103 protein-coding genes and 1 tRNA gene (2 of these 104 only partly in view) are annotated in these 115,343 nt (G+C 55.3%); 56 read left to right on the forward strand and 48 right to left on the reverse strand.

Annotated features, from left to right (window positions below):
- From GO984_RS07925 to GO984_RS07935, 3 genes are all read right to left on the reverse strand, one after another.
- On the reverse strand, positions 1-100 hold the start of the coding sequence (locus GO984_RS07925; RefSeq protein WP_157022013.1) for a NaeI family type II restriction endonuclease. 803 nt of this gene lie to the left of the window's left edge; 100 of the gene's 903 nt are visible here — the first part of the coding sequence; its start codon is at positions 98-100; its stop codon lies off the left edge, out of view.
- Positions 101-205: 105 nt separating this feature from the next.
- Entirely contained in the window at positions 206-1,165 is a 960-nt protein-coding gene (locus GO984_RS07930) for a DNA cytosine methyltransferase (RefSeq protein WP_157022014.1), read from the reverse strand.
- A gap of 143 nt (positions 1,166-1,308) precedes the next feature.
- A tRNA-Gly gene (locus GO984_RS07935) sits at positions 1,309-1,383 on the reverse strand.
- A gap of 152 nt (positions 1,384-1,535) precedes the next feature.
- Here GO984_RS07935 and GO984_RS07940 point away from each other — a divergent pair.
- Positions 1,536-2,435, forward strand: a complete 900-nt coding sequence (locus GO984_RS07940; RefSeq protein ID WP_157022015.1) for a YHYH protein — start codon at positions 1,536-1,538, stop codon at positions 2,433-2,435.
- A 133-nt stretch (positions 2,436-2,568) separates the two neighbouring features.
- On the opposite strand, the gene GO984_RS23970 is transcribed toward GO984_RS07940, so the two are convergent.
- The 4 genes from GO984_RS23970 to GO984_RS07955 form a co-directional block, all read right to left on the reverse strand.
- A complete protein-coding gene (locus tag GO984_RS23970) occupies positions 2,569-2,799 on the reverse strand; it encodes a DUF1214 domain-containing protein (RefSeq protein WP_425339645.1) in 231 nt (76 codons plus the stop codon).
- 20 nt (positions 2,800-2,819) lie between these two features.
- Positions 2,820-4,397 (reverse strand): hypothetical protein, encoded by a 1,578-nt coding sequence (locus GO984_RS07945; protein ID WP_157022016.1) that lies wholly within the window; start codon positions 4,395-4,397, stop codon positions 2,820-2,822.
- Between the two features lie 193 nt (positions 4,398-4,590).
- Positions 4,591-8,031, reverse strand: a complete 3,441-nt coding sequence (locus tag GO984_RS07950; RefSeq protein WP_157022017.1) for a pyruvate carboxylase — start codon at positions 8,029-8,031, stop codon at positions 4,591-4,593.
- 126 nt (positions 8,032-8,157) lie between these two features.
- Positions 8,158-9,318 (reverse strand): alpha-hydroxy acid oxidase, encoded by a 1,161-nt coding sequence (locus GO984_RS07955; RefSeq protein WP_157022018.1) that lies wholly within the window; start codon positions 9,316-9,318, stop codon positions 8,158-8,160.
- A 272-nt stretch (positions 9,319-9,590) separates the two neighbouring features.
- Between GO984_RS07955 and GO984_RS07960 the strand changes: the two genes are divergently transcribed.
- Positions 9,591-12,017, forward strand: coding sequence for an ATP-dependent helicase (locus GO984_RS07960; RefSeq protein WP_157022019.1), 2,427 nt, complete (start codon positions 9,591-9,593; stop codon positions 12,015-12,017).
- A 517-nt stretch (positions 12,018-12,534) separates the two neighbouring features.
- Here the strand turns inward: GO984_RS07960 and GO984_RS07965 are convergent.
- A complete protein-coding gene (locus GO984_RS07965) occupies positions 12,535-12,753 on the reverse strand; it encodes a DUF1127 domain-containing protein (protein ID WP_138161875.1) in 219 nt (72 codons plus the stop codon).
- Positions 12,754-13,048: 295 nt separating this feature from the next.
- On the opposite strand from GO984_RS07965, the gene GO984_RS07970 reads away from it, so the two are divergent.
- From GO984_RS07970 to mraY, 8 genes are all read left to right on the forward strand, one after another.
- Positions 13,049-14,113: an Mrp/NBP35 family ATP-binding protein gene (locus GO984_RS07970; protein WP_157022020.1), complete on the forward strand. Its 1,065-nt coding sequence runs from the start codon at positions 13,049-13,051 to the stop codon at positions 14,111-14,113.
- Between the two features lie 759 nt (positions 14,114-14,872).
- Positions 14,873-15,376 (forward strand): division/cell wall cluster transcriptional repressor MraZ, encoded by a 504-nt coding sequence (mraZ, locus tag GO984_RS07975; RefSeq protein WP_157022021.1) that lies wholly within the window; start codon positions 14,873-14,875, stop codon positions 15,374-15,376.
- A gap of 3 nt (positions 15,377-15,379) precedes the next feature.
- Positions 15,380-16,369, forward strand: a complete 990-nt coding sequence (gene rsmH / locus GO984_RS07980) for a 16S rRNA (cytosine(1402)-N(4))-methyltransferase RsmH (protein ID WP_157022022.1) — start codon at positions 15,380-15,382, stop codon at positions 16,367-16,369.
- Positions 16,369-16,722, forward strand: a complete 354-nt coding sequence (gene ftsL / locus GO984_RS07985; protein WP_138161871.1) for a cell division protein FtsL — start codon at positions 16,369-16,371, stop codon at positions 16,720-16,722. Before rsmH ends, ftsL begins: the two co-directional genes overlap by 1 nt.
- Positions 16,719-18,500, forward strand: a complete 1,782-nt coding sequence (locus tag GO984_RS07990) for a peptidoglycan D,D-transpeptidase FtsI family protein (protein ID WP_157022023.1) — start codon at positions 16,719-16,721, stop codon at positions 18,498-18,500. Before ftsL ends, GO984_RS07990 begins: the two co-directional genes overlap by 4 nt.
- Positions 18,501-18,514: 14 nt before the next feature.
- Positions 18,515-19,999: a UDP-N-acetylmuramoyl-L-alanyl-D-glutamate--2,6-diaminopimelate ligase gene (locus GO984_RS07995; protein ID WP_157022024.1), complete on the forward strand. Its 1,485-nt coding sequence runs from the start codon at positions 18,515-18,517 to the stop codon at positions 19,997-19,999.
- On the forward strand, positions 19,996-21,399 hold the full coding sequence (locus GO984_RS08000) for a UDP-N-acetylmuramoyl-tripeptide--D-alanyl-D-alanine ligase (RefSeq protein WP_157022025.1): 1,404 nt from the start codon (positions 19,996-19,998) through the stop codon (positions 21,397-21,399). Before GO984_RS07995 ends, GO984_RS08000 begins: the two co-directional genes overlap by 4 nt.
- Positions 21,400-21,417: 18 nt before the next feature.
- Positions 21,418-22,500: a phospho-N-acetylmuramoyl-pentapeptide-transferase gene (mraY, locus tag GO984_RS08005; protein WP_157022026.1), complete on the forward strand. Its 1,083-nt coding sequence runs from the start codon at positions 21,418-21,420 to the stop codon at positions 22,498-22,500.
- Positions 22,501-22,562: 62 nt separating this feature from the next.
- Here mraY and GO984_RS08010 read toward each other — a convergent pair whose 3' ends face one another.
- Positions 22,563-23,477 (reverse strand): glutaminase, encoded by a 915-nt coding sequence (locus tag GO984_RS08010; protein ID WP_157022027.1) that lies wholly within the window; start codon positions 23,475-23,477, stop codon positions 22,563-22,565.
- Positions 23,478-23,699: 222 nt separating this feature from the next.
- Here GO984_RS08010 and murD point away from each other — a divergent pair, with 222 nt between their 5' ends.
- The gene (gene murD / locus GO984_RS08015; RefSeq protein WP_157022028.1) at positions 23,700-25,097 is read left to right on the forward strand and encodes a UDP-N-acetylmuramoyl-L-alanine--D-glutamate ligase; all 1,398 of its coding nucleotides are present in this window, start codon (positions 23,700-23,702) and stop codon (positions 25,095-25,097) included.
- A 17-nt stretch (positions 25,098-25,114) separates the two neighbouring features.
- On the opposite strand, the gene GO984_RS08020 is transcribed toward murD, so the two are convergent.
- Positions 25,115-26,296 carry a BaiN/RdsA family NAD(P)/FAD-dependent oxidoreductase gene (locus GO984_RS08020; RefSeq protein ID WP_157022029.1) on the reverse strand — a complete coding sequence of 394 codons (1,182 nt, stop codon included), beginning with the start codon at positions 26,294-26,296 and terminating at the stop codon, positions 25,115-25,117.
- A 131-nt stretch (positions 26,297-26,427) separates the two neighbouring features.
- Between GO984_RS08020 and ftsW the strand changes: the two genes are divergently transcribed.
- From ftsW to GO984_RS08095, 15 genes are all read left to right on the forward strand, one after another.
- Positions 26,428-27,597, forward strand: a complete 1,170-nt coding sequence (gene ftsW, locus GO984_RS08025) for a putative lipid II flippase FtsW (RefSeq protein WP_157022030.1) — start codon at positions 26,428-26,430, stop codon at positions 27,595-27,597.
- A gap of 22 nt (positions 27,598-27,619) precedes the next feature.
- Positions 27,620-28,717 carry a UDP-N-acetylglucosamine--N-acetylmuramyl-(pentapeptide) pyrophosphoryl-undecaprenol N-acetylglucosamine transferase gene (locus GO984_RS08030; protein ID WP_157022031.1) on the forward strand — a complete coding sequence of 366 codons (1,098 nt, stop codon included), beginning with the start codon at positions 27,620-27,622 and terminating at the stop codon, positions 28,715-28,717.
- Positions 28,714-30,111, forward strand: a complete 1,398-nt coding sequence (murC, locus tag GO984_RS08035) for a UDP-N-acetylmuramate--L-alanine ligase (protein WP_157022032.1) — start codon at positions 28,714-28,716, stop codon at positions 30,109-30,111. The genes GO984_RS08030 and murC overlap by 4 nt, the downstream gene beginning before the upstream one ends.
- A gap of 3 nt (positions 30,112-30,114) precedes the next feature.
- A complete protein-coding gene (locus tag GO984_RS08040) occupies positions 30,115-30,372 on the forward strand; it encodes a DUF2484 family protein (protein WP_157022033.1) in 258 nt (85 codons plus the stop codon).
- The gene (locus tag GO984_RS08045) at positions 30,369-30,620 is read left to right on the forward strand and encodes a DUF2484 family protein (protein WP_138161859.1); all 252 of its coding nucleotides are present in this window, start codon (positions 30,369-30,371) and stop codon (positions 30,618-30,620) included. The genes GO984_RS08040 and GO984_RS08045 overlap by 4 nt, the downstream gene beginning before the upstream one ends.
- Before the next feature lie 8 nt (positions 30,621-30,628).
- Positions 30,629-30,907 carry a hypothetical protein gene (locus tag GO984_RS08050; protein ID WP_157022034.1) on the forward strand — a complete coding sequence of 93 codons (279 nt, stop codon included), beginning with the start codon at positions 30,629-30,631 and terminating at the stop codon, positions 30,905-30,907.
- Between the two features lie 95 nt (positions 30,908-31,002).
- The gene (gene murB / locus GO984_RS08055; protein WP_157022217.1) at positions 31,003-31,926 is read left to right on the forward strand and encodes a UDP-N-acetylmuramate dehydrogenase; all 924 of its coding nucleotides are present in this window, start codon (positions 31,003-31,005) and stop codon (positions 31,924-31,926) included.
- 282 nt (positions 31,927-32,208) lie between these two features.
- Positions 32,209-33,144 carry a D-alanine--D-alanine ligase gene (locus tag GO984_RS08060; protein WP_167740270.1) on the forward strand — a complete coding sequence of 312 codons (936 nt, stop codon included), beginning with the start codon at positions 32,209-32,211 and terminating at the stop codon, positions 33,142-33,144.
- Complete coding sequence (locus GO984_RS08065; protein WP_157022036.1) at positions 33,132-34,022, forward strand: cell division protein FtsQ/DivIB; 891 nt, start codon at positions 33,132-33,134, stop codon at positions 34,020-34,022. Before GO984_RS08060 ends, GO984_RS08065 begins: the two co-directional genes overlap by 13 nt.
- A gap of 5 nt (positions 34,023-34,027) precedes the next feature.
- Positions 34,028-35,362 (forward strand): cell division protein FtsA, encoded by a 1,335-nt coding sequence (gene ftsA / locus GO984_RS08070; protein ID WP_138161855.1) that lies wholly within the window; start codon positions 34,028-34,030, stop codon positions 35,360-35,362.
- A 385-nt stretch (positions 35,363-35,747) separates the two neighbouring features.
- The gene (ftsZ, locus tag GO984_RS08075; protein ID WP_157022037.1) at positions 35,748-37,352 is read left to right on the forward strand and encodes a cell division protein FtsZ; all 1,605 of its coding nucleotides are present in this window, start codon (positions 35,748-35,750) and stop codon (positions 37,350-37,352) included.
- 231 nt (positions 37,353-37,583) lie between these two features.
- Positions 37,584-38,519, forward strand: a complete 936-nt coding sequence (gene lpxC / locus GO984_RS08080; protein ID WP_167740271.1) for a UDP-3-O-acyl-N-acetylglucosamine deacetylase — start codon at positions 37,584-37,586, stop codon at positions 38,517-38,519.
- A gap of 238 nt (positions 38,520-38,757) precedes the next feature.
- Complete coding sequence (locus GO984_RS08085) at positions 38,758-39,603, forward strand: outer membrane protein assembly factor BamD (protein ID WP_157022039.1); 846 nt, start codon at positions 38,758-38,760, stop codon at positions 39,601-39,603.
- Between the two features lie 40 nt (positions 39,604-39,643).
- Positions 39,644-41,296 carry a DNA repair protein RecN gene (gene recN, locus GO984_RS08090; RefSeq protein WP_157022040.1) on the forward strand — a complete coding sequence of 551 codons (1,653 nt, stop codon included), beginning with the start codon at positions 39,644-39,646 and terminating at the stop codon, positions 41,294-41,296.
- Between the two features lie 95 nt (positions 41,297-41,391).
- Positions 41,392-43,080: a chloride channel protein gene (locus GO984_RS08095; RefSeq protein WP_157022041.1), complete on the forward strand. Its 1,689-nt coding sequence runs from the start codon at positions 41,392-41,394 to the stop codon at positions 43,078-43,080.
- Positions 43,081-43,115: 35 nt separating this feature from the next.
- Here GO984_RS08095 and GO984_RS08100 read toward each other — a convergent pair whose 3' ends face one another.
- On the reverse strand, positions 43,116-44,024 hold the full coding sequence (locus GO984_RS08100; RefSeq protein WP_157022042.1) for a LysR family transcriptional regulator: 909 nt from the start codon (positions 44,022-44,024) through the stop codon (positions 43,116-43,118).
- 97 nt (positions 44,025-44,121) lie between these two features.
- Between GO984_RS08100 and GO984_RS08105 the strand changes: the two genes are divergently transcribed.
- Positions 44,122-44,313: a hypothetical protein gene (locus GO984_RS08105; RefSeq protein ID WP_138161848.1), complete on the forward strand. Its 192-nt coding sequence runs from the start codon at positions 44,122-44,124 to the stop codon at positions 44,311-44,313.
- 168 nt (positions 44,314-44,481) lie between these two features.
- Here GO984_RS08105 and GO984_RS08110 read toward each other — a convergent pair whose 3' ends face one another.
- From GO984_RS08110 to cobS, 5 genes are all read right to left on the reverse strand, one after another.
- Positions 44,482-44,823: a DUF427 domain-containing protein gene (locus GO984_RS08110; RefSeq protein WP_157022043.1), complete on the reverse strand. Its 342-nt coding sequence runs from the start codon at positions 44,821-44,823 to the stop codon at positions 44,482-44,484.
- A 59-nt stretch (positions 44,824-44,882) separates the two neighbouring features.
- Positions 44,883-46,673, reverse strand: coding sequence for an aminopeptidase P family protein (locus GO984_RS08115; protein WP_157022044.1), 1,791 nt, complete (start codon positions 46,671-46,673; stop codon positions 44,883-44,885).
- 97 nt (positions 46,674-46,770) lie between these two features.
- Positions 46,771-48,645: a cobaltochelatase subunit CobT gene (gene cobT / locus GO984_RS08120; RefSeq protein ID WP_157022045.1), complete on the reverse strand. Its 1,875-nt coding sequence runs from the start codon at positions 48,643-48,645 to the stop codon at positions 46,771-46,773.
- Complete coding sequence (locus GO984_RS08125; RefSeq protein ID WP_157022046.1) at positions 48,642-49,037, reverse strand: hypothetical protein; 396 nt, start codon at positions 49,035-49,037, stop codon at positions 48,642-48,644. The genes cobT and GO984_RS08125 overlap by 4 nt, the downstream gene beginning before the upstream one ends.
- 31 nt (positions 49,038-49,068) lie before the next feature.
- A complete protein-coding gene (cobS, locus tag GO984_RS08130; RefSeq protein ID WP_157022047.1) occupies positions 49,069-50,055 on the reverse strand; it encodes a cobaltochelatase subunit CobS in 987 nt (328 codons plus the stop codon).
- Between the two features lie 290 nt (positions 50,056-50,345).
- Here cobS and GO984_RS08135 point away from each other — a divergent pair, with 290 nt between their 5' ends.
- The 4 genes from GO984_RS08135 (at position 50,346) to GO984_RS08150 (ending at position 54,487) form a co-directional block, all read left to right on the forward strand.
- Positions 50,346-50,984, forward strand: a complete 639-nt coding sequence (locus GO984_RS08135) for a DUF1326 domain-containing protein (RefSeq protein WP_167740272.1) — start codon at positions 50,346-50,348, stop codon at positions 50,982-50,984.
- Positions 50,985-50,998: 14 nt separating this feature from the next.
- Entirely contained in the window at positions 50,999-51,781 is a 783-nt protein-coding gene (locus tag GO984_RS08140; protein ID WP_157022048.1) for a DUF2182 domain-containing protein, read from the forward strand.
- Between the two features lie 73 nt (positions 51,782-51,854).
- On the forward strand, positions 51,855-52,187 hold the full coding sequence (locus GO984_RS08145; protein ID WP_157022049.1) for a GYD domain-containing protein: 333 nt from the start codon (positions 51,855-51,857) through the stop codon (positions 52,185-52,187).
- A 209-nt stretch (positions 52,188-52,396) separates the two neighbouring features.
- On the forward strand, positions 52,397-54,487 hold the full coding sequence (locus GO984_RS08150) for a DEAD/DEAH box helicase (RefSeq protein WP_157022050.1): 2,091 nt from the start codon (positions 52,397-52,399) through the stop codon (positions 54,485-54,487).
- 51 nt (positions 54,488-54,538) lie between these two features.
- Here the strand turns inward: GO984_RS08150 and GO984_RS23925 are convergent, their stop codons facing one another.
- Complete coding sequence (locus GO984_RS23925) at positions 54,539-55,090, reverse strand: winged helix-turn-helix transcriptional regulator (protein ID WP_342448068.1); 552 nt, start codon at positions 55,088-55,090, stop codon at positions 54,539-54,541.
- Here GO984_RS23925 and GO984_RS08160 point away from each other — a divergent pair.
- Together GO984_RS08160 and GO984_RS08165 are read left to right on the forward strand one after the other, a co-directional pair.
- Positions 54,978-55,868 carry a DMT family transporter gene (locus GO984_RS08160; protein WP_157022052.1) on the forward strand — a complete coding sequence of 297 codons (891 nt, stop codon included), beginning with the start codon at positions 54,978-54,980 and terminating at the stop codon, positions 55,866-55,868. The two genes, GO984_RS23925 and GO984_RS08160, sit on opposite strands and share 113 nt — an antisense overlap.
- Positions 55,869-55,981: 113 nt before the next feature.
- The gene (locus tag GO984_RS08165) at positions 55,982-57,412 is read left to right on the forward strand and encodes a hypothetical protein (RefSeq protein WP_157022053.1); all 1,431 of its coding nucleotides are present in this window, start codon (positions 55,982-55,984) and stop codon (positions 57,410-57,412) included.
- 20 nt (positions 57,413-57,432) lie between these two features.
- On the opposite strand, the gene GO984_RS08170 is transcribed toward GO984_RS08165, so the two are convergent.
- The gene (locus tag GO984_RS08170; RefSeq protein ID WP_138161837.1) at positions 57,433-58,059 is read right to left on the reverse strand and encodes a DnaJ domain-containing protein; all 627 of its coding nucleotides are present in this window, start codon (positions 58,057-58,059) and stop codon (positions 57,433-57,435) included.
- Between the two features lie 106 nt (positions 58,060-58,165).
- Between GO984_RS08170 and GO984_RS08175 the strand changes: the two genes are divergently transcribed.
- Positions 58,166-58,420, forward strand: coding sequence for a BolA family protein (locus GO984_RS08175; protein ID WP_138161836.1), 255 nt, complete (start codon positions 58,166-58,168; stop codon positions 58,418-58,420).
- Between the two features lie 20 nt (positions 58,421-58,440).
- Here GO984_RS08175 and GO984_RS08180 read toward each other — a convergent pair whose 3' ends face one another.
- Positions 58,441-58,929 (reverse strand): DUF4177 domain-containing protein, encoded by a 489-nt coding sequence (locus GO984_RS08180; protein WP_157022219.1) that lies wholly within the window; start codon positions 58,927-58,929, stop codon positions 58,441-58,443.
- Between the two features lie 175 nt (positions 58,930-59,104).
- Between GO984_RS08180 and GO984_RS08185 the strand changes: the two genes are divergently transcribed.
- Together GO984_RS08185 and GO984_RS08190 are read left to right on the forward strand one after the other, a co-directional pair.
- Positions 59,105-59,449, forward strand: a complete 345-nt coding sequence (locus tag GO984_RS08185; protein ID WP_157022054.1) for a hypothetical protein — start codon at positions 59,105-59,107, stop codon at positions 59,447-59,449.
- 73 nt (positions 59,450-59,522) lie between these two features.
- A complete protein-coding gene (locus GO984_RS08190) occupies positions 59,523-60,371 on the forward strand; it encodes a hypothetical protein (RefSeq protein WP_157022055.1) in 849 nt (282 codons plus the stop codon).
- Between the two features lie 106 nt (positions 60,372-60,477).
- On the opposite strand, the gene pepT is transcribed toward GO984_RS08190, so the two are convergent.
- The 4 genes from pepT to GO984_RS08210 all read right to left on the reverse strand — a co-directional run bounded on the left by pepT (position 60,478) and on the right by GO984_RS08210 (position 64,982).
- Positions 60,478-61,740: a peptidase T gene (pepT, locus tag GO984_RS08195; RefSeq protein ID WP_157022056.1), complete on the reverse strand. Its 1,263-nt coding sequence runs from the start codon at positions 61,738-61,740 to the stop codon at positions 60,478-60,480.
- 96 nt (positions 61,741-61,836) lie between these two features.
- Positions 61,837-62,151 carry a hypothetical protein gene (locus tag GO984_RS08200; RefSeq protein WP_157022057.1) on the reverse strand — a complete coding sequence of 105 codons (315 nt, stop codon included), beginning with the start codon at positions 62,149-62,151 and terminating at the stop codon, positions 61,837-61,839.
- A 489-nt stretch (positions 62,152-62,640) separates the two neighbouring features.
- Positions 62,641-64,152 (reverse strand): Asp-tRNA(Asn)/Glu-tRNA(Gln) amidotransferase subunit GatB, encoded by a 1,512-nt coding sequence (gene gatB, locus GO984_RS08205; RefSeq protein WP_157022058.1) that lies wholly within the window; start codon positions 64,150-64,152, stop codon positions 62,641-62,643.
- Between the two features lie 95 nt (positions 64,153-64,247).
- Positions 64,248-64,982, reverse strand: coding sequence for a hypothetical protein (locus GO984_RS08210; protein ID WP_157022059.1), 735 nt, complete (start codon positions 64,980-64,982; stop codon positions 64,248-64,250).
- Between the two features lie 93 nt (positions 64,983-65,075).
- On the opposite strand from GO984_RS08210, the gene GO984_RS08215 reads away from it, so the two are divergent.
- Entirely contained in the window at positions 65,076-65,402 is a 327-nt protein-coding gene (locus GO984_RS08215) for a winged helix-turn-helix transcriptional regulator (RefSeq protein ID WP_157022060.1), read from the forward strand.
- 95 nt (positions 65,403-65,497) lie between these two features.
- On the opposite strand, the gene GO984_RS08220 is transcribed toward GO984_RS08215, so the two are convergent.
- Both GO984_RS08220 and GO984_RS08225 read right to left on the reverse strand, forming a co-directional pair.
- On the reverse strand, positions 65,498-65,896 hold the full coding sequence (locus GO984_RS08220; RefSeq protein WP_157022061.1) for a hypothetical protein: 399 nt from the start codon (positions 65,894-65,896) through the stop codon (positions 65,498-65,500).
- Positions 65,893-66,246: a VOC family protein gene (locus GO984_RS08225; RefSeq protein WP_157022062.1), complete on the reverse strand. Its 354-nt coding sequence runs from the start codon at positions 66,244-66,246 to the stop codon at positions 65,893-65,895. The genes GO984_RS08220 and GO984_RS08225 overlap by 4 nt, the downstream gene beginning before the upstream one ends.
- Before the next feature lie 91 nt (positions 66,247-66,337).
- Between GO984_RS08225 and GO984_RS08230 the strand changes: the two genes are divergently transcribed.
- Both GO984_RS08230 and GO984_RS08235 read left to right on the forward strand, forming a co-directional pair.
- Positions 66,338-66,778, forward strand: a complete 441-nt coding sequence (locus tag GO984_RS08230; RefSeq protein ID WP_157022063.1) for a winged helix-turn-helix transcriptional regulator — start codon at positions 66,338-66,340, stop codon at positions 66,776-66,778.
- Between the two features lie 107 nt (positions 66,779-66,885).
- Positions 66,886-69,225, forward strand: a complete 2,340-nt coding sequence (locus tag GO984_RS08235; RefSeq protein ID WP_167740274.1) for a Tex-like N-terminal domain-containing protein — start codon at positions 66,886-66,888, stop codon at positions 69,223-69,225.
- 113 nt (positions 69,226-69,338) lie between these two features.
- Here the strand turns inward: GO984_RS08235 and GO984_RS08240 are convergent, their stop codons facing one another.
- From GO984_RS08240 to lepB, 5 genes are all read right to left on the reverse strand, one after another.
- Positions 69,339-70,631 carry a hypothetical protein gene (locus GO984_RS08240; RefSeq protein WP_157022064.1) on the reverse strand — a complete coding sequence of 431 codons (1,293 nt, stop codon included), beginning with the start codon at positions 70,629-70,631 and terminating at the stop codon, positions 69,339-69,341.
- A 151-nt stretch (positions 70,632-70,782) separates the two neighbouring features.
- On the reverse strand, positions 70,783-71,217 hold the full coding sequence (locus GO984_RS08245; protein WP_157022065.1) for a hypothetical protein: 435 nt from the start codon (positions 71,215-71,217) through the stop codon (positions 70,783-70,785).
- Between the two features lie 35 nt (positions 71,218-71,252).
- Complete coding sequence (locus GO984_RS08250; protein WP_157022066.1) at positions 71,253-71,783, reverse strand: hypothetical protein; 531 nt, start codon at positions 71,781-71,783, stop codon at positions 71,253-71,255.
- 65 nt (positions 71,784-71,848) lie between these two features.
- Positions 71,849-74,401, reverse strand: a complete 2,553-nt coding sequence (gene pepN, locus GO984_RS08255) for an aminopeptidase N (protein WP_157022067.1) — start codon at positions 74,399-74,401, stop codon at positions 71,849-71,851.
- A gap of 77 nt (positions 74,402-74,478) precedes the next feature.
- On the reverse strand, positions 74,479-75,132 hold the full coding sequence (gene lepB, locus GO984_RS08260) for a signal peptidase I (protein ID WP_167740275.1): 654 nt from the start codon (positions 75,130-75,132) through the stop codon (positions 74,479-74,481).
- Positions 75,133-75,316: 184 nt separating this feature from the next.
- Between lepB and GO984_RS08265 the strand changes: the two genes are divergently transcribed.
- Positions 75,317-77,452: a malate synthase G gene (locus GO984_RS08265; RefSeq protein ID WP_157022069.1), complete on the forward strand. Its 2,136-nt coding sequence runs from the start codon at positions 75,317-75,319 to the stop codon at positions 77,450-77,452.
- Between the two features lie 366 nt (positions 77,453-77,818).
- A complete protein-coding gene (locus GO984_RS08270; RefSeq protein WP_157022070.1) occupies positions 77,819-78,598 on the forward strand; it encodes a gamma-glutamyl-gamma-aminobutyrate hydrolase family protein in 780 nt (259 codons plus the stop codon).
- A gap of 35 nt (positions 78,599-78,633) precedes the next feature.
- On the opposite strand, the gene GO984_RS08275 is transcribed toward GO984_RS08270, so the two are convergent.
- The gene (locus tag GO984_RS08275; protein WP_157022071.1) at positions 78,634-80,838 is read right to left on the reverse strand and encodes an adenylate/guanylate cyclase domain-containing protein; all 2,205 of its coding nucleotides are present in this window, start codon (positions 80,836-80,838) and stop codon (positions 78,634-78,636) included.
- Positions 80,839-81,095: 257 nt separating this feature from the next.
- Between GO984_RS08275 and GO984_RS08280 the strand changes: the two genes are divergently transcribed.
- Positions 81,096-82,130 (forward strand): fatty acid desaturase, encoded by a 1,035-nt coding sequence (locus GO984_RS08280; protein ID WP_157022072.1) that lies wholly within the window; start codon positions 81,096-81,098, stop codon positions 82,128-82,130.
- A gap of 62 nt (positions 82,131-82,192) precedes the next feature.
- Here GO984_RS08280 and GO984_RS08285 read toward each other — a convergent pair whose 3' ends face one another.
- From GO984_RS08285 to GO984_RS08295, 3 genes are all read right to left on the reverse strand, one after another.
- On the reverse strand, positions 82,193-84,262 hold the full coding sequence (locus tag GO984_RS08285) for a Hint domain-containing protein (RefSeq protein WP_157022073.1): 2,070 nt from the start codon (positions 84,260-84,262) through the stop codon (positions 82,193-82,195).
- A 245-nt stretch (positions 84,263-84,507) separates the two neighbouring features.
- Positions 84,508-86,748, reverse strand: a complete 2,241-nt coding sequence (locus GO984_RS08290; RefSeq protein WP_157022074.1) for a xanthine dehydrogenase family protein molybdopterin-binding subunit — start codon at positions 86,746-86,748, stop codon at positions 84,508-84,510.
- Between the two features lie 3 nt (positions 86,749-86,751).
- On the reverse strand, positions 86,752-87,216 hold the full coding sequence (locus GO984_RS08295) for a (2Fe-2S)-binding protein (RefSeq protein WP_157022075.1): 465 nt from the start codon (positions 87,214-87,216) through the stop codon (positions 86,752-86,754).
- Between the two features lie 98 nt (positions 87,217-87,314).
- Here GO984_RS08295 and GO984_RS08300 point away from each other — a divergent pair, with 98 nt between their 5' ends.
- Positions 87,315-87,896 (forward strand): TetR/AcrR family transcriptional regulator, encoded by a 582-nt coding sequence (locus GO984_RS08300; protein ID WP_157022076.1) that lies wholly within the window; start codon positions 87,315-87,317, stop codon positions 87,894-87,896.
- Positions 87,897-87,902: 6 nt separating this feature from the next.
- On the opposite strand, the gene kynA is transcribed toward GO984_RS08300, so the two are convergent.
- From kynA to kynU, 3 genes are read right to left on the reverse strand one after another with little or no spacing between them, the layout of a single operon-like run.
- Positions 87,903-88,736: a tryptophan 2,3-dioxygenase gene (gene kynA / locus GO984_RS08305; RefSeq protein ID WP_157022077.1), complete on the reverse strand. Its 834-nt coding sequence runs from the start codon at positions 88,734-88,736 to the stop codon at positions 87,903-87,905.
- Complete coding sequence (locus tag GO984_RS08310) at positions 88,720-89,211, reverse strand: GNAT family N-acetyltransferase (RefSeq protein ID WP_157022078.1); 492 nt, start codon at positions 89,209-89,211, stop codon at positions 88,720-88,722. Before GO984_RS08310 ends, kynA begins: the two co-directional genes overlap by 17 nt.
- Entirely contained in the window at positions 89,208-90,401 is a 1,194-nt protein-coding gene (gene kynU, locus GO984_RS08315; RefSeq protein ID WP_157022079.1) for a kynureninase, read from the reverse strand. The genes GO984_RS08310 and kynU overlap by 4 nt, the downstream gene beginning before the upstream one ends.
- A gap of 302 nt (positions 90,402-90,703) precedes the next feature.
- On the opposite strand from kynU, the gene GO984_RS08320 reads away from it, so the two are divergent.
- A complete protein-coding gene (locus GO984_RS08320; protein ID WP_138161810.1) occupies positions 90,704-90,922 on the forward strand; it encodes a DUF1059 domain-containing protein in 219 nt (72 codons plus the stop codon).
- 14 nt (positions 90,923-90,936) lie between these two features.
- Here GO984_RS08320 and GO984_RS08325 read toward each other — a convergent pair whose 3' ends face one another.
- Both GO984_RS08325 and GO984_RS08330 read right to left on the reverse strand, forming a co-directional pair.
- A complete protein-coding gene (locus GO984_RS08325) occupies positions 90,937-91,308 on the reverse strand; it encodes an MmcQ/YjbR family DNA-binding protein (protein WP_157022080.1) in 372 nt (123 codons plus the stop codon).
- Positions 91,308-92,060 (reverse strand): SDR family NAD(P)-dependent oxidoreductase, encoded by a 753-nt coding sequence (locus GO984_RS08330; RefSeq protein ID WP_157022081.1) that lies wholly within the window; start codon positions 92,058-92,060, stop codon positions 91,308-91,310. Before GO984_RS08330 ends, GO984_RS08325 begins: the two co-directional genes overlap by 1 nt.
- A gap of 130 nt (positions 92,061-92,190) precedes the next feature.
- Between GO984_RS08330 and GO984_RS08335 the strand changes: the two genes are divergently transcribed.
- The 7 genes from GO984_RS08335 to GO984_RS08365 all read left to right on the forward strand — a co-directional run bounded on the left by GO984_RS08335 (position 92,191) and on the right by GO984_RS08365 (position 99,298).
- On the forward strand, positions 92,191-93,144 hold the full coding sequence (locus GO984_RS08335; protein WP_157022082.1) for an MBL fold metallo-hydrolase: 954 nt from the start codon (positions 92,191-92,193) through the stop codon (positions 93,142-93,144).
- Positions 93,145-93,374: 230 nt separating this feature from the next.
- Positions 93,375-93,824, forward strand: a complete 450-nt coding sequence (locus GO984_RS08340) for a methyltransferase family protein (RefSeq protein ID WP_157022083.1) — start codon at positions 93,375-93,377, stop codon at positions 93,822-93,824.
- Positions 93,825-93,963: 139 nt separating this feature from the next.
- The gene (locus tag GO984_RS08345) at positions 93,964-95,535 is read left to right on the forward strand and encodes a Re/Si-specific NAD(P)(+) transhydrogenase subunit alpha (protein WP_167740276.1); all 1,572 of its coding nucleotides are present in this window, start codon (positions 93,964-93,966) and stop codon (positions 95,533-95,535) included.
- Positions 95,536-95,548: 13 nt separating this feature from the next.
- Positions 95,549-96,982, forward strand: a complete 1,434-nt coding sequence (locus GO984_RS08350) for an NAD(P)(+) transhydrogenase (Re/Si-specific) subunit beta (protein WP_157022085.1) — start codon at positions 95,549-95,551, stop codon at positions 96,980-96,982.
- 197 nt (positions 96,983-97,179) lie between these two features.
- Positions 97,180-97,548: a MerR family transcriptional regulator gene (locus tag GO984_RS08355; protein ID WP_157022086.1), complete on the forward strand. Its 369-nt coding sequence runs from the start codon at positions 97,180-97,182 to the stop codon at positions 97,546-97,548.
- Positions 97,541-97,921: a carboxymuconolactone decarboxylase family protein gene (locus GO984_RS08360; protein WP_157022087.1), complete on the forward strand. Its 381-nt coding sequence runs from the start codon at positions 97,541-97,543 to the stop codon at positions 97,919-97,921. Before GO984_RS08355 ends, GO984_RS08360 begins: the two co-directional genes overlap by 8 nt.
- A 96-nt stretch (positions 97,922-98,017) precedes the next feature.
- On the forward strand, positions 98,018-99,298 hold the full coding sequence (locus tag GO984_RS08365) for a DUF3422 family protein (protein WP_157022088.1): 1,281 nt from the start codon (positions 98,018-98,020) through the stop codon (positions 99,296-99,298).
- Here the strand turns inward: GO984_RS08365 and GO984_RS08370 are convergent.
- The 4 genes from GO984_RS08370 to GO984_RS08385 all read right to left on the reverse strand — a co-directional run bounded on the left by GO984_RS08370 (position 99,234) and on the right by GO984_RS08385 (position 104,323).
- Positions 99,234-100,307: a YeeE/YedE family protein gene (locus GO984_RS08370; RefSeq protein ID WP_157022089.1), complete on the reverse strand. Its 1,074-nt coding sequence runs from the start codon at positions 100,305-100,307 to the stop codon at positions 99,234-99,236. The genes GO984_RS08365 and GO984_RS08370 overlap by 65 nt on opposite strands.
- A 222-nt stretch (positions 100,308-100,529) precedes the next feature.
- Positions 100,530-101,477, reverse strand: coding sequence for an ABC transporter permease (locus GO984_RS08375; protein ID WP_157022090.1), 948 nt, complete (start codon positions 101,475-101,477; stop codon positions 100,530-100,532).
- Positions 101,470-102,477 (reverse strand): ABC transporter permease, encoded by a 1,008-nt coding sequence (locus GO984_RS08380; RefSeq protein ID WP_138161798.1) that lies wholly within the window; start codon positions 102,475-102,477, stop codon positions 101,470-101,472. The genes GO984_RS08375 and GO984_RS08380 overlap by 8 nt, the downstream gene beginning before the upstream one ends.
- 145 nt (positions 102,478-102,622) lie before the next feature.
- Complete coding sequence (locus GO984_RS08385; protein ID WP_157022091.1) at positions 102,623-104,323, reverse strand: peptide ABC transporter substrate-binding protein; 1,701 nt, start codon at positions 104,321-104,323, stop codon at positions 102,623-102,625.
- A gap of 290 nt (positions 104,324-104,613) precedes the next feature.
- Here GO984_RS08385 and GO984_RS08390 point away from each other — a divergent pair, with 290 nt between their 5' ends.
- The 4 genes from GO984_RS08390 (at position 104,614) to GO984_RS08405 (ending at position 110,147) form a co-directional block, all read left to right on the forward strand.
- Positions 104,614-106,434, forward strand: coding sequence for a dipeptide ABC transporter ATP-binding protein (locus GO984_RS08390; RefSeq protein WP_167740277.1), 1,821 nt, complete (start codon positions 104,614-104,616; stop codon positions 106,432-106,434).
- A gap of 1 nt (position 106,435) precedes the next feature.
- Positions 106,436-107,599, forward strand: coding sequence for an acetylornithine deacetylase (gene argE / locus GO984_RS08395; protein ID WP_157022093.1), 1,164 nt, complete (start codon positions 106,436-106,438; stop codon positions 107,597-107,599).
- Between the two features lie 201 nt (positions 107,600-107,800).
- Positions 107,801-108,967, forward strand: coding sequence for a M20 aminoacylase family protein (locus tag GO984_RS08400; protein WP_157022094.1), 1,167 nt, complete (start codon positions 107,801-107,803; stop codon positions 108,965-108,967).
- A gap of 16 nt (positions 108,968-108,983) precedes the next feature.
- Complete coding sequence (locus GO984_RS08405) at positions 108,984-110,147, forward strand: M20 aminoacylase family protein (protein ID WP_157022095.1); 1,164 nt, start codon at positions 108,984-108,986, stop codon at positions 110,145-110,147.
- A gap of 90 nt (positions 110,148-110,237) precedes the next feature.
- On the opposite strand, the gene GO984_RS08410 is transcribed toward GO984_RS08405, so the two are convergent.
- The 3 genes from GO984_RS08410 to moaA are packed head-to-tail and all read right to left on the reverse strand — an operon-like array spanning position 110,238 to position 113,593.
- Positions 110,238-111,281 carry a glycosyltransferase family 4 protein gene (locus GO984_RS08410; RefSeq protein ID WP_157022220.1) on the reverse strand — a complete coding sequence of 348 codons (1,044 nt, stop codon included), beginning with the start codon at positions 111,279-111,281 and terminating at the stop codon, positions 110,238-110,240.
- Positions 111,274-112,584 carry a 3-deoxy-D-manno-octulosonic acid transferase gene (locus GO984_RS08415; protein ID WP_157022096.1) on the reverse strand — a complete coding sequence of 437 codons (1,311 nt, stop codon included), beginning with the start codon at positions 112,582-112,584 and terminating at the stop codon, positions 111,274-111,276. The genes GO984_RS08410 and GO984_RS08415 overlap by 8 nt, the downstream gene beginning before the upstream one ends.
- Position 112,585: 1 nt before the next feature.
- Entirely contained in the window at positions 112,586-113,593 is a 1,008-nt protein-coding gene (gene moaA, locus GO984_RS08420; RefSeq protein WP_157022097.1) for a GTP 3',8-cyclase MoaA, read from the reverse strand.
- Positions 113,594-113,714: 121 nt separating this feature from the next.
- Between moaA and GO984_RS08425 the strand changes: the two genes are divergently transcribed.
- A complete protein-coding gene (locus GO984_RS08425) occupies positions 113,715-114,092 on the forward strand; it encodes a hypothetical protein (protein WP_209279389.1) in 378 nt (125 codons plus the stop codon).
- A gap of 70 nt (positions 114,093-114,162) precedes the next feature.
- On the opposite strand, the gene GO984_RS08430 is transcribed toward GO984_RS08425, so the two are convergent.
- The gene (locus GO984_RS08430; protein WP_157022221.1) at positions 114,163-114,840 is read right to left on the reverse strand and encodes a DNA alkylation repair protein; all 678 of its coding nucleotides are present in this window, start codon (positions 114,838-114,840) and stop codon (positions 114,163-114,165) included.
- A gap of 5 nt (positions 114,841-114,845) precedes the next feature.
- A protein-coding gene (gene glmS, locus GO984_RS08435; protein WP_157022098.1) for a glutamine--fructose-6-phosphate transaminase (isomerizing) crosses the window boundary here: on the reverse strand, positions 114,846-115,343 show its final stretch. It continues 1,311 nt past the right edge of the window; the window shows 498 of its 1,809 coding nt (coding positions 1,312-1,809); the start codon falls outside the window, past its right edge; it ends in the stop codon at positions 114,846-114,848.

Below are 115,343 nucleotides of genomic sequence, written 5' to 3' on the forward strand. Positions count from 1 at the left end.
CCCCGCCAGCACGGGCGGTGATCTCGGTTTGCAGTGAAGACAGCAGTCCGAAATCTGGGTGCTCCGGATGGACTAGGCTGGGGGGAATGGATTTTTTCATAGCTGCGCCTTTGGTCCGACCGATAGGTTGGACCGCGCCTGACCTTCCCCCCGGGAAGGCGCTCCACGCCTCCCCAAGGTCAGGCGTGGTCCTACATAAAAAGTGTCAGGCCCGCACGACATGCAGATTTGGCTTGGAAATGGCTGCTTTCAGCTGAGTGGCGACAGCTTGTGCCACCGGTGGCGGGAAGGCATTTCCAACCTGTTTGTAAGCGTTGGTTTTGGCACCGGTGAAATGCCAGTCATCTGGAAAGCCCTGTAGGCGGGCCACCATGCGCACGGTCAGGCGGGGCATGTCGTTGTGAAACGGATCCGGGGCCTCGGGAGCGATGGTGCGACCCTCTACCCCCAACGATGCCCAGGCCTTGCGCGAGCGGGTTGGGCCCAGATCCGGGCCGCCGTGCTTTTTGGAGCCGCCAACGATGGTAGGCGCGATCTCATCAGCCTTGGCTGCCCAATCGTCTGCTCCACGCCAGCCACGTTCCTTCATTAAATCAATCAGCGTTTCACCGACTTTGGGCGGGTTGTGTGGCAGCGGTTCGGGCCAGCAGAACTGATCGTTATATTCCTTACGTAGGGCAACAATCACCACGCGCGGGCGCAGCTGTGGCACGCCATAGTCTGAGGCGTTCAGCAACCGCCAGTCAGTGGTGTAGCCTAGTTTGCCAAGCTGTTTCTTCAGCTTCTCGCGATAGTCCAGAAACACCGCATCCAGAAATCCCCGCACGTTTTCGATCATCACCGCGCGGGGGCGAGTGGCATCAACGATTTTCAGTGCGTCGTCGAACAGGTTGCGCTCGTCCTTATCACCCAGCTGCTTACCCGCGACTGAAAACGGCGGGCAGGGCAGACCGCCGGCCAGTAGGTCGATCCCGGCAAAGTCCGAGGCACGCTCTTTGAACAAGCGTACATCTTCTTCAACCACGTTCCAGTTGGGGCGGTTGTGGCGCAGGGTGGCGCAGCAATGCTTGTCGATCTCGACCAGTGCAGTGTGATCAAATCCGGCTTTTTCCAGTCCCAGGGCCTGACCGCCCGCACCTGCGCAAAGTTCAACTGATGTCAGCATGCTACCTCGTTGTTATTGGCGCCATGTGTGGCGTTCTTGCTCTGTTCTTAGCGGTTGAGCTGATTCCCCGCAAGGCTGGACACTAGAGCCTGAGCCGGAAATGCGAAAGGGCCGCCCGAAGGCGACCCTGTTCGTTACACCGATGGAGCGGGCGAAGAGATTCGAACTCTCGACCCTAACCTTGGCAAGGTTATGCTCTACCCCTGAGCTACGCCCGCATACCGTCGGTGAGCGCTGAAATAGGAAGTCCGAGCCTGCGCCGCAAGTGCAAAACGAACCGAAAGCAAATATTTTTTTGAAAACACCGACGGAACAGCTTGGGTCCTTCGTAAAACCTTTTAACGTACATTGAAAATCAGGGGAATTGAGCATGCGTGTTTCTGATACGGCTAAGCTGGCAGTTTTAGGCGGACTTATCACTGTAGGGTTTGTTTTGCAGAGTGACGCGCAGGGGCGGCGGCCGATGCGGCAGCACACAACGACGGAGGCCCAAAACCTGGACCTTGTAGCCGCAACGGTGCAATTGCGCGGCAGCAAGGTCAAACTGCGGGCCAGCGGCGACACGGTGAAGATCCGCGCCAATGGCATCCCGGATCACGCCGTGGGGCAGTTTCCCAACCGAGGTAATCCCCATGAGATCAAGTCACAGAACTATCGGTTCTCGACTGATACCGACCAATTACCAAGCGTGGCCAAGGCATTTGGCATGGCCGGTTTGTTTGGCGTTGCGGTCAACGGGGTTCCTTTTGACCCGGCGGCAGCTGAGTTTTGGAAGGGCAATCAACAGTCTGGCTGGCAATATGAGGCGCTGGGAGGGGCTGTGACACTGGGGCTGGATCAGAATTTCGCCCATGTGCAGCCAAGCGGGGCCTATCATTACCACGGACTTCCCTGGGGGTTGATGCAGCAATTGGGCTGGTCTTCAAACAAGGCGTCGCCTCTGATCGGCTATGCGGCGGACGGTTTCCCGATTTATGCAATCACCGCCGAGGTGAATGGTAAGGTGCGGGAAATGACCAGTTCTTACCGGTTGAAATCTGGCAGTCGCCCCGGCGGGTCGGGGCCCAGCGGGCGCCATGATGGGGCCTTTGTGCAGGACTACCAGTATCAGGCTGGATTGGGCGCGCTGGACGAATGTAATGGTGCACAGGTGGTGACAGATGATTTTCCAGGTGGCACTTACGCGTATTTTCTCAGTCAGGATTTCCCTGTTATACCGCGCTGCCTGAAAGGCGACGCTGATCGTAGTTTTTCCAAACGGCGCGGTTAAAAACAGTTCGCCCTGGGTAAACCTTGAACATAAGAGGGATCACTTTGTCAGTTCGATGGATCCGGGCCGTTGGCTTTTGTTTGATCAGGTTTCCCAGGGGGCTGTAGAAACGCAGATTCGTGAGCCAGCCGTTTCAGTGGACAGTTTCAATCCAGTTGGCTTCCCCCTTCGAGTGATAAGGGCCGAATTGCAGATCGAAAAAGCGGTCGTCATTGGTGATCGTGTTGTCGCGGGCTCTGCCACGACTTGGGGAGGTCAGCCCCGGTTGCAATTTGGACTGCGTTTGCAAGTCACACGCTACAACTGACCAGAACTTTTTGTGAGAGTTATTTGGCGCCAGTAGATTAGAACTTGTTGAGAACATCACCGTGTGGCCATGGTAAATTACTTAACTGCCAAACATTTCTTCAGCTCTGCATCTATCATTGCTTGGATTGACTTATCTGCGCAGCAGGCGGCGTTGAATTTTTTGCTGAGTTGTTCGGCGCTTTCCGTTCCTTTTGCGGAAAGCAAGATGTTCTCTGCATGCTTTTTGGTATGTGCTGTCGTCTTTTTTATAACAAGGCTGGTCACCGCCGATGCAATTTTTGCATGGGCTTGCGCGGTCAAAGTCGCGCCGACCTTTTTGTTTTTTACCAATTTGTTCAACCGATCAGGTACGAGAGAGTAGGTTATCAGATCCTTGTGCTCATAAGACACTTTTTTGAAAAAGCTCCCAAGACGTTTGTTGATTTCGCCAGACAAGGGAGAGATCATTATTTTTGAAATCAGTTCATCGAGTTCTTTGGCCGTAGGAGTCTTTCCTTTTTTGGCACTTTCGCCAACCAATTTCACGACCTCTTCATAACTGCTTTTATATAGGCGCTCCCCGCCTGTACGTATCACCTTGTCCGCAAATTTTTGGACTGTGCTTTTTGAAACCAAAGATGTTTGAGAGACTATAGCTCTCGTTACATCATCGCTAACTTTTGAAAGGAGCTTTGTTACTGGTTTTGTGGGGATCTTGGACGTGAGGGCTCCTACTGTTCCGTCGATAATGATCTTGCGAAATGAACCGGCGACATCATCTGTAAGACCCAAATTGTGTTTCCAACCTTCTTCCATGCTGGATTGCAGGACCGAGGTACCGACGGCCGAGGCAACTGTCGCTACTGTTAGACTTGCGCCGGCGGTAACAAGGATCGGAGTGGCAATGGCGCCCAAAGCAATGAAGCCCACAGTCTGGGTAACCTCTAAAGCAAGAACGATGTTTGAACCGCCGGAGATATACTGGCTCTGAAACCGATCCATATCCTTGGCAAATGCATGAACCGCCTTTTCTGCCGGGGGGAATTTTTTGTGAATGAAGCCAAGGTCCTTGCTTGACTTCAGCTTCTTCAGCGTGGCGGCAGCACTTGCAGCTTTTTTCGCCAGTACAGGTTTTGGGGCTCCGGTCGTCCCAACCGTGACGAATAGTGCGTGCATTAACGCTGCCGCTGCGTCTTCGCTGAAATCTGCTGTTTCTTCGAATTCTTTATGGATCATTTGCAAGACGCGGTTGTAGCTGATCAACGATCCAATGCGACGGTGAATACTTTTGAGTGCCTGTGCATACAGGCAGTCATACTCAGCCTTGTTGCACAGAATAGTCTTGCCTTTGAACTTGATCTGATAGAGCGGCTCGTTTTGCGCTTTTTTAAGTTCTTTCAATGCCTTTAGGTATTTAGGCTGCAGGGCCTTGAAGGTGCGACCACTTGGATCAACAACGCTATCTGTAGTTTTAAACCCGACTTTTTTCTGGAAGCGATTGATAGCCTTAATAAGGCCGTTGTCCACTTTGGTTGAATCGCCCAGAGGTCCGATTCCATTTGCTTCGAGCATGTTACGCAGCAGAGAAACGTCTTTCTTCGCATTTTTGACAGCTGCGCCTTCGAATGGACGGGGGGACGCTCCTACAGGAGCAGAAAGCTGATTGCTCGACATATGGCTTGATCCGAATGACATTTTAAATAACTCAACCTTCCAAGGATGACCTTGGGTTGTCAACTGTAGTGCTATATTCCTGAAAATTGTTCCCTTTTTTGGCGAGCATCTGGCTTTAGTGAGAGAGGGGTTATAAATAAAAAGGCGCCAAACCGAAGTTGGCGCCTTTAAAGGAAGTTAGACTGGTTTGTGATTACTCCAGTTCGATCAGAAGATCCTTGGCGTCGATCTGGGTTCCGGCTTGAACATGCACGGCTTTGATCACCGCATCGTGTTCGGCGTGGATGCCGGTTTCCATTTTCATGGCCTCGATGGTCAAAAGAAGGTCGCCCTCGTGGACTTGCTGGCCAACCTGTACCGCCACTGTGGCGACAACGCCGGGCATTGGCGCGCCAAGGTGGTCATCGTTTCCTGCTTCGGCTTTGGGGCGTTCGGCAGTTGAGGATTTCACCAAACGGTTAGGTACCCGGATGACGCGGGGCTGACCGTTCAATTCGAAGAACACTTTGACTTCGCCCTTTTCGTCGGTCTCACCAATGGCCTGTAAGCGGATTTCAAGGGTTTTGCCTGGGTCAATCTCGGCTTCGATTTCGTCACCCGGCTCCATGCCGTAAAAGAAGGTCTGGGTAGGCAGTGCGCGCACTGGACCATAGGTTCGGTGGCGCCCCATGTAATCAAGGAAGACCTTGGGGTACATCAGGTAGCCGTTCAGATCCTCGTCGTCGATTGCCTTGCCATTCAACTCTGCACTCAACTCGGCACGGGTGGCTTCGAGATCTACCGGCTTTAGGTGTTTGCCCGGGCGTTCCAAGTTTGGCGCATCACCTTTGAGGACCTTATTGACGATGCCATCCGGGAACCCCTGAGGAGGCTGGCCCAGATTGCCGCGCATCATGTCGACAACGGAATCTGGGAAAGACAGGTCTGTGCCGGGATCTTCAACTTCGGCGCGGGACAAGCCCTGAGAGACCATCATCAACGCCATGTCGCCAACCACTTTGGACGACGGCGTCACTTTAACGATGTCACCGAACATCTGGTTTACGTCGGCATAGGTCTGTGCGACCTCGTGCCAGCGCTCCTCCAGGCCGAGGCTGCGGGCCTGTGCTTTGAGGTTGGTGAACTGACCGCCGGGCATTTCGTGCAAGTAAACCTCAGAGGCAGGGGCCTGAATGCCGCTTTCGAAGGCTGCATACTGGCCGCGGACCTGCTCCCAGTAATCCGAGATTTCACGCACAATGGCGATATCAATGCCAGTGTCACGATCGGTGTTACGTAGACCCTCGACAATGGAACCCAGGCAGGGCTGTGAGGTACCGCCCGAGAAGGCGTCCATGGCAGCGTCCACAGCATCGACGCCAGCATCGGCTGCGGCCAGAATGGTGGCACCGGCTATGCCGGATGTGTCGTGGGTGTGGAAGTGGATCGGCAGGCCGACCTCTTCTTTCAGGGCTTTGACCAGAACGCGGGCAGCGGCAGGTTTCAACAGGCCTGCCATATCTTTCAGACCCAGAACATGGGCGCCAGCCGCTTCCAGCTCTTTTGCCATGCCGATGTAGTATTTCAGGTCATATTTGGCGCGGTTGGGGTCAAGGATGTCACCGGTATAGCAGATGGTGCCTTCGCAGATCTTGCCGGACTCAACGACGGCATCCATTGCGACGCGCATGTTTTCAACCCAGTTCAGGCTGTCAAAAACGCGGAAGACATCTACACCTTTTGCGGCTTCGGCGACAAAGCTTTGTACCACGTTGTCGGGATAGTTGGTGTAGCCCACGCCGTTGCTGGCGCGCAGCAACATCTGGGTCATGACGTTTGGCATTGCCTCGCGCAAGTCACGCAGGCGCTGCCATGGGCATTCCTGCAAAAAGCGATAGGCCACGTCAAAAGTCGCACCACCCCAGCACTCGACTGAGAACAGCTGGCTTAGGTTATTGGCATAGGCCGGCGCGACCTTGATCATGTCGATCGAGCGCATTCGAGTGGCCAGAAGCGATTGGTGGCCGTCACGCATTGTGGTGTCGGTCAGCAATAGCTGGCGTTGGGCCTTCATCCAATCAGCCACGGCTTGAGGGCCTTTTTGCTCCAGCAAGTTGCGGGTGCCATAAGGCAGGTTGCCCGGCGTGACCTTGGGTGCTCGTGGCGCTTTCAAGTCGGCGGGTGGTGCGTTGCGGCCTTCGGTTTCGGGGTGACCATTGACCGAGATGTCAGCGATATAGGTCAGAACTTTGGTGCCGCGGTCTCGACGCTTGGAGAACTGGAACAGATCGGGCGTCTCGTCGATGAATTTGGTGGTGTAGCTGTTGTCCAAGAAGGTTGGGTGCTTCAGCAGGTTTTCGACAAAGGCGATGTTGGTCGATACACCGCGGACCCGGAACTCTCGCAGGGCGCGGTCCATGCGGGCAATCGCCATTTCTGGGGTCGGTGCCTTGGCGGTGATTTTGGTCAGCAGGCTGTCATAGTAGCGTGTAATCACGCCGCCTGCATAAGCAGTGCCGCCATCCAGACGGATGCCCATGCCAGTAGCTGAACGATAGGCGGTGATGCGGCCATAGTCAGGGATGAAGTTGTTCTGGGGATCCTCAGTGGTGACACGGGTCTGCAGCGCGTGGCCAGTTAGAACGATATCATCTTGATTGGCTTTGCCGGTGGCCTCTGCGATGCTTTTGCCTTCGGCGATCAGGATCTGGGCGCGCACAATATCGATGCCGGTGACTTCTTCAGTGACAGTGTGTTCCACCTGCACCCGTGGGTTCACCTCGATGAAGTAGAACTTACCGTCGTCCATATCCATCAGGAATTCGACGGTGCCGGCACATTCATAGTTCACATGAGCGCAGATCTTGCGGCCCAGGTCACAAATCTCGGCGCGTTGCTCTTCGCTTAGATAGGGGGCGGGCGCGCGTTCAACCACTTTCTGGTTACGGCGCTGCACCGAACAGTCGCGTTCAAACAGGTGATAGATGCCACCTTGCTTGTCGCCCAAAATTTGTACCTCTACGTGACGGGCGCGTTGGATCATCTTTTCCAGATACCCCTCGCCATTGCCGAATGCAGATTCGGCCTCGCGGCGACCTTCGAGGATTTTCTCTTCCAGCTCATCCTCGCCGTAGATCGGGCGCATGCCGCGCCCGCCGCCACCCCAAGAGGCCTTGAGCATGAAGGGATAGCCTACTTCCGCAGCTTCCTTGCGGATGGCATCCATATCATCACCAAGTACTTCGGTGGCGGGGATAACTGGAACACCTGCCTTCACCGCAACCCGGCGGGCCGAGGCCTTATCCCCAAGGGCGCGCATGGTTTCAGCCTTGGGGCCGATGAAGGTGATGCCATTGCGTGAACAGGCGTCGACAAAGTCAGGGTTCTCTGACAACAGACCATAGCCGGGGTGGATCGCATCTGCACCGCATTCCTTAGCGACACGGATCATCTCGTCGATGCTTAGATAGGCGGCAACCGGCCCCATACCTTCGCCAATGCGGTAAGCCTCGTCCGCCTTGAAGCGATGGAGGCCCAATTTGTCCTCTTCGGCATAGACGGCAACGGTGGATTTACCCATTTCGTTGGCGGCGCGCATTACGCGGATGGCGATTTCGCCACGGTTGGCAATCAGGATTTTTTTGAAGTCTGTCATGTCACCCTCGGGGTCGTGCAGTTTGGAGGAAGTGTTAGGTACATCTTAAAGGCAGGTATACTCGTAGTACTGGGTATAACCGGCAAGATGGTGTGTTTCTGCGGCTTCTTATTGCTGTCTTGTTTCCTATTGGTTCGGGACGGGCGCGGTTGGGAGCGTACAAGGCTCGGGCAGCTTCAACAGGCTCGAACAGCCAAGTTGGCCCATATTGGCCTCCAGATCCTTTTTCAAAATGTTGATCAGGTGGGTGGGGCCTGATGGCCCAAGTGCGGCGAGAGCAAAGTGAAACGCCCGACCGAGCATGACGAAGTTGGCCCCCAATGCCAGTGCGCGCAAGATGTCCAAGCCGCTCTCAACGCCGCTGTCAAAAATCAATGGTAAGTCTGTGACCTGTCGGATCTTGGGTAGCATTTCGATACTGGCCGGGCTTCCATCGAACTGGCGACCAGCATGGTTTGACACCCAGAGGGCGTCGGCACCGATCTGTTGCAGGCGCAAAGCATCGTCGGGGCGCATTATTCCCTTGACCACTAACGGTCCGTCCCAGTGGTCGCGCAGCCATTGGACATAGTCCCAATCCGGCGAGGTGCGCAGTAAATAGCCTATATGAGCGGTAGAAGAGAGATTGCCCATCTCACCACTGATGTATTTATCAAGTGTCCGCATATGCGGCATGCCGCGCTGGGCCATACCTATCGCCCATGCTGGCCGCATCATGACCTGGGCCATCAAACGCGGTGTCAGCTTAGGCGGCTGTGTCAGCCCTGAACGCACCTGCCGTTCGCGGCGCGATGCCACGGGGACATCAGCAGTCAGGATCAACACTTTAAACCCTGACGCTTTGGCGCGCGCCAACATGTCTTTGCGAATATCGGGATCTTTCGGGGGATAAAGCTGAAACCAGCCATGTTTACCAAGATGCGGTGCCAGGTCCTCGGGCGATTGTGTCGCCACAGTAGAAAGTGAGTAGGGGATATCTGCCGTTGCAGCGGTGCGGGCCAGATGGCGTTCGGCATCGGGCCAGATCAGCCCAGACATCCCTAGCGGGGCAACACCAAAGGGCAGCGGAAGGGTTTCACCAAACAAAGATGTGCTAAGATCGATATCAATAGGTCCGTGAAGAATGGAAGGTAGAAACCCAACTTGATCCAGCGCTGTCCGGTTGCGGGCTTTGGTCGCCTCGGTTCCCGTGCCGCTATCCAGATACTCCCATACGAACTTGGGCAACCGCCGACGGGCACGGTGGGCTAGGTCGGATACAGCGGGGTAGCGGCTATCTAAATCCATGGCGATTTGTGGGAAGGCTTGCGCGAAAAATCAAGTGCTGCGGTGCAGCGAAATTGAAATTGAAAGATTTGGCAAGAAATTTACCCGCCATATGTGCCTATGTTCCGTTCTGGGGCTCGAAATTGGTCGAATCTTGCTGAGTGCAAGTGCGTGGTGGCGCCGGTACGGGTCTGGAGATGCAAATGGCAGCTGGGAGTGGGTATAAATAAAACGGGGAACATAGTGGGAACGTCCTCTTTCCCAACCATTGGAATCACGCTAGTGTCACGGTCATGAGCAGTTTTGATGAAATGGACGCCTTCGAGGGCGCCTCGCTATCCTCTCGTGCCATGGCGGCGCGACCCCAACCCTATCTTGATGCGCTGAACCCGGCGCAGCGTGAAGCTGTGGAATGCCTGCAAGGGCCTGTGCTGATGCTTGCGGGCGCTGGCACTGGTAAGACCAAGGCACTGACTGCACGGATTGTGCATCTGCTAACAACTGGCACGGCCCGCACAAACGAAATCCTGGCGGTGACCTTTACCAATAAGGCAGCGCGCGAAATGAAGGAACGGGTCGGCGGCATGCTGGGCCAACCGGCCGAGGGCATGCCTTGGCTGGGTACCTTCCACGCGATCTGCGTCAAACTGCTGCGCCGTCATGCTGAACTGGTGGGGCTTAAAAACAATTTCACCATTCTGGACACTGACGACGTGATCCGGCTTTTGAAACAGCTGATCCGCGCCGAGGGCATCGACGACAAACGCTGGCCAGCGCGAGCATTGGCCAATGTCATTGATGACTGGAAGAACCGGGCGTTGGTTCCGACCAAGGTGCCGGTCGCTGATGCCTCGGCCTATAACGGTAAGGGCGTTGACTTGTATGCCCAGTACCAGACCCGCCTGATTGAGCTGAACGCGGTGGATTTTGGTGATTTGCTGCTGCACATGGTGACGATTTTCCAGAACCACCCTGATATTCTGGAGCAATACCAGCGTTGGTTCCGGTTCATCATGGTGGACGAGTATCAAGATACCAACGTTGCCCAGTATCTGTGGCTGCGGTTGCTGGCTGGTGGGCACAAGAATATCTGCTGCGTGGGTGATGATGATCAGTCGATCTATGGCTGGCGCGGTGCCGAGGTGGGTAACATCCTGCGGTTTGATAAGGACTTTCCCGGTGCCAAGGTGGTGCGGCTGGAGCAGAACTATCGTTCAACCGAGCATATCCTAGCGGCGGCGTCGGGCGTGATTGCGGGTAACCAAGGGCGGTTGGGTAAAGAACTGTGGACCGATGCCAAGGGCGGAGAGAAGGTACGCCTGATTGGCCATTGGGACGGCGAGGAAGAGGCGCGCTGGATCGGCGAAGAGATCGAGGCGATGCAGCGCGGTACCCGAGGGCAAGGGCCTCGGGATCTGGATCAGATGGCGATCTTGGTCCGCGCCTCGCATCAGATGCGTGCGTTTGAGGATCGGTTCCTGACCATTGGCCTGCCGTATCGGGTAATCGGTGGGCCGCGCTTCTATGAGCGGCTCGAGATCCGCGATGCCATGGCTTATTTCCGGGTTGTCACCAGCCCGGATGATGCGCTGGCGTTTGAGCGGATTGTGAATACGCCGAAACGTGGGCTGGGCGACAAGGCACAGCAGACCATTCAGATGACGGCACGTGAAAACGGTGTGTCATTGGTCGAGGGCGCTCGTTTGGCGGTTGAAAACGGCTTGATCAAAGGCAAGGGCGCTGGGCAGTTGCGGCAATTGCTGGACAATTTGGCCCGGTGGAGTGCGATGACGGTTGGTCCGGTTCTTGAAATTGACGATGAGTCGGTGCTCGACGATGGCGGCGCGCCGCAAATGCGGTTCGGCGAACCCGATGTGCCACACTATGAATTGGCGCAGATCATTCTGGACGAGTCTGGCTACACTACCATGTGGCAGAACGACAAAAACCCGGACTCGCCGGGCCGGTTGGAGAACCTCAAGGAATTGGTCAGCCAGCTGGAAAACTTCGAGAACCTGCAGGGGTTTCTGGAGCATGTCAGCCTGATCATGGACAACGCATCCGATGATGCTGGGCAGAAGGTATCCATCATGACCCTGCACGGCTCTAAGGGGTTGGAGTTCCCCGCGGTGTTCTTGCCTGGCTGGGAGGATGGATTGTTCCCATCGCAGCGGAGTATGGACGAAAGCGGGTTGAAGGGCCTCGAAGAGGAACGGCGACTGGCTTATGTCGGGATTACGCGGTCTGAGGAAGTCTGTACAATTTCCTTTGTTGGTAACAGGCGGGTGTTTGGGCAGTGGCAGTCACAACTACCCTCGCGGTTTATCGATGAGCTGCCTGACGAGCATGTCGAGGTGCTGACGCCTCCGGGGCTGTATGGTGGCGGATATGGTGCTGCGGCGCCATCTGAGGCTCCGGTACGTTCGAGCATCGAAGAGAAGGTGGCGCTTGCGGATGGTTATAATTCACCGGGATGGAAGCGCATGCAATCCCGGGCAGGGCAATATGGGACAGCGCAGCCCAAACCGGCAAAGAATCAAATTATCGACGTCAAAGCCGTGTCCAGTTTTACGCTGGGTGACCGGGTGTTTCATCAGAAATTCGGCTACGGGATGATTGCAGGAATTGACGGTGATAAGCTGGAAGTTGAATTCGACAAGGCTGGGCTGAAGAAAGTCGTGGCCGCGTATGTCTCGGCGAGTGATGATATTCCGTTTTGAAGAAGATGCGCGCAGTTTTTGACGTTTGACTGAACGATTGAACGCGGCAGTTCTATAGCACCTTGCGCACAACGGTATGGCAACTGACCCTGCCTGCTGATTTGGTTGGGTTTTGATTTCGTCATTGCCCAACTTGGGACAGCTCTAGGACCTGCCAGTATTAGCAAGTTTTACTACATGGTTAGTCAGGAACGAAGGTTTCCAGTTTCCTCGAGGAGCCCAATATTGCGTGCCTTGAGGCTCTCGTTACTGCAAGGGGCACCTGCCAATTGCGTGGCTCATGACTGTAAGAGCGCGCACGGCAGATATTTAGAGAGAATCGCTACAAGATAAAAAAACGGCGGCGCCAGGGAGGAGGCACCGCCGTTCAATACAACACCAGAAGCTCAGGGAGGAGGAAGCTCCGGTGTATTCGGATCCGGCTGTGAGCCGGTATAAAATGCGACGACATCAGGGAGGAGGAGGATGCCGCCGCTTAGGACAGGTCTCTAAGGGAGGAGAAAAGACCTGATCTCTATTAGGTGTTCTCGTAAGTGGCTGTGTAGGCCACGTGTTGCAGCATGGAACGGTTCAGTCCCAGATCGGCCAGCTCGCGTCGTGTAAGCGCCGACAGCTCATTAAGTGTCTTGCGATATAGCCGATAGCGGGTAAAGCGCCCCCATGCGGCCTCGACCAATGTGACCGGAGCGCAGAACAGCGAAGGTTTCTGAATGCTGATGTTGTCTACTGCGGCCATGGTTGTCTTCGTCCTTAGTGTATTCTTTTGCTGTGCCACTGTGGCGTTGCTTGATTGCAAAATAGGAATTTGCTGCGCCTGCACAATCCCTTACTTGAGCATTTCTGCTATGCAGCAATTGCATGGGTCGGCCCATCTTTGCCATTTGGCACTTGTGATGGGGAGAGCGAAAGGTGGCTGTTGCTGTCTTCAGGGAATGCTGAATGAGCGCTCTAAATCAATCCGCCGAATTCTAAGGGGTTTTGGCCTTGGGGGAGCAGTGCATATATGAGATGAGAAAGTAGAGGAGGCCAAAATGGCAACAACCCAAGCAGACATACAGGCGGCACTCGAACAATTGACGTTGCCAGATGGTGGCACCCTGATTTCACGCGACATGTTGCGGGCGCTGCGGATTGATGGAGATAAAGTCAGTTTTGTGATTGAGGCTCCAAGCGCTGAAGTCGCAAAGCTGATGGAGCCTCTGCGGCGCGCTTCCGAAGCTGTTGTAATGGAACTGGATGGTGTCAGTGCCGTTTCAGCGGCATTAACAGCCCACGGGCCAGCGGCTCCGGCCCCAAGCCTCAAGATTGGTGGGCACGCCAAGCCTCAGGCTGGGCCAATGAAGCCAGCGGGAGTAAAGCGCATTCTGGCCGTCGCCTCAGGGAAGGGCGGGGTTGGAAAGTCTACTGTCGCCTCAAACCTGGCAGTGGCATTGGCTCGGCAGGGTCGCAAGGTTGGGCTGCTAGACGCGGATATCTACGGGCCAAGCCAACCCCGTATGATGGGGGCTTCGGGACGCCCCGCCAGTCCTGATGGTAAGACCATAGAGCCATTGCATGCGCATGGCGTAACACTGATGTCGATTGGGTTCCTGTTAGAGGAAGATAAAGCGGTAATCTGGCGTGGACCAATGTTGATGGGGGCGCTGCAGCAGATGCTGGGTCAGGTCAACTGGGGGGGGTTGGATGTCTTGATCGTTGATCTGCCGCCGGGAACGGGTGACGTTCAGTTGACTCTTTGTACCAAGGCCGAGCTCTCAGGCGCTATTGTGGTTTCAACTCCTCAGGACGTTGCGTTGCTGGATGCCCGCAAAGCGATGGACATGTTCAGTACTTTGAAAACACCGGTGCTGGGGCTGATTGAAAATATGTCGTTCTTTACCTGCCCAGACTGCGGTGGTGAGCATCATATCTTCGGCCATGGGGGCGTCGCCGCTGAGGCCGAGAAAATGGGGTTGCCTTTGTTGGGGGCGTTGCCAATCGATCTGGAGACCCGCTTGGCGGGTGATAGCGGCACACCGGTCGCTGCAGGGGAGGGCGTGATGGCCCAATTCTATGGGCGCATAGCAGAAGGATTGGTCAAGGGGGGGATGGCCTGAGCCTGGCCCAAATCTATCAGTGAACCAGTTTATCGTTGTGGCCTGCCCATTTGGGTGGGCCATTTTTGTGTTGAGGATGGCGAGTTTGCCAGAGCAAGTGCCTGCAGTTTAGGAAATCATGGGCCGGATGGGAAATCGTGGGCGGAGCAGGACGATTTGGTGCGAATCTGACAAATTTCCTCGAATCGAATTTGATTCGAGGCATTGTAACTCCATTCACCTGTGGGTTGCTTGGGGATAACTTGGAACATTAAGTGAACAATAATTAGAATGCAGATTCGGGGAAATAGTTTTGGGAAATTAAGGGACTTTTTTGAATTTTTATCATCATCTAGATTTGGTGCCTCTGGGGGACGTTTATCCTAAGTGTTGTGCGTGCGATCAGATAAAACACCCCTAAAATAAAAGAAATTTAGATATTGTTAATAAATGTGGCGGGTGTGTCCAAAAAAAGGCGTTGCCAGACCATGAAGTCCCATAGTATCCCCTATTACATCGAATGAGAGGAAGAGCACGGGGCGCCAAAACGACCCCAGAAAAACAATAAAAGAGCAGGTTTCATACAGGCCTTCACTTTCATCGAACACAGAGATCCGGAGCGCGAGCAAGCAGACATCCCCCCAGGTGGCACGCGCGAACGGACACTCCCGCATAAGCGGGACAAGGCGGTGGGTTGATCAGTGGCAGCAGATCAACCCGCCGTTTTTCATTACTGGGGCACTAATAAGACGCGAGGAACGTAGCAGAAGGAACGTTAGTTTGGGCCGCAGGTTCAGAGGCGAAAGCCACCACAAGGTGGATGCGAAGGGCAGGGTGTCTATCCCGGCTTCGTTTCGTCGTGTGCTTGAATCTGGTGATGCCAACTGGCAATCCGGCAGCAACCCCGAGCTGGTCATCGTATATGGTGATAACGACCGCAATTTCCTGGAATGTTATACGATGGAGGCGATCGACGAAGTCGATGCCAAGATTGATGCATTGCCGCGTGGCTCCAAGCCACGAAAGGCACTGCAGCGCCTATTCCACGGACGTTCCTTTCCAACTACAGTTGATGAGACAGGCCGTTTGGTCTTGCCTGCAAAGCTGCGTAACAAAATCGATCTTAAAGGTGAGGCCTTTTTCATTGCAGCGGGTGATACCTTCCAGATTTGGAACCCGGATACCTATGAGCAAGACGAAATGGCTCAAACTGACGAGTGGCTGGATGAGCTGCCGGAAGGTTATGATATCATGCAGTTTCTTGATGACGCCGGAGGGGCTTGATCAATGACCTCGGACCAGAATTCCGGTTCCGCCCCCCATATCCCCGTATTGCTGCGCCCTCTGCTAAAGGCCGTCGCGCCGGTTTCAGGTCGCTGGCTGGACGGAACTTTTGGTGCAGGCGGTTATACCCGTGGCTTGCTCGAGGCAGGTGCTTCGCAGGTCATTGGTGTTGATCGCGATCCGCTGGCGTTTGAAATGGCGCAAAGCTGGGCTGGTGACTATGGTGACCGTTTGGTGATGCAGCAAGGCGTTTTCTCGCGGATGGATGAATACGCCAATGATCTAGATGGCGTGGTATTGGATCTCGGTGTCTCATCAATGCAGTTGGATCTTGCGGAGCGTGGCTTCTCCTTTATGCGGGATGGGCCGTTGGACATGCGGATGTCACAGGATGGGCCTTCGGCGGCAGATCTTGTCGCGGAACTCTCCGAAGTGCAACTGGCAGATATTTTGTTCCACTTTGGTGAAGAGCGCGCCAGCCGCAGGATTGCGAAGGCAATCGTCAAGGCACGAACACTGGAACCGATCACAACCACACTACAGCTGACAAAAATTGTTGAGGGATGTCTGCCGCGGTCAAAACCCGGAAAATCACATCCCGCTACCCGCAGTTTTCAAGGACTTCGAATTGCGGTGAATGCCGAATACGAAGAGCTTTTTCAGGGTCTGCTGGCCGCTGAACGGGCGCTAAAGCCCGGTGGCTTGTTGGCGGTTGTGACGTTTCATTCGATTGAAGATCGCATGGTCAAACGGTTTTTTCAGCACCGCGCTGGGAAAACCGGACGGGCCAATCGGTTTGCCCCTGAAACAATTGAAATCCCGACTCAGTTTGAATTGGTCACCCGCAAGGCGGTTGGACCAGATGATCAGGAGTTGGAAGAGAACCCCAGATCGCGTTCGTCGCGGTTGCGGGTTGGGCGGCGCAGCGAGGCCCCCGCCACTCCAATTGAGCCCCGCGAGATAGGAATGCCGCAACTAAAAGAGGCGCGCTGATGAAAACTCTGGCTTATATCTTGTCCGCACTGGCGGTGTTTGGTTTGGCTTTTTGGGCCTACCGTGAAAACTATACCACTCAGCAAGTTCTGAAGGAGACCCGTAGCCTGCAACGCCAAATTGGTTCGGCGCAGATCAGACTAGGGGTTCTGAAGGCAGAATGGGCCTATCTCAACCGGCCGGATCGCCTGAGAGAGCTGGCCGAGCTGAACTTTGATCAACTGGGCCTGTTGCCGCTACGCCCCGATCAATTTGGTCGGGTTGACGAAGTGGCCTATCCTCAGGTGCCGCTGTTACCGATCACCAATGGTGTTGATGTTTCAACTATGGCGGCTGAGGGGGCAAAGCCATGATCCGCACTCCACTCCGCCCGCTGGCTCGTATCCTTGCCGCCCGCGCAAAAGGTGAAAACCCGGACAATATTGAAAAAGAGAACCTGCGTCAGCGTCATGCAGAGATACAGGGGAAGTCTAGACAGCGTTCCGAAGGCCGGTTGCTGGTGCTGGGCGCATTCTTCATTTGTGCCTATGCATTGATCGGTCTTCGAATGGGGATGATGGCAACATCAGAACCCACCGAGCCAGTGGCCAGCGCTTCAGGAAGCGCCATCGCTGCGCAACGGGCTGACATCGTTGATCGCGAAGGTCGCATTTTGGCGACCAATTTCGATACTTATTCACTCTATGCCCACCCGCAGCAATTGATCGATGCCGAAGCTTCGGCAGCAGCACTGGCGCAGATCTTCCCGGATCTGGACCACGCGCGTATTCTGAAGGATTTTACCGGCAAGCGTAAATTCGTCTGGATCAAGAAAAAGATCAGCCCTGAACAGAAACAAGCGGTGCATGATATCGGTGATCCGGGGCTGCTGTTTGGACCACGTGAAATGCGGCTCTATCCCAATGGTAGTCTGGCTGCACATGTTTTGGGTGGGGCAAGTTTTGGTAAAGAAGATGTCGATGCAGCCGAAGTTATCGGCGTGGCGGGCGTAGAGCGTCAATTTGACAGCTATTTGCGTGACCCGGCGAACGGTGCAGAACCGCTAGAGTTGTCGTTGGACCTGACCGTTCAGGCTGCTGCTGAGCGTGTTCTTTATGGTGGCATGCGTTTGATGAATGCCAAAGGCGCCACATCGATCCTGATGGATGTGCACACGGGTGAAGTTATCTCAGTGGTGAGCCTGCCTGATTTTGATCCCAATGAACGTCCACGTCCACCGGTGTCTGGCGATCCGTCTGATAGCCCGTTGTTCAACCGGTCGGTGCAGGGTGTCTATGAACTGGGGTCGACTTTCAAAATTTTCACCACCGCGCAGGCCATGGATCTGGGGTTGGTGAACGCCAGCACAATAGTTGATATCCGCGGTCCATTGCGCTGGGGGCGGTTCTCGATCCGCGATTTCCATAACTATGGCAATAGCTTGTCGGTTGAGCGGATCATCATCAAATCATCAAACATCGGCACGGCCCGGTTGGCGCAGCAGATCGGTGCTGAACGACAGCGGGATTTCCTGTCGCGGTTGGGTATGTTGGAAGCAACACCATTTGAGATTTCTGAAGCGAGTGGCGGTCGGCCGTTGTTGCCGCCCAACTGGTCCGAATTGTCAGCGATGACCATCTCCTACGGCCATGGCTTGTCAACAAGTCCAATGCACCTTGCAGCTGGCTATTCCGCCATCGCAAATGGCGGACATTATGTCAGCCCTACCATTTTGAAGCAAAACGGACCACAACTTGGGCCACGGGTGATGTCCGAAGACTCAGCCGCCGCATCGCGCAGAATGCTGCGTCAGGTTGTGACCGAAGGAACAGCCAGTTTTGGAGAGGTTGCAGGATATCAGGTTGGTGGCAAAACCGGTACAGCTGACAAACCGAAACCAAGCGGTGGGTACTACGATAACAAAGTTATTGCCACGTTTGCGTCGATGTTCCCGGCCCATGATCCAAAATACGTTCTGATCGTGACTTTGGACGAGCCTTCAATCATTGCTTACGGTGAAGAACGCCGCACTGCGGGTTGGACTGCCGTTCCTGTGGCTGCTGAGATGATCGGCCGCATCGCGCCCCTGTTGGGGCTGCGCCCACAAGTTGAACCTGTGTCAGTGACTGATATAACCCTGACCTCTAACTGACAGGTGAGGCCACTATGAGCAGAAACTCCGAGAAAACCCTCGGCCAACTAGGGTTGACCGCGCGAGGCGGTGCTGATCCCGTCATTACAGGGGTAACGGTCGACAGTCGCGCAGTGCAGGAAGGCTATCTGTTCGCAGCGCTTCCCGGCAGTGTGGTGCATGGCGCCAAGTTTATTGCAGGGGCAGTAGACCGAGGTGCTGCGGCGATTCTCACTGACACAGATGGGGCTAAAATCGCTGAGGCCACGCTGCAAAACAGTTCAATCGCTTTGATTGTGGTTGAAGATCCCCGTCAAACTTTAGCCTATGCCGCTGCTTTGTGGTTTGGTGCACAACCCCAGACGATTGTGGCAATTACCGGCACCAATGGCAAAACTTCTGTGGCCAGTTTTGTCCGCCAGATCTGGGAAGAACTGGGGCATGCAGCGGTCAATCTGGGTACCACGGGTGTCGAGGGTGCCTGGAGCTTCCCATTGGCCCATACCACACCTGATCCTGTAACCTTGCACGATGCGCTGTCGCAGGCAGTGGACCATGGCGTGACACATGTCGCAATGGAGGCGTCCAGTCATGGGTTGGACCAGCGCCGTCTGGATGGTGTGAGTCTGGCAGCCGCTGGTTTTACCAACTTTAGTCAGGACCATCTGGATTATCACCATACGTTTGAAGCCTATTTTGCCGCCAAAGCAGGCCTGTTCCGTCGGGTGTTAGCTGATGATGGAGTAGCAGTGATCAATGTCGATGACCCTCGTGGCGCAGAAATGCGCGGGGTTGCTGGTGCCCGGGGACAAGAGGTGATCACGGTTGGAGGCGGTCTGGGAGATTTGAGCCTGATGGGGCAACGGTTTGATGCCTCGGGGCAGGACATGCGGTTTAGCTGGCATGACAAACCCTATCAGGCGCGGCTAAGCCTTATTGGTGGGTTTCAGGCAGAAAACATCTTGCTGGCCTGTGGCTTGGTGATTGCCTCGGGCGAAATGCCTGAACGGGTGTTTGAGACCCTCCCACATTTGAAAACTGTACGTGGTCGCATGCAGCTGGCGGCAACGCGAGGAAATGGCGCCGCGGTGTTTGTTGACTTTGCCCATACGCCGGATGCGATAGCAACGGCGCTTAAGGCACTGCGCCCGCATGTTTTGGGGCGGTTGATTGCAATTGTTGGAGCTGGCGGCGACCGAGACGCGACCAAGCGCCCCTTGATGGGGCAGGCGGCCGCTGAAAATGCAGATGTGGTGATTGTTACCGACGACAACCCGCGCAGCGAAGATCCGGCCGAAATCCGCTCGGCGGTCAAGGGTGGCGCACCCGAGGCTATCGAAGTGGGAGATCGCGCAGAAGCGATTTTACGCGGCGTCGATGCGCTGGCACCAGGAGATGCATTGCTGATTTGTGGCAAAGGACACGAAAGCGGTCAGATCGTTGGCGATGACATCTTACCTTTTGATGATGTAGAACAGGCCAGCATGGCCGTCGCAGCGCTGGATGGAGGGCTGGTATGAGCCTGTGGACGATGCAAGAAGCAGTCGCCGCAACTGGCGGGCAGGCTCAGGGCGACTGGAGCGTTGATGGGGTCTCGATTGATACCCGGACATTGCAACCCGGTGATCTGTTTGTTGCCTTGAAAGCGGCGCGAGATGGTCACGATTTTGTTGCGCAGGCATTGGCCAGCGGTGCCGGAGCGGCATTGGTTTCGCAGATTCCTGATGGGGTGGAGGCCGATGCGCCACTGCTGATAGTCGATGATGTCCTAACCGGTCTCGAGGCGCTGGGGCGTGCGGCGCGCGCACGTTGCGATGCAAAGGTGATTGCTGTTACCGGTTCGGTTGGCAAAACCTCGACCAAGGAAATGTTGGCCCGGATTTTGTCTGACCAGGGGCGTACTCATGCGGCTGTGGCCAGTTACAACAACCATTGGGGTGTGCCGTTGACGCTGGCGCGGATGCCTCGTGAAGCGCAGTATGCCGTGATCGAGATTGGCATGAACCATCCCGGTGAAACTGCCCCACTTGCCGTTCAGGCGCGTCCACATGTGGCGATGATCACAACCGTTGCAGCGGTTCATCTGGAAGCCTTTGAGGATGTTGCAGGAATTGCCGGCGAGAAAGCTTCAATTATGCAGGGGCTTGAGCGCGGCGGCGTTGCTGTTTTGAATGGTGATATAGTCGAGGCCGATGTCTTGAGAAAAGCCGCGGCGGATCTCGGCGTTGCTACGCAGTGGTTCGGCGCCAGTTCCGAAGATTTCAAACTCAAGTCGGTTCAGATCCAGGGTGAGGAAACCCTGGCCCATGCTACGGTGTTAGGGCGGGACATTGAATTGCACATTCAATCGCTTGGCGCACATTTTGCGATGAACGCTCTGGGCGCATTGGCTTGCATTTCTGCCGTCGACGCAGATCTGAACAAGGCGTTGAGCAGCTTGGCACTGTGGTCACCGGTCAAAGGGCGTGGTGCACGCGAAGAGATCCAAATAGGTGCGGGCAAGATTACTCTGCTGGATGACAGTTATAACGCCAACCCGACATCAATGGTGGCTGCTCTCGACGTCTTAGCAGCAACACCAACCAAGGGACGTAGGATTGCCTATCTTGGCGATATGAAAGAACTGGGCCCGGACGAAGTGGCACTTCATGTCAATCTGGCCCATTTGGAGTCAATTACTTCAATCGACCAGATCCATTGCATCGGGCCGCTGATGAAGCAGCTACACGTCGTACTTCCTGAAAGTAAACGTGGCACCTGGTATGGCACCAGTGAGGAGGTCTTGGCGGATCTGACGGATCAGATCCAAAGTGGCGATATTGTGCTGGCCAAGGGATCTCTGAGTGTTGCACTGGCCAAGATTGTTGACGCCATCCGCAAATTGGGCCATGGCGACCCTAAATCCGACACTTCAAAATAGCGAACAGGACTACCTCATATGCTCTATTGGCTCACCGGGCTATCAGACGGCGGCGATTTTTTTAACCTGTTCCGCTACATCACCTTCCGCGCCGGCGGCGCATTCTTAACGGCTCTGGTCTTTGGTTTCGTCTTTGGTAAGCCGCTGATCAATGTGCTGCGCAAGAAGCAAGGTAAAGGCCAACCGATCCGCGATGACGGCCCCGAGGGTCATTTTGTCAAAGCCGGAACTCCAACCATGGGGGGGTTGTTGATCGTTGGAGCGCTGCTCACCTCCACCTTGATCTGGGCGCGCTGGGATAATCCCTTTGTTTGGCTGGTGCTTTTCGTCACGCTTTCCTTTGGCCTGATCGGGTTTGCCGATGACTATGCCAAAGTCTCCAAACAAAACACGGCCGGCGTACCGGGCAAGGTTCGGCTGCTGTTAGGGATCCTGATTGCAATAATTGCAGCGATGTGGGCCTCGACCTATCACCCTGAAGCCTTGCAAAACCAGCTGGCGATGCCGGTGTTCAAAGACACGCTGATCAACCTTGGATACTTCTACGTGCCGTTCTCGATCTGTGTTGTGGTGGGGACCGCTAATGCGGTGAACCTAACTGACGGTCTGGACGGCTTGGCGATCATGCCAGTGATGATCGCTGCAACCACACTGGGTATCATTGCCTATGCGGTGGGGCGCGTCGATTTCACCGAATATCTAGACGTGCATTATGTCCCCGGCACTGGTGAGATCCTGATCTTTACCGCTGCCCTCTTTGGCGGAGGCCTTGGCTTTTTGTGGTACAATGCCCCACCGGCTGCGGTCTTCATGGGCGATACCGGTTCACTGGCCCTCGGCGGCGCACTGGGCGCCATCGCGCTGGTCATCAAACATGAGCTGGTGCTGGCCATTGTCGGTGGCCTGTTCGTGGTCGAGGCCCTGAGCGTGATTATTCAGGTGCTCTATTACAAGCGCACTGGTAAACGGGTCTTCCTGATGGCGCCGATCCATCACCACTATGAGAAAAAGGGCTGGGCCGAGCCAACCATCGTTATCCGGTTTTGGATCATTTCACTGATCTTGGCGATGATCGGTCTGGCTACGCTGAAGGTGCGTTGAACCCAAAACTGTTTCGTCCGGCCCTTGGGCCGGACAACACTTATCCTGTTGTTGCTTTGCAATCAGAATACAGACCAATCCATCGCTCTTGCCAGTTGCTCCAAAGCCAGCGTTCCCAATTTGGAATTGCCGTTGTGATCCAGACCGGGCGACCAGACTGCAATACTGGCGACGCCGGGAACAATAGCAAGAATACCACCGCCCACTCCACTTTTAGCCGGGAGACCGACGCGAAAGGCAAAATCGCCTGAGCCGTCGTAATGTCCACAGGTCAGCATCAACGCGTTTAGTCTTCGGACACGAGGCAAAGCAACCAGTCGTGGACCGGTTCCGGTGCCAATCAAAAAACGACCCGCCAATGCCAGTTGCTGAACGTTCATTTCGATGGCGCATTGGTGAAAATAGGTGCCCAGCGTCAGTTCTGCTGGGTTTTTCAGATTGCCGCACGAGGCTAGAAAATGGGCCAGCGAAAAGTTGCGGTGTCCATGTGCCTGTTCTGAAGCGGCAACAGAGCCATTGATGTGAATATTCTCACTCTCGGCGGCGGCACGCATAAACCGCAAAATTTCAGCCAGAGCATCTTTCGGGGCTCGCCCAGCCAAGATTTCATCTGTGATGACAATTGCGCCAGCATTGACAAAGGGATTGCGGGGGCGACCGTTTTCCTGCTCGAGCTGTACAATGGAGTTGAACGCATTGCCTGACGGCTCGCGTCCAACCCGCGTCCAAAGCTGATCACCTGAACGACCCAGAGCGATAGCGAGCGTGAACATCTTGGTGATGCTTTGCAACGAGAACAGAGTGTGACTATCACCAGCATAGTGCAGAGATCCGTCGGCAGTTGCCACAGCGATAGCAAACAGGTTTGGATCAATGCCCGACAATTGAGGAATGTAATCCGCAACTGCACCGCGATCACCTTGATCCGCCATATCGGCAGCAATCTGCTGCAGAGCTTCCTGAAGGCCGGACGTCAAACTGCTCTCCTGTTCCAATTAGGCTGACCATGGAGGTTTGCACGGGTCTGTCAACCGCCCAACGCAACAACCCTCCGGGTCTCCGGCCTACTTTGCAAAGTGGGTTTCCTGCTGCCGATTGTTTTGGGGCAGGTGACGCTGGCTCCTGCTGATGCCTTGCAATTCGGGGGCGCTCCAGTGCACTGTGCCGCCGAAAACTGAGGTTAAAGAAAGGGCGCGCCAATGATCCCGGTACAAGGATTTTCAGGGGCCAATGTGGCGGTTCTGGGCCTGGGGCGATCCGGCCTGGCCACAGCGCGGGCGCTACGGGCTGGCGATGCCACTCCGATCTGTTGGGACGATAACCCAGCCGCGCGCGAAGCGGCTGAGGGCGAGGGATTTACTTGCCGTGATTTGCACAAGCAAGGCGCGTTTGACGATGTCGCCTCGCTGATCGTCTCGCCCGGTATTCCGCATCTCTACCCCACTCCCAACCCGGTGGTGCGTGCAGCACTCGACGCTGGTGTGCCGGTGGACAATGATATCGGTCTCTTCTTTCGCTCAATAGCCACGCCTCAGTGGGACAATTTTGAAACCCTGCCACGGGTGGTGGCGGTGACCGGTTCGAACGGCAAATCCACCACCGTCGCGCTGCTGCACCACATCTTGGAAAGTGCGGGCAAAGAGGTGCAGATGGCCGGCAATATTGGTCGCGGCGTGCTGGATATTGACCCTCCCGGAGAGGGCGGCGTTGTGGTTCTGGAGCTGTCCAGTTACCAGACCGAGCTGGCCCGGTCGCTGACGCCGGATGTGGCGGTGTTCACCAATCTCAGTCCCGATCATCTAGATCGCCACGGTGGTTTAGGTGGCTACTTCGCTGCCAAACGACGCCTGTTCGCCGAGGGTGGCCCAGATCGTGCTGTGATTGGTGTGGACGAGGACGAGGGCGTGTTTCTTGCTGGCCAAATGTCCATGGGGGCAGCGGATGACCGGGTGATCCGGGTGTCCTCGGGCCACAAGCTAGGTGGCGTCGGTTGGAATGTCTTTGCCCGCAAAGGGTTCTTGTCTGAGTATCGCAAGGGCCGTCAGGCTGGATCAATTGATCTGCGCGCTATGACTGGCCTTCCCGGTGCGCATAACCACCAGAACGCCTGCGCCGCCTATGCCGCCGCGCGCACGTTGGGTCTGGCGCCTCGGATGATTGAAGGCGCACTGGAAACCTATCCCGGCCTGCCACATCGCAGCCAGATCATCGCCGATCAGGATGGCGTACGTTATGTGAATGACAGCAAGGCCACAAACGTGGATAGCGCGGCCAAGGCGCTAAGCGCGTTCAAAAAGATCCGCTGGATCTGCGGAGGATTGGAAAAAGATGGAGGACTGGAAGCACTGAAAGGGTCAACTGGCTCAGTGATCAAGGCCTATGTTATTGGCCGTGAAGCGGCGAACTTCGCGCTGCAACTGGATGTCGAAACAGATGTCTGTGGCTTAATGTCCGAGGCAGTGGAGCGGGCAATGGGGGACGCGCAAAACGGCGAGACGGTGTTGTTAGCCCCCGCTGCGGCAAGTTTTGACCAGTATGACAGTTTCGAAAAACGCGGTGAGGATTTCATTGCCGAAGTGATGGCGCGGTTGGACTAACGCAATTGGCCTGGGGGTTAGCAGCTGTCGGCGATGGCCGTGCCCGCCGCATGACCTGATGACCAGGCCCACTGAAAATTGAATCCCCCCAACCAGCCGGTCACATCCACGGCCTCGCCGATGGCATAAAGGCCAGGCACGGATTTGGCTTCCATAGTTTTGGAAGATAGTGCGTTTGTGTCGATTCCTCCCAATGTGACCTCGGCGGTGCGATAGCCCTCGGTCCCCGACGGGGTAAGTTGCCAGTTTGACAACTGGTTGCAGAGGTTTTGCAGGGCGGCGTCGGATTGATCCGCAAGACGTCCCCGAAGATCCAGCTCTTTTGCTAAGTGGTCGACAAGGCGCCCGGGTAGTAAACGCGCCATTTCAGTGGTCAGATCTCGGCGGCCTTCGGCCTGGCGTTGGTCGCGCAACAATTCATACAGCGGCAGTTCCGGGATCAGGTTGACGTTGATCGTTTCACCTTCACGCCAGTAAGATGACAGCTGCAGCACCGCTGGCCCGGACAATCCGCGATGGGTGAACAGCAGTGCTTCGTCGAACGAGGTTCGCGCATTGGATAGCCGCGAGGGCAGGGCGATCCCTGCCAGCTGTTTGAAGCGGTCTTCAGCGAAGGTGAAGGGCACCAGCCCTGCGCGGGTATCGATGACGGGCACCTCAAATTTCCGGGCGATGTCATAGGCCAGACCGGTTGAACCCATTTTGGGAATGGACTTGCCGCCCGTTGCCAGTACCAGATTGCGGCAGGTCACAGTCTGCGGTGTGCCGTCGCGATCCAGAGCGACAGAAAATCCTTGCTCAACGCGCGTAACCGAGATTACCGAGGTCTGCAGCCACATCTCGGCCCCCGAGCGTTGCAGTTCACCGGCTAACATGGCCACGACCTGTTTGGCCGACCCATCGCAGAACAATTGGCCAAGGGTTTTCTCATGCCAGGCAATGCCGTGTTGATCCATCAACTCGATGAAATCCCATTGCGTGTACCGCGCAAGTGCGGATTTGCAGAAGTGCGGATTGGCGGACAGGAAGTTTTTGGCCTCGGCGTACATATTGGTGAAATTGCAGCGACCACCACCCGAAATGCGAATTTTCTCGCCTGGGTTGCGGGCGTGGTCGATCACAAGCGTGCTAGGGCCTGAATAGCGAGCGCACATCATGCCAGCTGCGCCGGCGCCAAGTATGAGGGTTTGATACAACATCGCCAGCCCATGGCGCGGATTCCCGCCAAAAGCAAGAGGAAGAGGCTGGTCTGATTCGCCATTTCAGAGTATGAGAGAAAGATAGACCCCGAAAACGGGGCGATGATGAGGCACAGATTGGCGGTATTCCCATGACTGAGATGGTCTATGGCGCGGTTCCTACGCATGTGGGTGAACCGACTCTTCCCAAATGGTGGCGGACTGTGGACAAATGGACACTGTCCTGTGTTCTGGGTCTGTTTGTTGTTGGCCTGCTGTTGGGGCTAGCAGCCTCGGTTCCACTCGCCGAGCGCAACGGCTTTGACAATTTCCACTATGTGCAGCGCCAGGCTGTGTTTGGCTCAGCTGCGCTAGTAGCTATGGTGATGACGTCGATGATGTCGCCAACTCTGGTGCGCAGATTAGCAGTTATTGGATTTGCCTGTGCCTTTGTGGCGCTGGCGATGCTGCCGGTGTTTGGTACCGATTTTGGCAAAGGCGCCGTACGTTGGTATAGCCTTGGCTTCGCGTCGGTGCAGCCATCTGAATTTCTAAAACCCGGGTTTGTCGTCGTGGCGGCTTGGATGATTGCCGCCAGCCAGCATATCAACGGCCCTCCAGGCAAGTTGTGGTCCTTTGGCCTGTGCGTCACGGTGGTCCTGATGCTGGCGATGCAGCCGGATTTTGGTCAGGCCTGTCTGGTGCTGTTTGGCTGGGGTGTTATGTATTTTGTAGCTGGCGCGCCGATGGTGCTGCTGGTGGCAATGGCGGCAGTTGTCGTGTTGGGTGGTATGTTTGCCTACGCCAATTCCGAACACTTTGCCCGTCGTATTGATGGCTTTTTGAACCCCGATGTCGATCCAACAACCCAGCTGGGCTATGCCGCTGATGCAATCCGCGAAGGTGGGTTGTTTGGTGTTGGCGTGGGTGAGGGGCAGGTGAAATGGTCACTTCCCGATGCGCATACTGATTTTATTGTTGCTGTGGCAGCTGAGGAGTACGGGCTGGTTTTGGTGCTGATCCTGATATCGCTATATACAACTATTGTTGTGCGCTCGCTGTTTCGGCTGATGCGCGAACGTGATACCTTTATTCGATTGGCGGGTACCGGGCTGGTTTGCATGTTTGGTGTTCAGGCGATGATCAACATGGGTGTAGCGGTGCGGTTGCTGCCAGCCAAGGGCATGACGCTGCCGTTTGTCAGCTATGGCGGCTCTTCACTGATTGCAGGCGGCATCGCAGTGGGCATGTTACTCGCGTTTACCCGCTCGCGTCCGCAGGGCGGAATTGCAGATCTGCTGCGTGGACACGAACGCGGCTAATATTTAGGGAATACTGGGGCGGATGGGACAGAAACTGCTATTGATGGCAGCGGGTGGAACCGGTGGGCATATGTTCCCGGCACAAGCCCTGGCGGAAGCGATGCTGAAGCGGGGCTGGCGGGTCAAACTGTCAACCGATGCGCGTGGCGCACGGTACACAGGCGGCTTTCCGCACACCACAGAAATAACGGAAGTCTCTTCGGCAACGTTTGCCCGTGGAGGGGTGCTGGCCAAAGCTATGGTCGGCCCAAAGATTGTCGGCGGTGTGCTGAGCATGGTGATGCAAATGCGGCGTGATCGGCCCGACGCAGTGATTGGCTTTGGTGGCTATCCTTCGATTCCAGCGCTGGGGGCGGCGACACTCATGGGGTTGCCGCGCATGATCCACGAACAAAACGGTGTCTTGGGGCGGGTGAATAAGCTGTTTGCAAAGCGTGTTGCGGGTGTTGCCTGCGGTGTTTGGCCAACAGACCTGCCCGACGACGTACTGGGTGAACATGTTGGGAACCCTGTGCGCGGCGCCGTCCTGGAACGGGCAGGTGCCGCCTATATTCCGCCAGGGGATTATCCGATGTCGATCCTGGTGATGGGAGGCAGTCAAGGAGCCCGAGTTCTGAGCGATGTCGTGCCAGGCGCAATCTCAGCTCTACCGGAAAACATTCGTCAGCATCTTCGCGTGTCACACCAGGCGCGGAATGAAGACGGCGAGCGCGTAACAGCGTTCTATGCCGAACATGGCATTGATGCTGATGTACAGCCTTTCTTCCATGATGTGCCAACTCTGATGAGCGAAGCACAGCTGGTGATTTCGCGTGCAGGGGCGTCTTCTTTGGCGGACATTTCAGTGATTGGACGTCCTTCTGTGCTGATCCCGTTTGCAGCCGCTGTGGGGGATCACCAAACAGCGAATGCTCGTGGATTGATCGATGCTGGGGGTGCGATTGTGATCCCAGAAAGCAAGCTTGATATACAATCTCTGACCGAGCAAATTACATCCATTTTGAGCAACCCCACTGCAGCGTTGCAAATGTCGGCTGCAGCATTAAGCGTCGGCGTTCCCGACGCCACCGAACGTTTGGTGGCTTTGGTCGAAAAGTTGGCGGAAAAGGATAAATCATGACTCCCACAACCAAGCTTCCCGGTGACGTTGGTCCAATCCATTTTGTCGGCATTGGCGGTATTGGCATGTCGGGCATTGCCGAGGTTCTCTTAAATCAAGGTTACGTGGTGCAGGGCTCGGACTTGAAGTCCTCCAAGCTTACCGATCGATTGGCGCGCCTAGGTGCGCATGTGTTTATTGGCCAGCAGGCTGAGAATTTGGCAGAAGCGGCGGTTGTGGTGATCTCCTCGGCGATCAAACCGGGCAATCCGGAACTCGATGAAGCGCGCCGTCGCGGCCTGCCTGTGGTGCGACGTGCCGAAATGCTGGCTGAGCTGATGCGGTTGAAATCCAACATTGCGATTGCTGGGACACATGGCAAAACCACCACCACAACTATGATGGCGGAACTGATGGTGGCCGGTAAATTCGATCCGACCGTAGTTAATGGCGGCATCATTCACGCCTATGGCAGTAATGCGCGCGTGGGTGCTGGCGAATGGATGGTGGTCGAAGCTGACGAGAGCGACGGAACCTTTAACCGTCTTCCCGCAACTATCGCCGTTGTCACCAATATCGACCCTGAGCACATGGAGCATTGGGGGGATTTTGATACGCTGCGTGATGGGTTCTATGACTTCGTCAGTAACATCCCGTTTTACGGCGTCGCCGTATGCAATACCGACCATTCCGAAGTGCAGGCTTTGGTCGGCCGGATCACCGACCGCCGTGTTGTGACTTATGGCTTCAATGCGCAAGCCGATGTTCGGGCCAGTAATCTGACTTATAAGGCTGGGGTTGCGCATTTTGACATCCACCTGCAGACTGAAGATGTGGTGATCGAAGGCTGTTCGCTTCCAATGCCGGGTGACCACAATGTGTCAAATGCTTTAGCGGCAGTGGCCGTGGCACGGCATCTCGGCATGGGCGGCGATGAAATTCGCGAGGCGCTAGCCAATTTTGGTGGCGTCAACCGTCGCTTTACCAAGGTCGGAGAGGTTGATGGCGTAACGATTATCGATGACTATGGTCACCACCCGGTTGAGATATCAGCCGTGCTCAAAGCTGCGCGCCAAGCCTGCGAGGGTCGGGTGATTGCAGTGCACCAACCGCATCGTTATTCCCGCCTGGCCAGCCTGTTCGACGATTTTTGTGCATGCTTTAACGAGGCAGACGTGGTTGCGATTTCTGAGGTCTTTGCTGCTGGCGAAGATCCGATTGAAGGTGCCGGTCGTGATGATCTGGTAGCCGGGCTGATCCGCCACGGACATCGCCACGCGCGGGTACTGATCGACGAAGACGATCTGGAGCGGCTGGTGCGTGAGCAGGCCCAACCCGGTGATATGGTTGTCTGCTTAGGTGCGGGTACGATCAGCGCTTGGGCAAATGGCCTGCCAACACGACTTCAGGAGTAAAACATGGCATTGGCTGGGCTCAGCAGTTCTGTCAGCTTCGCTATGATCTGGGCGTTGCTCGCCACGGCGGTGGCTTTTTTGCCGATGCGTTGGCAGATTGTGCCGGGGACCATCCTATTAACTGCCGCACCCGCGATCATTATTGCTCTGGGTCTGCAACATGGATGGCTAACTGCTTTGGGTGGTGCGGCGGCATGCCTTTCGATGTTTCGCAAGCCGTTGGTTTATTATTGGCGTCGATTGAGAGGGGTACCTCAATGACTCTGTCGTTGATTTTGGCTGCTATCTGGGCATTGGCGGCGAATGTGCTGGCGATGATCCCAAGCCGCGATAATCTTTGGCGCCGTGCCTATGTGTTAACTGCGCTGGGAATTCCCTTGCTAGGCTATGTCACCTATGAAAACGGTCCATGGTGGGGGCTAGCGGTTCTGCTGGCGGGTATGTCGGTGTTGCGTTGGCCGGTGATCTACCTGGGTCGTTGGCTTCGCAGGCAGATGCGACGCGGGTAGGGGCAGCGATGGAAATGCTCGTCTTGATTCTCGTAGGGCTTGGCGCGTCAGTTCTGGCTCATATGCTGTCATTGCGGCGCTTGTATAGCGTGCTCCTTGTTCTCTTAGTGCTGGCCGGGGGGCTGTATGCGGCGATCCACTGGTATGTTGGCACACTGGAGGGGTGGGATGGACTGACCCTGGCGATTTTTGCCCTGATTGCCGTGATGCCATTTGGTGCTGGTTTGATCTTGGGTGGGCTTACAGGCTGGATGCATCTGCGATGGCAAACAAAACGAAATACCTGATAACTCAGCCGGTACAGACCAATGGATAAGTGGCGTTGTTATGTTCCAGTCTTCGGGGCTATATGCGCAAAGAACTACATCAAGGGGCGGGTGACATGAACATGGACGGTATCCGAGGGCGTTTGACCCCAAACCGCAACCTGTCAGAATTGACTTGGCTGCGCGTTGGGGGGGCGGCTGACTATTTGTTCCAACCTGCAGATATTGAGGATCTGGCGCTATTTCTAAAACAGCTGGATCCGACGGTACCAGTGTTTCCTATGGGAGTCGGATCTAACCTGATCGTACGTGATGGTGGGATTCGGGCCGTGGTGATCCGGTTGGGACGTGGCTTTAACAGTATCGTGGTAGATGGGGATCTTGTGACTGCAGGTGCAGCAGCATTGGATGCTCACGTCGCACGTAAAGCTGCGGACGCTGGGCTGGACCTCACATTTTTGCGCACTATTCCAGGGTCGATCGGTGGTGCGGTGCGGATGAATGCAGGCTGTTATGGCAGCTATATGGCGGATGTATTTGTATCTGCAACGATGGTGACCCGCGACGGCGAAATCTGTGAAGTTTCAGCGGATGACCTGAGTTTTCAGTACCGGCAAACCCAATTGCGTGAAGGAGCTGTGCTTGCCTCCGCAACACTGCGTGCCAGGACGGGGGATGTCGCTGATTTACATGAGCGGATGAAGCAGCAACTGGAAACACGCGACAAAACACAGCCGACCAAGGACCGCAGCGCTGGATCAACTTTTCGAAACCCTGCAGGTTTTTCATCCACTGGTAAGTCGGATGATGTTCACGATTTGAAGGCCTGGAAAGTGATTGATGACGCAGGAATGCGCGGCGCTACGCGGGGTGGAGCGCAGATGAGTGAGAAACACTCCAATTTTTTGATCAACAAGGGTGGCGCAACTGCCGCAGATCTCGAGGGTTTGGGAGAAGAGGTGCGAAAAAAGGTTTACGCATCAAGCGGGATAACGCTAATGTGGGAAATCATGCGGATCGGTGAGCCGCAGCCAGAATAATCAGAAAACTTATGCCCTGTAGACACTTAAGTTGATGCCAAACAGGAACCCCTTAGGGGTTGGTATTCTAGAAAACAGGTCATTGGTAAACATGGTAAACCTACCGTTAATAGGTCGGTAATATCTTTGTTGGTATGATGGCATAGGGGCTGGATGGCTTCTGGGACAGCTGGCGGAAACGCTAAAAAATAACAAGGGCGAACAATCGCCTTAAAAAACGGACCCTTAAGGGTTCTAATAACCAAAGGGGCGCAAAGCCCTGTGTATATTGAGGCATTTGACGTGGGTAAGTCGAGCGGGACACTCCGGAAAGTGGCGGTATTGATGGGTGGGCCCTCGGCTGAGCGCGAGGTTTCCTTATCCAGTGGGCGTGAATGCGTCACCGCACTGCGGGGTGAAGGGTATGAAGTGGTAGAGGTGGACGCCGGTCCTGACCTTGCTGCGCGTTTGCAAGACATCAATCCGGACGTGGTTTTTAACGCCCTGCACGGACGCTGGGGCGAAGATGGCTGTGTACAGGGGGTCCTTGAATGGCTGGGCTTGCCTTATACGCACTCCGGAGTATTGGCCTCGGCATTGGCGATGGACAAGCAACGTAGCAAAGAAGTGTTTCGCGCTGCTGGTTTGCCGGTGGTTGAAAGCCAACTGGTCGATAAAGCGTCGGTGATGGCTGCCCATGTGATGGCGCCTCCCTATGTGATCAAGCCAAACAACGAAGGCTCCAGTGTAGGGATCTACTTGGTTCACGAAGTTGCAAACGGACCGCCACAGTTGGCAGACGATATGCCGGATCTGGTCATGGCTGAGACATTTGCGCCTGGTCGTGAACTTACGGCAACTGTAGTGGGGGCAGGTGATGCCGACCCAGGTGCACTGACTGTAACCGATATACTGACAGATGGCTGGTACGATTATGACGCCAAGTACCAACCCGGCGGCTCGCGCCATGTGTTACCGGCAGATCTGCCGCAGGAGATTTTCGACCTGTGTCTCGATTACGCGCTGCGAGCACATCGGGCGCTTGGCTGTCGTGGCGTCAGCCGCACCGACTTTCGCTGGGATGAAAACCGCGGCGCTTCCGGGTTGATCCTGCTCGAGACCAACACCCAGCCAGGCATGACACCCACTTCTCTGAGCCCCGAACAAGCCGCGCATTGTGGTATGAGTTTTGGCGCGCTGTGCCGTTGGATGGTGGAGGATGCGACATGCGATCGTTGATTTTTTGGCGCCGTAAGACTGCGGAAATTAAGCAAGATCCCGCCCCTTCAAAGTTGAAGTACCGGATGCAGCGCTGGATGTTGACGCCGGGAATTCGGTTGGGGCTACGAATTGGCGTTCCTTTTTGTTTGGTAGCTGTACTGGGTAGCGCCTACATGGCCAATGAAGTACGCCGCGACGCTCTCAGAAGTTTTGTCGCTGAGATGCGCCAAACGATCCGCAACCGGCCGGAATTCATGGTCAATATGATTGCGATTGATGGTGCTGGTGGTGATTTGGCGGACGATATTCGCGAAGTTGCCTCGCTGCGGTTCCCGGTCAGCTCATTTGACTTAGATGTAGACCTGATACGCGACGTAATTGTTACATTGGATCCCGTGAAGTCCGCAACCGTGCGGATCCGGTCCGGTGGAGTGCTGCAGGTCGACGTGATTGAGCGCGAGCCAGCCCTAGTTTGGCGCAGCCATCAGGGCCTGGCCTTACTGGATGAAACAGGCGCTCATGTGGCTGAGTTGGGTCATCGGTCACTGCATTCAGGCTTGCCACTCATAGCTGGCAATGGCGCAGATGCCCATGTGGAAGAGGCTATGCAACTCTATTCTGTAGCGCGGCCATTGGGGCAGCGTCTGCGGGGATTGGTTCGCGTTGGCGAGCGGCGCTGGGACGTCGTGTTAGATCGCGGTCAGCGTATTATGCTGCCTGCTAAGAACCCGGCTTCTGCGCTTGAGCGCGTGATTGCCGTGAGCGAAGTGCGTGATTTGCTTGAGCGGGACATTGCTGCGGTGGATATGCGGCTTGCAGCGCGCGCGACTGTAAGAATGAACAATACCGCCGTGCAGGAATGGTGGCGGATCAGACAGATGAACGAGGGCGGATAGTCGGCATGACGGATCTTTATCAATCACAGCGGGCCATGCGGCAGATGCGTCGTCAATCTATGCAACGTGGCGTAGTTGCCGTGCTGGACGTCGGCAGCTCCAAAATCGCATGTCTGGTCTTGCGCTTTGATGGCAGCAGCCGCTTGAGCGAAGACAACTCCATTGGATCGCTCGCTGGTCAGTCCGGGTTCAGGGTTATTGGCGCAGCGACTACGCGGTCGCGCGGTGTGCAGTTTGGCGAAATTACGGCCATGCAGGAAACTGAGCGTGCCATTCGTACAGCAGTACAAGCGGCACAAAAGATGGCCGAAGTTCGGGTCGACCACGTAATCGCTTGTTTTTCAGGTGCCAATCCCAGGTCTTACGGTTTGGATGCGCAGGTAGATTTGCAAGGGCAGGTGGTCACTGAAAATGAAGTCGCCCGGGTATTGGCGGCCTGCGATGTGCCGGAATATGGTCAGGGTCGTGAAGTGCTACATGCACAACCCGTGAACTTTGCGCTCGACAACCGGTCTGGGCTGAGTGATCCCCGCGGTCAGCTTGGCCAGTCATTGGCAGTTGATATGCATATGCTGACAGTAGATGCGGCTGCAGTTCAGAACCTGGTGCGATGTATAAAACGATGCGATCTGGAGCTGGCTGGAATCGCCAGCTCGGCCTATGCATCGGGAATATCAGCACTGGTAGAAGACGAACAGGAATTGGGTGCAGCCTGCGTCGATATGGGCGGCGGATCGACTTCGGTGTCGGTTTTCATGAAGAAACACATGATTTACACCGATGCCGTGCGCATGGGTGGCGATCACGTCACCAGTGACATTTCTATGGGTTTGGGTGTCCCAACGGCTGCGGCTGAACGGATCAAGACCTTCTGTGGTGGCGTTCACGCAACTGGCGCAGATGACCGGGATATGATCGACATTGGCGGTGATACTGGTGATTGGGAGCATGACCGTCGCACTGTGTCGCGCGCTGAACTTATTGGTATCATGCGTCCTCGGGTCGAAGAAATACTGGAAGAAGTACGCGCGCGTTTAGATGCCGCCGGATTTGACCAGCTCCCTAGTCAGCAGATCGTTCTAACTGGCGGTTCTAGCCAAATTATGGGGCTGGATGGTTTGGCTAGTCGTATTCTGGGTCAACAGGTGCGTTTGGGTCGACCTCTTCGGGTTCACGGGCTGCCACAATCGGCCACTGGACCGGGGTTTTCTAGTGCGGTTGGGCTAAGCTTGTTTGCCGCCAACCCTCAAGATGAATGGTGGGATTTCGATATGCCAAATGATCGCCAGTCGGGCGGATCGATTCGGCGTGCGGTTCGTTGGTTCAAGGACAACTGGTAAGAGATGGTCAGCCTGATAATTCCGTCCAACTGCGACGGAATGTCGGGTGACAAAAAGTGAAAGAAACGTTAGGTAGCTATTAACCAGCCGCACAAAGCGGCGGATCCCGCAGGCCGAGCAGTGGTTTGCACGTAAATGAACGAGTGCCAGTTTTTAGTGATTCTGCTATTTGCGGGGTCAATATGTGTGCTTGTGTGTGTCTTCTGAAAAATCGCGAAATATGTCACAGTCGGCGAAATATCGCGGACCAAAAGGCAATTGTGGCCATATTTTGTGGGGAAGTGGGCGTTTTTTTGGTGACGCAAGGCAGATCACGCGGTAGAGTCAAGATGGACAGACAATAATAATGCCTCGGATAGAGGTGCATAATACAGGCGGACAGAGCATGACATTGAACCTTTCAATGCCCGGGCAGGAAGAGCTAAAGCCACGGATCACCGTATTCGGCGTAGGTGGCGCCGGCGGCAATGCAGTCAACAACATGATCGAAAAAGAGCTGGATGGCGTCGATTTTGTGGTGGCTAACACTGATGCGCAGGCGCTCCAACAAAGTTCCTCCAAAAGCCGGGTTCAGCTGGGCGTGAAAGTAACCGAAGGTCTGGGCGCCGGTGCGCGTCCCTCGGTTGGATCTGCCGCTGCCGAAGAAAGCATCGAACAAATTGTTGATCATCTGGCAGGCGCACACATGTGCTTTATCACTGCTGGTATGGGTGGCGGCACTGGTACAGGTGCAGCCCCGATCATCGCACAGGCCGCCCGTGAGCTGGGTGTTCTGACCGTTGGAGTTGTCACCAAGCCATTCCAATTCGAAGGCGCCAAGCGGATGCGCCAGGCCGAAGAGGGCGTCGAAGCCTTGCAAAAGGTCGTCGATACTCTGATCATCATCCCCAACCAGAACCTGTTCCGGTTGGCCAATGAGAAAACCACATTCACCGAAGCCTTCTCGATGGCAGACGATGTTCTGTATCAGGGTGTCAAAGGTGTGACTGACCTGATGGTTCGTCCAGGCCTGATCAACCTCGACTTTGCTGATGTTCGCGCCGTAATGGACGAAATGGGCAAAGCGATGATGGGCACAGGTGAAGCAGATGGCGAAACACGCGCCGTTGAAGCCGCCGAAAAAGCCATTGCCAACCCGCTGTTGGACGAAATCAGCCTGCGTGGTGCCAAAGGTGTGCTGATCAACATCACCGGTGCGCATGACCTGACATTGTTTGAGCTGGATGAAGCCGCCAACCGCATTCGCGAAGAGGTGGACCCAGAGGCCAATATCATCGTCGGTTCGACATTGGATACGGCTATGGAAGGCAAAATGCGGGTTTCCGTTGTTGCTACTGGTATCGACGCAGTTGAAGTGCGCCATGATGCGCCAGTTCCACGTCGTCCCATGTCCGCTCCACTGAAGCAAACTGTGAGCGCAGAAGAACAGCGTCCTGCTCCACTTGAGCTGAATACACCTGTCGAAGTGCCAGCGGTTGCCGCCTCAGAACCTTCATTGTTCGAGGGGTTGGAAGGTGAAGCTGCGGCTGTTCAGGAGCAACCTGAAGAAGTCTTTGAAGAACCTGAATTGGCGACCCAAGATGGACTTCCAATGCCTGCATATCAGCCACAGGTCGCTGAATTCCAGCCACAGGCTGAGGTTGCCGAGGCAGCGGCTGAAAGCTTTGTCGCTCCGAAAGCTCCAGCGCCAGGGACACCATCACCAGAAGCCATCGTACGTTTGCAGGCAGCCGCCCAACGGGTTTCCGCACCTGCGGCAACCGGTGATACAGGCGAAAATCCTGCCAAGCAACGCGCTGGGTTTGGTCTGAATTCATTGATTCACCGGATGACCGGCCAAGCGGGTGACACACCAGCTGCCACCCAGCCACGTCAGCAGCCAGCCGTTCAGCAACCCGCTGTCCAGCAGGCTCCGGCACCGCAGCAAGCTGTTAATCCTGAGCAAGAACGGATTGAAATTCCAGCATTCTTGCGCCGTCAGGCCAACTGATACAGCTAACTGTTAAGCTATATCAGTCACTTGTCACTGTATTGGGGCCGCTTTCTAGCGGCCCCTTTCCGTTTGAATCCAATGTGTTAACAGGTGTTAAGCGATGTTCTGCCGATCTGTTACAGTGATGTTTCAATCCGTTACAAAGATTGAGTTGTGGCTTTTTCTTGGACACTTTAACTCTTGCTCAACACAGCTCGTGAGGCTGGACATGATGCTACGAGGCACAGAGTGCAAAATACGCTCAAGACATCGGTGACATTTGACGGCGTCGGCCTGCATTCAGGTTTACCCGTGAAAATGATTCTACATCCTGCGCCAGCAGGACATGGCATCAGCTTTCAGCGCACTGATATCGAATTGGGCAATACTGTCATTCCTGCACGATGGGATATGGTTGAGCGCACAGCCCTATGTACGCGTCTGGTCAACGAAGCCGGAGTGGTTGTTTCAACTGTCGAACATATCATGGCTGCGCTGGCGGGATGTGGTGTCCATAATGCGTTGGTGGAGCTTGACGGCCCAGAGGTCCCGATTGTTGACGGATCGTCTGCCCCCTTTGTACGCGGCATCATGAAGCAGGGGTTGCGTCGGCTCACAGACCCGGTCGTGGCTTACGAAGTGTTGAAACCTGTAACTGTCGAGCTCAACGGCGCCAAAGCAACCTTGATGCCATCGGATCGTACCCGGATCGAATTTCATATTGATTTCACGGACGAGGCCATTGGACGACAGAGCAAGTCATTGGATCTGCGCAATGGCGCCTTTGCTCGCGAGCTTTGCGATAGTCGCACCTTCTGTAGCCGCTCAGATGTTGAAACAATGCAGGCCAATGGCTTGGCACTTGGCGGTGTACCTGGCGAAAACGCCATTGTGTTTGACGGAAAGATTGTCGAAAGCGGTGCAGGTCTTCGCCATGAGGACGAGCCCGTACGGCACAAAATGCTTGATGCACTTGGTGATCTGGCCCTAGCTGGCGGCCCTCTGATTGGCCACTATGTCGGTGAACGGGCAGGTCATGCGCTAACCAACACCTTGCTACGTGAACTGTTTGCCACCCCAGGGGCCGTGCGTGAGGTCACCTGCGATTTGGCCATGGCCATGCGTTTACCCGGACAGGGTTTGATTTGGTCGGAAATTCCGACCGAAGTTGCGCGCGTCGCCTGACATTAGCACAGCTATGGTGTTGAGAATCGCAGAGCTCGGCCATTCGGTGCGAGCTCTTTTTCTGTTTTGCGTAAGGCTGACGTGGCTTGAGGTGCTGCCTGCACTTGACGGAGGGCTGCTTTCTTTGCCATGTGAATGCGAAAATGGGTTAAAGGCATTTTGCACCTCAGATGAATGTGCTAGACCCTGCATAACCGGGGTGAACACCCGCAAGTCAATACGGTGAGGTTAGGCGAATATGGTCGGCATCAGGGCAGGGTTCAAAGCCATCGGTGTAGTTCTTCTACTGACCGCTCTTGTCAGCTGCGGCAAGGGCCGTGAAGGAGACCGGTCAATCAATCTGGAGGCGTTTACGCCGGAACAGATTTTTGAACGAGGCGAGTTTGAACTGTCCCGAAACCGGACCGTCGACGCTGCCTACTACTTTTCAGAAATAGAACGACTGTATCCCTATTCTTCGTGGTCGCAGCGGGCTTTGATCATGCAGGCTTATACCTATCATCAGGGTAAAGACTATGAAAACAGCCGTGGCGCTGCGCAGCGGTTTATTGATTTCTACCCGACCGACGAAGATGCCGCCTATGCTCAGTACCTGTTGGCTCTTAGTTATTACGACCAGATCGATGAAGTTGGCCGCGATCAGGGGCTGACGTTTCAAGCCTTGCAGGCGCTGCGGACCGTGATCGAAGTCTATCCTGATAGTCAATACGCCAACTCGGCCATTTTGAAGTTTGACCTAGCCTTTGATCACTTGGCGGGTAAGGAGATGGAAATCGGCCGCTACTACTTGCGCAAGGGCCATTACTCATCTGCGATCAACCGGTTCAGGGTTGTGGTCGAAGATTTCCAAACTACGAGTAACACACCGGAAGCGCTGCACCGTCTGGTAGAGGCCTATCTGTCCCTGGGCTTAACGGCTGAAGCGCAGTCTGCTGGTGCCATCTTGGGGCATAACTATCGTTCAACAGAATGGTACGAAGACAGCTACAAATTGCTAACGGCTAATGGGCTGAAGATGAAAGACCGTGGAAACAACTGGCTAAGCCAAATCTACCGTCAGTCGATTAAAGGGCAATGGCTCTAAGGAAGGGTGGGGCCGCGTCCCCACCTTACGGATAGCGGTTATGCTGCGCGCACTTGATATTCGCGATATTCTGATCATCGATCACCTCGAACTGGGATTCAAACCCGGCCTGAATGTGTTGACTGGTGAAACCGGGGCAGGCAAGTCTATCTTGCTTGATTCGTTGGGCTTTGTTCTAGGCTGGCGGGGGCGTGCGGAATTGGTGCGTCAGGGCGCCAAGCAGGGCGAAGTCGTAGCAGAGTTTTACTTGAATGACGGGCATGCAGCCCATTCAGTGTTGGCCGAAGCCGGGTGGCCACCCTGTGAAGACGGCGAACTGATCCTACGCCGTGTCAATACCTCTGAAGGGCGTAAGACCGCCTGGGTTAATGATCGGCGATGTTCAGGTGAGGTTTTGCGGGCGCTTTCAGCCACATTGGTGGAATTGCACGGCCAACATGATGATCGTGGTTTGCTCAATCCCAAGGGCCACCGTTCAATGTTGGACGAGTTTGCTGGTGTGGGCGCTCTGTTAGCGAACACTCGTAAAACCTGGACCGCGATGGCCAAGGCCCGCAAAGCGGTGAGTGCAACCCGCGCCGCCCTAGATGAAGTCAGAGCCGAAGAAGAATTCCTGCGCCACGCGGTTGCTGAGTTGGACCAACTGAACCCTCAGACCGGTGAAGATGCTGCGTTGGATGTGCAGCGGCGACAGATGCAAGGAGCAGAACGTATCCGCGGCGATGTTGCCCGCGCACATGGTTTCCTGACCGAAGGTGCTGAAAGTGCGATGGGCGAAGCACAACGCTGGCTGGAATCAGTCAGTGGCAGCGATGCAGCTGACCTGGACGCGCCGCTAGCAGCGCTAAGCCGAGCCATGTTGGAATTGGGCGAAGCACAGGATGGTGTAGGCCGTGTTCTAAGCGGGCTGGAGTTCAATCCATCCGAACTGGAAGAATGTGAAGAACGGTTATTTGCCATTCGCGCACTTGCTCGCAAACACGACGTGCTGGCCGATGAGTTGAGCGCATATGGTGACACATTGCGGGCCAAACTGGCGGCATTGGACGCGGGCGACAAGGACCTAGCCGATCAAGAAACCGCATTATTGGCGGCTGAGGCAGATTACGAGGTAGCCGCCACGTCACTCAGCGCAAAACGTCAGAAACGCGCCGGGTCTCTAGATGCCGCAGTGATGGCGGAACTTGCACCTCTCAAAATGGAACGAGCGGTGTTCCAGACGATGTTTGACACGGCAGAAGCGGGCCCCGAAGGTCGGGATGCCGTAGCATTTACTGTGGCCACGAACCCGGGCGCACCTGCTGGGCAGCTGAACAAAATTGCTTCGGGTGGTGAACTGAGCCGTTTTCTCTTGGCGCTCAAAGTGTGTTTGCACGGGGATGACAGTGGTCAGACATTGATCTTTGATGAGATCGACCGCGGTGTTGGTGGGGCTACCGCTGATGCAGTGGGCCGCCGCCTTTCGGCGCTGGCCGAAGGCGGGCAAGTTCTGGTGGTCACCCATTCCCCCCAAGTCGCGGCGCAAGGCGCTTATCATTGGCGGGTGCAAAAGCAGGTTGTCAAAGATTTGACACTCTCCACAGTGGTGCCTCTGGACAGTGATGCGCGCGTTGATGAAATAGCTCGGATGGTTTCTGGCGATACGATTACGGAGGAGGCCCGCGCAGCGGCGCGCTCTCTGTTGGCAAGCTAGCAGAGACAATCTTCTGAGCGTGTTACAAAAATTAACTGTCTTTTTTGTAACGTCACTCTGTTCTAAACAGATTGGGACCGGACCAAAGGCAGGCAATGAAAAAAACCACTCGCTCTCTTATGTTGACCCAGCGGGCGTTGGTACGTGCGGCGCTGCGCGATGGTTGGCGTGTGCTGCGCCACCGTGGCCCCAGTCAGGTGCAGTTCTGGTTCATCGCTTTGATGATTGGTATCGCTGGTGGGTTTGCCGCCTTATTCTTTCGCATGGGTATTACCGCGCTGCAGGCCTGGGTTTACGGGGCAGACGATGTTCTTTTTCTGCATACTTTCGCAGAATCTCTGGAGTGGTATTGGGTTTTGTTAATCCCCGCACTTGGTGGTCTGGTGGTTGGGGTGATCCTGCACAATTTTACGCCTGATGGGCGGGTGCGTTCCGTAGCAGATGTGATCGAGGGCTCGGCCCTGAGGGACGGGCGAGTTGAAGTGAAGGAGGGGTTGGCCTCTGCGCTGGCCTCGTTCTTGACGCTCAGTACCGGGGGGTCAACCGGTCGAGAGGGACCAGTGGTTCATCTCGCGGCTGTCATTTCGACCTGGGTCAGCAATCGCATTCAGGCCGATGGATTAACCGGGCGAGATTTGCTGGGTTGTGCCGTGGCGGCAGCCGTGTCTGCAAGCTTCAATGCTCCAATTGCGGGTGCGCTATTCGCGCTTGAAGTGGTTCTGCGACATTTTGCGGTACATGCCTTTGCCCCAATTGTGATCGCCTCAGTCGCTGGTACAGTGATCAACCGACTGGCTTATGGCGATGTCACAGAATTTGATCTGGTGACGCCGGGCGCTTTGCAATTCTATGTAGAATTACCTGCGTTTCTAATCTTGGGGACCATTTGCGGCCTGGTGGCTGTGGTGTTGATGAGGTCCATTTTCTGGGCTGATGCGCTTGCTGGTTTTGTCCAGGATCATTTGCACTTGCCTCGCTGGCTGCGTCCAACCGCAGCGGGAGCATTGCTGGGGCTGATGGCAATCTGGTTCCCCCATATAATTGGCGTTGGATATGAAACGACCGTCCTGGCTCTTACTGGCAGCCTGCTGCTATGGCAGGCAATTCTGTTCGCCATATTCAAAACAGCGGCGGTGGCTGTCACCATGGGTGGCCGTATGGGCGGCGGGGTGTTTTCACCCGCTCTAATGATCGGGGCACTGACCGGACTGGCCTTTGGGCTGATTGCCACATCGGTGCTGCCAGATGTTTCAGGTACGCATACGCTTTATGCCTTTGCTGGCATGGGAGCGGTTGCGGCGGCTGTACTTGGCGCCCCAATTTCAACAACCTTGATTGTTTTTGAGCTCACGGGCGACTGGCAAATTGGGTTAGCGGTAATGGTGGCTGTGTCGATGTCCACCGCACTTGCCTCGCGGCTGGTGGATCGCTCGTTTTTCCTGACCCAGCTGTCAAAACGTGAAATCCACTGTGCCGCTGGGCCGCAGGCTTACGTGTTGGCGCTGATCCGGGCAGGTGCCGTGATGCGGCCCCTGGGTGATCCGCGCTGTGCAACATCTGAGGACTGTGTGGCGCTAATTGATCAGGGGCTGTGTATTGTAGCTGCCGCTAGTCTTGAAGCAGCTATGCCGATTTTTGACCGCGCAGATATCGCATATTTGCCCGTGGTTGTGCGTAACGATGAAAATGACGATCCAGAAATTCTAGGCGCCCTGTATCACATTGATGCGTTAAAGGCTTATAATCGAGCACTGGCTGCGGCTGCAGCTGAAGAACACAGCTAGCCACAGGTAAGGTCTGACTGGTTCAATTCCAGATTTTAGTCCGAAGATTTAATAGCGTCGCAGATTACACTGCGCAGCCATTTCAGGCGGGCGGAATTATCATAACGCCGATGCCAAACCAAATCAAAATGAAGATCAGCCTGTGGCAACGGGAGTGGACAAGATTGCAATCCAGAAAAAGCAGATTGCCCCAACTGTGATGGTAATGTCGCAATCATGTCAGAACCGCGCACCATCTCAGCCAGCAACCAGACATTGGGCACCATGCAGGAAATCCGTCGTTTCAGGCCTCTGTCTTCTAGTGACAGCGCCAACTCGCTCTTACTGCTTCCACCAAAATCCAATGCTGCGTGACGGGCATTGCAATAGTCCGAAACTGTGTGGACTGGCTCCGAAACTGAAGCGTCATAAAAAACGACCATCTTACTGGATGACAAGGGTGTATGGTTCAGACTAAGCGGATACTTGGCTGGACGCACAGAGATGGCAATGTTTGTACTGGCGTTGTCGAGCACCGTCTCGACGTTTGTTCGTGATCCAAGTTCACGAAAAATCACTGTCTTGTCAGGTACTTGTTTCCATATTGCATCTCTGATCCGCGAAACCTCATGGGCCAATGTACTACCATTGGCGGCAATTGAAAAAGGCTCTGTGTCTGTGTGAGGGTTATAGTCCCCCATGTCGACAAGGGCTTCCATTTCCGCAAGTAAGCCCCGCACCTTCGGGGCCATCAACTCAGCATGGGCACTGGGAATGATGCCTCTGCCTGCTTGTATGAACAGGCTGTCACCCAAAATAACGCGCAGTTTTTCGATGCTATGGCTCACCGTGGATTGACTGATATCCAGTTGGTGCGCTGCCTTGCTGACCGATACATTATCGAAAACAGCGAGAAAGATGCGTAAAACCCGGCCATTGATCTGTGATATATCGACATCTTGCATAGGTTAATTTTTTCTTTCGATTGCTAAAATGAGTAAGCTAGCCTCATGATAAAGACGGAACAGTAGTACTACTCACAGGCAAGACGGAAGGAATATCATGTTCTTCTCGAAAAACGGCCCAAAAGAGGCTGATAAGAACAACAAATTGAGCGAGCAAGAAAAAGAGCGAGTGTCACTAGAGGCCCTCATTGATTACGCAATCCGCTGTGCAAACGAGACGCATTTTGTTGGATCGGGTGATGCTATGGAAGCTGCACGACGCCAGTTAAGCAATTCTCTGCTCCATTAACGAAGTTTGGGATGCGACAGGTAGTCGCCCCCAGTATCGTAGTGTTCAAACACCTCACCCTCGCGGCGTAGCTCCGCGCGGATGCTCTTTTTGACCCTAGTTTTTAGTTTGAGTGTAAAAGCTAGAGTTCGGAACTCTTAGTAGATCAGGAGTTGCCTTCTTTTGCTGCTAAAGCTGCTCGACCTTGACTGATTCACTGAGCACAAACGCCAGATAGTTTTTGATTTCAGCAACATCATCGATTGGGTTTTCGTAACTCCAGACCGCGTCTTTTGTGGTTGTAGACATATTAACAATAGAGAAGTAGCTGGCATCACCTTTATAGGGGCAATGGGTTGTTTTATCGCTTCGATCCAGCATGGCCATCGCAATATCTTCACGAGGAAAATAGATCACAGGCGCAAGGTGCCCTTCGTTCAACTCCAGCACATTGCTGCTTTCTCCCAGGATAGCACCACCCGAGCGTACGACCCAGTTGCCAGTTACCTTGCGAATGCGGATATCACTCATGTCATCTTCCCTGTGTTCTTGGTTCTCTTCGGCCGAGCAGCTTCTATATCAGTTGAAAATCAGATTGTCGCGGTTGCTGTGACCAGCCATGCCTGCGCATCAGCGGTGACGTTGGGGCCAATTTTTGCCGCGACTTCTTGATGATAGGCATTTAGCCAGTTGCGTTCTGCTTGGGTCAGCATCTCTACAACGATCAATCGCCGGTCAATTGGAGCAAAGGTGAGTGTCCGCCAGACCAGCATTTCCCGCTCTGCGTCGGCGCTGGTTAATTTGGGAGCAGGCTCAACCACCAACAGGTTTTCAATACGAATACCAAATGCCCCTTCACGGTAATACCCGGGTTCATTGGACAGGATCATCCCTGCTTCTAATGGCACATGGCTAACACGGCTCAATCGTTGTGGCCCTTCATGGACACTCAGGAACGCGCCAACCCCGTGGCCTAACCCGTGGTTAAAGTCTTGACCTGCCAGCCACAAGGGAACCCGACCCACGGCTTCGATGTCACGTCCAGCCAGTCCAACGGGCCAGCGTAGACAGGACATGGCGATCATACCTTGCAGGACGCGGGTAAACGCCGCCTTTTCTTCGTCACCAGCCGCTCCAATTGGTACTGTGCGGGTAATATCTGTGGTGCCGTCCAAATACTGGCCCCCACTGTCCAGAACCAGCAAATCGCCTTCGTTCAGAACGGTGTTGGAGTCCTCTGAGACCCGGTAGTGCATGACCGCACCATTTTCACCCGTACCCGCGATGGTTTCAAAGCTGATGTCGCGTAGGGCGGGGTCGCGCTGGCGCAACTCTTCCAGCTTGGTAACCACTTCAATTTCGGTCAGGCTGCCAGGAGCCTGAGCATCAAGCCAGGCCAGCACCTCGACCACTGCTGCGCCATCCCGCAGATGGGCGGCGGCACTTCCTGCTATTTCAGCGGCGTTTTTGCGGGCCTTAGGCAGGGCACAGGGATCACCGGCGTTCACCAACCGGTCGCCAAGTTTATCAGCCAGAACCTGAGGTACAGTAGTCGAATCTACGGCAACTGCACCGTTCAAAGCAGCGACAGCTGCTTCAAGGTTGGCCGTAGGGTGGATCGTCACTGAGGCGCCCAGATGTTCGGTGACACCAGCCAGTTTTTGCGCTGCCATAAACAGATCTACCCGCGCATCATCGTGGAGAATTGCAAACCCATGCGCGACTGGATTGCGAGCGATATCGGCCCCACGTATGTTCAGCAACCACATGATTGAATCGGGCAGGGTGATTAGTGCTGCTGTTTGGCCCGCATCGCTCAGTGACTTGGCCAGTCGCTGACATTTGTCAGCCGCAGTTTCACCGGCATATTGAAGTTCATGAGCGGTGACATCCTGCATCGGGGCAACAGGACGATCTGTCCAGACCCGGTCCACAAGATTGTCGACCTGTACCAGTTCGATTCCGGTTCCAGTTAGGCGCTCCAACAAGGTCTTGATCTGTCCGGCGGCGTGTAGCCAGGGATCAAATCCAACCTTGCCACCCTCTGGTAGTTGCTCGATGAGCCAATCCGCCAGTTGGATCTCCGGCCAGGGTACGGGGGTGTATTCAGCTGCGACCTGTCGTTTGACCTGGGTGCGGTACCGCCCGTCGATAAATACACCCGCGATACTTGTAAGAACGGCACAAAACCCTGCCGACCCGGTAAATCCGGTCAGCCAGCTCAGCCGTTCATCACAAGGGGCCACATATTCCCCTTGATGTGCATCTGCACGCGGCACCATAAACCCGTCCAACCCTTCGGCCGTCAATTCTGCCCGCAGAGCCTGCAAACGTGGCGGTCCCTGTTCCGGGCGCGAAGTCACATCAAAAGTCTGATACATGTGGGGTCCTCCGGGGCAAAATCAAAAGGCGCGCCATCTCGATGACGCGCCTTATATCTTCTTGTTTCAAATACCTCTGCCTGTGGCAAGGGTCGGCTTATCCAGCTCGCTTGATCCCCATCACCCGAGCACGCGCGCGCGGGTCAGAATCAAACAGCGCTGCCAATTGTTCAGTCATAGCACCGGCCAGCTGTTCCACGTCCGTGATGGTGACTGCGCGGTTATAATAACGAGTCACATCATGGCCGATCCCAATCGCCAACAGCTCAACAATTTTCTTCTTTTCCACCATGGCGATAACATCACGCAGGTGCTTTTCGAGATAGTTGGCAGGGTTCACCGACAGGGTACTGTCATCCACTGGCGCGCCGTCCGAAATCACCATCAGAATTTTGCGTGCTTCTTGCCGTGCGGCCATCCGCCGATGGGCCCATTCCAGCGCTTCACCGTCGATGTTTTCCTTCAGCAGTCCTTCCTTCATCATCAAACCCAAATTGGGTCGGGTGCGGCGCATTGGGGCGTCGGCACTTTTGTAGATGATGTGGCGCAGGTCGTTCAGACGGCCCGGCATTTGTGGGCGCCCATCGTTCAGCCAGGTCTCACGCGCCTGTCCGCCTTTCCAGGCTCGGGTGGTAAAGCCCAGGATTTCGACCTTGACGTTGCAACGTTCCAGCGTTCGGGCCAGAACATCCGCACAAATCGCCGCGATCGAGATCGGCCGTCCACGCATCGAGCCAGAGTTGTCGATCAGCAATGTCACGACCGTGTCTTGGAATTCAGTGTCTTTTTCGATTTTGAACGACAGCGGTGTAGTGGGGCTGACCACCACACGGGCCAAACGGCCGGCATCCAGAATGCCTTCCTCCAGATCAAATTCCCACGACCGGTTCTGCTGCGCTTGTAGGCGGCGTTGCAATTTGTTGGCCAAGCGGTTCACGGCACCTTTCAGCGGCTCTAGTTGCTGATCCAGATAGGCGCGCAGGCGTTCCAGCTCGGCTGGTTCTGCCAGATCTTCGGCGCGTATTTCTTCGTCGTGGTCGCTCAGGTATACCTTATAGTCCGGATCGGCATCAGAGGGCGGCATTGGGGTAGGCGGCTCCAGCGGTGCCTCACCATCCGGCATTTCGGTTTCTTCACCAGTTTCTTCGTCCGCCATATCATCGGCTGAAACCTGAGCCTGCTGCTCGTCCTGTTGTTGTTCCTGGCTTTGCTCCGGATCGGCGTCAGCCTCGTCATCCGAAGCATCTTCTTGACCGCTGCTATCGGGATCTTGCTGTTCTTCTGCGTCGTCTTCGGCCTGATCATCCTGATCGTCGATATCGTCAGGGTCATCGCCCAGCTGATCGCCATAGCCGAGATCACTGATCACCTGTCGAGCGAACTTGGCAAATGTGGCCTGATCAGCAATGGTGTCGTCGAGGTTTTCCAGCGTTTCGCCAGCCTGGTTTTCGATAAACCCACGCCACAGTTCCATCACGTTGGCCGCACCTTCAGGCAGGGGGCGCCCGGTGGCCAGATGGCGGATCAGATAGCCGGCTGACACCGCAAGCGGCGCCTCGGAAGCAGTCTGACACTGGTCATAGCCCTTGCGCAGAGCTTCGTTGTGGATTTTGACGTCAATGTTGCTGGCGGTGCCGGGCATATGCCGCGCGCCCATGGCCTCGCAGCGGGCGGTTTCCATCGATTCGTACAAGTCACGGGCCATGTCACCGGGTGGTGCGTATTTGGCATGCACGCCATCGTCATGGAACCGGTGGCGCAACGCCAGAGCATCAGCAGTGCCACGGGCCAGCAGCACCTCTTGCCGGGTCATTCGGCGCGATACCTGTGGCAAGCGCATTGAATCCCCGGATAGGCCGGATGGATCAACAGTATAGGCGACGCTCAGGTCCGAGTCATTGGCCATGACCTTGGTGGCCTCGGCGAGGGCCTTTTTGAACGGATCAGCGGGGTTGTCATTTGGCTTTTTCATTGGAAAACCCAGCGTGTTTTTTCAAGTTTTGCACCGAGATCAGAGCAAAAATCATACAGTTTTGTCAATTCGGTCACTTGTGAATTTTCTGTTGTCGGCCGCTGCATCTCAAGAAAGATGGAAAGCATCGTTGGAACCAGATCGCGTTCGTATCCCAACCGTTCAACATAGCTAGGAGAGACACTGTGTTTTTTCTCGTAGGCCACAGTCGCAAAAGCGGTCAGGGCTTCTTGAAAAGCCATGTCCATATCGCCGTCACCGACATTGTGCTCAAAATGGTATAGATCCGCCATCAGATATGCTGAACAGACGTAGTAAGCTTCGGTCTCGCTTTCGACATCGACCCAGCCCGCCAACGCCTGCGAGGCACTCAGCCCCAGCGCTGCGAGCAAAGTCGCAGCGGGAGCAAGTATATGTGGCAGTCTACCCAAGGCTCACGTTCGCCGCGCTTTCCGGCAATTCCTCGTCGAAACAACGCTGATAGAACTCGGCCACGGTCTGGCGTTCCAACTCGTCGCATTTGTTCAGGAACGACAGGCGGAAAGCATAGCCCACATCGCGGAAAATCTCGGCGTTTTGCGCCCAGTTGATCACGGTCCGTGGCGACATCACGGTGGACAGGTCACCGTTCATGAATGCGGTGCGGGTCAGGTCGGCCACAGTCACCATCTGGCTTACGGTCTTGCGGCCGGCCTCGGTGTTGTAATGCGGCGCCTTGGACAGCACGATCATGGTTTCGGCGTCGTGGCTCAGATAGTTCAGGGTCGATACCAGCGACCAACGGTCCATCTGCGCCTGGTTGATCTGTTGCGTACCGTGGTACAGGCCAGTGGTGTCGCCCAGACCAACGGTGTTGGCGGTGGCGAACAGGCGGAAGTGTGGGTTTGGCGTGATGATCTCGTTCTGATCCATCAGGGTGAGTTTACCGTCATGCTCAAGAACACGCTGGATCACAAACATAACGTCGGCGCGGCCGGCGTCATATTCGTCAAACACAATCGCAACCGGGTTGCGCAGCGCCCAGGGCAGGATGCCTTCGTGGAATTCGGTGACCTGTTTGCCGTCTTTCAACTTGATCGCGTCTTTACCGATCAGGTCGATCCGGGAAATGTGGCTGTCGAGGTTCACACGCACTGCAGGCCAGTTCAGCCGGGCGGCAACCTGTTCGATGTGTGTGGACTTACCCGTGCCGTGATAGCCTTGGATCATAACGCGGCGATTGTGCGAAAATCCGGCGAGAATGGCCATGGTGGTGTCTGGATCGAATTTATAGGTGCTGTCGATATCCGGCACCCGGTTTGACCCATCGGCAAAACCTTTGATGGTCATGTCGGTGTCGATGCCAAACACATCGCGGACCGAAATGCTCTCGGTGGGTTTAGCAGTGATATCCAGCAAGCCGTTGCTCATGACGCGCGATCCTTATTCTCATATCCCCATCGGCGGGGCCCCGTTTGTCGGATTGGTGCAACATCTAACGGGCAAGGGCAAGGGGAACCGCACAGGTTCACGGCCTGGCGGTGTGTTTACTCACTAACTGGTCTTATCGCAGGCATGTTGTCGCCTGCTGTGGCCCAAATAGTTGAAGGTTGGTGGTCGCAATCTCAAAAGTCGGCCTACCTATAGGTATTGCTGAGTTTGGGCCCGGACCCCGCATTCGATGTGTTGTTAAATCGGGCTTGTGTTGTGGAGGACTTCTTGTGGAACAGTGGAGCATTCAAGGCGAAGAGATCGCCAATTGTAACTGCAACTTTGGTTGCCCCTGCCAGTTTGGTGTATTGCCAAGTGATGGAACCTGCGAAGCGGCGGTGTTTTTCCGCATCGACAAGGGCCACTATGGCGATGTCCAGTTAGACGGTCTGTTGGCTGCTGGTGTTTACAAATGGCCCGGTCCGATCCATGAGGGCGCAGGTGAAATGCAGCTGATCATTGATGACAAAGCCAGCGCCGAGCAACGCGCCGCATTGCAGGCGATCATGACAGGTCAGGATACTGTCGAAATGGCCACCATGTGGTTTATCTTCAGCGCCATGTGTCCCACCAAGCATGACACCATTGTCTCTCCCATTTCGGTTGAGATAAACGCAGAAGACCGGATCGGCAAAGGCTCCGTTGCCGGAGTGGTAGAGGTCAATGCAGAGCCGATCCCAAACATCATGTCCGGTGCGCCGCATCGCGTTGGTATTCGATTGCCAAACGGATTTGAGTTTGGCTTTGCCGAGATGGCCAAAGGCAGTACAAAAACTTCGGGTGGCGCGATTGAGTTGCTTAAGAACTCTGGAACACATGCGCATTTCGCCAGTCTGCATTTGACCGGTGAAGGCCGTATTGGCGCCTGAGCGTTGGCACAAACATGGCACATTTGAAGCAAACTCCGGCGCTGGGGCCGGTAGAAAAGTTGGTGCGTCGGGATAAGTTGATTGTCCTGATTTCAGCATTGCTGATTGCCGTGTTAGCGGCGTGGTATACTCTGGCCGGGGCTGGCATATCAATGTCGATGAACCCGGTCTGGACGCCGGATTATGCGCTACTGAACTTTGCCATGTGGTGGGTCATGATGATTGCCATGATGACCCCCAGCGCCGCACCGATGTTGCTTCTTTATGTTGCAGTCAAGCGCATGGGGGCAGGGGCAGACCAAGCTGTCTGGCTCAGCCTGTTGTTTTTAGCAGGATATCTATTGGTCTGGGGGGGCTTCAGCCTGATTGCAACTGCTGCACAGTGGCAGATTGAAATCCTGGATCTCTCCATGGGGGCGATGATGCCGCTGACGTCGCGGTCGATTGCTGGGGCTGTTTTGCTGTTGGCGGGCTGTTATCAGTTTTCTGGTATCAAAGATGCCTGTCTGAGGCATTGTCGCTCTCCCAGCGCATTTCTGGCTGATCACAACCAACCGGGGGCAAAAGGGGCGTTGCGACTGGGTATCCTTCACGGCGGCTATTGTCTGGGCTGCTGTTGGGCGATGATGGCACTGCTGTTTGTTGGGGGGCTCATGAACCTCTATTGGATCGCAGGTCTTGCGCTTTATGTTTTGGCCGAAAAAACACTACCCAAAATGCACAGGTTTTCTGGCGTAACAGGAGCTGTGTTGATCACCAGCGGCGCATATTTTCTGATCTCGTCCCTGATAAATTAGTCAGTGGTCGTGCTTGGCTCTGGACTGGAACCTCCGGAGATTTTCCAACCTCAAACCGAAACAGGAGATGACTATGGCGTTATTTATTACCTATGCGAGCTATTCGCAGGCTGGCATCAAAGGGCTGCTATCCAAGCCCGAAAACCGAACCGGTGCGATTCAAAGCTTGCTCGACAGTGTTGGCGGTAAAGTGGTGGCTATTTATAATACCACCGGAACCAATGACATCGTTTTAGTGTCCGAAGCCCCGGACGGTTCGGATGCTGTTGCTTTAGCGATGGCGGTTTCTGCCTCAGGTGCGATTTCCAAAGCTGAGACTGTGCGCGCATGGACTAGCCACGATTTTGAGTCTGTTATCAAAAAGGCTGCTGGCCTGACCGGTGCCTATGTTCCTCCCGGATCGTGATAGATGGCATAGACGGGTTGCGCAAAATAGCGCGGCCCTTCGCCTATCACTGAGCGCATAGCTGCCTGTACAATAGAACATCTATACTTTTGCTCCGAAACCTATTACATGCGCCCAATCGGGTCACGTGGGCCCCGCCCACCGTGATGGTGGTGCCGTCAAAATTCCGGGCTGGCTGACCCAATTGCCGTGCCCCGCAGCAAGCGAAAATGAATATCGTGAAAACAGCACTCGCAGATGCGCTTAAGGCGCGCGGTTATGAATCTCTGACCCAGGTCCAGCAAGAGGTCAGCAATCCTGAGCTCGAGCAGTCGGATCTGTTGGTCTCTGCCCAGACTGGTTCGGGCAAAACGGTTGGCTTTGGTTTGGCTATGGCGCCAACCCTGTTGGGCGACGACGAAGGTTTTGGTCAGGCAGCCGCGCCGCTGGCGCTGGTTATTGCGCCAACCCGCGAATTGGCCCTTCAGGTCAAGCGCGAGCTGAGCTGGTTGTACCAAGGTGCCGGTGCCCATCTGGCGTCAACCGTCGGCGGGATGGATATGCGCGACGAGCGTCGGGCGCTGGATCGCGGTACTCACATCGTTGTAGCTACACCAGGCCGTCTGCGCGACCACATCATGCGCGGCTCTATCAATCTGTCCGAAGTCCGCGCCGTTGTGTTGGACGAAGCCGACGAAATGCTCGACCTTGGGTTCCGCGAAGATCTGGAATTCATTCTGGGCGAAACACCTGAAACGCGCCGTACCCTGATGTTCTCGGCCACGGTGCCTAAAGGCATCGCACGGCTGGCAGAAACCTATCTGAAAGATCACCAGCGGATCACCACGGTTGCCGAGAAATCGCAGCACGCGGATATTGATTATCAACTGCTGGCCGTGTCTCAACGCGATAGCGAAAACGCGATCATCAACGTTCTGCGCTTTCACGAAGCCCCCAACGCGCTGGTGTTCTGTAACACTCGCGCCATGGTCAACCGCCTGACTACGCGCCTGTCGAACCGGGGCTTCTCGGTTGTGGCGTTGTCGGGCGAGCTGTCACAAGCAGAACGCTCGAACGCGTTGCAATCCTTGCGGGATGGTCGTGCCAGCGTTTGTGTGGCCACTGATGTTGCGGCACGGGGGATCGACCTGCCTAAACTGGATCTTGTGATCCACGCAGAACTGCCAAACAGTCACGAAACCCTGCTGCACCGTTCAGGCCGGACCGGCCGGGCAGGGCGCCATGGTGTCTCTGCGCTGATCGTTCCGCCCAAGGCGCGCGGCAAAGCGATGCGCTTGCTGCGTTCGGCTAAACTCACAGCTGATGAGCTGAATGCGCCAAGCGCCGAAGCTGTTCGCGGCCAGGATGAGGCCCGTATGCTGGGTGATGCATCCTGGAACGAAGCCGTGACTGATGCAGAGGCCACACCTGTTGCGAACCTGTTGGAGAAATTCTCTCCGGAGCAGCTCGCGGCTGCTTACCTGCGTTTGTTCCACTCGCGTCACACCGCGCCGGAAGAACTAAGTGACCCAGGTCAGGACAAAGGCAACCGCAGAGAGCGCGAACCATTTGGACCGTCGGTTTGGTTCTCCGTTGCCGGTGGTCGCGATGCGGGTGCAGAGCCGCGCCGTCTGCTTCCAATGCTGTGCAAGGCCGGTAATCTGTCCAAAGACGACCTCGGTGCGATCCGGGTGCAGGGCAAGGAGAGCTTTGTTGAGCTGCGCCAAAGCAGTGTTGATGGCTTCCTGAAGGCACTTGGTGGCGCTTCAGAAGTTGAAGGCTCCAAGGTGACCCAGCTGGATAAGGCTCCGGACATCGCCAATTCGCCACGCCCTAAGTTTGATGGCAAAGGCCCGCGCCGCGATGATCGTGGCGACCGCAAACCACGCGGCCCACGCGAGGATTACAAATCGCGCGGTCCACGAGAAGACCGTAAGCCTCGTGAAGACCGGAAACCACGTGAAGACATGGGCAAAAAGGGTGGCGGATCTGGGTATGGCGGCAAGCCTTCAACCCCACCAACCGATTGGAACGATGCGCCAGCTCCACGAGCGAAAAAGCCGAAGCCTGCTGCGAATAAGGCTGCGAACAACCCCTCTCAGCGTATGGCGCGTCCGGGTGAAGAGCATGTCACCCCTCTGAAGCGGCGAAAGTCTGGCGATAGCAAGCCCTATGCCGGCAAAACACGCAGCGACGGTGAACGCAAAAAAGGTCCACCACCCCCAAAGGGGCGGCCTGATAGCAAAAAGAACCGGGCCCGCGCAGCAGCCGCAAAAGGTGGCGGTGGCTACGCCAAGAGCAAGCCCCGCAAAGGGAACTAGTACTTTCCGACGTTAGAAATATGGATGCAGGGCGGCCTTTGGTCGCCCTTTTTATGTGTTGCTGGACGTCGGCTCAGTAGTGTTCTCGACTTGCAAAACTGCCCAGTGTGTAGACCAGTTCCCCAATGGTGCCAGCAACTGGAACAGCTCTTGTCCGGTGTCAGAAAGCTGATACCCGGCATCCCCACGTTCAAGGAGCCCGCTTTCCCGCAGCTCTTTGATTCTACGGTTCAAAACCGACGGCGAAACAGACTCGCAGCTGTCCTGGAGGTGCCTGAATGTCATGGGCTGCTGTGACAGTTGCCAAATTATGCCTAAGGCCCAATTCCGCCCCAATAGATCGAACAGTGCCATAATAGGCTTACCAGTTTTTGAACCTCTGACAGGAGATCCGGGTCGGGGAGTGTGATTTGGCATAGGTTCTCCGTTGCTATCATTTGTGTAGCGCGCTACTGCTACACAAATGATAGCAATCTCCGAGAGGTAAGTCATGTTCTTGTTGCCTGTGTCTGCGGCTATAGCCGCATCAGCTGGCTGGGCCGCTGGGATCGTGCTGGCGCAGGCGCCTGCTCGCCAACTAGGGGCTTTTGAATTCACCCGCATTCAGCTGATCGCATGTGCAGCAATTCTATTCTTGGCAGCTACACTGTTGGGAGGGTGGACAACTGTTGCCTGGCAGTATTGGTCGTCTTTTGTTGTCAGCATTCTTTTCGGGATCGTCATCGGCAACCTCGCGATGATTGAATGCCTGCGCCGTGGCGGACCCAGACGTACCGAAGTGTTATTGTCCCTCAAGGCGCCAATTGTTGCAGGCCTCGCCTATCTCTGGCTTGGTGAAGCTCTTTCCGCTTTGGGGGTATTTGGGGTTGGGTTGGCGATATCGGGGGTTCTGATGGCAGTCTTATCCCAAACGGACAAACCGGAACTCAAGGAGAAAGTTTCAGGTTCGATTGGCATAGTTATCATGTTGGGGCTTATCGCCACCACCAGCCAGGGCATAGGGTTCCTGATCATGAAACCCGCGATGTTGGCTGGAACCGATCCTATCGCAGCCTCGGCGATACGACTAACCGGCGCTGCCTTTTTGGTTTCGGTGATTGGCTTGTGGCCAGCACAGGTGTTTAGATGTGAAACCAGCATGACACCGACACTTCTTGGGCGGACCATTCTCCCAGGATTTATTGGCTATGGAGTTTCGTCAACTTTGTTGTTGTATGCCTTCGCAAACTTCGAAGCGGGCGCTGCAGCGGTTTTAGGATCGCTTTCACCCGTGCTGATCTTGCCTATCCTGTGGGTAAGGGATGGTGTGCGACCTTCATTCCAAGCAATTCTGGGTGCTGCATTTGCCGTACTTGGAACGAGCCTGATTGTTCTAACATGAAAATACGCCCTCGTTTTGGCCCCAGCCATATGCCTGACCTATGCAGAATTTCTGACTTGTGTTAGCTTCACCTATTGCAATTTAGAATTGAGCAAAAATTTTGTGGGTGCCGCATGTCAAATAACACAAATGAAATGCGATTTATGTCTTGGGATGAGCGGTTGGTTACGGTGTTTAGTTACACCGTCAATATCATCCTGTTGGTTCTGCTGATTTTTGTCGGCTCGTATGCCACGACTGAATTGGCAACACGTATTTCCGCGAAGGCATTTGTTGATCAACGGTTGTTAGAAGCCCGTAGCGAATTGGGAGAGGCTGCCTTGACCCGCGTGGCACAAGGCGATTTGGCCCGGGACACATCACCATCCGCGGATATTGATAAACTGACCCAGCGGGAGAGTGAGCTAAAGGTGTTGCGTGAGAACCTGAGCGCGCTGGAATTTGCCGGTGCACAATCTTCTGACAGTTCGGTCTACGCCGTTCAATCGCGGTACGAGGCACTAGCCTTTGACCAACAACGCCAGGTGCAGCGCGATAGCCTTGGTCGACAGATCGAAGCAGGCACGGCCAAGCTCAATTCTTTGGTTCAGGAATACGGTATTCTGCAGCAGATCACTGCGGAATGGGAAACGGACACAACTAACAAGGGTGACATCAATAGCCTTGGGTCTCTTCTGGAACTTTCGCACAAGGAACTGGTGAGTTTAATTCCTGCTGAAGACTTAGCAAGCTCTGCGTGGCTAAACAACTTCGATTCCCAAGTCGTAAATGCGCTTAGGAAATTTAAGCAGACATTGTCTGTTGAGGAAACGCCGGACGGCAAATTTGTCACCTACCAGAATCTGGACAGAGCAAGGGAAAATTTATTTTCTCCAGATTCTCTCAACCCAGATCGAATGTTGCTCGGGTTTCGTGACTTTGCCATAGCTGTGAAAGATGCCGAGGCCGCTGTTGGAAAGATGGTCACGGCTGCGGAGACGGAGCTGGAAAGACAAAAGACAGCTTTGGATGAGCTTAACGCATTGGTCGATGGGGTTATTGCCATGCCACATTGGGCATCCTCTGTCCCTTGGTTGTTCCCACTTTCCTATTTGCCAAATGACCTGTTGCTTGCCGTAGTTGTTATTACCTGTGCCGCCATAGGGTCTTTGTTCTCTGGCCTGCGGGCTGATGCGCCGGCCCCTTTATTGCGGGCACCTGTGGGGGCGGTTGCTGGGTTTATTTGTTTTTTGATCATGAAGGGCGGCAAATTCCTGTTCATCGTGCAAACTGCAGGTGTCGTACTTCCGATCAATCCATTTGCCGCCGCCTTTGCCGGGATTGTTGCAGGGTTGTTTACCGAGCGGGCCTATCTGTTGTTAGAGCGGATGATGAACAGAGTCGCAGATGATTTGGAGCGCAGCCAAGCCAAAACCAAGGAAGCTGACGATGCTAAGGATGAAAAAGTAGTAGAACCGGTTCTGCCAACGCCACAACCAACTGGCGATGGAAAAGGCCAAAATGGCGCGACCCCGGCACCCAATGGCAAGCTGGACCCCGCCTAGAGGGGGCCAGCTACCGTTTGTTATTTAAAGGTCTTGCTGTCCTTGATCTGGTCCCAGGCCCACATCACTTCTTGCAGCTGCTCTTCTTGTGATCGGTCGCCACCGTTCATGTCAGGGTGCAGCACCTTGATCAGCTTCTTGTAGGCCTTGCGGATCTCGACTTTGGTCCAGCCGTCATTGGCTTCGAGAATCTCGATTGCGCGACGTTCGGTTGCAGGCAGGCGGCGACCTGTACTGCCACCGTTCTTGCCGGGGTTCTGGGTGGCATTGGCGCCCAAGACCTGATGTGGATCCTCGATACCCAAACGCGCCCAAGCGCGGGCCTCAGGATCGCCTAATGGACGGGTCTCGCGTTCCCAGACCTTATCTTTGGAAGACTGCGCGTTTAGCTCAGCCTCGGTGGTGCCTTCAAAGAAACTCCACTTGCTGTTGTACTCACGGACGTGTTCCTGGCAGAACCAGAAAAACTCATCCAGCACGTCTGGTGCCTTGGGGGCGCGGAACTTACCGGCCTCCTCGCACCCTTTGTGGTGACATTCTCGGACGGAGGTCTCAGAGGCCCCCGACATGCTGCGCCGCCCGCGCGGGTTTTTCTTCTTGGCGGATCGGACCGACATATCGAAACCGAAAGGATCTGACTTGCTCATGGGGGTGCACCTTCTACGACGCATCTGTTCGACTCGGAGAAGACATTCTAATCTACACAGCGGCAGATAGAAGGGGGTTACAAAAATTAATATGGGAAATGTGACAATGAGCGTCAAAGACGAGATGGAAAACCGGTTACAGGCAGCATTTGAGCCAACTGAACTGGAGGTGGTTGACGATAGCGACAGTCATCGCGGCCACGCAGGTCACGATGGTAAGGGCGAGAGCCATTTTAATGTGCGTATTCGGGCAGCAGGGTTTGCAGGGCAGAATCGGGTGCAGCGCCACCGCATGGTCCATAAGGCACTGGGCGATATTGTGCCCCGCATCCATGCGCTGGCGCTGGACATAGATGTTTGATCACCGGGGGCGACAGCGACTTAGCTGTCGTCGTCAGTTTGCTGCTTGGCACGGGTTTTAAGCGCTGCGGTCACACCAGAAACCGGGCTTAGCTCTTCCACACCATCATCCGCCATCATCTCGCGTGCACCGGGACCTGGAACCGGCACCGCGTCAGGGGAGGCTTCGGGATCACCAGCCGTCGCAGTTAGTGGCACGGGTTCAGGTTGATGTTGCGGTTCAGCAAAGGGCTGCGGTGCAAACGCGCTGGTTCCAGCCTCTTGCCCTGCGGCTGGTGTGACGGGGCGGCGAAACACCATCACATTGCGCCAATTGGTGGTTGACCCTGTCAAACCTGCACGTTCCTCGCTGGGCAACAGTTCCGCGCGCTGAAACTCCCAGCCTTCGGCGCCCATGTCGTTCAGCAACTGCTCAATCGTCACGGCAAAGCGCCCATGCGGAGTTTTCACGCCTTTGGCCTTGGTGCCCTTGGCAGGGGCGGGAACAACCTTGTACTCGAACATCATCAGGATCCGGATCGTTTGTTTGTTACCGGTGTTTAGCAACTGGCGACGCCTAGGCCAAGACGGGAATGTCGCGGGTTGTCTGGGCGAGAGGAGGGTGGCATGGTCGCGGTATGGTTGATGGCGCTCAACTTCTAATTCAAACCGACACTGCTGGAAAACTAGAATAGAGGCTGCCCAGATGGATCTTGCAAAAATCGAAAGCCCAGAGAACCTAGTAGAGTGGGTCAATGAGCTGCCAGAAAAAATCCACAAACCTTTTTCTATGGTTTTGGGCGGCCGCACAGCTCAGCGTGTTTTAGCCAACGCCTTCTTTGCAATAGATGAGCGCAATGGGGGCAGTCCTCCAAAACTGTTCGCGCTTCGTTGTGCGGTAATAACTCAAGCCGTTCAGTTCGGCTTAGATCAAGCTTTGATATTGGCTTCTAAGGAGACACAGTCTCGTCTTATCCCGTCGAATTCAGCTCCTGATGAAGTATACCACTACACATTAAAGATAATAATAAATCTGGGGGGGGGCTGCTAGTGAACGCTTGGGAGATGTTTTGTACTCAGCAGGTCAAATTGCAATTCATACTCCCGCCCCGACGACTATGCTAATGGATGAAGTTCGGCTTGATTGTAAAGACTTAACTGCCAAGGGAACTCTGCAAGGGAAAGAGCTTTGGAGGATCTCTCGGGTCTCGTTTCCGAAATTTGAAGAAGATCTATTCATATTAGGAGATAAGTTCTGGCCGCGTTGGTACGCCAGTCTCAATGGTGGGTTCCCTCTACTGGGTTCTTGGGATGAGCATCGACAACTACTTTATGACATAGCTCTGATCTCAAATGGCGAATGGGAGAAAGGTGCCGAACATATTGCGGCGCTGATTGCTGAGATTGAAGCGAAATACCTACCAACAACAAGTGCTCCCAAATCGACTACCAACCTAGATATACCTACGGGGCAAATGCAGACCTATTTGCAAGTGAATCGGTTGTCATTGCCACCAACGTTGGAGGCCGTGTATGGACACCTGGAACTCGAAATCCATCGCTTGCAGGGTATCAATCACTGGGAGACGGAAGTTCAACAAGAACGGTCCCGTGATTTGGTTCGGAGACTGTTGGCTATGCTTGATGCAGTAGGAGCGTTACAGGCGCAGGCCGAAGCTCTGCCCGAAGAACCAACAGTGGAAGATGCGGAGCAAACCCAGGAACTCTGGCAAGAATACCTTGATTTAGGATGCGCATGGCCTCGGGAAAACGCGCCCGAGATTGTTGACAACGCATGGCGTGGTGGGCTGGTTGGTGTGACGTTTGCGGGGCTTACGCTTTGTGGGATGGCAGCGACCCCTGCGCTGGGTGTTGCGGGGCTCTTGTTTGGGACCAAGAAGCTGGTCGAGGCGGCAAAGGCGACCAAAGAAATAGCCAAGGTGGCCTTCCCCGGAGAAGGCGGCAGTAGTTGAGCCGTACCAGGTCCTTTTCTCAGCAAACCAAATCGTTCGTTTAGCTCGCTAAGCGTCCGACCGGGTTGGGGGCGGACGCGTGCCCGCCGCTGGCGCGGCGAGTTTATTAGGTGAATGGGGGCTGTTCCCCTAACTTTTCCGCCGCCAACTGTGCAATCGACAAACACACCTCGGTTGCCTTGGCCATATCCTGCACCGAAACCCATTCCTTGGGGCCGTGAATGCACTGCATGCCGGTAAAGATATTGGGCGAGGGCACACCCAGTTCGGTCAGGCGCGATCCATCAGTACCACCTCGGATCGGGATCGACACTGGTTCAATCCCCTGCGCCTTGGTGGCGGCATGGGCTAGCTCAACCGGGGCCATGTCTTTTTCCAGCCAGTAGCGCATGTTGCGGTATTGCGGCGTGATTTCGCAGGTAATGCTGGCGCGCGGTTCAGATGCCTGAACAGCGGCACAGACCTGACGCAGCAACTCGCCCTTGGCCTCTAGCCCGTCCATCTCAAAATCACGCAGGATGAACTTCAGCCTCATTTCGGACGACCCACCAGTCATGTCAGTGGCGTGGATGAACCCTTCGCGGTCATCGGTGGTTTCGGGCGTCATCGTGGCCTGCGGTAAGGTTTGCACGATTTTTGACGCCAGATGGATAGCGTTGACCAGTTTCGCCTTGGCCCATCCTGGGTGGATCGACACGCCGGTGATGGTGACGACTGCACCATCGGCCGAGAAGCTCTCGTACTCGATCTCGCCCACTTCGCTGCCGTCCAGCGTATAGGCAAAGTCTGCGGCCAGATCCTTGGGCAGTTCAGGTCCGACACCACGGCCAATTTCCTCATCCGGGGTAAAGCCGATGCGGATGGGGCCGTGCGGGATGTCGGGGTTGTTTAGCAGATGCCGCGCCATGGTCATAATGATCGCCACGCCGGCCTTGTCATCCGCCCCCAGCAGGGTGGTGCCCGATGCGGTGATCAGGTCATGCCCCTGTTTGGTCGCCAGATAGGGGTGCTCGGCTGGGGAGAGCACCAGATCGGGATCATCCGGAAAGGTGATGTCGCCGCCGTTGTAGCCCTTGATGACACGAGGTTTGACGCCAGTTGCATTGAACTGCGGTGCGGTGTCCACGTGGGCCAGCAAGCCGATGGTGGGGCCGGGGGCTGTGCCGGGGATGGTCGCCAGCACCACGCCATAGTCGGTCAGTTCCACATCCTGCGCGCCGATCTCGGTCAGCTCTTGCTTCATCAGGTTCAGCATGTCGGACTGGATCTCAGTACTCGGGGCCGTGGGTGAGTCTTCGTCGCTTTGGCTGTCGATGGCCGCATAGCGGACAAGGCGATCCTGAAGTTCCTGGGTGAAGTCGTTGGACATGGTCACTCCTCAAAAATTTTGCCTACAGAACGCTCCGCGCTGCGGAGTGTCAAGTTGATGACTTGATCCACAATTTGAGAAGATGATTTCCCTTGCTCAATCGAATTCTGGATTACGCCAAACCATAAGCGCAAAGTTTTCTGCGATGCCGGTATAGTTGGGAAGAGCGATCTCATGATCGAAACCCGCATACAAAGTAATGTTGATGAATGCGGAACGCCCCATGGCACCTTCCGTCAAGGTCTGGCGCTGAAACTCGGTGGTTCCTGAACGCTCCCGTTTGCCTGGAATTGGCAGAGCAATTGCGACCCCCTCCAAACCTGCTTTCTCAGCTAGGTTCTTTAAGGAAACGAGCAAGGGAGAGAGTTCCGGACCCAACGATTGGTAGCCAGCTCCAGTGGTAAGAAGCATACGGCAGATGTACAGCCACTTGCCTGAGGGATTATGTGCAGCTCCTGTTCCCGAAGTGGTTATTGCAGTCCAGTTTTGGGGGGCTAGCGCAACGCGGGATGGAAGTCAGATAACCGACAAGACGGCCCTTAGTTTCACTCACAAACGTGCCTCGTGGGAAGGTGTCAAAGCATGTGCTGACTGCGATATGCGAGTGCCTTGGATGAACAAAGGCAACGCTTCGTCGGCCAAGGGTGTCCGCTCCCGGACTATCTTGCAATTCCACAACCGCTTGCAGGTCTTTGTCGAGGGCTGAACGTGCAGGTAATGTTGCCAACGGGGGTTCCTAAATTGATTTTGAAAATTTTGCCCGAAAATATTGGTTCAACTCAGTATTAAAGTGCGATCGCCATTGGGTGAATTGGAAATGTGATTACCGTCAAAAGAAGAAGGGCGACCCGAGGGCCGCCCTAGTATTCATTGCTGTAACCCGCGGGTTACTTGGCCAGTTTACTCGCCCAGTTTCTGCGCCACCAATTGGTTCACCGCTTTGGGGTTGGCCTTGCCGCCGGTGGCCTTCATCACCTGACCGACAAACCAGCCAGCCAGTTTCGGGTTCACTTTGGCTTTTTCGACCTGCGCCGGGTTGTCTGCGATGATCTGGTCCAATGCAGCTTCAATCGCGCCGGTATCAGTCACCTGCTTCATGCCGCGCTCTTCGACGATCAGCGCCGGGTCACCGCCTTCGGTATAGACGATTTCAAACAGATCCTTGGCGATCTTGCCGGAGATGGTCTCGGCCGAGATCAGCGCAACGATGCCGCCCAGCTGTTCTGGGGTGACCGGACAGTTGGAGATGTCTTTGTCGTCAGCCTTCAGCCGGCCAAACAGCTCGTTGATCACCCAGTTGGCGGCCAGCTTACCGTTGCGACCTTCGGCGACGGCTTCAAAGTAGGCTGCAGATTCCACATCAGCTGTCAGAACCGAGGCGTCATAGTCCGACAGGCCAAAGTCGCTGATAAAGCGGGCTTTCTTGTCGTCGGGCAGTTCGGGCAGGGTGGCAGCAATCTGGTCTACCCACTCCTGTTCGATTTCCAGCGGCAGCAGATCTGGATCGGGGAAGTAGCGGTAGTCGTGCGCTTCCTCTTTTGACCGCATCGACCGGGTTTCACCCTTCTCAACATCGTACAGGCGGGTTTCCTGATCAACAGTACCTCCAGCCTCGACAATAGCGATCTGACGACGGGCTTCGACCTCGATCGCCTGCTGAATGAAGCGCATCGAGTTCATGTTCTTGATTTCGCAACGGGTGCCGAGGTGCGAGAAATCCTGCGTTTCCTGGTACTTTTCGTAGTCACCAGGACGACAGATCGACACGTTCACATCGGCACGCATGTTGCCGTTTTGCATGTTGCCGTCACAGGTGCCCAGGTACCGCATGATCTGGCGAAGTTTGCCAACAAATGCTGCGGCCTCTTCAGGGCCACGGATGTCAGGGCGCGATACGATTTCCATCAGGCAGACGCCAACACGGTTCAGGTCAACAAATGACATGTTCGGATCCATATCGTGGATCGACTTGCCGGCATCCTGCTCCATGTGGATGCGCTCGATGCGCACGTTACGTGCGGTGCCGTTGCCCAGTTCGACCAGCACTTCGCCTTCGCCCACGATGGGGTGATACAGCTGCGAGATCTGATAGCCTTGCGGCAGATCCGGGTAGAAATAGTTCTTGCGGTCAAAAGCAGATTTCAGGTTGATCTGCGCCTTCAGGCCCAGACCTGTGCGCACAGCCTGTTCGATGCAATATTCGTTGATGACGGGCAGCATGCCGGGCATCGCGGAATCCACAAAGGCCACGTTTGAGTTCGGCTCGGCACCAAACTGGGTGGACGCACCTGAGAACAGCTTGGCGTTGGAGCTAACCTGCGCGTGGACCTCTAGGCCGATGACCAGTTCCCAGTCATGCTTGGCACCCGAGATCACCTTGGGTTTGGGCAGTTCATATGTCAGGTCGAGCATCTCGCACCGGCTCCTTTGATCACGTTTGTCAGCGTTCTAGGCCAGCCAGCGGAGCGGGGCAAGTGGCCAGAGCGGTGTCTGGCCACTTGGGAGGGTTATGCGGTGGCGATTTGAGTGCTGCGACGGCGAAGCGCGCCCAAGGAGAACAGTTGGAACGCGATGAATATCGGCACAAAGTATTCGGGGAACAGGGCCAGAGGATAGGCGTTGATGATGTTGGGGCTGTCAAAGGCCATCAGCTGCATGAATCCAACCGAAGTGACGATGCCTAGGCTGACGGCGACAACAAAATCCAATAGTCCAATGATGCTGGCGCGGCGCACCAGTTGTTCGGCGTTTGCGTCCCCACGGCTCAGGGCGCGTGTGGCCTGAATAGCTGCGATCCCGGCCATGATGTCTCCGATCCCGGCGGGCAGGGCAAATTGCCAGGGGATAGCCCCCATGGCCCAACCAATCAGGAAGAACCCACCCATCAGACGCAGGCTTTGGATGCTGATCAGATGAATATGGTCAAGGCCACCCAGAATGGTCCGTCCAGTTTCCGTCCAACGTCCCAAAGCCCAAAGAAGAAATGCGCCGCCTAGCAGGGGCATCAGGGCATAGGGGGGATCGGTGGCTTGCAGCGGTGGCATCAAAATTCCAGCCTTGGCCAGGTTGACGGATAGGGCGTGCCAGACCCCAAGCAAGACTGCGATACCGCCAATTGCAGCGACGGTCTTGGCCTTGGACAGGCCAGATCGATGGGCGCCAATGGCGATTAAGCCGATGACAAGGGCAGGCAGGATCACGGCAAATACCTGCACATAGTAGGTTGCGATGGTTTCGAACATTGTGGTCTCCGAGCGTTGTGACTTCATTTATTGCAGTGACTATCAAATGAGAAGTTACTTCACATTTGCAAGGCTCGTTCCTAAATAAAGTGCATGGACGATGACAAACGCCGAAATTGCCCGATCCAACGGGCATCGAATGTGATGGGCGACCAGTGGTCGTTGCTGATCCTGCGTGAGTTCTTCTTAGAGGGTTCGCGAAGGTTTCAGGACTTGCAGGATGTGCTGGGGGTCTCACCCAATACTCTGTCCGGTCGGTTGCGTAAGCTGGAAGAGGGCGGCGTGCTGGAGCGTCGCAATTATTCGCAAAACCCGCCGCGCTGGGAATATCACTTGACCGATAGTGGGCAGGCGCTTGGTCCAATGATGTCGGCGCTTCGCGTTTGGGGCGCGGAACACACGCCTGACCTGCTGGATTGAAGTGGCTGAATTTACATAACTAAACTTGAGGGCTGAACTTCGTATGCGCGATGCGCAGCCTATGAAGGCAGCGCATCGGAAAATGCGTTTGGTTTCTATGGGAACTTTCGGTGGATCAATCCCAATAGGACACCAAACAGCACAAATTGGGTCGCACTGGCTAATGCCTCAACCCGGATCCAGGCCATGATTGACGGCACAGTGTATTTGGCCGGTTCCGTCAGCACAATATAGGAGGCCAAAAACAGGCCAAACGCCAAAGAAATGGTCATCGCATCACGCAGGCTTGGCTGTGACGGGGCCCATCGCGACAGAGCAAGGCTCAGGATGAACCCTTGAATGATCATCACGGTAAATCCCATCGGCATTATGGGAGCCTCTCGCAGGAAGCCCATTGCAGCAAAGTGGTCTGCATTCAGCACAAAGTGTGACAACCCCTGCACCGCAAAAGTGACCGCCATAAAGGCAAGAACGGAAATCAAGTGTTTGGTCATGGCTTGGTCATTTCACCCCGTTTCCACAACGCCAACGGAGCGCCACCCGGATCTTGCATGAATGTGGCTGTTCCGGCGGGACCTATTAGGTTCTTTGCAATGATCTTTGCGCCATTTGTGACGGCATTGGCCACGGCTGGTTCCAGATCCTCGACTTCGATGTAAGGGACCCATCCGCTGACACCGTCCATGCTGTCACAGGTCGCCGCAAAGGGCAGTTCGCCCTCATCCGTCAAAAAGGTCATTGGGCCGATGTCATTGGCCGACCAACCGAATGTCTTGCTCAGAAAGTCGGTCGTTTCGTCTCGCGTCGCTCCGATGTTGTCAAACCATACAAAGGGTGAGGGCATTTCGTTCTCCGATTCACTTTTATTTTGCAAGTGGATTGTCGAGCGGGCGCTTTCAAATTGCAAGTGAAAATATTTCTGTTAGTCTTTCGATATGAAAAAGTCAGATAAAATCAGGTGGTCGGGGTGCCCTGTTCGCTATGCAGCTGGAGTTTTTGGCGACAAGTGGTGCTTTGTCTTGCTGCGGGACATTCTACTGCATGGTAAGCGGTACTACGGAGAGTTCGCCGCTTCGGAAGAGGGGATATCGACGAATATTCTGGCGGATCGGCTGTCACGGCTGGAAGGTGATGACATGTTGACGCGTCATGTTGACCCCAACAAGCGAAGCAAAGTTTTCTATCTTCCGACACGCAAAGCGCGCGCCTTGTTGCCTGCATTCCTTGGTATGATGGTTTGGGCGACTGAGTTTGATGAAAACACCGAGGCTCCGGCATCCTTTGCCAAGGCATTTCGCGAGGATCCCAAGGCGGCTATTGCCTGGTATGAGGCTGAAATCGACCGCGTCAACGCAGGGCTGGAGTATTCTTCCTGATAATGATTGTGGGTCGTCGATAAATTTACACCATGGGAACGTGACCACTTGGCGATGGCTTGCGGCAAGGCTAAGAAGGGCGTCCAACAGACCCTCAGGAGGCCGCCGTGGACACCGTCACCCGCATCGCCCAAACCATTGCCCGCGAAATCAGCGCCACGCCAAAACAGGTCAGTTCGGCCGTAACGTTACTTGACGAGGGATCAACGGTTCCTTTCATCGCGCGCTACCGCAAAGAGGTGACGGGGGGCTTGGATGACACCCAGCTGCGGACACTGGACGAGCGGCTGACCTACCTGCGCGAGCTAGAGGCGCGGCGGGTTTCTATCCTTGAGGCGATCAAATCGCAGGACAAGCTGACCGCGGATCTGGCAACCTCGATCTCTGGTGCCGAAACCAAGGCGCAGTTGGAAGATATCTATCTGCCGTACAAGAAAAAACGCCGCACCAAGGCGATGATTGCGCGCGAAAATGGGTTGGAAGCATTGGCCGAAGCGATCCTGGCTGATCGTATGGCGACGCCCGAGGCCTTGGCCGAAAACTATCTGAATGAAGCGGTTGAGACTGTGAAAGATGCCTTGAACGGTGCGCGGGACATTCTGGTGGAACGGCTGACGGAAAACGCGGTCCTGTTAGGAAATCTGCGTGGTTTCATGCAGAAAGAGGCCCTGTTGACGGCGCGAGTTGTGGATGGGCAGCAAGACAAGGGCGCCAAGTTCTCGGACTATTTCGATCACCGCGAGCGCTGGGCGGATGTGCCGTCGCACCGGGCACTGGCAATGCTGCGCGGATCGAACGAAGGCGTACTGACGCTGGATATCGGCCCCGAGCCCGAAGAGGGAGCGGTAAGAGCTGAAAACATGGTCGCTGCGCAGTTGCAGGCTGGAGGCAACGGGCCTGGCGATGTCTGGTTGCGCAAGATCGCTGGCTGGGCCTGGCGGGTGAAGCTGAGCCTGTCGATGATGTTGGAACTGATGAGCGAATTGCGTTCGCGTTCGCAGGATGAGGCAATAAAGGTCTTTGCCCGCAATCTAAAGGACCTGCTGTTTGCAGCCCCGGCCGGTGCGCGACCGACTCTTGGGTTGGACCCGGGCATTCGCACCGGCGTTAAGGCGGCGGTGGTTGATGCAACCGGGAAATTGGTGGCCACGGAAACGCTGTACCCGTTTCAGCCCAAGAACGATCTGCGCGGGTCGCAGGTGTCGATCCTGAAACTGATTGCGGAACACGGGGTCGAGCTGGTTGCCATAGGCAATGGCACCGCCAGCCGTGAGACCGAACGCATGGTGGCAGAGGTGATCAAACACCTGCCTGCCAAGGTGAAGAAACCAACCAAGGTTGTGGTGTCTGAGGCGGGGGCCTCGGTCTATTCAGCGTCGGAACTGGCGGCGCGGGAATTCCCCGATTTGGATGTTTCTTTGCGCGGGGCTGTGTCGATTGCGCGGCGCTTGCAGGATCCTCTGGCCGAACTGGTCAAGATTGAACCTAAGTCGATTGGCGTTGGCCAGTATCAGCATGATGTGGACCAGCATCAGCTGACAAAATCGCTGGAGGCAGTGATTGAAGATGTTGTGAACGGTGTGGGCGTTGATCTGAATATGGCCTCGGCGCCGCTGCTGGCGCATGTGTCGGGGCTGGGGCCAGGACTGGCCGAGGCAATTGTGGCGCATCGGGATATGAACGGTGCCTTTATCTCGCGCAGGGAATTGTTGAAAGTGGCGCGCCTGGGGCCAAAGGCGTTTGAGCAATGTGCAGGGTTTCTGCGCATTCGCGATGGTAAGGAGCCGCTGGATGCCTCGTCCGTTCATCCCGAAAGCTATAAGGTTGCGCGCCAGATCATAGCCGCCTGTGGGCGGGACATTCGTCAGATCATGGGCGACGACACGGCGCTGAAACGCCTGCGGGCCGAGGATTTTGTCGGGGGGGATGTAGGTCTGCCAACTGTCCGTGATATTCTGGCGGAACTTGAGAAGCCGGGCCGTGACCCGCGCCCCAGCTTTGTCACAGCGAGTTTCGCTGACGGGGTGGAAGACATCAAAGATCTCAAACCGGGTATGGTGCTGGAAGGCACCGTGACCAATGTTGCGGCCTTTGGCGCTTTTGTGGATATCGGCGTGCACCAAGACGGGTTGGTGCATGTCAGTCAGTTGGCTGACAAGTTTGTCAAAGACCCGCATGAGGTGGTGAAGACTGGGGCTGTGGTCAAAGTTACCGTGACCGAGATCGATGTACCGCGCAAACGCATTGGTCTGACCATGCGCAAGGATGGTGGCGCCTCGGCGCGAGTTGACCGCAATGCGCGCGGGACCGGTGGGGGTAAGGCTGCAGAGCGTGGTAAACCGCGTGGCAAACAGCAAATGTCTGCTGGACCAAAAGGGCAAAAGAGCAAACAAGACAGTGGTGGCGCTCTGGGTGCTGCGCTGATGAATGCGATGAAGAAACGTTAGACATGCGGATTGGCCAGTTTAGCCTGTAGGGTTGACCCGTCCTGCTAGTAAAAACAGCGGCAGGGCCTTAGCTCTGCCGTTTTATTGTGTAGAAACGTTGCCGAAAATGAGAGCTAGGTTGGACCCAGCTGTGGACCTTCGGTGGTGAATGTTACCTTATGACCGAGGTTGATTTCATCACGAAACAAATCGGCAATGATCTGCAGCGCATCGGCACGACCACGAGCGGCAAAGCGACTGGGAGACGTGATTCTGGCATTGTTGTCAAATCCGTCGGCGGCATGGGCCCAGACCATCGGGTGCAACTCTTGCAAATGGTCACAGATCAACCAGTCAGCCGCTTTTGCAATCTGCATGCGTGGCATGTCCGATGGTTCGCTAAGACCAAGCCCCGCAGTTAGGGCAACCGAGCAATACGAGGCAAGCAGGTTGATCATTTCCTGGTTTGGTCGGGTCGCAACGATGTCACGCAATCCATCCAGAAAAAAATCAACATCGACCTGGGCGCAAACCTGTTCATCATGAATCAAGGCATCAAAGTAGACCCAGGTATATCCCCCTGCACCCCAGGTACTTTCAGTGCGCGAGGCGGTGCGGCGGGCCTCCAGTTCAAGTGCCGGGTATGATCCAAACCAACGGGGTAACATATGGTTGCCAAGGGCGCGCATGTGGCGATTGTTCTGCGGATCCAGGTCGATCAGGAGTTCATAGTCATTGGCAACGCAAAGGGTGTCATCACGTCGGCCGGGTAAGAGCGCGCATTTGGCGGCCGCCAGCATTGGGCTGTCGAGCTTGCCGGTATCATACGGTGCCAGCAGGGCACTGGCGCGATCAAAATGTGCTGCGCAGCGGCGGCGATTTGCGGCAGGTACGATGGTTTCCCACCCGGTACCGCGCCACGTCCAGCCAATGTCGATATGTGCCAGGGCTACGACTGCGGCCAAATAGGGATCATCACGATGAGATTGCCGCACAGCCTCAAACGCCATAATGCCGTCGATCAGCGGCCTAGCATCTGCCTTGTGGCCCTCACTGAGCGCATGTTCAACAGCATTGATCACATCCGCGCGGGCGCCAAAGGCAAGGAGCTCCGCAATTGGCATCCCGCCATGAGTTTTGTCGCGGGCCAAGTCCGCCGTTTTGATTTCAGCTGAAAGTTCGTCCCAGCGCTCTTGGCGAGCGAGAAATTGCCCTTGTGTCTGTGCTGCGCGGCAGGCGACATCATCGGCGCTGTGTTCCATCACTGGAATGGACAGGCTGTCTTCGGGGTGTGAAGTGGGAAAAGTCGTCTCTACGGGGACGGCCACAGCAGCGGGTGGCGTCTTTTTCAACAGGCTGAAACGATCACCAAAGGAATTGATCAATCGGGAAAGGGTATCCCGTGCCTGTTGAGAAGGGTTGAGCATAAGCAATATCCGATGAGTTGGCAGCAGCAAGTATTCGTCTGGCAACCATCACCCGGCATTGGGGCGCAAAAAGGGCAAGGATGGGGAGTTCAGGTTTTGAATTGGGGTAATCGCGTGACATTTTATGAAAGGCCCGCAGTAGTGCACCGGGTCAGAACACCGTGAAGTGATGTCGTTCTGTCTGCACCCCGCGCAATTGTAGCGCGTTTTCCAACATAAGATGTGGCGGCAAAACCTGTGGGGGCAAGCGCAGTTTGTCGCCGGAGGTCAGGATCAGAGTGACGCGCACCGAAAAATCCCAACGGGTGTCAAACCGGACTAAGTTGATCTGATCCAGGGTCACGCTATCTGAAAGCTGTCCGCTACGCCAAATGACTTGGGTGGCATCAAGCGTCAGTTCCGAGCGGGTGTTGCGCCATAGGTCCCAAAGCGCTGGTAGGGTGGGCAGTGCCAAGAATGCGACGGCCCACCAACTGGCCTGCAAAACAACGACGGCAAACGTTAAGGTTGTATAAATCCCCACCAACGCCACACAGAGCTTTACTGTGCGTGCTTGTCTGGTGAAGTGGCAGGGAGCTTTGGTCAAGTTTACTCTGTGTTGTGACGGTTAAAGGGAGGAGCTTATCGCCCGGAGATCTTAAAAGCGATACGAAGATCTTCCAGCGCTTCTTTTTGGCGTTGACTTAAACCAGATGGCGGCAGGCTACCTTTGATCACCTCCATCAGCGGAGGCAGTATTTCTGCCCCGCCGAGTTTATAAGTCTTGCGGGCCAGTCGGGACACAGCAGTATCAGCACCACCACATTGCGAAACGAGCCAACGGCCCAGAACCAGTGCCTCTTCGGCCGAGGGTCGATCCATGTCCAACTGTTGTTGTAGCTGAACGATTAAGTCGTCTCGCTGGTCCTGTGTGGGTAATCCATCCAGTTCCTGAAACGCCATGGTCAGAGCTGCGATGGCCAGGTTGGCATCGTCGATGTTTTCAACGGGGTGCACATCGGTCTGACGGTGAAAGCCGAACCGGCGGGCGGCCAGTCGCACGTCGTTGGCCATATCGACAATGTCTCCAGCCATATGGGCAGTGTTGCGAGCGCGGTTCAGAAAGAAATAGACTGCTGCGATGACGCCGACGGCGGCAATTAGGAAGGGCAAGGCAAGAACTCCAAATACGAGACGCTTAAAATGCCCTTCCAGATGAACTTAGTTTGTCATGATGATCAACCGTTGAGAATACGGGTGATCATCTCGTTGGTATCACGGCTCAGATTTGCGGTTGCCAACATGCGCTCCAGTTGGCTGCGGATTAGTTCCTGGCGAGTGCTGTCATATCGTTTCCAAGTCTGGAAAGCCGAGCACATCCGGGCCGTGGTTTGTGGGTTCAGCGCGTCCAAGATGATCAGGTTGTCGGTTAGCAGCTTATAGCCGGCGCCGCCAGCATAGTGAAAACCGGCCTGGTTCATCGCCAAAGCCCCCATCACCGCGCGGAAGCGGTTGGGGTTCTTCATGTCGAACAGCGCGTGTTTTGTCAGTTCTGAGGCAACAGATGCGGCTTTCTCTGGCGCGGCACAGGCCACTTGTAGACCGAACCATTTGTCCATGACCAGACGATCACCTTGCCACTGATCATAGAACGCCTGCGATTGTGTCTCGCCGTTTTCTGCCTTGAGCAGGCAAGCAAGAGCGGCATTTTGTTGGGTCATGTTATCGGCGGCGTCATACTGGCGGGCAGCAGCCTCTCCACTATCCAGACGCGTCAGCAGGGACAGGATGCGCGCGTTGAGGTCTCGTTTGCCCGCGCTTTCTGCATCCGGGCTATAGGCGCCTTGTACGGTGGTGTCGGCGTAGAGCCGGGGCAGACTGTCAGTGAGCGCTTCAGCCAATGTTTGGGCAAAGGTTTCAGCCGCGTCATAGATGGCCTGCGGGTTTGGTGTGTGACCGCGTTCAAACAAGGTTTGGGCAAGATCCGACTGGCTGGGTGGCGATAGAACTAGCGCGCGGAAGGCTGGGTCCAGACTGTCATCGCGCACCAGCTTGGTCAGCGCATCCAGATAGTCGGCGTCAGGGGCTGCGCCGTCCAGTACCATGGCGACGCGGGATTCTTTGGCCAGTGTGTTGCCTGCTTCCCAGCGATTAAACGAGTCGCTGTCGTGCGCCAGCAAAAAGGCGCGTTCGGCGTTGGTGCTTTCGCGTTCCAAAATGACCGGAGCCGAGAATTCGCGCAGGACTGATGGGATCGGTTTGGCAGGCAGGCCTTCGAAAGTGAAACTCTGTTTGGCCTCGGTCAGTTCAAGCACCTCTGTTCCGCGCACCTCATCTCCGTTCTGGCCAAGTAGACCAACAGCCACCGGGATCACCCGAGGGTCTTTGTCTGGCTGGCCCGGAGTGGGCGGTGTCGATTGCTCTAGCGTTAACGTGTAGGTGCCATCAGCGTAATCGTCAGTCACCTTGATACGCGGGGTGCCGGCCTGACTGTACCATTTGCTGAACTGGCCCAGGTCGCGGCCGGTGGCGTCTTCGAACACCTGCAACCAATCCTCGATGGTGCAGGCCTGACCGTCGTGGCGTTCGAAATACAGGGCTACCGCTTTGGCGTAGGCGTCATCGCCAACCAGACGTTTCAGCATGCCGATGACCTCGGCACCCTTTTCATAGATAGTTGCGGTGTAGAAGTTGTTGATTTCCTGAAAACTTTCAGGTCTGACCTGATGTGCCAGCGGGCCGTTATCTTCGGCGAACTGGCGACCGCGTAGATCAATCACGTCCGAGATCCGTTTGACCGAGGCAGAACGCATGTCAGAGGTGAATTGGCTGTCGCGGTAGACGGTCAGACCCTCCTTTAGGCAGAGCTGGAACCAGTCGCGGCAGGTGATGCGGTTGCCGGTCCAGTTGTGAAAGTACTCGTGGGCGATAATTGCCTCGATACGTTCGAAATTTGCATCTGTGGAGGTTTCTGGGCTGGCAAGGACGCAGGAAGAGTTGAAAATGTTCAATCCCTTGTTCTCCATGGCGCCCATATTAAAGTCGTCAACGGCGACGATATTGAAGATATCGAGGTCATATTCCAGACCATAAACATCTTCGTCCCACTTCATCGACTTGATCAGGGCCTCCATGCCGAACGAGCATTTGTCCTCATCCCCCGGGCGGACCCAGATGTTCAGTTCTACGTCTTTGCCAGACTTGGTAGTAAAGCGGTCGGGGTGGTTGATCAGATCACCAGCCACCAGCGCAAACAGGTAGGCGGGTTTGGGCCAGGGATCGTGCCATTCAGCCCAGCCGTCGCCGCTGCCTGTTGGGTTACCATTGGATAGCATGACCTTTTCATCGCCCTCAACCCGAACGGTAAATGTGCTCATCACGTCGGGGCGGTCGGGGTAGAATGTGATCTTGCGGAAGCCTTCGGCCTCACATTGGGTGCAGTACATGCCGTTCGACATATACAGACCTTCGAGCGCGGTGTTGGTGACCGGGCTGATTTCGACTTCGCTTTCCCAAACAAATGGCGTGCTGGGTACATCACAGGTCAGCCCCTGTCCGGTGACGTCGGGCGAAACAGGCTGTCCATCGATTTTGGCGGCGATCAGTTTTAACTGCTCGCCATGCAGAAAAAAGGACCTGTCTACTGCGTCAGGCTTTGGGGTGAATTCAATGCGGCTGACCACGCGGGTCGCCCTAGGAGACAAATGAAAGGTTAGGTGAACTTCGTCCACCTGAAAACCGAAAGGTGTGTAATCCTTAAGATAGATCGTTTCCGGTGTTGCTTCGGCCATGTCGCTCTCCTGTGTCTCGCTTTGACACAGGTGTAGAGCAAGGTTGCGCAACTGCAAGTGGACTTGGCCTGAGTGGGTCAGAAATCAGTGAAAATTCCAATTATGTTTTCGAGTGGAACAAAGCCAATGCCACCCACTCTTTGAGGCACTCGGCTATCAGTTGCGTTGTCCCTATGGTCTCCTAAGACGAACACATATCCATCTGGTATGTGGTATTCGCCTGTGAAATCTATGGCTGTACTGCCGAGGTCCAATACCTCATAGGATCGACCATTTGGCAGTGTTTCCGTGTACCTATCTACCGGGCAATGGCCATTTTCGATTTTTGAGATGTCTCTACAACGGGGCACAGGGCGTTGCCGTAGATCGAACCACACCGGTTCGTGCTGCTCAGAAGTCACCACCTGCCCATTTAGCCAAAGACGGCCTTCGTTCATTTTGACCGTGTCACCGGCGGTAGCCGCGACACGAAAAACAAATTTCTGATCGGAGTTTTGGGAGAGTTTGAAGATTATGACATCGCCTGCGTCCACAGATTGGGTGGCGGGGTCGAAATACTCGGCCCGTGCGCAGTCCCCTCTGTTCAGGGTGGGGGCCATGGCGTCTGACGAAATAACCCACATATGGTGGTTGCCAAGCAGGCAAACAGGGCAACCACATTGCGGGATGTCTTCTGCCAGCGCAGGGAGGGCGAAAAATGTCAGCAACGCTGTAAGGAGAGAGAACTTCAAATCTAAAAATCCACCCAAAATGGGAAAAAAGCAATGAGAGAAAGCAATTGTCTGGAGTATTGTTCGGGAGTTTCTTGAAAAGCAAGAGGCTGACTTCGGCATTCGCGATAAGTAGGCTTGTTGCTGACAGGAAACGAATGTTTTACTTACCCGTAGCATACTATTGTGTACCGCTGGAGGGAAAATGACAATTCGGGTTGAAAAGCATGGGCTGCAAGTGGCAGCTGAATACGCGGATTTCATTGAAAAATCGGCTCTTCCGGGGACGGGTGTGCAGGTGGATGCCTTTTGGCAAGGTCTCAGTCAGCTGGTGCATGACTTTGGCCCAGAGAACCGGTCCCTTTTGGCCAAAAGGGAAGAGATCCAAGGCCAGATTGATGCTTGGCACATTCAACACCGCGAGACGCCACATAATGCAGAGGCCTACTCAGCGTTTTTGCGGGACATTGGCTATTTGCTGCCCGAAGGCGATGATTTTGAGATTGAAACAGAGAACGTAGATCCGGAAATTGCACATGTGCCCGGACCACAGCTGGTGGTGCCAATCACCAATGCGCGTTTTGCGCTGAACGCAGCAAATGCCCGTTGGGGGTCGCTGTATGACGCATTGTACGGCACCGATGCCATGGGAGACCTGCCCGTGGGCAAAGGCTATGACAGTGCGCGTGGCGCGCGCGTTATTGCCTGGGGGCGCGATATGCTGGATAGGGTCTTTCCGCTGGTGGCCGGATCCTGGAGTGACATTATGGAAGTGTCGATGCAAGGAGGGGCTTTGTCACCTGAATTGTCCAATTCTGCCCAGTTTGCAGGCTACGTTGGCAAAGCAGAAGCTCCGTCTCGGGTGCTGCTAAAGAACAATGGGTTGCATGTTATTCTCGAGATTGATGCCACAGGGACTATTGGAGCGGCCGATCAGGCAAGCATCAATGACATAACGTTGGAATCGGCCCTGTCGACAATCATGGATTGTGAAGACAGCGTAGCCGCCGTTGATGCCGAGGACAAAGTATTGGCCTATGGCAACTGGCTGGGCCTGATGAAGCGTGACCTGTCGGTTGAGGTACACAAGGGGAGCAGCAGCTTTACCCGCAGCCTGAACCCCGACCTTGACTATACCAAAGTGGCGGGCGCGCAGGCTTCGCTGAAGGGGCGTTCCTTGTTGCTGGTGCGCAATGTTGGGCATTTGATGACCAACCCTGCTGTTCTGGACCGCGACGGGGTTGAGGCTGGCGAAGGCCTGATGGATGCAATTACCACAGTGATGATTGCCATGCATGATCTGCAGGCAGAAGGTGGCAACTCGCAACATGGCTCGGTCTATGTGGTTAAGCCCAAGATGCACGGTCCTGAAGAAGTGGATTTTGCCTGCCGGATTTTCGACCATGTGGAACAGGCGCTCGGCCTGCCGCGAAACACTGTCAAAATTGGCATCATGGACGAAGAGCGCCGCACCAGTGCCAACCTTAAGGCCTGTATTCGGGCGGCACGCTATCGGGTAGCCTTTATCAACACAGGTTTTCTGGATCGCACTGGGGACGAGATTTATACGGCAATGGAAGCCGGGCCCATGGTGCCCAAGGGTGAGATGAAATCAACGCCCTGGATTTCGGCCTATGAAGACCGCAATGTGGATATCGGGCTGGCTTGCGGGCTGAAAGGGCGCGCTCAGATTGGCAAAGGCATGTGGGCGATGCCGGATCTGATGCAGGCAATGCTGGAGGCCAAAGCTGGGCACCCGCAGGCTGGCGCTACATGTGCCTGGGTGCCATCGCCGACTGCTGCAACACTACATGTCACACATTACCACGAAATCAATGTTCATGAGGTTCAGGATCATCTGAAGGCGGGGGGGAGCCGTGGAACCCTGCAGGATCTCCTGACGATACCAGTCATGACCGGTAAGACCCTTTCCGATGATGCCATCACCCGTGAGATCGAAAACAACGCGCAGGGTATCCTGGGGTATGTGGTGCGCTGGGTGGATCAAGGCGTTGGGTGTTCAAAGGTGCCGGACATTAACAATGTTGGTCTGATGGAAGATCGCGCCACCTGTCGGATCTCCAGTCAGGCACTGGCCAATTGGCTGCATCACGGTGTGGTGGATGAGGCGCAGGTTCACGCGGCAATGCAAAAAATGGCTGCGGTTGTGGACGCACAGAATGCAGCTGACCCAGACTATCGCCCTATGGCGCCGGAGTTTGACGGTCTTGCCTATCAGGCGGCCTGTGATCTGGTGTTCAAAGGGCGGGTCCAGCCGTCAGGATACACCGAACCCGTGTTACATGCGCGACGCTTGCAACTGAAATCTGCGGCGGGCTGAACCATTTGATGGCGCGATTGAGGGGGCTGTCTGCCCCCTCATACTCCCCCGAGGATATTTCTGGCTAGGTGAATGGGCTCCGGGGGGCTGTGGCAGGGCGGAAATCTGTGCAGGCGAAATTCAACGGTGGAAAACTATATCATTGATTTAGGCACACCGTCGCAGAGTTCTTTCACTTGGTGATCTCTCGCCCAACCAGTGGGCTTGATTTTCCAGGCAGGCTGGGACTTTGGTCTGCTCGGTTGATCGGTTTCATTGGAGAAGCTGCTGTGCAGCCATGAACATGTGGTTGCGCCCCGTTGCATGGTTGCGTGTTTGAAGGGGGATGGATACCGTTGAACGACTTAATTAGATACGAGTAGGCTCATGACACGTCCCCGGGTTGGTATTATTGGCAACACTTACCTGATCAATGATCAGTATCCAGCCCATGCAGGGGGGACCATGAACTCTGAGGCGGTGGCAGAGGTGGCGGGATGTATGCCGTTATTGATTCCGTCGGATCCACGGTTCTTATCAGTCGAGGAACTGCTGGAAACTTTTGACGGCTTTCTGCTGACAGGTGGGCGGCCGAACGTACATCCGCAGGAATATGGTGAAGCTGAGACCGCCGCACATGGTGCTTTTGACCGGGCGCGTGATGCAATTGCATTGCCGCTTGTGCGGGCCTGTGTCGAACGCGGGCTACCGTTTCTGGGCATCTGCCGTGGGTTTCAGGAAGTCAATGTGGCCATGGGAGGAACCCTGTACCCGGAGATCCGCGATCTGCCGGGGAGGATGAACCATCGAATGCCACCGGATGGAACGCTGGAAGAAAAATTTGCCCTGCGCCATGTGGTTGAGATGTCTGACGGTGGTGTGTTTCACCAATTGTTGGGCGCGCGCGAGGTCATGACCAACACGCTGCACGGGCAGGGTATCAAAACCCCTGGATCACGCATCGTGGTAGATGGCTATGCTAACGATGGCACGCCCGAAGCAACCTATGTCAAAGATGCACCGGGTTTCACACTGGCGGTGCAATGGCACCCTGAATGGGATGCTGCAAATGACCCGGTCTCACGCCCATTGTTTCAGGCGTTTGGCAAGGCTGTGTATGCCTGGGCCGCTGGGGAGAGGCCACAAGGGGCGCTGCGAACTGCGTAAATATGCGATTGAAGAAGCATCCAGATGGATCCGCGTTAGGGCTGCGCGCTACCTGAGATCGCAACGATTGCTTTTTGCGCCTTTCGGCCCACAATAGGTACTTCTTTCAGCGCGGCTAATGCTGGCAGTGCGCTTGCGGCGGCAGGGCCAATTTTGCCTAGCGAAACCGCAGCTTGGCCCTGGACAGCTTTGCTTTCGTCAGACAAGGCGGTGATCAACAGCGGAACAGTGTCTGCCGCGTCGAGGCCAGGAAGCCCCAATATCAACGCCGCACCTCGACGTTTAGACGTATCTCCTGTTTGCAGGCGGCCTAGTAAATATTCGATCGGCTTATCCGGAGGAAGCGCCGCGAGGTGAAGACCATCGATAACACTGGCGACCATTTCGGGCCTTTGCTCCCATTCAAACGGGAAATGATAAATATAGGCGATTGCCCCCAGCGCGGCTTGGTCGGCTTCAGGGGCCGCCAATTTCAGAGCGGCATGAGCCTCGTCGAAGCGCTGCAGGCGGGCATAGGTTGCTGCGGCGATGATCGCTAGCGCCTCGGCCTTGGGGTCACGCTCCAGTGCTGCCTCCAGAACCATTGCGGTTTGTTCGAGATCTCCCATAGAATAGTGGGCCATCGCTTGGGCGAAAACATAATAGCTGGGATAGGTTGGGTTCAGCCGCATGGCCCGGTCGATCAATTCCAACCCAAGCTCTGGCTGACCGGTGGTGACCATAGACCAGGCCATCGCGATATAGGCTTCGGGGTCGTTGGGATCCTGTGTGATCGCGCGGGTCGCATCGATTTTGGCGATCTCATAGCGGTTGTTGTATAGATTAACCCCGGATGCAGCCACATTAGCCAGGGAAGAGGGGCGTTCCGTGGTCTCGGCGAGTGACCGTATAGCATAGGCATTGGCTTCGCCTGCACTGAGGCCCAGCGGTTTATTCCACCGCAGCTGGCAGCCGCGCAAGTAGGCCAAGCTAAGAGCAGCATGGGCGCGACCATAGTCAGGGTCGATTTCAAGAGCTTTTTTGAACTGATCAACCGCGCTAGCGTTGTCTTCGGCTGAGTATTCAAGAAAACTCTCCCAACCGGTTTGAAAAACCTCGCGGGCCTCAATATCGGAGGTCTGGCCGAGTGCGATTTCTTGTTCTTCCTCCATAGTCAGATTGATCGCCAGCGCCTTGGCAATTTTTCGGATGAAGGCGTCTTGGACCTTGAATATATCGGTAACATCGCCATCGTAACGTTCGGCCCAGATATGACCGCCGGTGGCGGCATCTATCAACTGGGCGTTCACACGCACCTGATCACCCGAACGCCGGGCACTGCCTTCGAGTACGTATTGTACTCCCAGTTCCTCGGCTACGAGGGGAATGTTCACCGATTGGCCTTTGTAGACGAATGTGGAATTGCGCGCGACGACGAACAGGCCAGAGATCCGCGACAGATCCGTGATCAGGTCTTCGGTCAGGCCATCGGCAAAGCCCTCTTGGTTGGGATCGTTGGATAAGTTTGCAAAGGGTAGAACCGCCAGTGAAGGTTTGTCTGGCAAGGGGAGAGCTGTGCGTTCAATTTCGGTAGGCGCTGGGCCGGGGACAGAAATCTGCCACCATCCAGACCCACCAAGAATGAACAATCCGGCTACCAGACCAGCGGCAGTTCGCCAACGAATGGATGCCTTTGGTGCCTGTGTTTGGTGTTCGGCTGGAAGAGCTGCAACAACAGCAGCTAAATGGTTGAACTCAACGCTGGATGCGCGGACTGGTTTTTCGATGTTCTTCACGTCCACTTCGCCTAGGTCGTGGAAGTCGAGGTGGAGCTTACCACGGATCTGTTCTCGGACAGATTGGTGCACGCAGATGCCACCGGGATCAGCTAGGGCCTCCAGCCTAGCGGCGATGTTTACGCCATCTCCGTACAGATCGTCGCCATCAGCAATTACATCGCCAATGTTTATTCCGATACGATAACTCAGTCGCTGACCCTCAACTTGATGAGGGTTGGCCAAGCCGATGGCATGCTGCATACAGATGGCAAAGTGCACCGCGTCAACTGCGCTGGTGAACTCCATAAAACCACCATCCCCCATGACCTTAATCATGCGCCCTTGGTGGTAATCGGCGAGCGGCTGGATGATTTGTGAATAGGTTTGTTTGAGGGCGGTGAGCGTTGCTGTTTCATCCTGCCCCATTGCCCGGCTGTAACCGACAACATCGTAAAACAGGATAGCCGCGAGCCGACGATTCATTTTGCCTCTCCCTCTGGTCAGTATAGCAGGAAATGGGGCAAGAATCTATCTGGTCGACTTCTATGTGGGTAGGCAGGCACAGACATAAATTCTGTTGAGAGCTGTGGGCGCGCGCCGCAGTTTTCGACAATTGACTGGGCAAAGTGTGACCTTTAGTCAGCGAAGGGCTGCCGGAACGCCTGTTTTCGCTCAAATTTTACTTGCTATGCGGCTCTGGTAGTTTATCCGGTCCCCTAGCAACGACAAAAAGCAGGCGCATGACCCAATCCATTGATCAATCCCGGACAAAACCCGGCACGCTGTCAGCGCGCGATTGGGTTAAAACTTTGGCCAAATATCGCGAACCAAACCAATGGCGGAGCGCATTTGAGCTGAGCGTTACTGTTGGCCCGTTTGTCTCGCTCTGGGCTTTGGCATGGTGGTCGATGTCGATAAGCTATTGGCTGACCCTGGCGATTTCTTGTGTTAATGCCCTGTTTCTGTTGCGTTTGTTCACTATCCAACACGATTGTGGCCACGGGTCATTCTTTAAAAACCGTTTTGTCAGTGACTGGGTCGGACGTTTTATCGGTGTACTGACCTTGACCCCCTATGATGTTTGGCGCCGGACGCATTCGGCCCATCACAGTGCGTCTGGAAACCTGGGCAAACGGGGCATGGGCGATATCCATACCCTGACTGTTGCTGAGTATAAAGAGCTGAACGGTTTTGACCGGTTTATGTACCGGCTGTACCGCAACCCAATCACATTGTTTGGCTTTGGTCCCAGCTATTTGTTCTTTGTTCAGAACCGGGTGCCTTTGGGCTTGATGAATAGTGTTAGATACTGGGCTAGTGCGATGGGCACCAATATCGCGATTGTCGCTGCCTTGCTGGTGATCTGGTACTTTGGTGGCTTCGCAGCGGTATTCCTGATTTTTGTTCCGTCGACTTTGCTCGCTGCGACAGCTGGAATGTGGTTGTTCTATGTTCAACATCAGTTCGAAGATACCCGCTGGGAACAGGATGAGAACTGGCAGCTTCACGACGCCGCGCTGCATGGCAGCTCGCACTATGTGCTTCCGGCTGTGCTCCAATGGTTCAGCGCCAATATCGGCATTCACCATGTGCACCACCTGTACAGCCGGATCCCGTTTTATCGCCTGACGGAAGTGCTGCGCGACCATGCTGTGCTGGCCGAAAGCAACAAGATGTCTATCCGTGAAAGCCTTGCCTGTGCCCGGCTGCACCTGTGGGACGAGAAGAGCCGCCAATTGCTGTCATTCTCGCAAGCCCGAGTGATGTACGGCTGATCCGAGTCTTTTGTTTTTGATGAGATTTTACGCCGCAACCCACGGGTTGCGGCGTTTCTGCTTTAGGCAGCCAGCAATATGCCTTCGTGGGCTTTCAGACATAGCCGGGCAGTGTCCCCCAGTGCGCCTGCATGGCTGCGTAGCTCTGGGAACAATGTGAGCATTTCATCACGACCAGCATCACTCAGTGCTCCGATGGCCTGATCACCGGGGTAGAAGCTTTCGGTTGCGGCGCCATTTGCATAGATGACCTGATGTTGGTCCAGCATCACGTGCATGTAGGTTACAGAGCCGCCAATGCGGCGGGTAACAGCAGGGTTTGACAGCAGGTGGCGCGCCGCGACCAGAACCTCATCTGTGCCAAATAGCATTTGCGCACGGGGCCCACTCCATAAAAGCCGGTGTTGTGGCGAAACCAAGAGCGGTGCGGTGGCGTCGGGCAGCAGCAGTGGTGAAACCTCAATGGGAGCAAAATCACCGGTTGCCGCAACTGTTCGGCTACCGATCCAACGCAGCGGCTGTAGCCCATGGTCGCGGGTAACGATCAGATCACCAGCTTTCAGCGCTTCAATGGGGCGGGGACCCTGCGCCGTGTCAATCAGCGTACCTGGTGTGAAGCAGATGATGTTTTCGATGTTGGAAAAAGTAACAACTGAACCATCGAACAGCTCGACCGTGCCAGCCAGTTCACCGGGGATGTTGGTGGTTAGATTTAATGTCGACAGGTCCGCTTGCCCGTTCAGGTTCAGAGTATCGCCGCTGGTCTCATCTCCCTCGCCACCAGTGATGGTCACATCGCCACTACCGGCTTCGCCTTGATCGGTCAGGATGAACAGATCATCTCCATCACCTCCCAAGGCTCTATCGCCCTGGGCGACGTTCAAGGTGTCATTGCCCTGGCCACCATCCAGCAGGTCGTCGCCTGCGCCGCCGGTAATAATGTCATTGCCATCCTGGCCATAGATGGTGTCATTCCCCAGCCCACCATTCAGTTGGTCATCGCCGGGCGGGTTGGGGATCGTGTCGAAGAACACATCACTAACCCAGATCGCCTGCGTTCCGCCGAGCTGGTTTGAGTAGATTATTTCGATGTTTGAAACGGGGCCGTCAATTTCGACCAAGGCTGAACCTGTAGCATCACCAGCGTTTTCGCCATCGCTTCCGGCTGTGATGGTGTTTCCGCTCACCACATCGGTATTGGAGCCATTGTCACTCACTGTCAGTGTGACCGAAACAGGGTTCCCGTCCGCATCGTAGGCGTTGACCGTCACAATATCGCGGTGGTTGCCAGATCCAAAATCGATGTCACTGATGCGAAAAACAACGTTTTCCACTTCGTTACTGACATCTGAGTTGCCATTAGCTGCAAAGTTGATCGACGTGGTCGATGTTGCGTCGTCGCCGTTGCCGTAAAGGTAAAGCGAAGAGTTGTCGTTGAAGTCTTCACCGCCCGCTACATAGATGGTGTCGCTGGTTTCGAGAGAAAACTGTGGGGTGTTATTGCCATCATTGGCAAAGCTTACGGAGACATCAATGTGACCTGTTGTCTGAGTGAACCCATCACTCACATCTTGTTCGTCGCTACCTTGTGCATCCCAGTTTAGAGATTCGGTGCCAGCGGTGCTTTCGTCGCCATAGATGACATCGTTACCACTACCGCCATCTACTGTGTCGTTGCCTGAACCGCCGTAAATCCAGTCGTCGCCGCTACCGCTGCTTATGTCGTCGGAACCACCATTGCCGTAAACCAAATCCGCATTGTTGGTGGTTTCATCAATGCTGTCGCCATCACTGTCAGTATAACTGCTGTCGATCACATCAGCGCCCGCGCTGCCATCGACTTGATGGTCGGGTACAACCGGATAGGTAGGTGCAGTGACCACATCAGCGTTGGTCAGGGTGTCCACTTCGCCAAACTGTGGAATGAAGTAGATATTGCCGTTGGTAGCCAGATGATATTGACCTGGTTCCTGTGTGTCGGTGTAATTGGTTCCGCCATCAATGCCGGTAAAAATCCACTGTCCAGATCCCAGATCAGTGTCTGTGGTGAAGCCGGTCCATGCTCCGCCGATGACGTCATCAGCGCCCAGTGCATTGTCTGCGCCTAAAGATACCAGATATCCGCTTGGCATGGCTCGTCCTCAATTCATCACTGCCGATTGACGGCTTTAGGGATTTGGTAACCATGATAAAGGTCGGAAATGGCTGAACTTTGTGCGCATTATGGCGATATTGCGGCGGGTTGCCAAATTGATGCCACAATTGAAGTTTGAATGACGGCTGTGCAGATATCTGTGTTGAACGGTCGACGGACAGTGCAAATAAAATCAGCCCGCCCAGTGTTGGCGGGCTGATCGGATTAATGGAAGTCTGAACTTTAGGTCCAGATATTGAAGTCATGCATCAAAGGTAGGCGGCGTGCGCGTCTGCCCGTCAGATCAAAGATAGCATTGGCCAAGGCTGGAGCCGCTGGTGGTGTGCCGGGTTCACCTGCACCCCCCATATGTTTTTGGGTTTCCAACACCCGAACTTCGGTATGGGGCATAGTGCTCATCCTAAGGGCGTCATAATCAGGGAAATTGCCCTGTTCTACCTCGCCGTTGGCAAAGGTGATCTCGCCAAAAAGGGCGGCTGAAAGCCCGTAAACCATACCGCCGGACATCTGCGCTTTGACCGTTTCTGGATCCAGCGCCAAGCCCATGTCGCAAGCGATCCAGGCCTTGTTGAGGCGAATGTTGCCGTCGTCATCGAAGACCTCGATCACTTGGGCGACCGGGGTGCCGAAACTGTAGCACATTGCCACCCCTCGGCCTACACCATCGGGTGTCTGGCCGGTCCAGTTGGACATTTCTTTGACTGCCTCTAGTACTCCGGCAGCTGGTGCCCATTCCTGACGCGCGAGAGCCAGACGGAATTCCATCGGGTCAGTACCTGCCTTGTGGGCCATTTCATCGATGAAGCTTTCAACAAAGAAGCCATTGAAGGAGTTGCCGACGGAACGCCAAAACCCAACTGGGATTGATATGTCACTGAGGTGGCCGCTCATACGGAAGTTTGGGATGGCGTAAGGCGGGTTGAAGAAGCCTTCGACGTGGACTTTGTCGGGTCCACCGGCGGGCAGGCCTGCAATCCGGTCCATGACCTGCGCCACAGGCGAGGCAGCAGCTACCTTGCCGTCCAACAGCACTGCTGCGCCATCCTTGACAGCGCCACGCATTCGCCCAATAGCGCCAGGTCGATAGAAGTCATGGCGCATGTCTTCTTCACGCGACCAAGTGAGTTGCACGGGTACTCCGGGCATCTCTTTTGCCAGCCGTGTTGCCAGGATTGAAAAATCCAACTCGACCCTGCGGCCAAAACCACCGCCAAGGTAAGTCGTGTGAACCTCGACCTGTTCACTTTCTAACCCGGCTTCGGCGGCGCATTTCCATTGATGTATTGTGGGCATCTGGTTGCCACACCAAAGGGTCAGTTTGTCGCCTTCAAACAATGCGGTGGCATTCATCGGCTCCATGGTTGCATGGGCCAGATAAGGGAGTTGATACTCGGCGGTCAGTTCAACTGCACCTTCGGGCAGTTGATCAACATCTCCATCATCGCGCATGGTCGAGTTCGCTTCGTCGTCAAAAGCTTCGGCGATACGGGCAAAGACCTGATCGGTTTCTGGGGGATAAGGGGCCTCTTGCCAATCTACTTCGATCGCTTCGACCGCTTGCATGGCCAGCCAAGTGTTGTTGGCAACCACGGCGACCCCGTCGCCCATGTCGACAATTTTCTCAACGCCGGGCATGGATTGCGCTTCGGTGGCGTCAAAACCGTTCATGCCTGCGCCTAGTCGTGGGTTCATACGAACCGAGGCAAACTTCATCCCCGGTTGGCGCACATCAATGCCAAACTCGGCGGTGCCTGTGGCCTTCTCGACCATATCAACACGCGGCTGGGTTTTGCCCAGCAGACGCCACTCGCTGCGAGGGCGCAGATCTGCTTCAACTGGATTAAGCTTGGCAGCCTCCAGTGCCAGCTCTGAATAGCTCAGCGTGGTGCCATCGGGGGCCTGAACCATGCCTTTGGCGGTTTTCAACTGTTCGCGCGGTATATCCAGATGGTTGGCGGCGGCCTGTTTCAGGGTTTCGCGCGCGGTTGCCCCGGCTTGGCGCATACGGGTGAAACCGTCCTTCATAGAGGTGGAGCCGCCAGTCCCTTGCATGTTCAGGGTTCTTCCCAGAACCCCCAGAACTTCCCCTATGGAGTGCTGGAAATCACTGACGTCATAGCCGCGATTGGGCAGGGCGTCGGCCATGAAGGCGCTGTTGTAATAGGCCCTGGCGGCGGGGCCGTGTAGAACGCGCACATCTTCGAGCTCGACATCCAGCTCTTCGGCAATCAGCGCGGCCCAGGTGGTTTTGACTCCTTGGCCCATTTCGGCGCGGGGGGCAAAGAGGGTGACGCCCTTTTGGTCGATAAGAACAAAAGGATTGAGTGCGGCCTCGCCTTCACCCGGTTTCAACGGGTTGGGGGCCGGGCGGCTGACGTAGTAGGCACCAAAGGCGACCCCGCCGACGATGGCAGCGGATCCGATGAGGAAGGTACGGCGGGCAATTTTACCAATGCTGGCCATGGATCAAGCCTCCTGCATTTTTTGGGCGGCGCTATGAATGGCCGCGCGGATACGGGGGTAGGTGCCGCAGCGACACAGATTTCCCTGCATGACCTCTTCGATGTCCGCATCCGAGGGAGTTGGATTGTCAGCCAGCAAGTTGGCGGCTTGCATGATCTGACCGGACTGGCAGTATCCGCATTGGGCAACCTGATGATCGACCCAGGCTTGTTGAATTATTGACATGGCTTTGGGTGTGCCGAGACCTTCGATGGTGGTGATCTCACCATCAACGTCTGCAAGTGTTGTTTGGCAAGAACGGACTGCTTCGCCGTTGATATGAACGGTGCAAGCTCCACAGGCGGCAACACCGCAGCCATATTTTGTGCCAGTCAACCCAACCTCATCGCGCAGAACCCACAGCAGTGGGACGTCGTCGGGCAGATCAACCTGATGAGTTTTTCCATTGATACGAAGGGTGGTCGACATGGCTTAAATCTTTCTGCTGTGCGGCTTTCTGACAAAATGGTCATGAAATGTCAGGATGTCAATTGACAAAATTTGGTGAAAGTGTCAGAAGCGGATTTATGATCAAGGCAAGTAACGACCCGAAGCAACAAGCGATCCTGGAATCCGCATGGGAGGCCTTTTCCACCTATGGGTTTCGCAAGACGTCGATGGATGACATTGCACGCCGCGCAGGCATGTCCCGACCTGCGCTTTACCTGAGTTACCGCAACAAAGAAGCAATTTTTGCCGGGTTGGTGGAGGGCCACTATGGTCTGGCGCTGGATAAGGTGGCGGACGCTTTGGCATCTGGTGGCACCTTGTCAGACCGCCTGCATGCAGCCTTTGAGGCGCAGGGTGGGCCAGCGATGAAGGCGATGATGGATTCGCCGCATGGTTTGGAACTGTTCGAGGCTGGAATGAGTGCTGCGGGTGAGGCCATTGCGACAGGTGAGCTGGCGCTGCGCGAGGTCTATGCCCACTGGCTGCGCGCCGAGGCAGACGCTGGGCATATTACACTGCCCGGTGATGTGGAGGAGGTCGCACGGGTATTCTGCTCGGCCATGAAAGGGATCAAACATACCTCGCAGGATTACGCCAGCTATGCCACGGGTGTGGCGCAGCTGGCGGCATTGTTTGGGGCTGCATTGCAGCCGGATTGAACGTTCTTACAGCTCGGTCCGCAGGTGCCAGAGTTCGGGGAACAACTCCACAGCGAGCATCCGTTTCAGGTAACTAACCCCACCAGTCCCGCCGGTGCCACGTTTGAAGCCGATGACACGTTCTACCGTGGTAACGTGATTGAAGCGCCAGCGGCGGAAATAGTCCTCTAGGTCGACCAGCTTTTCGGCCAGTTCATACAGTTCCCAATGGGTTTCTGTATCACGATAAACTTCGCTCCATGCAGCTTGAACAGCTGGATGAGGTTGGTGGGTTTCGGAAAGTGGACGGTTCAACACTTCATCCGGCAGAGGAAAACTTTGCGACAGCGCGCGCAGGGCGACGTCATACATTGACGGCTGTGCCAGCTCGTCTTCAAGCAGCGCAACCAGTTCGGGACGATGGCTGTGCGGTTTCAGCATTGCCTGATTGCGGTTGCCGAGCATGAATTCGATCTGGCGATACTGATGCGATTGAAAACCCGAGCTTTGCCCCAGTGCATCGCGAAAGGCAGTGTAGTCAGACGGCGTCATGGTGCGTAGCACGTCCCAAGCCGAATTCAGCTGTTCAAAAATCCGCGAGAGGCGAGACAGCATTTTGAAGGCTTGCCGGGTCTTTCCATCCAACAAGCAAGCGCGTGCGGCGTTTGTCTCGTGAATGGCCAGCCGCATCCACAGCTCGGATGTCTGGTGCTGGATGATGAACAACATTTCATCATGGGTATCGGTCCAAGTGTTTTGAGCATTCAACAGACTGTCGAGCGACAGGTAGTCGCCATAAGACATGCGGTCTTTGAAGTTCATTTCAGCGCCGTCTTTGGACGGGTCATAAGGTTGTGTCATGGGGGGCTCCCAACGTCAGTGACATGGCGAAGCGTTTGAGCTGTTCGCCGTTTCTGTCAACTATTTCCATTTCATCGACCTGCCAGCCCTGACGGGCAAAGAAGGGCCGCGCCATCAGGCTGGCATGGGTCGTCATCCGCGTCAGATCTGTGTTGCGCGCCCGTTTAAGGATGACGTCATAGAGAGTTTGCGCCACAGAGCGACCCATCCAGCAGGGGCGCACGTAGGCAAGGTCGATGTAGCCCTGAGGGGTAGCGCACATGAAACCAGCGATTTCCCCCTTGGCCTCGGCAACCCAGGTTTCAAGCTTGGCCATTGTGTAGGGCCAGCTGTCTGGCATGTCCTGCGAAGGCGCCCAAGCATGAAGTTGGGCATCAGTGTAGTGGGCCGAGGCTCCATCATGGATAGCCTCGACAAAGATCTCGAACAGTGTTTCCGCATCACCGCGATGATATGTCCGAGTGCTGACACTCATGTCACCTTAGAGCGGACTTTATACTCTGGCTTATCCCACAGCTTGTTGGTCATGACATCGGCCATGATGGCGACGGCGGCACGCACGTCAGCCTCGTCGATATAGAGTGGAGTAAAGCCGAACCGCATGATGTCAGGGGCGCGGAAGTCGCCAATAACACCACGAGCGATGATCGCCTGCATAGCTGCATAGCCTTCGTGGAAGCGAAACGAGACCTGACTGCCGCGCTGGCTACCTTCGCGTGGGCTGGCCAAAGTTAGCTCTGGGCATTGGGCCTCAACTTCACTGATGAACAGGTCGCACAGTTCGATTGATTTAGCGCGTGCAGTCTCCATGTCGGCCATGTCCCAAATGTCCAACGCCGTTTCCAGTGCGGTCAGCTGCAAGACTGGCGGGGTGCCAACGCGCATACGTTCGATCCCGGCGCCGGGGCGATAGTCGAGATCAAAGGCAAAGGGAGATTCGTGTCCCAGCCAACCAGACAGGGCTGGGCGGACCTGATCAATGTGGCGTGGGGAGACATAGATAAAGGCAGGCGCACCGGGACCGCCATTCAAGTATTTATAGGTGCAGCCAATGGCAAAATCTGCGTTGCAGCCGGCCAGATCTACGGGCACAGCGCCGGCCGAATGGGCTAGATCCCAGACGGTCATGATGCCCTTGGCCTGCGCCTGTTCAGTCAGCGCCTTCATGTCGTGCATCCGGCCTGTTCGGTAATCGACTTCTGTGAGCATCAGCACGGCGACATCATCAGTCAGATTGTCCGCGACGGCCTCGGGATCAACCACTCGTAGTTCGTAATCGTCACCAAGAGAGCGAAGAAGTCCGTCCGCCATATACAGATCAGTGGGGAAGTTGCCGTTGTCCGACAGCACCACACGACGGCTGGGGTTCAGGTCCAGAGCTGAAGCAACGGCCTGATAGACCTTGATCGACAAAGTATCACCCATCACCACATGGCCCGGTTCAGCACCGATCAAGCGGCCAATGCGATCTCCCATGATGGTTGATTTGGCCATCCATCCAGCCTTGTTCCAGCCGGTGATCAGCATTTCACCCCATTCATCCTGCATCATCTTACCGACTGTTTCGGTGGCGGCACGGGGAAGGGGGCCTAGTGAGTTGCCGTCCAGGTAGATAACACCCTCTGGCAAGTGGAACATGGCTTTGGTGGCGGCAAAGTCGGTCATGGGGGCCTCGGTGGGTTAAGTATTTCAAGCTTAAAGCATCTCTACTCGGGTGGACCGGGCCTGTCTAGCGAAGATTTCTGGCAGCAGTTATCAATATTTGGAATGCAGATATTTAGAATGGGGACGCGCCCTTGCTCAAATTAAGATACGCCCTGCGCGGAATGATTGTGCTTCTGCAAATCACAGGAGTCGGATGCCTTTAATCAGACACTTGGAAATCGAGCCAAAACCCATCTGGTGAAATAGCTCGCCAAAGAGGGTTCCGGCCCTAATTGGTGATAGGTAATTGATGGAGGTCAACTATGTCTAATGCGTTTACTTATGCTTGCCGGGATTGCGAAGGAATGGAAGCTTGTCCAGCAAGTATTGTGGCAGCGTCCGAAGTTGAGGTTTGGAAGCTGATCGAACTGCATGCCGAGTTTGCACATGGTGAAGACCCCGCTGACTGGGATCAAGATACCCGCACGTACTTGGCAACCCTGATCAAACCGGTTGATGTCCGAGTAAAAGAAGAGGCTTAGCCGCTGTTGAAAGTTTAGATCGAGCTTGGCTCGGGAATGCCCAACTCAACGCGCTTCTTCTTGGACAGACCTGCGGCGACCAAATCATAGGAAATCTCGATATGGCGCTGCAATTCAGCATCAGATAGGCCCGGCAGGTCATAGTGCTGCAACCATTTCATCCCACGCGAGGCCAAATAAGGGGCTGGACGAATGCCGGGTTGCTCTTGCAGAACTTCATAGGCGATCTCGGTTACCTTGAAGGTGAAGGCGTCGCGCCCCTCGGCCCAGCCACAGATGGCAAAGACCTTAGGGCCGACCTTCCACACATCCGAATTGCCCCACTGCACCACATGGCTGGTGGCGGGCATTGCGGCGCAAAACGTGTTGAAAGTTGCGCGATCCATCACATTTCTCCGCCCGAGATCTGAATGGCCTGACCATTTACCGAACCGGAATGAGGGCTGCACAGGAACAGAGCAGCATCGGCGACCTCTTTGGGGGCGATCAGACGGCCATGAGGATTAGCGCCGACCATGACTTCCATTGCCTGTTCTTCGTTCATGCCAGTACGTTTCATGATGCTTTCGATGTTCTGTGGCACAATGTTGGTGTCCACATAGGCCGGGCAGAGGGCATTGAAGGTGTAGGGTTTGCCCAGATGATCAGCCGCCAGCGCCTTGATCATGCCGATCATCGCATGCTTGGTTGCGGAGTAACAGCTTGCGCCCTTCAGTCCCTTTAGTCCGGCAATTGAGGAAATCGCAATAACCCGTCCCCAATCGGTACCATGCATCGACTTCAGGCATTCACGGATGGTCAGGAAACAGCCATCGACATTGATCGCCATCATGGTGCGCCAAAACTCCATATCGGTCTTGTGCAGAGCGCGGCCTTCGGCAATTCCAGCATTGGGGACGCAGATCTGCACAGGGCCACGGGCTTCGATTGCCTTTGCGACGCCTTCAACCACCGAATCTTCACTGGCCACATCCATTTGCACCGCATGCAATCCGTTGTTGGCCACTTTCTCCAAAACATTGGCCCGGCGTCCGGTGATGGTGACTTGAGCGCCCTGAGCTGCTAACGCCCGAGCAATAGCTAGGCCGATCCCAGTGCCGCCGCCAGTGACCAATGCGTGTTTTCCGTCCAATGTCATATCTCGATCTCCTTTGCCAAGACCCTAGCCAGAGGGAGGGAGATGGCAAGTGGGTCGTACCGTCACAAATGTGGGGCATTTACATACCCATTCACTTCTGTGAATGTGTCGACGAAACAGGGAGATTTCCATGAAAACTATTACCTCCATCGCCGTCGTGGCCTTTCTTGTCGGTGGCGCTGCATTGGCCAGCGAAGACATAGCCGATCAATACCCGACGTCCGAGCTGTACTCAAAACCGGTAGAGGTGATCCCGCATGTGTTTTCTGCGATTGGCGCCACGGCCCCTCCGGGTGCGGCCAACGCAGGTCACAACAATAATTTGTCGTTCATCGTGACCGACGAAGGGGTGGTTGTGGTGAATTCGGGGGCGTCGGATCGATTGGCTGCCGCGCTGCACGATGAGATTAAGGTGGTAACTGACAGACCAGTCGTACTGGTGATCAACGAGAATGGCCAAGGGCACGCGATGCTGGGCAACGGGTATTGGCGTGATTTGGGGGTCGATGTGTTGGCCCATGTAGATGCGGTTGCTGAAACCAAGGAGAATGGTGATTTCATTCTGCAACGGATGCATGGCTACAACCCAGATGGGGCTGGGGACACCCGGGTTGAGCACGCCAACCTGACATTTGAAGATAAGTATGAAATTAGTCTGGGAGGGGTCGAAATTCAGGTCCTGCACCTTGGTCCGGCGCATGATCCCGGCGATGTCCAGGTTTGGATCCCTGAGTGGGACATCATGCTGGCTGGCGATATCGCCTTTCATGAGCGCATGCTGCCAGTGTTTCCGCACACCTGCACCAGCTGCTGGATTGAGACCTGGACGGAGAAGCTGGAGCCACTGAACCCCACTTACATCGTTCCCGGTCACGGCCACCCGACCAATTTGGCGCAGGTGCGCCGATATACGCTGGATTACCTTGTGGACCTACGCGCCAAGGTCGGGGCCCATATCGAAGATGGTGGTGATCTGGCTAAGGCCTATTACGTGGATCAAGAGCAGTGGAAGTCTCTTGATACTTTCGAAGAGCTGGCGACCAAAAACGCTGGCCGGGTCTACGAAGAGATGGAATGGGAGTGACGCTCACGCAATTGGGATGATTGCATGCCAAAGTATACGTAGGCATTGCTGATTATCTGTGCAGGATCATGCCGCATCCCGAAATAGATTCGTCGCTTTCGGGGTGCTGGACATATTGTCCTTTTCAAAGCTCTGGCTTCTTGAGATGCTGGTTCTATTGACAAATTGAGGGAAGTCGGACCTGCAATGACCAAAAATCGCGAAAATTGGCCGATGCGGAGTCCAACCTGATGCGCAAATTGGATTTGCCACCGGTGTGGCTGTTTGGCGCGGTTGTCGTGGCCTGGACCCAAGCAAGCTGGTATTCTTTCGACCTTAGCTTTGGTGGCGCTTGGTCTGACTTTCTGGGCGGCCTTCTGGTGGGAGGTGGGATACTCCTGACCCTGCTCGCCATCTATGAAATGCGTCGGCACGGCACCACCGTAATCCCACATAAAACCCCCAGCCAATTGGTGCAGTCCGGTATTTTTAGCCGGTCACGCAATCCGATCTATCTGGGGGATGTCCTGATCCTGGCCGGGCTCATTCTGCGTTTTGATGCGGTGGTGTCATTACCATTGATTCCGGTGTTTGTCTGGATACTCGAAAAACGTTTTGTCATCCCAGAAGAGGGCAGGATGCGGCGTGAATTCCGGGCGGATTGGGGCCGTTACGAACAAAAGACACGCCGTTGGGCGTAGCCTATTTGCGGCGCTGCAGCGGATAAGTTGCGGCACTGCAGCGAAGTGCTTGCGCAATTATCTTGCGCAGGGTAGAGAAAATCATTGCGATCCGTACCTGATGGGTGCGGGCACGGCCAAGCCGAGGGGGACCGATACGGTGAAGATAGGTACACCAAAAGAGATTTTTAAAGGTGAGGCACGCGTGGCGATGACGCCAGATTCAGCGCGTCAGTTACAAAAACTAGGTTATGACTGCGCCATTGAAACCGGGGCAGGGGCTGCCGCCGGGTTTTCGGACGCGACCTATGTAGATGCCGGGGTTGAAATCATCAAAACCCCAGCTGCGCTGTGGAAATCGGCGGATATCGTTGCCAAGGTACGTCAACCTACCGATGTTGAACTGAAGCGGATGACCAAGGGTAAAACCCTGATTTCGTTCTTTAACCCTGCGGGCAATACCGAGGGCATGGAGCTGGCCAAGTCCAAGGGTGCCAATGTGATCGCCATGGAAATGGTGCCACGTATTTCGCGCGCTCAGAAAATGGATGCGCTAAGTTCTATGGCCAATATTGCCGGTTACCGTGCGGTAATCGAGGCGGGTAACAACTTTGGTCGTTTTTTTACCGGTCAGATCACTGCTGCTGGTAAAGTACCGCCAGCCAAGGTTCTGGTTGTGGGCGCGGGCGTTGCTGGTCTGGCCGCCATCGGGACCTCGACCTCGTTGGGGGCGATAACGCTGGCCTTTGATGTGCGGCCCGAAGTGGCCGAACAAGTTGAATCGATGGGCGCCGAGTTTGTCTATCTCGACTTTGAGGAAGACCAGGCCGATGGTGCGGCGACCGGAGGCTATGCCGCTGTTTCCAGCCCTGAGTTCCGAGAGGCACAGTTGGCCAAGTTCCGCGAGCTGGCACCTGAGGTGGACATTGTCATCACCACGGCGCTAATCCCCAACCGCGAAGCTCCAGAGCTGTGGACCGAAGACATGGTTGCAGCGATGAAACCAGGCTCGGTGATCGTCGATCTGGCAGCAGAGAAGGGCGGCAACTGTAAGCTGACAGTGATGGACGAGAAGATTGTCACCGATAATGGTGTCACCATCATCGGCTACACCGACTTCCCATCACGTATGGCAGCACAGTCATCGACCCTATATGCGACCAATATTCGTCATATGATGACCGACCTGACCCCTGAAAAGGATGGTCAGATCAATCACGACATGGAAGATGATGTGATCCGTGGCGCGACCGTGACCTTTGAAAAAGAGATCACCTTCCCGCCGCCACCACCTAAAATTCAAGCGATTGCGGCCAAACCCAAGGAAACCGTGCCCGAGCTGACGCCGGAAGAAAAACGTGCAGCTGAAGTGGCGGCCTTTAAGGCGGCCACCAAACAGCAGGTCACCTTGTTGGGTGTTGGTGCGGCGCTGATGTTACTGGTTGGCACGGTTGCTCCGCCCAGCTTCATGCAGCACTTTATCGTTTTTGTGCTGGCCTGTTTTGTTGGCTTCCAGGTGATCTGGGGCGTGGCGCATTCACTGCACACCCCGCTGATGGCGGTGACCAATGCGATCTCGTCGATCATCATTTTGGGCGCGCTGATGCAGATAGGATCCGGTTCCTTCCTGGTGATTTTGCTGGCGTCACTGTCCATCTTTATGGCCGGGATCAACATTTTTGGCGGCTTCCTCGTAACTCGGCGCATGCTTGCCATGTTCCAGAAATCATAAGGGGGCTGAGGTTATGGAATTTGGCTTCACTATTGCCGCCTATGTTGTTGCGGCTGTTCTGTTCATCTTGTCACTGGGCGGTCTGTCCGGACAAGAAAGCGCCAAACGCGCGGTTTGGTACGGTATTGTCAGCATGGCGCTGGCGGTGTTTGCAACGCTGGTTGGCCCCGGTCAGGGCCTGTGGCTGCTGTCACTGCTGTTGATCGCTGGCGGCGGTACCATCGGTTATGTGGTCGCACAGCGGGTGCAGATGACTGAAATGCCGCAACTGGTTGCTGCGATGCACTCGCTGGTTGGTTTGGCGGCGGTCTTTGTTGGCTTCAACGCGCATATCGAAATGGGCAATGTTCTGGCCATGAGCCACGAAGCCCGCGAGGGGCTGGAGGGTTTTGCAGCCCTGTTGGCACATAAGTCACCGGTTGAGCTGTCCATCCTGAAGGTCGAAGTGTTCCTTGGGATCTTCATCGGCGCGGTCACCTTTACTGGTTCGGTTGTGGCCTACGGCAAACTGGCGGGTAAAGTTGGCTCGGCTGCAACAAAACTGCCCGGTGGTCATATGTTGAACGCTGGCGCGGCTGGTTTGTCGTTCCTGTGCCTGATCTGGTACTTCAACACAGGTGGTTTCCTGCCTCTGGCGCTGATGACACTGGCTGCATTGTTCATTGGCTATCACCTGATCATGGGTATCGGTGGTGCGGACATGCCGGTGGTTGTGTCGATGCTGAACAGCTATTCCGGCTGGGCGGCTGCGGCAATTGGTTTCAGCCTTGGCAATGACCTGTTGATTGTGGTTGGGGCGCTGGTTGGTTCGTCCGGGGCGATCTTGTCCTACATCATGTGTAAGGCGATGAACCGTTCATTCGTTAGCGTGATCCTTGGCGGTTTTGGCGGTACAGCCGGCCCGCAGATGGAGGTCGAAGGCGAGCAAATCGCAATCGATGCAGAGGGTGTTTCAACCGCGTTGGAAGAGGCCGACAGCATCGTGATCATCCCTGGTTACGGCATGGCGGTGGCACAGGCACAGCAGAACGTGGCTGAACTGACCCGCCGTTTGCGCGCCAAGGGCAAAGAAGTGCGGTTTGCGATCCACCCCGTTGCCGGTCGTTTGCCTGGTCACATGAATGTGCTGCTGGCCGAGGCCAAGGTGCCCTATGACATCGTGATGGAAATGGACGAGATCAACGACGACTTCCCGGAAACGGATGTTGCTATCGTGATTGGCTCCAACGACATCGTGAACCCAGCCGCACAAGAAGACCCCAACAGCCCCATCGCTGGTATGCCGGTGCTGGAATGCTGGAAGGCGAAACAGGTGTTCGTGTCGAAGCGTGGTCAGGGAACCGGGTATTCCGGCATCGAAAACCCGCTGTTTTTCAAGGAAAATACCCGGATGTTCTATGGTGATGCCAAGGCCAGCCTGGATCAGCTTCTGACCATGATCCAGTAGTCGGCGATCATGACCAAATAGAGGCGCTCCTTCGGGGCGCCTTTTTCTTTTCCGCTCTTCATCTAGCTGAAAATATCCCGGGGAGGGGCTTGAGCCCCGGGGCAGAGCTCCAATTCTGCCTCTAAAAATTTAGCTTGAGCTGGAGTGCACTCCAGCATCTATGCTCAACCCGAATCGAAACCGGAGCGAGCATAGTCATGAAGATTTCCAACCTGTCAGCGCAAAGTGGCCTGAGCATAGACACTCTACGGTTCTACGAGAAAATTGGGCTGATTGACCCGCCGCCGCGCGACGGGGCTGGGCACAGGGATTATCCTCCTGAGGCCCCAAATTGGATCCGGTTTCTTAGCCAGTTGAATGCTACTGGAATGAAACAAGCGGACCGCATTCGATATGCCCGTCTACGGGCGGCAGGCGTGACAACAGTACCACAACGCCGCCAGATGCTTGAGGAGCACCGCGAAGTGATCCGGGCACAACTGGAACAGCTCACCGATGTTCTGGCGCTCATGGACCGTAAGGTCGAGATTTATCAAAAGCTGGAAGAGGAAATGACTGATGTCTGACGCATTGCAAAAGGGGCGGGACCTGCTTGCCGATATGAATCCGGGGTTGGAACAACTGTTAGCGGATCGATATGATGCGCTTGTGCCCGGTATGGCGGAAACTTTGGTCGAGTACGGCTATGGTCGGCATTATGCCCGCGCTGGTGTGGATCTGAAGACCCGTCAGCTGTGCACCATTGCTGCACTAACCGCATTGGGGGGGCACACCGCACCGCAGCTCAAAGTGAATATCAAGAATTCGCTGGCGGCGGGAGCCAGTCAGACAGAGATCATTGAAGTGATCTGGCAGATGGCTCTTTATGGTGGAATGCCAGCTGCCATCAATGGGTTGAACGCCGCCAAGGAAGTATTCGAACCCGGTGATGGACCGTAACGTATACGACGGTATTCCTGTAACGCTCTGAAATAAAAGGTTTCTTTACAGGTTGTATTGCTGCATCTATTCTGCGGGTTCAATCAGGAGCCAACGATGCCGCCGATTCAAGATCACCCGCTGCGCTATCAACTTGCAAACGAGCTACACGCGCGGCCGTTTCCGAACATGTCGAGCCCAAGTACGGTTGTGTATCTTGCCTTTAAGCAACCAGTAGAGGCTGTGCATCGGGACCGGGCCAAAGATGTGGAGCACCTGATCGACTTGCTGGACCGTCACGGGGCTGCACATCCAAAACCCGGTGCCACCCACCATTCGGCTCAGATTGGTCGTCACACCCTGAAATGGGAGCAGCACACCGAGTTTGTCGGCTACATGGTCTATTCCTCCGGGGTTAGCGCGCGGGCTTTTGATCCGGTTGATTTTGAAGTGTTTCCAACAGAGTGGCTGGAACAGGCGCCCGGTCAAAGGGTGACATCGCTGATTGTTCGGGTGGAGCCAAGACCAGCAGCACAGTCTCTCTCGACTGCGCTGCAAGATTGGTTCGTACCGGAAAGTCTGGCAGTGTCCAGCGTTCTGGATGACGGCACAGTGGTTGCAGGCGATTTTCGAATTGATCCTGCAGGCCACATGCGGTTTGCATTGTTTGCCAACAAGGACACTGACACCAGCCGGATTGGCCGGGTGGTACAGCGCCTGTGTGAGATTGAGACTTACAGGGCAATGTCGATGCTTGGCTTTTCTCGCGCGCGCGGGCTGTCGCCCTCGATTGGTGGTCTCGATACGCATCTCAGTGAGATGATGGTGGAAATGACCACGGGGCAGGAGTCCGCGGATCAAACTCTGGCGCAGCTTTTGACAATATCGGCTGAACTGGAATCGATGGGGGCGCAGGCTGCGTTTCGCTTTGCGGCCACTGGCGCCTACGAAGCCCTGGTAAATCAACGCATAAGTATGCTCCGGGAGGAACGTTTTGAGGGCTACCAGACCTTTGCTGATTTCATGCTACGCCGCTATGAGCCAGCGATGCGGACTGTGAAGTCAACCGAGGCGCGGTTGGGGACACTTGCAGACAGAGCGCGACGGGCAGGGGAGCTGTTCAGAACCCGAGTTGATGTGGAGCGCAGCGCCCAGAACCAGGCGTTGTTGGAAAGCATGGACAGACGCGCTGATCAGGCGCTGCGGTTGCAGACCACGGTTGAAGGACTGTCCGTAGTAGCTATTAGCTACTACGGCGTGTCGCTTGTCTCCTATGCGGCCTATCCAATTGCATCCATGCTAGACCTCACCAAAGGTAATCTTACAGCGATCATCACTCTGCCGGTTGTAGCGCTGGTTTGGTTGGCTGTGCGTCGGATCCGGAAGAAATTGCATTGATCAGCAGGTTGGTGGCAACACCACCAACCGCAATTGATACCAGTGCCAGACCTGCAGCCACGCTGAGGGTTGGGATCCCGGCAAGGCCTGCACCTACAGTACAGCCTCCGGCCAGTACGCCACCCAGCCCCATAAGTGCCGCGCCGGACAAATATCTGGCGGTCTGACGCGGGCTCTCAAAGCTCTGCCATTGAAAACTTCCGCTTAGTAGGGCTGCTGCCAATGCGCCCAGTAAAACGCCGCCTACCAACCCGGTGCCAAACCCGGCTGGTATTGCGCTGGAAGCAATGCCAAAGAAAAGGGTCTCTGCTGTGGGGGACGTGAATGACAGGCTTTCCATGGCTATAGGATCAAATTCATCAAACAGAACAAATCCGGTGCCAATCCATCCCACTGGCACCAGCAGTCCAATTACAGCCGCTCCAATCAGAGCTAGCGGGCGGTTACCGGATCGCAGTGCAAGACCCAAAGCTGCGATTGCCAACACACCGCTCCAGATCAGCGCGCCACCGGGCAGAGCGGCCAGCGAAGTGGTTGTGCCCAGATCTAGGGTCACAGATCCCAGTGCCACCCGAACAGGCGCCAACACTCCTTTGAGCGTGGCGTGGGCCACTACTGCAAAGACAAGGATCACCAGGGCGGCACGCAAGTTGCCGCTGCCGCTTAGCACCATCAGTCGGGACACACAGCCACGGGTCAGGATCATACCTGCGCCAAACATCAATCCACCCAGCACAATGGCCAGCACTGGAAGATCTGATGCCAGCAAGCGATGACTGTCAAAGCTGATCCATTCCCGTGCGACGGCAGCTTGGGTTCCAATGACAGCAACAGCAAGAGCAAGCGCCCAAACACCCGCAGCCTGGCGACGGTCTTGGCCAACAAGTGAACGGCGAAAACAGAACCGGGTCAGTTGGGCCAGAGCGCCAAAAAGCAACCCCAATCCCAGCGCAAACAGAACAGACACTTCTCTTGCGGTGGTGTCTTCGAACCCAAATGACTCAAACATCACAAACTCCACGTGGAAAACAGAATTATTTCCCAATTGGAGGGTTTGAAGTGGCCTGACAACCTGCAACACCGATCCGTTGCAGGTGCGAGTTGGGAGGATTTCCCAAACCCTTGGCTGAGGGTGAGATTTCCTTCTGTATGTCGGCGCTCCTAAATACAAACAGCCGCCCGATGAGGGGCGGCTGCTGGTAATGTTCTTTTTTGAGATGACGCGGCTGAGTTAGCGTCCCCGAATGCGAGGATCGAGCGCGTCACGCAGGCCATCACCCAGATAGTTCACACTCAATACTGTCAGCGAGATTGCAATTCCTGGAAGCATGACCCGCTCGGGGAATTCTTCCATCCGCTGCACAGCATCTGCCAGCATCTTCCCCCATGTAGGGAAGTCAGATGGGAAACCAACACCTAGGAACGAGAGCGCACTTTCGGTGATGATTGCCGCGGCCAGTCCAAGGGTCGCAGAGACCATGATCGGTGAGATCACGTTGGGCAGCAAGTGACGCCAGATCATTGCACCGGGGCGGGTTCCGATTGAACGGGCCGCCAGAACAAACTCGCGTTCTTTCAGTGCCAGAACGTCACCACGTACGATCCGTGCGGTTGGCATCCAGCTGGTGATACCAATGATGGCAACAATCAGAATGAACATGCCGCCCTCTGGGCCAAAGTTAGAGTGCAGAGGTTGGCGGAACAGTGTAACAGCCACCAGCAACAGCGGTAGAATTGGCAGCGACAAGAACAGGTCGGTCAGTCGCATTAACGGGCCGTCCAGTCTCTTGAAGAACCCTGCAATGACGCCGACCATGGTGCCAATAAACAGGGTCAGCAACATTGCAGCCCATCCCACAGCCATAGATGTGCGTCCACCGGCCAAAAGGTTGGCCAGCCCATCGCGACCCAGCTGATCGGTGCCCAGGGGATTACCCCAAGCTGTCTTCGCATCAGCATCAAACAGCACATGGTATATTGGCCGGAAGTCGCGGGCGCGATAGTCGATCTTTTGCGGATCAAGCGTCCAGATATAGGGGCCGAACAACACGGCAAGGGTGATGAAGATCAGAAAGCCCCCACCCATCAGTGCGCCTTTGTGTTTCTTCAATTGGTCCCAAACATTCAGCCATTGGCTGCGTGGTGGGGCAAGCGGGGTCTGGTTGGACAGATCAGTCATAGCGGATCCTCGGATCAAGCAGGCCGTAGAGGATATCTGCAATCAGGTTGAAGAACACGATCAGCATCGCAAAGATGAAGGTCAGCGTTTGAACGGTTGGCAGGTCATTGGCAAACAATGCGGTGATCAGCTGTGAGCCGATACCATTGACCGAGAACACCTGTTCAGTGATGATGGCGCCGCCAAAAATGGCAGGCATACCCAGCGCAATCACTGTGACCACAGGTATCATGGAGTTGCGCAGCACATGCACCATGACAACAACGGATTCACTCAGTCCCTTTGCCCGTGCGGTTCGGACATAATCCTGGTTCAGGTTGTCCAGCATCGAAGCACGCATGTAACGGCTGATCTGAGCCGTGGTCTGCAGCGCCAGAACCATCACCGGCAAGATCATTTGTCTGAGCTGGTACAAAAAGCTGTCCCAGTCATCCACACTATGGGTGGTATCATAGATAAACGGGAACCAGCCTAGCTGCACCGAGAACACAACAATCAGCAGTGGCCCGGTAAAGAATGGCGGGATCGAGAAGCCGATCATCGTGACAAAGGTACCGCATTGGTCGAACACCGAATACTGGCGATAGGCCGAGTAGATGCCGATGGGCAGCGCGATCAGGATACCGACCACGTAAGCTGTGCCAACAACCCACAGTGTTTGTGGGATACGCTGAACGACGGTGTCCATCACAGGCGAACGGGTCTGCCAAGAGATCACGCGAAGGTCGCCAACGGCGTAGGTCGTGCCAAAGAAATGGTCGATCATCACCTGAGGTTCAATCCAGAAGAACTGAACCAGCCACTTCCAGAACCGGATGTGCATCGGTTGGCCAAGGCCCAGGGCCTCGCGCATTTTTTCTTTGACTTCAGGGGGAACAGTCAGGGGGACCTGGGCCATCGGATCGCCTGGGGCGAGCTCGAGCAGCAGGAAAATTACCAGACTGATAAAAAGAAGGGTTGGCACTGACAGGATCAGTCGCCGGATTGTAAAGGTCAGCATCAGGTAGGGCGCCTTTGCGAATGCGTCTTAAGTTTTAGGAGCAGAGAAAGTGCCTCGGTTCCTGTCGCAGGCGCCGTATACGTTACCGGCAGCGAAAGGCAAGAGGCCCCGGTGTAACACCGGGGCCTCCAGAGGCGCTAACCTCTTACTTGATGCGGTACCAGTCCGCGACGTTCCACAGTTCGCTGTCCCATGTGTTCAGAACAACGCCGCCGAGCGAGTTGGCGTGAGCCGAAACACGACCACGGTCAACCAATGGCACAACAACATAGCTTTCTTTGGTCAGCATGTCGTTCAGTTTCTTGGCGATTTCGCCACGCTTGGCGAGCGAACCGGTGCGGCCAAGTTCTGCAACCAGCTCATCATACAATGGGTCACAGTAACGGTTCATGTTTTCACCCTGCCACTGTGTTTCTGGCTTGGGAGCCTTATCACAAGTGTGCTGAGCCAGATAGCTTTCTGGGTCGGTGCCGTCAAAGTTGTTGGCATACATTTCAACGTCTGCGTAGAAACGCTGGAATGTGTCAGGCGAACCTGGGTCACCACCAAAGAAGACCGATGCGTTGATGTTACGCAGTTCGGTTTCAACACCAATTTCTTCCCACCACTGTTTGATCAGAGCCTGGAAATCCTGACGCACGGCGTTGGTCGAAGTTTGGTACAGCATGGACAGACGAACACCGTCTTTCGCGCGGACACCGTCGGAACCAACAACATAGCCAGCTTCGTCCAGCAGTGCCTTGGCACCTTCAATGTCCTGAACCAGGCAGTCAGTGTTATCCGAAGCATAGGCCAGCGGAGCAGGTACTAGGTTACAGGTTGGGCGACCAGCCTGACCATAACCGATTTCGACCAGCAGATCACGGTCGATAGCCATCGACAGAGCTTTACGTACATTGAGGTCTGTCAGGAATGGGTGCGGGTGCATGACTGTTCCGCGCTCGCCTTCTGGCAGGTCTGGCGACGTGTTGGTCAAGTTCATTTCGATACGCTCAACCAACGTACCAAATGCGGAAACCGGTGTACCCTTACCGCCTGCAGCCATCTTGGCTAGGACATCGGGTGCCAGCTGAAGGTTCCAAGCATAGTCAAATTCGCCTGTTTCCAGAACGGCACGACCGGAGGCCATAGCACTACCGCCACCTTTGAAGGTCAAAGATGCAAATGCTGGTTTGGCCGCGTCACGGTAGTTGTCGTTAGCAACCATCGAAATTACGTCATTTGGACGGAAGTCAGTGACAACAAACGGGCCTGTGCCGATTGGGCCAAAGTTGGCTTCTGTACACTCAGGAGCCTTGGCACCGGTACAGTTTTCGAACTGAGCCATCTGGATGATTGGCGACTGGCCACCCATGAAAGGACCATATGGGTTTGGCTTTGGTTCACCGAATGTAACAGTCACGGTCAGATCATCGATGATTTCAACCGAATCAACACCTTCGAATTTGGCCAGCTGCGCGCAGCCACCTTCGGGGTTCATGCAGTAGTCAGCGGTGAACTTGACGTCAGCTGACGTTACATCGCTGCCGTCAGACCATTTAAGGCCGGACTTCAGTTTCCAGGTGATGGACTTCAGGTCTTCAGAAACACCACCGTTTTCAACGGTTGGAATTTCTTCTGCCAGATAGGCAACCAGAGCACCATCTTGGTCGTAGCGACCCAGAGGCTCAACAACCAGCGAAGCAGATTCGATGTCTTTGGTGCCGCTGGATAGATATGGGTTTAGAATCGATGGGGCCTGCCAATAAATGATATTGACGTGGCCGTCCGAGCCGCGCTCAGCAAACGCTGCGGGGGCCAGAGCCGTACCTGCAATAGCGCCAAGCAATAGGGCTTTGATTTTCATTTCACTCTCCTTGTCGGACACTTACGTGTCTTGATCCCGGACCATTGTTGGCCGCGGGTTTTACCGCAATCCCTGCGGTTTAGGGTCGTCCCGTACAGAGGGGGGGCGTCAACTGAACGCGGTGTTCGGAACGCTCAACTCCCCCTGGGCGGTCACTGCGCGTATCGAAACATAACCTCAGAAAATTGCAAGCCTCCTTTGGGAATTTTCGTTACAGGGTTTGACGGGCCAATTCTGCCGGCGTAACGTCCGCAAAACTGAAAACAACCATGCATAGAGGGAGCGCCAGGGTGTTAGATCAGCCAATTGCCCAAATTAAAGGACTCCGAGTCGAGTTTCAGACCAAAGATGGTCCGGTCGTAGGGGTCAAAGATGTCTCTTTTGACATCAATCCGGGCGAAACTGTTTGCGTGGTTGGCGAATCCGGCTCTGGTAAATCCGTTTCTTCGCTGTCGCTTATGCGTCTGGTCGAGTTTGGCGGTGGCGAAATCGCCGCCGGTGAACTGATGTTTGATCGCCGGGAGGGCGGTCAAATTGATTTGTCCAATGCTGGGCAAGACATGATGAAAGAGATTCGCGGTGATGAAATAGGAATGATCTTTCAGGAGCCCATGACGGCCCTGAACCCGGTTTTCACCGTTGGACGGCAGTTGACGGAAGGCTTGCGTGTTCACAAAAACATGAACAAAAAGCAGGCTGAAGAGCGTGCTTTGGAACTGCTGCACCAAGTTCGTATCCCTGAACCCGACCGGCGCATGACCCAATATCCCCACGAATTGTCCGGTGGGATGCGCCAGCGTGTGGTGATTGCAATGGCAATGGCCTGCGAGCCACGCTTGTTGATCGCGGATGAGCCTACAACTGCGCTGGATGTGACCATTCAGGCCGAAATTCTGGCGCTCATGGATCGTCTGAAGCGCGAAACTGGTACTGCGGTGATGTTCATCACTCATGATATGGCGGTTGTGGCACAGATGGCCGACCGCGTTGTGGTGATGTTCCGCGGCAATAAGGTCGAAGAAGGTCCTGTCGAACAGATCTTTGAAAACCCGCAGCACGACTATACCAAAGCGCTATTGGCTGCGGTGCCTAAGCTGGGCGAGATGACCGGCAAAGCCTATCCGGAGCCCATGAAATTGATGGGTGTCGAAGGTCAGAAAATCGAACCAATCAAGGGCACCGAAGAGGTGATTCTGAGTGTCGAAAATCTGACAACCCGGTTCGACGTAAAAGGTGGGTTCTTGCGTCGGAACGTGGCGCAGGTGCATGCGGTTGAGGATGTTTCGTTCAAGCTGAATAAGGGACAAACCCTGTCACTTGTTGGCGAATCAGGCTGCGGAAAATCCACAACAGGGCGGGCTATTCTTAGATTGGTCGAACCTCAGTCAGGTAAAGTACTCTTTGACGATTGCAACGTGCTGGATCTGAACCAAAACGAGTTGCACAAGGTCCGTCAGGACATGCAGATGATTTTTCAGGATCCTTTTGCGTCCTTGAATCCTCAGATGGTTCTGTCTGAGCAGGTTGCCGAACCTATGCGTAACTATGGTTTGGCCAGCGGCTCGGAGTTACAGGATCGAGTGGCCAATCTATTTGATCGTGTTCAGCTCCCTCGAGATTTTATGCGTCGCTATCCACATGAAATGTCTGGTGGTCAGCGTCAGCGTATTGCTATTGCCCGTGCGCTGGCTCTGAATCCCAAGCTGATTATCGCAGACGAAGCAGTTTCAGCGTTGGATGTTTCGGTTCAGGCTCAGGTTTTGAACCTGATGATGGAACTTCAGGCTGATCTGGGGCTTTCGTTTTTGTTCATCAGCCACGATATGGCAGTGGTAGAGCGGGTCTCGCATCAGGTTGGTGTTATGTACCTTGGCCGAATCGTCGAATTGGGGCCGCGTGCCCGGGTGTTTGAAAACCCGCAGCATGCCTACACCCAGTCGCTAATGAAGGCTGTGCCAATTGCTGACCCGCGTCAGCGTAAATCTGAGCGGGATTTGAACTTTAAACCCATCCCGTCACCGATTCATGGGCTCGACTACAAGCCCGAACCTTCGCAGTACCTAGAGGTCGAACCTGGCCATTTTGTGCTGACAACTGACAGCGGATACTAAAATGACCAACAAAATGACCCCTCTTGAGATCATGCAGAAGCTGATCTCATTTCCAACGGTGAGCAGTGAAAGCAACCTGCCGTTGGTCGAGTGGGTAGAGGAGTATCTTGGCTCGCACGGTATCGTCAGCCACCGCTACACGGATCCGGATCAACCAAAAGCGGCCCTTTTTGCTCACGTAGGTCCGCAAGTCGAAGGTGCAGTTGTGTTGTCCGGGCATACCGATGTGGTGCCGGTCGAAGGACAGGCTTGGGACAGTGATCCCTTCACGGTGATTGAGCGCGACGGTAAGTATTTTGGCCGTGGGACCTGTGACATGAAAGGCTTTGACGCACTGGCAATTTGGGCGCTGGTCGAGGCGCAGACCGTTGGAGTCAACCGTCCGCTGCAGCTTGCGCTTAGCTATGATGAAGAAGTGGGCTGTACCGGCGCGCCACCGATGATCGAGGCGATGCAGCCGATTCTACCAAAGGGATCAGCGGTGATCGTAGGTGAACCTTCGATGATGAAGGCGGTTACGGGGCATAAAGGCGGTTATGGCTATGCAACCCATGTTCATGGATTCGAAGTGCACAGCTCGTTGGTTCACACGGGTGTCAGCGCCATCATGCAGGCCGCCAAGCTGGTCGACTGGACCAATATCCGTAATGCCGAAACCTGGGCGCAGGAGCCTGACGAGATTGCAGCGATGTTTGAACCACCTTGGACAACCCTGCATGTAGGGGTGATCAATGGCGGGACGGCCCAGAACATTACCGCAAAGGATTGCCAGTTCAGTCTGGATATGCGGATTTTGCCAACCGAAACCGCGTCTGATTGGCGCGACGCATATATGCAGCGAGTAGGTGAGGTCGAGGCCGAGATGCAGGCGATCCATCCGGATACACGAATCGAAGTTGAGCAGGTATTTGATGTCCCTGGCCTAAAACCCGAAGACGAGGGCGAAGCAGAGGGGCTGGTCCGCGCAATTACCGGTGACAATGGCAGCCACGTGGTCAGCTATGGCACCGAAGCAGGCCAGTTTCAGCAGGCCGGGTATTCGGCCGTTGTCTGCGGTCCCGGGGACATCGCCCAAGCCCACCAGCCAAATGAATTTGTGACGGTTGCACAGTTCAACGCAGGGCATGACTTCATGAAGAAACTGGTTGAGCGGTTGGCTGCATAGTCCGATTTCAGAGTGATCTGCCTAACAAATCAAATCTTTAGAGGGCTGCCGCGGCGGCCCTTTTTGCTGTTCAGGCTCCTCCCAAGACAACGCATCAAAAATCGTTATACGACCAACAAAATTCTTTGCATGACCGCGCCTTGAGATACTTGATAAGACAACTTATTTGTTTGACAGTGAGCGGAACCATGGGAGGTTTGTATGCCAATCAAAAATAGTTTCGCCGAGATGCATGGTGAGATAACAGGCTGGCGTCGCCACCTGCATGAAAACCCTGAACTGCTGTATGACGTACACGAAACTGCGGCGTTTGTTGTTGAGCGGCTGAAAGAGTTTGGAATAACCGACATTACCACCGGAATCGGGAAAACCGGTGTCGTTGCGACTGTTAAAGGTAAGACGGATACCAAGGGTCGAGTGGTGGGCCTGCGCGCGGATATGGACGCGTTGCCGATCGAAGAAGCCACCGGCGCGGAATACGCCTCAAAAGTGCCGGGTAAGATGCATGCCTGTGGCCACGACGGCCATACTTCGATGTTATTGGGGGCCGCCAAATATCTGGCCGAGACCCGCAACTTCGACGGCACCGCAGTGCTAATTTTCCAGCCCGCTGAGGAAGGTGGGGCAGGTGGTAAGGCCATGTGTGACGATGGCCTGATGGACCGTTGGGGCATTCAAGAAGTCTATGGAATGCACAATGCGCCGGGTTTGCCTGTTGGTGAGTTTGAAATCTGTAACGGCGCCTCGCTGGCGTCTTCAGACGAGTTTGAAATTGTGGTGACAGGTAAGGGCGGCCACGCAGCGATGCCCCACGAGGCTGTTGATACCACATTGGTTGCGGCACAGATCCTGATTTCCCTGCAAACCATCGTGTCGCGTAACGTTGACCCGATCAAACGCGTTGTATTGACCGTTGGCACGTTCGAGACCGACAGCGAAGCGTCAAATGTCATTGCCCATTCTGTACGCATGGCGGGGACTGTTCGCACGTTGGACCCTGAATATCGCAAGATTGCCGAAGAGCGCGTACGCCGGATTGCGACCGATACAGCCTCGGCCTTTGGTGCCAGTGCCGAGATTAACTGGGACGCCGGGTATCCGGCAACCATTAATACCCCGGATGAAACGGTATATGCTGCGGATGCTGCGCGTGCCGTGGCAGGCACGGTCAATGACAACGCTGAACCGATCATGCCCTCCGAAGACTTTGCTTATATGCTGGAAGAACGCCCCGGCGCCTATATCTCGATTGGCAATGGCGACAGTGCCATGTGCCACCACCCAGCTTTTGATTTCAACGATGATGCTATCCCCGCGGGATGCAGCTGGTTCGCCGAACTGGTTGAACGACGTATGCCCGCACTCTGAAGAAGGAAGACCCTAGATGCCCGTTAAGAACCGTTTTGCCGAACTGCAGTCGGAAATCACCGAATGGCGCCGCGACATTCACGAAAACCCCGAAATCCTGTTCGAAACCCACCGCACCAGCGCCTTAGTCGCAGAAAAGCTGAAAGAGTTCGGCTGTGATGAGATTGTCACCGGCATTGGCCGAACTGGTGTTGTTGGTGTCATCAAAGGTAAAAGCAACACGTCTGGCAAAGTCATTGGTCTTCGGGCTGATATGGACGCACTGCCAATCCATGAGGCGACCGGGCTGGACTATGCCTCCAAAACAGATGGCGCCATGCATGCCTGTGGCCATGATGGTCACACCGCTATGTTGCTCGGCGCGGCCAAATACCTGTCTGAAACCCGCAACTTCGACGGTTCAGTTGTGGTGATCTTTCAGCCCGCCGAAGAAGGCGGCGGCGGCGGCAAAGAAATGTGTGATGACGGCATGATGGATCGCTGGAACATCCAAGAAGTGTACGGAATGCATAACTGGCCGGGTAAGCCTGTTGGCGCGTTTGGTATCCGCGCGGGTGCTTTCTTTGCGGCCACTGATCAGTTTGACATTACTTTAGAAGGATTTGGTGGCCATGCCGCCATGCCACAAAAAACGGTCGATACAACTGTGATGGCAGCGCAGGCCGTTATGGCCTTGCAGACTATTGCCAGCCGCAACGCGGACCCGGTAGATCAGATCGTTGTCTCTGTGACGTCTTTTGAAACCTCATCAAAAGCGTTCAACGTGATCCCGCAATCGGTTCAATTGAAAGGAACCGTGCGTACTATGAGCGCCGAAATGCGTGATCTGGCCGAAAAGCGGATCAACGAGATCTGTTCGGGTGTTGCAGCGACATTTGGTGGCAGCGCTGATGTGACCTACATTCGCGGTTACCCAGCGATGGTCAACCACGAAGAGCAGACTGAATTTGCTGCTGATGTGGCACGCAAAGTTTCCGGTGGCTGTGAACACGCTGAGTTGGTGATGGGGGGCGAAGATTTTGCCTTTATGCTGGAAGAGCGTCCTGGCGCCTATATTCTGGTTGGCAATGGCGACACCGCCGCCGTGCACCATCCCGAGTATAACTTTAACGACGAAGCAATCCCTGCTGGATGCAGCTGGTGGGCTGAGATTGTCGAGCAGCGGATGCCTGCTGCCTAACGCAAACTAAAAAAGGGGGGGCGATCTGCCCCCTCTTGACCTGCGGCCAATTCACCCCCGAGGATATTTAGGGCTAGATGAAGTGGGATCCTAACCTTTTTCCCAAAGGTTTTGATAGACAGTTTCAATCCCAGAGGCTTCGAAGCCAGAGCTGAAGCTGTGGACAGAAATGTCGCGGGCATCTCGGCTCATCTCGGCGTATTGAGACGGATTGCCTAGGATTGTATCTGCGGCTGTGGCGGCGGCGGCAGCGTCTTTGAGAGGGACCACGGCACCGGCTTTTCCTTGCGCGGAAAACTCTTGGTAATATCCGGTATCAGATCCAACAAAGGGTACACCGCTGGCCATGCCTTCGAGAGGGACCATTCCGTATCCTTCGTAACGGGGGAGTTGCATAACCAATGACAACCCACGCATCAAATTCGGTAGCTCTGCAGGACCAACCTCGCCAGGAAACAGGATGCGATCTGAAAGGTTGGCCGCCTTGATGCGCGTTTGAAGGTCGGCGAGGAACCTTTGATGTTCACGTCCGGCACGGCCAATAACCAACGCCTTGGCCGTGGGGTGCCGAGGGAGCAGCTGGATCATTGCATCGACAAACAGGTCGGTGCCCTTTTCTGGGCGGATGCGCCCGATTGTGGCGAAGCCCTGCGTACCACCATAGCCCAAAGCAGACCAAGCCGCTGCGCGGTCCGGGGCCGGGGTGAAGAGCTCTGTATCAACCCCATGCGGCACAACAGCCTGCACGTTGTCCACATAGTGTGCGGCGATTTCGGTGGTGGCGACAATCGCATCCATCTGACGGATCAGCCAGCGCGGGTATGCAGAATGCAGACGCTGTGCTGCTGAGGTGAACACGACGCGAATTGGTAGTTTCAGCACGTCGCGTGACCAAATCGCAGCGCGCATTTCTGGATTGCGGCGGACATGCCATATGGAAAAGTCACGTCCCTCTGGCGCGGTTTTGCACATCTCGCGCGCTTGCTTCAGTGTGATCGGGGCTGGGCATCCTGGCAAAGGGTAGCCGACCAGATGCAGATCATGCTGCTTGGCTTGCTGGCGGATGACATTGGCGGCAGTGGCAGAAACACCAGTGAAGTTTTTGTTGAAGTTGGTGACAAATAACTCAGCCAATTTTCGGGTCCAGTTCAAGCTCATGTATCAAAGTGTCGACCACGTCATGCAGTTGTTTGGATTGGCCGTTGGCAAACGCGTTTGCTGCCTGTTGTGCTTGTTTCAACGCTTCGGGTTGAGAGAGCCAATGCGAGACCGCCTTTGCAAGCTGTTCGGCGTCGTGTATTTCGACCGCGCCTTTGGCAGCGATCATAGGGGGGAATGTTTCAGTAAAATTGTGGTATCCTGGCCCGGTAATCACGGCTGCGCCAGCCTGTGCGACCTCAAACGGGTTGTGACCGCCAATGGGTTCAATTGATCCGCCCAGAAAAACGATGGGCGATAGTGCATACCAGCAACCCAATTCGCCCATAGTGTCAGCCAGATAAATCTGGATACCTTTGGTGGGTAGCTCGCCTTTGCTGCGACGGGCAAAACTCATGCCAGTTTTGGCAATTAGATCCGTAACGTCGTCAGCACGTTCGGGATGGCGGGGGACCAGCAGTAAGCAGAGATCCGGGTGATCCTGTAACAGTGCCTTATGAGCCGTCAGCACTGGTTGTTCTTCGCCGATGTGGGTGGAGCTCGCCACCCAAACCGGGCGTGTGTCTAAGCTGTCACGCAGCTGCGAAAGTGTGTCTGCATCAACGGGGAGAGGGGCGCTTCCTGCCTTGAGGTTGCCACCAGCGTGCACATGGTCAGGATCCGCGCCAAGGCTGAGCAGATGGTCAGACATGCGATCATTCTGGGTGAGGAACAGAGAAAACTGCGCCATAATAAAACGTGCGGTTGGCGCCTTTTTCTGCCAGCGTGCTACCGAACGCTCAGACAGTCGGGCGTTGACCAGTGCCAACCGAGCGCCAGAGCGACGGGTGGCAACCAGCGTGATCGGCCATAATTCACTTTCGACAAAAATTGCAGCGGCTGGGCGCCAGTGAGCCAGGAAGCGTTGAACGGGGCTGGTGGCGTCCAGTGGGGCATATTGATGACGACAGCGGGGCGGCATGCGTTTTGCCACTACCTCTGCAGCTGTTGCAGTGCCCGAGGTTAGCAGGAACTGTGCCTGTGGTAGGTGCTCGCCTAGGCGTGCAATCAGGGTTAGAGCGGCAAGACTTTCCCCGACCGAGGCGCCATGGAACCAGATGAGTGGTCCTTCAGGGCAGGGCAGGCTGGAATACCCCAGGCGTTCCTTCTGGCGTTCGTTTGATACACCCTGCGCAGCCAGCTTGGCCGCGACCTTGCGATAAGCAAACGGGGCGATCAGCGCTGTTGCACTGCGATACAGATAATAGAGCAGCGTTGGGCCGCCGCCTGTCGATGCCATTTTAGCCGCCAGTGTGGCTCATATGACGGGACATCTGCCCGTCGACGCGCTGGCGTGAATAGTCAAAATCATGGCCTTTGGGTTTCAGGCCGATAGCTGCACGGATCGCCTGTTCTAGAGCGTCATCATTGTCAGGCTGCTGTCGCATCGCAGGGCGAAGGTCTTGCATACCTTCCTGGCCTAAGCAGGTGTACAATTCGCCCGTACATGTCAGGCGAACACGATTGCAGCTTTCACAGAAATTATGGCTCATCGGAGTGATGAAACCAATTTTTTGTCCAGTCTGTTCCAAGCGAACATAGCGAGCAGGTCCACCAGTCGACTCTGCCAGGTCGGTAACCTGATAATGGTCCTCATAGGCTTTGCGCACATCTTTGAGCGACCAGTATTGACCAAAGCGGTCTTCGTTGCCCAAATCACCCATTGGCATGACCTCGATCCAGGTCAGGTCCATGCCCCGGTCGGCGCACCATTCCGTGATGGTTGGCAGTTCGTCTTCGTTGAAGCCTTTTAAGGCCACTGCGTTGATCTTGATCTTCAGACCAGCCTTTTGTGCGGCGTCAATGCCGCGCATGACCTGAGGCAGGCGACCCCAGCGGGTGATGTCAGCGAATTTTTTCTCGTCGATGGTATCCATCGAAATATTGATCCGGCGCACACCCGCGTCAAAAAGGTCTTGAGCGTATTTTTCCAACTGCGAGCCATTGGTGGTTACCGTCAGTTCTTTCAGCGCGCCACTGTCCAGATGGCGAGTCATTGAGCGAAAGAAGGTCATGATGCCACGACGGACCAGTGGCTCTCCTCCGGTGATGCGCAGTTTTTGGACGCCCATATGAATAAAGGACGAGCACATGCGGTCCAATTCTTCCAGCGTTAGAAGTTCTTTCTTAGGGAGAAAGGTCATGTTCTCGGACATGCAATAGACGCAGCGGAAATCGCAGCGGTCAGTGACCGAGATGCGAAGGTAAGTGATGGCGCGGGCGAATGGATCGATAAGCGGAGCTGTCATAGCTCATAGGTAAGGCGGGGTTTGGCCTGCGGCAAGGCTATTGTGAGCGAAGTGACTGGCAAAGCGCGTTTTGCAGGGGTAGGGTTTGACTATGTGCAAACTCTTTGTCTTTCTCCCCGCTATGTTATTTGTCTCCGCCTGTGATTTGTCTTCGATTAGATTGGGGGCTCCTGATCCGGTGCCGCCGCCGCTTGAAGTGGTCGATGCAGTGCCTTCTGATCCATCAGAGACTGGATCCGCACCCACATTCAGCGGTACCGCAACGACGGTGGCCGGGTTGGGGGATCCAACAGTGCCGGGGCTGTGGATGGAAACGCCTCTCGTCTCTTCTCAGCAGATGGGCCGCGTGCGCAGTGCATCTGGCACCGAAGTTACACTGACTCTGCGTCCTATCGCCGGGGAGGCGAGTTCTGGTAGTCGGTTGTCGATTGACGCCATGCGCGCCTTGGGTGCGCCGCTGACTGAACTCATCGAGGTACAGGTGACAGCTGCGTCGTAAACTGCAAAAGCCTGTATCGCATGTGTGAAAAAGCCCGGCTGTTTGCCGGGCTTTGGTGTTTTTGGACCAATTACGGCTTTAAGTACTTAGCCGATTCTTTGCGAGCAAAGGGCTTCATATGTTCACCATGCTGTTCGAGAAAATCCCGCACGCGCTGCTCATCATGTTTGGACAACTCGCGCAGCCACCAGGCGATGGATTTCTGGATGAACTGTTTCTGGACAGGTGCATAGCTGGCCGCCCAGCCAAGAATACGATCCCTGCTTGCCAGCTCATCGGGTTTTGGGTGGTTCTGCTTGGTCCAGGGAAGGGTGGCGACCAATGCCGCGCGCCGTGTCCACAGACTTTCAGATGTGGTCCAGACTTCGACCTGGTCTAGCCGGGACGGATCCGCCACCAGACGCTTTTGGATCGCGGCACAGGCATGATCTGCCAGTGCCCAGCTGTCGAAATCCGGCACCCAGCTTTGGAGCAGTTGCCAGACGGCGTCGTCCGGGCGGATACGGGCCTGGGTTAGCATCTTGGTCGCGGCCAGCCGAGCTTCGTATATGTCGGTCTGCCAAAGGCCTGCAGCCACTTCAACACGCTGATCAACACTCATGTCCTGACGCCACTGCTTGGTCAGGTCATTGACCTGAGGATTGGTCAGTCCAAGGTATTCGCGTTTGACCTTGTGATAGCTGGCCATACCAGTTGCGCGCTCTGCATTCTTGAGCTCGCGCAACTGTTCTAGATATGGAAGGTACATTTCGCTCATTCTACTGTCACCGATTTGGCCAAATTGCGGGGTTGATCTACATCGGTGCCTTTGGCAATCGCAGTGTAGTAGGCAATTTGTTGCGCTGGAATGGCATATAAGATCGGCGCCAGTGCATCAGGGACTTGTGGCATGACAATAACCTCTGAGGTGCCTTCGCCTGCAATTCTGGCGCCTTCCGCATCAGTGACAAGAACAACACGGCCACCACGGGCCATAACCTCTTGCATATTGGATATCGTCTTATCGAATAGCGCATCACGGGGCGCCATCACGATCACTGGAACAGTGTCATCAATCAATGCGATGGGGCCGTGTTTCAGTTCACCGCTCGCATAGCCTTCGGCGTGGATATAGCTGAGCTCTTTCAGTTTCAACGCGCCTTCCATCGCCAGCGGATAAAGTTGGCCGCGGCCAAGGAATATGATGTCTTTTGCAGCCGAAAGTTCACGGCAGGTTGCTGTGATCTGATTTTCAAGAGTAAGGGCCTGGTT

This window comes from Parasedimentitalea huanghaiensis, from assembly GCF_009753675.1.
GTDB classification, from domain to species: domain Bacteria; phylum Pseudomonadota; class Alphaproteobacteria; order Rhodobacterales; family Rhodobacteraceae; genus Parasedimentitalea; species Parasedimentitalea huanghaiensis.

Coding starts and splice junctions, on each gene's coding strand:
- GO984_RS07930 (WP_157022014.1), bottom strand. CDS start 1,165: ATGCTGACATCAGTTGAACTTTGCGCAGGTGCGGGCGGTCAGGCCCTG.
- GO984_RS07940 (WP_157022015.1), top strand. CDS start 1,536: ATGCGTGTTTCTGATACGGCTAAGCTGGCAGTTTTAGGCGGACTTATC.
- GO984_RS23970 (WP_425339645.1), bottom strand. CDS start 2,799: ATGTTCTCAACAAGTTCTAATCTACTGGCGCCAAATAACTCTCACAAA.
- GO984_RS07945 (WP_157022016.1), bottom strand. CDS start 4,397: ATGTCGAGCAATCAGCTTTCTGCTCCTGTAGGAGCGTCCCCCCGTCCA.
- GO984_RS07950 (WP_157022017.1), bottom strand. CDS start 8,031: ATGACAGACTTCAAAAAAATCCTGATTGCCAACCGTGGCGAAATCGCC.
- GO984_RS07955 (WP_157022018.1), bottom strand. CDS start 9,318: ATGGATTTAGATAGCCGCTACCCCGCTGTATCCGACCTAGCCCACCGT.
- GO984_RS07960 (WP_157022019.1), top strand. CDS start 9,591: ATGAGCAGTTTTGATGAAATGGACGCCTTCGAGGGCGCCTCGCTATCC.
- GO984_RS07965 (WP_138161875.1), bottom strand. CDS start 12,753: ATGGCCGCAGTAGACAACATCAGCATTCAGAAACCTTCGCTGTTCTGC.
- GO984_RS07970 (WP_157022020.1), top strand. CDS start 13,049: ATGGCAACAACCCAAGCAGACATACAGGCGGCACTCGAACAATTGACG.
- rsmH (WP_157022022.1), top strand. CDS start 15,380: ATGACCTCGGACCAGAATTCCGGTTCCGCCCCCCATATCCCCGTATTG.
- ftsL (WP_138161871.1), top strand. CDS start 16,369: ATGAAAACTCTGGCTTATATCTTGTCCGCACTGGCGGTGTTTGGTTTG.
- GO984_RS07990 (WP_157022023.1), top strand. CDS start 16,719: ATGATCCGCACTCCACTCCGCCCGCTGGCTCGTATCCTTGCCGCCCGC.
- GO984_RS07995 (WP_157022024.1), top strand. CDS start 18,515: ATGAGCAGAAACTCCGAGAAAACCCTCGGCCAACTAGGGTTGACCGCG.
- GO984_RS08000 (WP_157022025.1), top strand. CDS start 19,996: ATGAGCCTGTGGACGATGCAAGAAGCAGTCGCCGCAACTGGCGGGCAG.
- mraY (WP_157022026.1), top strand. CDS start 21,418: ATGCTCTATTGGCTCACCGGGCTATCAGACGGCGGCGATTTTTTTAAC.
- murD (WP_157022028.1), top strand. CDS start 23,700: ATGATCCCGGTACAAGGATTTTCAGGGGCCAATGTGGCGGTTCTGGGC.
- GO984_RS08020 (WP_157022029.1), bottom strand. CDS start 26,296: ATGTTGTATCAAACCCTCATACTTGGCGCCGGCGCAGCTGGCATGATG.
- ftsW (WP_157022030.1), top strand. CDS start 26,428: ATGACTGAGATGGTCTATGGCGCGGTTCCTACGCATGTGGGTGAACCG.
- GO984_RS08030 (WP_157022031.1), top strand. CDS start 27,620: ATGGGACAGAAACTGCTATTGATGGCAGCGGGTGGAACCGGTGGGCAT.
- murC (WP_157022032.1), top strand. CDS start 28,714: ATGACTCCCACAACCAAGCTTCCCGGTGACGTTGGTCCAATCCATTTT.
- GO984_RS08040 (WP_157022033.1), top strand. CDS start 30,115: ATGGCATTGGCTGGGCTCAGCAGTTCTGTCAGCTTCGCTATGATCTGG.
- GO984_RS08045 (WP_138161859.1), top strand. CDS start 30,369: ATGACTCTGTCGTTGATTTTGGCTGCTATCTGGGCATTGGCGGCGAAT.
- GO984_RS08050 (WP_157022034.1), top strand. CDS start 30,629: ATGGAAATGCTCGTCTTGATTCTCGTAGGGCTTGGCGCGTCAGTTCTG.
- murB (WP_157022217.1), top strand. CDS start 31,003: ATGAACATGGACGGTATCCGAGGGCGTTTGACCCCAAACCGCAACCTG.
- GO984_RS08065 (WP_157022036.1), top strand. CDS start 33,132: ATGCGATCGTTGATTTTTTGGCGCCGTAAGACTGCGGAAATTAAGCAA.
- ftsA (WP_138161855.1), top strand. CDS start 34,028: ATGACGGATCTTTATCAATCACAGCGGGCCATGCGGCAGATGCGTCGT.
- ftsZ (WP_157022037.1), top strand. CDS start 35,748: ATGACATTGAACCTTTCAATGCCCGGGCAGGAAGAGCTAAAGCCACGG.
- GO984_RS08085 (WP_157022039.1), top strand. CDS start 38,758: ATGGTCGGCATCAGGGCAGGGTTCAAAGCCATCGGTGTAGTTCTTCTA.
- recN (WP_157022040.1), top strand. CDS start 39,644: ATGCTGCGCGCACTTGATATTCGCGATATTCTGATCATCGATCACCTC.
- GO984_RS08095 (WP_157022041.1), top strand. CDS start 41,392: ATGAAAAAAACCACTCGCTCTCTTATGTTGACCCAGCGGGCGTTGGTA.
- GO984_RS08100 (WP_157022042.1), bottom strand. CDS start 44,024: ATGCAAGATGTCGATATATCACAGATCAATGGCCGGGTTTTACGCATC.
- GO984_RS08105 (WP_138161848.1), top strand. CDS start 44,122: ATGTTCTTCTCGAAAAACGGCCCAAAAGAGGCTGATAAGAACAACAAA.
- GO984_RS08110 (WP_157022043.1), bottom strand. CDS start 44,823: ATGAGTGATATCCGCATTCGCAAGGTAACTGGCAACTGGGTCGTACGC.
- GO984_RS08115 (WP_157022044.1), bottom strand. CDS start 46,673: ATGTATCAGACTTTTGATGTGACTTCGCGCCCGGAACAGGGACCGCCA.
- cobT (WP_157022045.1), bottom strand. CDS start 48,645: ATGAAAAAGCCAAATGACAACCCCGCTGATCCGTTCAAAAAGGCCCTC.
- cobS (WP_157022047.1), bottom strand. CDS start 50,055: ATGAGCAACGGCTTGCTGGATATCACTGCTAAACCCACCGAGAGCATT.
- GO984_RS08140 (WP_157022048.1), top strand. CDS start 50,999: ATGGCACATTTGAAGCAAACTCCGGCGCTGGGGCCGGTAGAAAAGTTG.
- GO984_RS08145 (WP_157022049.1), top strand. CDS start 51,855: ATGGCGTTATTTATTACCTATGCGAGCTATTCGCAGGCTGGCATCAAA.
- GO984_RS08150 (WP_157022050.1), top strand. CDS start 52,397: ATGAATATCGTGAAAACAGCACTCGCAGATGCGCTTAAGGCGCGCGGT.
- GO984_RS08160 (WP_157022052.1), top strand. CDS start 54,978: ATGTTCTTGTTGCCTGTGTCTGCGGCTATAGCCGCATCAGCTGGCTGG.
- GO984_RS23925 (WP_342448068.1), bottom strand. CDS start 55,090: ATGCGGGTGAATTCAAAAGCCCCTAGTTGGCGAGCAGGCGCCTGCGCC.
- GO984_RS08165 (WP_157022053.1), top strand. CDS start 55,982: ATGTCAAATAACACAAATGAAATGCGATTTATGTCTTGGGATGAGCGG.
- GO984_RS08170 (WP_138161837.1), bottom strand. CDS start 58,059: ATGAGCAAGTCAGATCCTTTCGGTTTCGATATGTCGGTCCGATCCGCC.
- GO984_RS08175 (WP_138161836.1), top strand. CDS start 58,166: ATGAGCGTCAAAGACGAGATGGAAAACCGGTTACAGGCAGCATTTGAG.
- GO984_RS08185 (WP_157022054.1), top strand. CDS start 59,105: ATGGATCTTGCAAAAATCGAAAGCCCAGAGAACCTAGTAGAGTGGGTC.
- GO984_RS08190 (WP_157022055.1), top strand. CDS start 59,523: ATGGATGAAGTTCGGCTTGATTGTAAAGACTTAACTGCCAAGGGAACT.
- pepT (WP_157022056.1), bottom strand. CDS start 61,740: ATGTCCAACGACTTCACCCAGGAACTTCAGGATCGCCTTGTCCGCTAT.
- GO984_RS08200 (WP_157022057.1), bottom strand. CDS start 62,151: ATGCTTCTTACCACTGGAGCTGGCTACCAATCGTTGGGTCCGGAACTC.
- gatB (WP_157022058.1), bottom strand. CDS start 64,152: ATGCTCGACCTGACATATGAACTGCCCAAACCCAAGGTGATCTCGGGT.
- GO984_RS08210 (WP_157022059.1), bottom strand. CDS start 64,982: ATGTTCGAAACCATCGCAACCTACTATGTGCAGGTATTTGCCGTGATC.
- GO984_RS08215 (WP_157022060.1), top strand. CDS start 65,076: ATGGACGATGACAAACGCCGAAATTGCCCGATCCAACGGGCATCGAAT.
- GO984_RS08220 (WP_157022061.1), bottom strand. CDS start 65,896: ATGACCAAACACTTGATTTCCGTTCTTGCCTTTATGGCGGTCACTTTT.
- GO984_RS08225 (WP_157022062.1), bottom strand. CDS start 66,246: ATGCCCTCACCCTTTGTATGGTTTGACAACATCGGAGCGACGCGAGAC.
- GO984_RS08230 (WP_157022063.1), top strand. CDS start 66,338: ATGAAAAAGTCAGATAAAATCAGGTGGTCGGGGTGCCCTGTTCGCTAT.
- GO984_RS08240 (WP_157022064.1), bottom strand. CDS start 70,631: ATGCTCAACCCTTCTCAACAGGCACGGGATACCCTTTCCCGATTGATC.
- pepN (WP_157022067.1), bottom strand. CDS start 74,401: ATGGCCGAAGCAACACCGGAAACGATCTATCTTAAGGATTACACACCT.
- GO984_RS08265 (WP_157022069.1), top strand. CDS start 75,317: ATGACAATTCGGGTTGAAAAGCATGGGCTGCAAGTGGCAGCTGAATAC.
- GO984_RS08270 (WP_157022070.1), top strand. CDS start 77,819: ATGACACGTCCCCGGGTTGGTATTATTGGCAACACTTACCTGATCAAT.
- GO984_RS08275 (WP_157022071.1), bottom strand. CDS start 80,838: ATGAATCGTCGGCTCGCGGCTATCCTGTTTTACGATGTTGTCGGTTAC.
- GO984_RS08280 (WP_157022072.1), top strand. CDS start 81,096: ATGACCCAATCCATTGATCAATCCCGGACAAAACCCGGCACGCTGTCA.
- GO984_RS08285 (WP_157022073.1), bottom strand. CDS start 84,262: ATGCCAAGCGGATATCTGGTATCTTTAGGCGCAGACAATGCACTGGGC.
- GO984_RS08290 (WP_157022074.1), bottom strand. CDS start 86,748: ATGGCCAGCATTGGTAAAATTGCCCGCCGTACCTTCCTCATCGGATCC.
- GO984_RS08295 (WP_157022075.1), bottom strand. CDS start 87,216: ATGTCGACCACCCTTCGTATCAATGGAAAAACTCATCAGGTTGATCTG.
- GO984_RS08300 (WP_157022076.1), top strand. CDS start 87,315: ATGATCAAGGCAAGTAACGACCCGAAGCAACAAGCGATCCTGGAATCC.
- kynA (WP_157022077.1), bottom strand. CDS start 88,736: ATGACACAACCTTATGACCCGTCCAAAGACGGCGCTGAAATGAACTTC.
- GO984_RS08310 (WP_157022078.1), bottom strand. CDS start 89,211: ATGAGTGTCAGCACTCGGACATATCATCGCGGTGATGCGGAAACACTG.
- kynU (WP_157022079.1), bottom strand. CDS start 90,401: ATGACCGACTTTGCCGCCACCAAAGCCATGTTCCACTTGCCAGAGGGT.
- GO984_RS08320 (WP_138161810.1), top strand. CDS start 90,704: ATGTCTAATGCGTTTACTTATGCTTGCCGGGATTGCGAAGGAATGGAA.
- GO984_RS08325 (WP_157022080.1), bottom strand. CDS start 91,308: ATGGATCGCGCAACTTTCAACACGTTTTGCGCCGCAATGCCCGCCACC.
- GO984_RS08330 (WP_157022081.1), bottom strand. CDS start 92,060: ATGACATTGGACGGAAAACACGCATTGGTCACTGGCGGCGGCACTGGG.
- GO984_RS08335 (WP_157022082.1), top strand. CDS start 92,191: ATGAAAACTATTACCTCCATCGCCGTCGTGGCCTTTCTTGTCGGTGGC.
- GO984_RS08340 (WP_157022083.1), top strand. CDS start 93,375: ATGCGCAAATTGGATTTGCCACCGGTGTGGCTGTTTGGCGCGGTTGTC.
- GO984_RS08350 (WP_157022085.1), top strand. CDS start 95,549: ATGGAATTTGGCTTCACTATTGCCGCCTATGTTGTTGCGGCTGTTCTG.
- GO984_RS08355 (WP_157022086.1), top strand. CDS start 97,180: ATGAAGATTTCCAACCTGTCAGCGCAAAGTGGCCTGAGCATAGACACT.
- GO984_RS08360 (WP_157022087.1), top strand. CDS start 97,541: ATGTCTGACGCATTGCAAAAGGGGCGGGACCTGCTTGCCGATATGAAT.
- GO984_RS08365 (WP_157022088.1), top strand. CDS start 98,018: ATGCCGCCGATTCAAGATCACCCGCTGCGCTATCAACTTGCAAACGAG.
- GO984_RS08370 (WP_157022089.1), bottom strand. CDS start 100,307: ATGTTTGAGTCATTTGGGTTCGAAGACACCACCGCAAGAGAAGTGTCT.
- GO984_RS08375 (WP_157022090.1), bottom strand. CDS start 101,477: ATGACTGATCTGTCCAACCAGACCCCGCTTGCCCCACCACGCAGCCAA.
- GO984_RS08380 (WP_138161798.1), bottom strand. CDS start 102,477: ATGCTGACCTTTACAATCCGGCGACTGATCCTGTCAGTGCCAACCCTT.
- GO984_RS08385 (WP_157022091.1), bottom strand. CDS start 104,323: ATGAAAATCAAAGCCCTATTGCTTGGCGCTATTGCAGGTACGGCTCTG.
- argE (WP_157022093.1), top strand. CDS start 106,436: ATGACCAACAAAATGACCCCTCTTGAGATCATGCAGAAGCTGATCTCA.
- GO984_RS08400 (WP_157022094.1), top strand. CDS start 107,801: ATGCCAATCAAAAATAGTTTCGCCGAGATGCATGGTGAGATAACAGGC.
- GO984_RS08405 (WP_157022095.1), top strand. CDS start 108,984: ATGCCCGTTAAGAACCGTTTTGCCGAACTGCAGTCGGAAATCACCGAA.
- GO984_RS08415 (WP_157022096.1), bottom strand. CDS start 112,584: ATGGCATCGACAGGCGGCGGCCCAACGCTGCTCTATTATCTGTATCGC.
- moaA (WP_157022097.1), bottom strand. CDS start 113,593: ATGACAGCTCCGCTTATCGATCCATTCGCCCGCGCCATCACTTACCTT.
- GO984_RS08425 (WP_209279389.1), top strand. CDS start 113,715: ATGTTATTTGTCTCCGCCTGTGATTTGTCTTCGATTAGATTGGGGGCT.
- GO984_RS08430 (WP_157022221.1), bottom strand. CDS start 114,840: ATGTACCTTCCATATCTAGAACAGTTGCGCGAGCTCAAGAATGCAGAG.